The organism is Anaerococcus sp. NML200574 (assembly GCF_026131665.1).
In the GTDB taxonomy this organism is placed as follows: Bacteria; Bacillota; Clostridia; order Tissierellales; family Peptoniphilaceae; genus Anaerococcus; species Anaerococcus kampingae.
On sequence record NZ_JAMXSM010000002.1, the window covers coordinates 57,672 to 173,014 of the forward strand.

At 32.6% G+C, this 115,343-nt stretch carries 115 protein-coding genes, 1 tRNA gene, 1 pseudogene and 2 other annotated features (2 of these 119 cut by a window edge); of the genes and pseudogenes, 102 read left to right on the forward strand and 15 right to left on the reverse strand.

The window, feature by feature from the left end; translation table 11 throughout:
* The 21 genes from murJ to NH286_RS01335 all read left to right on the forward strand — a co-directional run.
* Positions 1 to 1,255 carry the 3' portion of a murein biosynthesis integral membrane protein MurJ gene (gene murJ, locus NH286_RS01235; RefSeq protein WP_265236272.1) on the forward strand. 275 nt of this gene lie to the left of the window's left edge, so 1,255 of the gene's 1,530 nt are visible here — the last part of the coding sequence; its start codon lies beyond the left edge, outside the window; its stop codon occupies positions 1,253 to 1,255.
* Positions 1,256 to 1,469: 214 nt separating this feature from the next.
* Complete coding sequence (locus NH286_RS01240; RefSeq protein ID WP_321160840.1) at positions 1,470 to 3,218, forward strand: nucleoside-diphosphate sugar epimerase/dehydratase; 1,749 nt, start codon at positions 1,470 to 1,472, stop codon at positions 3,216 to 3,218.
* Position 3,219: 1 nt separating this feature from the next.
* Positions 3,220 to 4,428: a DegT/DnrJ/EryC1/StrS family aminotransferase gene (locus NH286_RS01245; protein WP_265236274.1), complete on the forward strand. Its 1,209-nt coding sequence runs from the start codon at positions 3,220 to 3,222 to the stop codon at positions 4,426 to 4,428.
* A 27-nt stretch (positions 4,429 to 4,455) separates the two neighbouring features.
* Positions 4,456 to 4,863, forward strand: a complete 408-nt coding sequence (tagD, locus tag NH286_RS01250) for a glycerol-3-phosphate cytidylyltransferase (protein ID WP_265236276.1) — start codon at positions 4,456 to 4,458, stop codon at positions 4,861 to 4,863.
* Between the two features lie 147 nt (positions 4,864 to 5,010).
* Positions 5,011 to 5,673 carry a sugar transferase gene (locus NH286_RS01255; RefSeq protein ID WP_321160841.1) on the forward strand — a complete coding sequence of 221 codons (663 nt, stop codon included), beginning with the start codon at positions 5,011 to 5,013 and terminating at the stop codon, positions 5,671 to 5,673.
* Between the two features lie 10 nt (positions 5,674 to 5,683).
* The gene (locus NH286_RS01260) at positions 5,684 to 6,505 is read left to right on the forward strand and encodes a glycosyltransferase (protein WP_265236280.1); all 822 of its coding nucleotides are present in this window, start codon (positions 5,684 to 5,686) and stop codon (positions 6,503 to 6,505) included.
* A gap of 7 nt (positions 6,506 to 6,512) precedes the next feature.
* Positions 6,513 to 7,670 carry a CDP-glycerol glycerophosphotransferase family protein gene (locus NH286_RS01265; protein ID WP_265236282.1) on the forward strand — a complete coding sequence of 386 codons (1,158 nt, stop codon included), beginning with the start codon at positions 6,513 to 6,515 and terminating at the stop codon, positions 7,668 to 7,670.
* Complete coding sequence (locus NH286_RS01270) at positions 7,663 to 8,736, forward strand: glycosyltransferase (protein WP_265236284.1); 1,074 nt, start codon at positions 7,663 to 7,665, stop codon at positions 8,734 to 8,736. Before NH286_RS01265 ends, NH286_RS01270 begins: the two co-directional genes overlap by 8 nt.
* A 2-nt stretch (positions 8,737 to 8,738) precedes the next feature.
* Positions 8,739 to 9,809, forward strand: coding sequence for an EpsG family protein (locus tag NH286_RS01275; RefSeq protein ID WP_265236286.1), 1,071 nt, complete (start codon positions 8,739 to 8,741; stop codon positions 9,807 to 9,809).
* Positions 9,810 to 9,971: 162 nt separating this feature from the next.
* Positions 9,972 to 10,664 carry a YveK family protein gene (locus tag NH286_RS01280; RefSeq protein ID WP_265236288.1) on the forward strand — a complete coding sequence of 231 codons (693 nt, stop codon included), beginning with the start codon at positions 9,972 to 9,974 and terminating at the stop codon, positions 10,662 to 10,664.
* A gap of 10 nt (positions 10,665 to 10,674) precedes the next feature.
* Positions 10,675 to 11,328: a CpsD/CapB family tyrosine-protein kinase gene (locus NH286_RS01285; RefSeq protein WP_265236289.1), complete on the forward strand. Its 654-nt coding sequence runs from the start codon at positions 10,675 to 10,677 to the stop codon at positions 11,326 to 11,328.
* Positions 11,328 to 12,101, forward strand: coding sequence for a tyrosine-protein phosphatase (locus NH286_RS01290; RefSeq protein ID WP_265236291.1), 774 nt, complete (start codon positions 11,328 to 11,330; stop codon positions 12,099 to 12,101). The genes NH286_RS01285 and NH286_RS01290 overlap by 1 nt, the downstream gene beginning before the upstream one ends.
* Positions 12,098 to 12,550 carry an SH3 domain-containing protein gene (locus tag NH286_RS01295; RefSeq protein ID WP_265236294.1) on the forward strand — a complete coding sequence of 151 codons (453 nt, stop codon included), beginning with the start codon at positions 12,098 to 12,100 and terminating at the stop codon, positions 12,548 to 12,550. Before NH286_RS01290 ends, NH286_RS01295 begins: the two co-directional genes overlap by 4 nt.
* A gap of 524 nt (positions 12,551 to 13,074) precedes the next feature.
* Positions 13,075 to 13,260, forward strand: a complete 186-nt coding sequence (locus NH286_RS01300; RefSeq protein ID WP_265236296.1) for a type II toxin-antitoxin system HicA family toxin — start codon at positions 13,075 to 13,077, stop codon at positions 13,258 to 13,260.
* A 28-nt stretch (positions 13,261 to 13,288) separates the two neighbouring features.
* Complete coding sequence (locus NH286_RS01305; protein ID WP_265236298.1) at positions 13,289 to 13,732, forward strand: type II toxin-antitoxin system HicB family antitoxin; 444 nt, start codon at positions 13,289 to 13,291, stop codon at positions 13,730 to 13,732.
* 178 nt (positions 13,733 to 13,910) lie between these two features.
* Positions 13,911 to 15,239 carry an ATP-binding protein gene (locus tag NH286_RS01310; protein WP_265236300.1) on the forward strand — a complete coding sequence of 443 codons (1,329 nt, stop codon included), beginning with the start codon at positions 13,911 to 13,913 and terminating at the stop codon, positions 15,237 to 15,239.
* 23 nt (positions 15,240 to 15,262) lie between these two features.
* Positions 15,263 to 15,523 carry a TIGR04076 family protein gene (locus NH286_RS01315; RefSeq protein WP_265236302.1) on the forward strand — a complete coding sequence of 87 codons (261 nt, stop codon included), beginning with the start codon at positions 15,263 to 15,265 and terminating at the stop codon, positions 15,521 to 15,523.
* Complete coding sequence (locus tag NH286_RS01320) at positions 15,516 to 16,088, forward strand: DUF1294 domain-containing protein (protein WP_265236304.1); 573 nt, start codon at positions 15,516 to 15,518, stop codon at positions 16,086 to 16,088. Before NH286_RS01315 ends, NH286_RS01320 begins: the two co-directional genes overlap by 8 nt.
* 157 nt (positions 16,089 to 16,245) lie before the next feature.
* Positions 16,246 to 16,449, forward strand: a complete 204-nt coding sequence (locus NH286_RS01325) for a helix-turn-helix transcriptional regulator (protein ID WP_311531271.1) — start codon at positions 16,246 to 16,248, stop codon at positions 16,447 to 16,449.
* An 8-nt stretch (positions 16,450 to 16,457) separates the two neighbouring features.
* The gene (locus NH286_RS01330; RefSeq protein WP_265236308.1) at positions 16,458 to 16,871 is read left to right on the forward strand and encodes a histidine kinase; all 414 of its coding nucleotides are present in this window, start codon (positions 16,458 to 16,460) and stop codon (positions 16,869 to 16,871) included.
* 6 nt (positions 16,872 to 16,877) lie between these two features.
* Positions 16,878 to 17,300, forward strand: coding sequence for a GNAT family N-acetyltransferase (locus NH286_RS01335; RefSeq protein ID WP_265236310.1), 423 nt, complete (start codon positions 16,878 to 16,880; stop codon positions 17,298 to 17,300).
* 37 nt (positions 17,301 to 17,337) lie between these two features.
* Here the strand turns inward: NH286_RS01335 and NH286_RS01340 are convergent, their stop codons facing one another.
* Entirely contained in the window at positions 17,338 to 18,396 is a 1,059-nt protein-coding gene (locus tag NH286_RS01340; RefSeq protein ID WP_265236312.1) for an endonuclease/exonuclease/phosphatase family protein, read from the reverse strand.
* Positions 18,397 to 18,493: 97 nt separating this feature from the next.
* Between NH286_RS01340 and NH286_RS01345 the strand changes: the two genes are divergently transcribed.
* The 8 genes from NH286_RS01345 (at position 18,494) to NH286_RS01380 (ending at position 27,366) form a co-directional block, all read left to right on the forward strand.
* Complete coding sequence (locus tag NH286_RS01345; protein WP_265236314.1) at positions 18,494 to 19,189, forward strand: YjjG family noncanonical pyrimidine nucleotidase; 696 nt, start codon at positions 18,494 to 18,496, stop codon at positions 19,187 to 19,189.
* 201 nt (positions 19,190 to 19,390) lie between these two features.
* Positions 19,391 to 20,716, forward strand: a complete 1,326-nt coding sequence (gene mgtE, locus NH286_RS01350; RefSeq protein ID WP_265236315.1) for a magnesium transporter — start codon at positions 19,391 to 19,393, stop codon at positions 20,714 to 20,716.
* Positions 20,717 to 20,881: 165 nt separating this feature from the next.
* Positions 20,882 to 21,117 (forward strand) — a binding site (T-box leader).
* A gap of 56 nt (positions 21,118 to 21,173) precedes the next feature.
* Entirely contained in the window at positions 21,174 to 22,358 is a 1,185-nt protein-coding gene (locus NH286_RS01355) for an ABC transporter substrate-binding protein (protein ID WP_265236316.1), read from the forward strand.
* 177 nt (positions 22,359 to 22,535) lie between these two features.
* Positions 22,536 to 22,778, forward strand: a binding site (T-box leader).
* A gap of 57 nt (positions 22,779 to 22,835) precedes the next feature.
* Positions 22,836 to 23,987 (forward strand): ABC transporter substrate-binding protein, encoded by a 1,152-nt coding sequence (locus tag NH286_RS01360; RefSeq protein ID WP_265236317.1) that lies wholly within the window; start codon positions 22,836 to 22,838, stop codon positions 23,985 to 23,987.
* A 15-nt stretch (positions 23,988 to 24,002) separates the two neighbouring features.
* Positions 24,003 to 24,890, forward strand: a complete 888-nt coding sequence (locus tag NH286_RS01365) for a branched-chain amino acid ABC transporter permease (protein ID WP_265236318.1) — start codon at positions 24,003 to 24,005, stop codon at positions 24,888 to 24,890.
* Position 24,891: 1 nt separating this feature from the next.
* Positions 24,892 to 25,866 carry a branched-chain amino acid ABC transporter permease gene (locus NH286_RS01370; RefSeq protein ID WP_265236319.1) on the forward strand — a complete coding sequence of 325 codons (975 nt, stop codon included), beginning with the start codon at positions 24,892 to 24,894 and terminating at the stop codon, positions 25,864 to 25,866.
* A complete protein-coding gene (locus NH286_RS01375) occupies positions 25,850 to 26,641 on the forward strand; it encodes an ABC transporter ATP-binding protein (RefSeq protein ID WP_265236320.1) in 792 nt (263 codons plus the stop codon). Before NH286_RS01370 ends, NH286_RS01375 begins: the two co-directional genes overlap by 17 nt.
* A gap of 17 nt (positions 26,642 to 26,658) precedes the next feature.
* Positions 26,659 to 27,366: an ABC transporter ATP-binding protein gene (locus NH286_RS01380; protein WP_321160842.1), complete on the forward strand. Its 708-nt coding sequence runs from the start codon at positions 26,659 to 26,661 to the stop codon at positions 27,364 to 27,366.
* A 51-nt stretch (positions 27,367 to 27,417) separates the two neighbouring features.
* Here the strand turns inward: NH286_RS01380 and NH286_RS01385 are convergent, their stop codons facing one another.
* On the reverse strand, positions 27,418 to 28,785 hold the full coding sequence (locus NH286_RS01385; protein WP_265236324.1) for a leucyl aminopeptidase: 1,368 nt from the start codon (positions 28,783 to 28,785) through the stop codon (positions 27,418 to 27,420).
* Between the two features lie 95 nt (positions 28,786 to 28,880).
* On the opposite strand from NH286_RS01385, the gene NH286_RS01390 reads away from it, so the two are divergent.
* From NH286_RS01390 to NH286_RS01430, 9 genes are read left to right on the forward strand one after another with little or no spacing between them, the layout of a single operon-like run.
* A complete protein-coding gene (locus NH286_RS01390) occupies positions 28,881 to 29,591 on the forward strand; it encodes an alpha/beta fold hydrolase (protein ID WP_265236325.1) in 711 nt (236 codons plus the stop codon).
* Positions 29,592 to 31,373 carry a phosphatidylglycerol lysyltransferase domain-containing protein gene (locus NH286_RS01395; protein ID WP_265236326.1) on the forward strand — a complete coding sequence of 594 codons (1,782 nt, stop codon included), beginning with the start codon at positions 29,592 to 29,594 and terminating at the stop codon, positions 31,371 to 31,373.
* Positions 31,374 to 31,658: a DUF503 domain-containing protein gene (locus NH286_RS01400; RefSeq protein WP_265236327.1), complete on the forward strand. Its 285-nt coding sequence runs from the start codon at positions 31,374 to 31,376 to the stop codon at positions 31,656 to 31,658. It abuts the gene before it with no gap.
* Positions 31,659 to 31,696: 38 nt separating this feature from the next.
* On the forward strand, positions 31,697 to 32,869 hold the full coding sequence (locus NH286_RS01405; RefSeq protein ID WP_265236328.1) for a M20 metallopeptidase family protein: 1,173 nt from the start codon (positions 31,697 to 31,699) through the stop codon (positions 32,867 to 32,869).
* Complete coding sequence (locus tag NH286_RS01410) at positions 32,866 to 33,216, forward strand: Spx/MgsR family RNA polymerase-binding regulatory protein (RefSeq protein WP_265236330.1); 351 nt, start codon at positions 32,866 to 32,868, stop codon at positions 33,214 to 33,216. The genes NH286_RS01405 and NH286_RS01410 overlap by 4 nt, the downstream gene beginning before the upstream one ends.
* A gap of 56 nt (positions 33,217 to 33,272) precedes the next feature.
* A complete protein-coding gene (gene brnQ / locus NH286_RS01415; RefSeq protein WP_265236332.1) occupies positions 33,273 to 34,616 on the forward strand; it encodes a branched-chain amino acid transport system II carrier protein in 1,344 nt (447 codons plus the stop codon).
* Between the two features lie 50 nt (positions 34,617 to 34,666).
* On the forward strand, positions 34,667 to 35,548 hold the full coding sequence (locus NH286_RS01420) for a DegV family protein (RefSeq protein ID WP_265236334.1): 882 nt from the start codon (positions 34,667 to 34,669) through the stop codon (positions 35,546 to 35,548).
* Between the two features lie 46 nt (positions 35,549 to 35,594).
* On the forward strand, positions 35,595 to 36,221 hold the full coding sequence (gene trmB / locus NH286_RS01425; RefSeq protein ID WP_265236336.1) for a tRNA (guanosine(46)-N7)-methyltransferase TrmB: 627 nt from the start codon (positions 35,595 to 35,597) through the stop codon (positions 36,219 to 36,221).
* Between the two features lie 57 nt (positions 36,222 to 36,278).
* A complete protein-coding gene (locus tag NH286_RS01430) occupies positions 36,279 to 36,899 on the forward strand; it encodes a DUF4230 domain-containing protein (protein WP_265236338.1) in 621 nt (206 codons plus the stop codon).
* A gap of 72 nt (positions 36,900 to 36,971) precedes the next feature.
* Here NH286_RS01430 and NH286_RS01435 read toward each other — a convergent pair whose 3' ends face one another.
* Both NH286_RS01435 and NH286_RS01440 read right to left on the reverse strand, forming a co-directional pair.
* Complete coding sequence (locus NH286_RS01435) at positions 36,972 to 37,103, reverse strand: glycerol-3-phosphate transporter (RefSeq protein WP_265215215.1); 132 nt, start codon at positions 37,101 to 37,103, stop codon at positions 36,972 to 36,974.
* A gap of 85 nt (positions 37,104 to 37,188) precedes the next feature.
* A complete protein-coding gene (locus NH286_RS01440; RefSeq protein ID WP_106460357.1) occupies positions 37,189 to 37,896 on the reverse strand; it encodes a heparan-alpha-glucosaminide N-acetyltransferase domain-containing protein in 708 nt (235 codons plus the stop codon).
* Between the two features lie 63 nt (positions 37,897 to 37,959).
* On the opposite strand from NH286_RS01440, the gene NH286_RS01445 reads away from it, so the two are divergent.
* Positions 37,960 to 39,234 (forward strand): bifunctional folylpolyglutamate synthase/dihydrofolate synthase, encoded by a 1,275-nt coding sequence (locus tag NH286_RS01445; RefSeq protein WP_265236341.1) that lies wholly within the window; start codon positions 37,960 to 37,962, stop codon positions 39,232 to 39,234.
* Positions 39,235 to 39,281: 47 nt separating this feature from the next.
* Here NH286_RS01445 and NH286_RS01450 read toward each other — a convergent pair whose 3' ends face one another.
* A complete protein-coding gene (locus NH286_RS01450) occupies positions 39,282 to 41,087 on the reverse strand; it encodes an ATP-dependent helicase (protein ID WP_265236344.1) in 1,806 nt (601 codons plus the stop codon).
* A gap of 73 nt (positions 41,088 to 41,160) precedes the next feature.
* Between NH286_RS01450 and NH286_RS01455 the strand changes: the two genes are divergently transcribed.
* Together NH286_RS01455 and map are read left to right on the forward strand one after the other, a co-directional pair.
* Complete coding sequence (locus NH286_RS01455) at positions 41,161 to 41,958, forward strand: nitroreductase family protein (RefSeq protein WP_265236346.1); 798 nt, start codon at positions 41,161 to 41,163, stop codon at positions 41,956 to 41,958.
* Between the two features lie 42 nt (positions 41,959 to 42,000).
* Positions 42,001 to 42,807: a type I methionyl aminopeptidase gene (gene map, locus NH286_RS01460; RefSeq protein WP_106460353.1), complete on the forward strand. Its 807-nt coding sequence runs from the start codon at positions 42,001 to 42,003 to the stop codon at positions 42,805 to 42,807.
* Between the two features lie 30 nt (positions 42,808 to 42,837).
* On the opposite strand, the gene NH286_RS01465 is transcribed toward map, so the two are convergent.
* Together NH286_RS01465 and ychF are read right to left on the reverse strand one after the other, a co-directional pair.
* Positions 42,838 to 43,446, reverse strand: coding sequence for a thymidine kinase (locus NH286_RS01465; protein WP_265215222.1), 609 nt, complete (start codon positions 43,444 to 43,446; stop codon positions 42,838 to 42,840).
* 11 nt (positions 43,447 to 43,457) lie between these two features.
* Positions 43,458 to 44,555, reverse strand: a complete 1,098-nt coding sequence (gene ychF, locus NH286_RS01470) for a redox-regulated ATPase YchF (RefSeq protein ID WP_265215224.1) — start codon at positions 44,553 to 44,555, stop codon at positions 43,458 to 43,460.
* Positions 44,556 to 44,735: 180 nt separating this feature from the next.
* On the opposite strand from ychF, the gene NH286_RS01475 reads away from it, so the two are divergent.
* The 11 genes and pseudogenes from NH286_RS01475 (at position 44,736) to NH286_RS01525 (ending at position 62,649) form a co-directional block, all read left to right on the forward strand.
* Positions 44,736 to 46,505: an aminopeptidase P family protein gene (locus NH286_RS01475; protein WP_265215226.1), complete on the forward strand. Its 1,770-nt coding sequence runs from the start codon at positions 44,736 to 44,738 to the stop codon at positions 46,503 to 46,505.
* A complete protein-coding gene (uvrC, locus tag NH286_RS01480) occupies positions 46,502 to 48,352 on the forward strand; it encodes an excinuclease ABC subunit UvrC (protein WP_265236348.1) in 1,851 nt (616 codons plus the stop codon). The genes NH286_RS01475 and uvrC overlap by 4 nt, the downstream gene beginning before the upstream one ends.
* A gap of 3 nt (positions 48,353 to 48,355) precedes the next feature.
* Complete coding sequence (hprK, locus tag NH286_RS01485) at positions 48,356 to 49,357, forward strand: HPr(Ser) kinase/phosphatase (protein WP_106460347.1); 1,002 nt, start codon at positions 48,356 to 48,358, stop codon at positions 49,355 to 49,357.
* 157 nt (positions 49,358 to 49,514) lie between these two features.
* The gene (nifJ, locus tag NH286_RS01490) at positions 49,515 to 53,039 is read left to right on the forward strand and encodes a pyruvate:ferredoxin (flavodoxin) oxidoreductase (protein WP_265236350.1); all 3,525 of its coding nucleotides are present in this window, start codon (positions 49,515 to 49,517) and stop codon (positions 53,037 to 53,039) included.
* Positions 53,040 to 53,329: 290 nt separating this feature from the next.
* Positions 53,330 to 56,945: pseudogene (gene nifJ / locus NH286_RS01495) on the forward strand (pyruvate:ferredoxin (flavodoxin) oxidoreductase).
* 281 nt (positions 56,946 to 57,226) lie between these two features.
* Entirely contained in the window at positions 57,227 to 57,580 is a 354-nt protein-coding gene (locus NH286_RS01500) for an Asp23/Gls24 family envelope stress response protein (protein ID WP_106460344.1), read from the forward strand.
* Between the two features lie 7 nt (positions 57,581 to 57,587).
* On the forward strand, positions 57,588 to 59,150 hold the full coding sequence (locus tag NH286_RS01505; protein WP_265236353.1) for a DAK2 domain-containing protein: 1,563 nt from the start codon (positions 57,588 to 57,590) through the stop codon (positions 59,148 to 59,150).
* Complete coding sequence (locus NH286_RS01510; RefSeq protein ID WP_265236355.1) at positions 59,143 to 61,134, forward strand: ATP-dependent DNA helicase RecG; 1,992 nt, start codon at positions 59,143 to 59,145, stop codon at positions 61,132 to 61,134. Before NH286_RS01505 ends, NH286_RS01510 begins: the two co-directional genes overlap by 8 nt.
* A complete protein-coding gene (rsmD, locus tag NH286_RS01515) occupies positions 61,134 to 61,676 on the forward strand; it encodes a 16S rRNA (guanine(966)-N(2))-methyltransferase RsmD (RefSeq protein WP_199792147.1) in 543 nt (180 codons plus the stop codon). Before NH286_RS01510 ends, rsmD begins: the two co-directional genes overlap by 1 nt.
* Positions 61,673 to 62,155: a pantetheine-phosphate adenylyltransferase gene (coaD, locus tag NH286_RS01520; RefSeq protein ID WP_106460341.1), complete on the forward strand. Its 483-nt coding sequence runs from the start codon at positions 61,673 to 61,675 to the stop codon at positions 62,153 to 62,155. The genes rsmD and coaD overlap by 4 nt, the downstream gene beginning before the upstream one ends.
* A gap of 8 nt (positions 62,156 to 62,163) precedes the next feature.
* Positions 62,164 to 62,649 carry an ATPase gene (locus tag NH286_RS01525; RefSeq protein ID WP_106460340.1) on the forward strand — a complete coding sequence of 162 codons (486 nt, stop codon included), beginning with the start codon at positions 62,164 to 62,166 and terminating at the stop codon, positions 62,647 to 62,649.
* 44 nt (positions 62,650 to 62,693) lie between these two features.
* Here the strand turns inward: NH286_RS01525 and NH286_RS01530 are convergent, their stop codons facing one another.
* On the reverse strand, positions 62,694 to 63,860 hold the full coding sequence (locus NH286_RS01530; protein WP_265236357.1) for a nucleotidyltransferase family protein: 1,167 nt from the start codon (positions 63,858 to 63,860) through the stop codon (positions 62,694 to 62,696).
* Positions 63,861 to 64,004: 144 nt separating this feature from the next.
* On the opposite strand from NH286_RS01530, the gene efp reads away from it, so the two are divergent.
* The 26 genes from efp to NH286_RS01660 all read left to right on the forward strand — a co-directional run bounded on the left by efp (position 64,005) and on the right by NH286_RS01660 (position 86,384).
* Entirely contained in the window at positions 64,005 to 64,562 is a 558-nt protein-coding gene (efp, locus tag NH286_RS01535; RefSeq protein WP_106460338.1) for an elongation factor P, read from the forward strand.
* A gap of 9 nt (positions 64,563 to 64,571) precedes the next feature.
* Positions 64,572 to 64,901 (forward strand): Asp23/Gls24 family envelope stress response protein, encoded by a 330-nt coding sequence (locus NH286_RS01540; protein ID WP_106460337.1) that lies wholly within the window; start codon positions 64,572 to 64,574, stop codon positions 64,899 to 64,901.
* Positions 64,901 to 65,287 (forward strand): transcription antitermination factor NusB, encoded by a 387-nt coding sequence (locus NH286_RS01545; protein WP_106460336.1) that lies wholly within the window; start codon positions 64,901 to 64,903, stop codon positions 65,285 to 65,287. Before NH286_RS01540 ends, NH286_RS01545 begins: the two co-directional genes overlap by 1 nt.
* Positions 65,284 to 66,468 (forward strand): exodeoxyribonuclease VII large subunit, encoded by a 1,185-nt coding sequence (gene xseA / locus NH286_RS01550; protein WP_106460335.1) that lies wholly within the window; start codon positions 65,284 to 65,286, stop codon positions 66,466 to 66,468. Before NH286_RS01545 ends, xseA begins: the two co-directional genes overlap by 4 nt.
* Positions 66,461 to 66,646: an exodeoxyribonuclease VII small subunit gene (gene xseB / locus NH286_RS01555; protein ID WP_106460334.1), complete on the forward strand. Its 186-nt coding sequence runs from the start codon at positions 66,461 to 66,463 to the stop codon at positions 66,644 to 66,646. Before xseA ends, xseB begins: the two co-directional genes overlap by 8 nt.
* Entirely contained in the window at positions 66,639 to 67,466 is an 828-nt protein-coding gene (locus NH286_RS01560) for a polyprenyl synthetase family protein (RefSeq protein ID WP_265236361.1), read from the forward strand. The genes xseB and NH286_RS01560 overlap by 8 nt, the downstream gene beginning before the upstream one ends.
* 8 nt (positions 67,467 to 67,474) lie before the next feature.
* A complete protein-coding gene (locus tag NH286_RS01565) occupies positions 67,475 to 67,927 on the forward strand; it encodes an arginine repressor (protein ID WP_106460333.1) in 453 nt (150 codons plus the stop codon).
* Positions 67,927 to 69,615: a DNA repair protein RecN gene (recN, locus tag NH286_RS01570; protein ID WP_265236364.1), complete on the forward strand. Its 1,689-nt coding sequence runs from the start codon at positions 67,927 to 67,929 to the stop codon at positions 69,613 to 69,615. Before NH286_RS01565 ends, recN begins: the two co-directional genes overlap by 1 nt.
* Positions 69,608 to 70,156, forward strand: coding sequence for an NUDIX hydrolase (locus NH286_RS01575; RefSeq protein ID WP_265236366.1), 549 nt, complete (start codon positions 69,608 to 69,610; stop codon positions 70,154 to 70,156). Before recN ends, NH286_RS01575 begins: the two co-directional genes overlap by 8 nt.
* The gene (locus NH286_RS01580; RefSeq protein WP_106460330.1) at positions 70,146 to 70,850 is read left to right on the forward strand and encodes a segregation and condensation protein A; all 705 of its coding nucleotides are present in this window, start codon (positions 70,146 to 70,148) and stop codon (positions 70,848 to 70,850) included. Before NH286_RS01575 ends, NH286_RS01580 begins: the two co-directional genes overlap by 11 nt.
* A complete protein-coding gene (gene scpB, locus NH286_RS01585) occupies positions 70,840 to 71,370 on the forward strand; it encodes an SMC-Scp complex subunit ScpB (RefSeq protein ID WP_106460329.1) in 531 nt (176 codons plus the stop codon). The genes NH286_RS01580 and scpB overlap by 11 nt, the downstream gene beginning before the upstream one ends.
* Positions 71,357 to 72,052, forward strand: a complete 696-nt coding sequence (locus NH286_RS01590) for a pseudouridine synthase (RefSeq protein ID WP_106460328.1) — start codon at positions 71,357 to 71,359, stop codon at positions 72,050 to 72,052. The genes scpB and NH286_RS01590 overlap by 14 nt, the downstream gene beginning before the upstream one ends.
* A 30-nt stretch (positions 72,053 to 72,082) precedes the next feature.
* Entirely contained in the window at positions 72,083 to 73,294 is a 1,212-nt protein-coding gene (locus NH286_RS01595; RefSeq protein WP_265236369.1) for an NAD(P)/FAD-dependent oxidoreductase, read from the forward strand.
* Positions 73,291 to 73,944: a (d)CMP kinase gene (gene cmk, locus NH286_RS01600; protein ID WP_265236371.1), complete on the forward strand. Its 654-nt coding sequence runs from the start codon at positions 73,291 to 73,293 to the stop codon at positions 73,942 to 73,944. The genes NH286_RS01595 and cmk overlap by 4 nt, the downstream gene beginning before the upstream one ends.
* The gene (locus NH286_RS01605) at positions 73,934 to 74,527 is read left to right on the forward strand and encodes a lysophospholipid acyltransferase family protein (RefSeq protein WP_265236373.1); all 594 of its coding nucleotides are present in this window, start codon (positions 73,934 to 73,936) and stop codon (positions 74,525 to 74,527) included. The genes cmk and NH286_RS01605 overlap by 11 nt, the downstream gene beginning before the upstream one ends.
* Entirely contained in the window at positions 74,527 to 76,599 is a 2,073-nt protein-coding gene (locus NH286_RS01610; RefSeq protein WP_265236375.1) for a bifunctional 4-hydroxy-3-methylbut-2-enyl diphosphate reductase/30S ribosomal protein S1, read from the forward strand. The genes NH286_RS01605 and NH286_RS01610 overlap by 1 nt, the downstream gene beginning before the upstream one ends.
* 56 nt (positions 76,600 to 76,655) lie before the next feature.
* Positions 76,656 to 78,008: a tRNA (N6-isopentenyl adenosine(37)-C2)-methylthiotransferase MiaB gene (gene miaB / locus NH286_RS01615; RefSeq protein ID WP_265236377.1), complete on the forward strand. Its 1,353-nt coding sequence runs from the start codon at positions 76,656 to 76,658 to the stop codon at positions 78,006 to 78,008.
* Positions 78,009 to 78,129: 121 nt separating this feature from the next.
* Positions 78,130 to 79,110, forward strand: a complete 981-nt coding sequence (locus NH286_RS01620) for a V0D/AC39 family V-type ATPase subunit (RefSeq protein WP_106460322.1) — start codon at positions 78,130 to 78,132, stop codon at positions 79,108 to 79,110.
* A 2-nt stretch (positions 79,111 to 79,112) separates the two neighbouring features.
* A complete protein-coding gene (locus tag NH286_RS01625; protein ID WP_106460321.1) occupies positions 79,113 to 80,006 on the forward strand; it encodes a hypothetical protein in 894 nt (297 codons plus the stop codon).
* Positions 79,990 to 81,354 carry a V-type ATP synthase subunit I gene (locus tag NH286_RS01630; protein WP_414826862.1) on the forward strand — a complete coding sequence of 455 codons (1,365 nt, stop codon included), beginning with the start codon at positions 79,990 to 79,992 and terminating at the stop codon, positions 81,352 to 81,354. The genes NH286_RS01625 and NH286_RS01630 overlap by 17 nt, the downstream gene beginning before the upstream one ends.
* A gap of 17 nt (positions 81,355 to 81,371) precedes the next feature.
* Positions 81,372 to 81,806, forward strand: a complete 435-nt coding sequence (locus tag NH286_RS01635; RefSeq protein ID WP_199792146.1) for an ATP synthase subunit C — start codon at positions 81,372 to 81,374, stop codon at positions 81,804 to 81,806.
* 1 nt (position 81,807) lies between these two features.
* Positions 81,808 to 82,044 carry a V-type ATP synthase subunit F gene (locus tag NH286_RS01640; protein WP_106460319.1) on the forward strand — a complete coding sequence of 79 codons (237 nt, stop codon included), beginning with the start codon at positions 81,808 to 81,810 and terminating at the stop codon, positions 82,042 to 82,044.
* 11 nt (positions 82,045 to 82,055) lie between these two features.
* On the forward strand, positions 82,056 to 82,661 hold the full coding sequence (locus tag NH286_RS01645) for an ATPase (protein WP_265213879.1): 606 nt from the start codon (positions 82,056 to 82,058) through the stop codon (positions 82,659 to 82,661).
* The gene (locus NH286_RS01650) at positions 82,645 to 84,387 is read left to right on the forward strand and encodes a V-type ATP synthase subunit A (protein ID WP_265236382.1); all 1,743 of its coding nucleotides are present in this window, start codon (positions 82,645 to 82,647) and stop codon (positions 84,385 to 84,387) included. Before NH286_RS01645 ends, NH286_RS01650 begins: the two co-directional genes overlap by 17 nt.
* 4 nt (positions 84,388 to 84,391) lie before the next feature.
* Positions 84,392 to 85,768, forward strand: a complete 1,377-nt coding sequence (locus tag NH286_RS01655) for a V-type ATP synthase subunit B (RefSeq protein WP_106460316.1) — start codon at positions 84,392 to 84,394, stop codon at positions 85,766 to 85,768.
* A complete protein-coding gene (locus NH286_RS01660) occupies positions 85,758 to 86,384 on the forward strand; it encodes a V-type ATP synthase subunit D (protein ID WP_265213883.1) in 627 nt (208 codons plus the stop codon). The genes NH286_RS01655 and NH286_RS01660 overlap by 11 nt, the downstream gene beginning before the upstream one ends.
* A gap of 25 nt (positions 86,385 to 86,409) precedes the next feature.
* On the opposite strand, the gene rodA is transcribed toward NH286_RS01660, so the two are convergent.
* On the reverse strand, positions 86,410 to 87,576 hold the full coding sequence (gene rodA, locus NH286_RS01665) for a rod shape-determining protein RodA (RefSeq protein ID WP_265236385.1): 1,167 nt from the start codon (positions 87,574 to 87,576) through the stop codon (positions 86,410 to 86,412).
* Between the two features lie 102 nt (positions 87,577 to 87,678).
* On the opposite strand from rodA, the gene nth reads away from it, so the two are divergent.
* The 14 genes from nth to NH286_RS01735 all read left to right on the forward strand — a co-directional run bounded on the left by nth (position 87,679) and on the right by NH286_RS01735 (position 99,692).
* Positions 87,679 to 88,323, forward strand: coding sequence for an endonuclease III (gene nth / locus NH286_RS01670; protein WP_265236467.1), 645 nt, complete (start codon positions 87,679 to 87,681; stop codon positions 88,321 to 88,323).
* Positions 88,316 to 89,158: an HAD family hydrolase gene (locus NH286_RS01675; protein ID WP_265236386.1), complete on the forward strand. Its 843-nt coding sequence runs from the start codon at positions 88,316 to 88,318 to the stop codon at positions 89,156 to 89,158. Before nth ends, NH286_RS01675 begins: the two co-directional genes overlap by 8 nt.
* A complete protein-coding gene (locus tag NH286_RS01680) occupies positions 89,151 to 89,609 on the forward strand; it encodes a tRNA (cytidine(34)-2'-O)-methyltransferase (RefSeq protein WP_106460311.1) in 459 nt (152 codons plus the stop codon). The genes NH286_RS01675 and NH286_RS01680 overlap by 8 nt, the downstream gene beginning before the upstream one ends.
* Before the next feature lie 9 nt (positions 89,610 to 89,618).
* Positions 89,619 to 90,545, forward strand: coding sequence for a thioredoxin-disulfide reductase (trxB, locus tag NH286_RS01685; RefSeq protein ID WP_265236387.1), 927 nt, complete (start codon positions 89,619 to 89,621; stop codon positions 90,543 to 90,545).
* A 65-nt stretch (positions 90,546 to 90,610) separates the two neighbouring features.
* Complete coding sequence (gene gap, locus NH286_RS01690; protein ID WP_106460309.1) at positions 90,611 to 91,618, forward strand: type I glyceraldehyde-3-phosphate dehydrogenase; 1,008 nt, start codon at positions 90,611 to 90,613, stop codon at positions 91,616 to 91,618.
* A 49-nt stretch (positions 91,619 to 91,667) separates the two neighbouring features.
* Positions 91,668 to 92,864, forward strand: a complete 1,197-nt coding sequence (locus NH286_RS01695) for a phosphoglycerate kinase (RefSeq protein WP_265213892.1) — start codon at positions 91,668 to 91,670, stop codon at positions 92,862 to 92,864.
* 10 nt (positions 92,865 to 92,874) lie between these two features.
* Positions 92,875 to 93,627 (forward strand): triose-phosphate isomerase, encoded by a 753-nt coding sequence (tpiA, locus tag NH286_RS01700; protein ID WP_265236389.1) that lies wholly within the window; start codon positions 92,875 to 92,877, stop codon positions 93,625 to 93,627.
* Between the two features lie 42 nt (positions 93,628 to 93,669).
* On the forward strand, positions 93,670 to 94,962 hold the full coding sequence (gene eno, locus NH286_RS01705) for a phosphopyruvate hydratase (RefSeq protein WP_265213896.1): 1,293 nt from the start codon (positions 93,670 to 93,672) through the stop codon (positions 94,960 to 94,962).
* A 106-nt stretch (positions 94,963 to 95,068) separates the two neighbouring features.
* Positions 95,069 to 95,296, forward strand: coding sequence for a preprotein translocase subunit SecG (gene secG, locus NH286_RS01710; RefSeq protein ID WP_106460305.1), 228 nt, complete (start codon positions 95,069 to 95,071; stop codon positions 95,294 to 95,296).
* A 51-nt stretch (positions 95,297 to 95,347) separates the two neighbouring features.
* Entirely contained in the window at positions 95,348 to 97,465 is a 2,118-nt protein-coding gene (gene rnr / locus NH286_RS01715) for a ribonuclease R (protein ID WP_265236391.1), read from the forward strand.
* Positions 97,446 to 97,889, forward strand: coding sequence for an SsrA-binding protein SmpB (smpB, locus tag NH286_RS01720; protein WP_265236393.1), 444 nt, complete (start codon positions 97,446 to 97,448; stop codon positions 97,887 to 97,889). Before rnr ends, smpB begins: the two co-directional genes overlap by 20 nt.
* A 7-nt stretch (positions 97,890 to 97,896) precedes the next feature.
* Positions 97,897 to 98,331, forward strand: a complete 435-nt coding sequence (locus NH286_RS01725; RefSeq protein WP_265236395.1) for a GNAT family N-acetyltransferase — start codon at positions 97,897 to 97,899, stop codon at positions 98,329 to 98,331.
* Between the two features lie 139 nt (positions 98,332 to 98,470).
* Entirely contained in the window at positions 98,471 to 99,400 is a 930-nt protein-coding gene (locus NH286_RS01730; protein WP_265236397.1) for a serine hydrolase domain-containing protein, read from the forward strand.
* Positions 99,390 to 99,692, forward strand: coding sequence for a DUF4298 domain-containing protein (locus tag NH286_RS01735; RefSeq protein ID WP_106460300.1), 303 nt, complete (start codon positions 99,390 to 99,392; stop codon positions 99,690 to 99,692). Before NH286_RS01730 ends, NH286_RS01735 begins: the two co-directional genes overlap by 11 nt.
* Positions 99,693 to 99,764: 72 nt before the next feature.
* Here the strand turns inward: NH286_RS01735 and NH286_RS01740 are convergent, their stop codons facing one another.
* The 3 genes from NH286_RS01740 to NH286_RS01750 all read right to left on the reverse strand — a co-directional run bounded on the left by NH286_RS01740 (position 99,765) and on the right by NH286_RS01750 (position 101,630).
* The gene (locus tag NH286_RS01740; RefSeq protein WP_106460299.1) at positions 99,765 to 100,502 is read right to left on the reverse strand and encodes an ECF transporter S component; all 738 of its coding nucleotides are present in this window, start codon (positions 100,500 to 100,502) and stop codon (positions 99,765 to 99,767) included.
* 127 nt (positions 100,503 to 100,629) lie between these two features.
* Positions 100,630 to 100,705, reverse strand: a tRNA-Lys gene (locus NH286_RS01745).
* Between the two features lie 49 nt (positions 100,706 to 100,754).
* Positions 100,755 to 101,630, reverse strand: coding sequence for a C39 family peptidase (locus NH286_RS01750; protein WP_265236429.1), 876 nt, complete (start codon positions 101,628 to 101,630; stop codon positions 100,755 to 100,757).
* 268 nt (positions 101,631 to 101,898) lie between these two features.
* Here NH286_RS01750 and NH286_RS01755 point away from each other — a divergent pair, with 268 nt between their 5' ends.
* Positions 101,899 to 102,399 carry a QueT transporter family protein gene (locus NH286_RS01755; protein WP_265236431.1) on the forward strand — a complete coding sequence of 167 codons (501 nt, stop codon included), beginning with the start codon at positions 101,899 to 101,901 and terminating at the stop codon, positions 102,397 to 102,399.
* Positions 102,400 to 102,441: 42 nt separating this feature from the next.
* Here the strand turns inward: NH286_RS01755 and NH286_RS01760 are convergent, their stop codons facing one another.
* The 3 genes from NH286_RS01760 to NH286_RS01770 are packed head-to-tail and all read right to left on the reverse strand — an operon-like array spanning position 102,442 to position 105,717.
* A complete protein-coding gene (locus NH286_RS01760; RefSeq protein WP_199792145.1) occupies positions 102,442 to 102,855 on the reverse strand; it encodes an Asp23/Gls24 family envelope stress response protein in 414 nt (137 codons plus the stop codon).
* 54 nt (positions 102,856 to 102,909) lie between these two features.
* A complete protein-coding gene (locus NH286_RS01765; RefSeq protein ID WP_106460295.1) occupies positions 102,910 to 103,185 on the reverse strand; it encodes a metal-sensing transcriptional repressor in 276 nt (91 codons plus the stop codon).
* On the reverse strand, positions 103,186 to 105,717 hold the full coding sequence (locus NH286_RS01770) for a heavy metal translocating P-type ATPase (RefSeq protein WP_106460294.1): 2,532 nt from the start codon (positions 105,715 to 105,717) through the stop codon (positions 103,186 to 103,188). It lies immediately after the preceding gene.
* A gap of 90 nt (positions 105,718 to 105,807) precedes the next feature.
* Here NH286_RS01770 and NH286_RS01775 point away from each other — a divergent pair, with 90 nt between their 5' ends.
* The 9 genes in view from NH286_RS01775 to gatB are tightly spaced (at most 53 nt apart) and all read left to right on the forward strand, a layout consistent with a single transcriptional unit that may run on beyond the window.
* Positions 105,808 to 106,077 (forward strand): acylphosphatase, encoded by a 270-nt coding sequence (locus NH286_RS01775; RefSeq protein WP_106460293.1) that lies wholly within the window; start codon positions 105,808 to 105,810, stop codon positions 106,075 to 106,077.
* 36 nt (positions 106,078 to 106,113) lie between these two features.
* The gene (locus NH286_RS01780; RefSeq protein WP_265236435.1) at positions 106,114 to 107,436 is read left to right on the forward strand and encodes a Mur ligase family protein; all 1,323 of its coding nucleotides are present in this window, start codon (positions 106,114 to 106,116) and stop codon (positions 107,434 to 107,436) included.
* A gap of 11 nt (positions 107,437 to 107,447) precedes the next feature.
* Positions 107,448 to 108,113 carry a type 1 glutamine amidotransferase gene (locus NH286_RS01785; RefSeq protein ID WP_199792176.1) on the forward strand — a complete coding sequence of 222 codons (666 nt, stop codon included), beginning with the start codon at positions 107,448 to 107,450 and terminating at the stop codon, positions 108,111 to 108,113.
* Positions 108,088 to 108,402 carry a YerC/YecD family TrpR-related protein gene (locus NH286_RS01790; RefSeq protein ID WP_106461115.1) on the forward strand — a complete coding sequence of 105 codons (315 nt, stop codon included), beginning with the start codon at positions 108,088 to 108,090 and terminating at the stop codon, positions 108,400 to 108,402. The genes NH286_RS01785 and NH286_RS01790 overlap by 26 nt, the downstream gene beginning before the upstream one ends.
* A 53-nt stretch (positions 108,403 to 108,455) precedes the next feature.
* Entirely contained in the window at positions 108,456 to 110,651 is a 2,196-nt protein-coding gene (locus NH286_RS01795) for an ATP-dependent helicase (protein ID WP_265236437.1), read from the forward strand.
* 2 nt (positions 110,652 to 110,653) lie between these two features.
* A complete protein-coding gene (gene ligA, locus NH286_RS01800; protein WP_265236439.1) occupies positions 110,654 to 112,654 on the forward strand; it encodes an NAD-dependent DNA ligase LigA in 2,001 nt (666 codons plus the stop codon).
* A 1-nt stretch (position 112,655) separates the two neighbouring features.
* Positions 112,656 to 112,934: an Asp-tRNA(Asn)/Glu-tRNA(Gln) amidotransferase subunit GatC gene (gatC, locus tag NH286_RS01805; RefSeq protein WP_265236441.1), complete on the forward strand. Its 279-nt coding sequence runs from the start codon at positions 112,656 to 112,658 to the stop codon at positions 112,932 to 112,934.
* 8 nt (positions 112,935 to 112,942) lie between these two features.
* A complete protein-coding gene (locus tag NH286_RS01810) occupies positions 112,943 to 114,355 on the forward strand; it encodes an aspartyl/glutamyl-tRNA amidotransferase subunit A (protein WP_265236443.1) in 1,413 nt (470 codons plus the stop codon).
* Positions 114,345 to 115,343 carry the 5' portion of an Asp-tRNA(Asn)/Glu-tRNA(Gln) amidotransferase subunit GatB gene (gatB, locus tag NH286_RS01815; protein WP_265236446.1) on the forward strand. It continues 420 nt past the right edge of the window, so 999 of the gene's 1,419 nt are visible here — the first part of the coding sequence; it begins with the start codon at positions 114,345 to 114,347; its stop codon lies off the right edge, out of view. Before NH286_RS01810 ends, gatB begins: the two co-directional genes overlap by 11 nt.

A 115,343-nucleotide genomic window follows, 5' to 3' on the forward strand; every position in this document is an offset into this window, starting at 1 on the left:
AGCAGTAGCAATTGTGCTAGTAATTTTGTTAGCTAGGCCTCTATCTAAATTATTCTCTCCGAAATTAGATGGAGAGGCTCTTGATCTTGCTGTTGATTTTACAAGGATAATGTCTTTATCAATACTAGCTTTTTTATCATCTTCTGTACTTAGTGGATATTTGAATATAAAAGGAAACTTTGTTGATCCTGCAGCAACTGGAATTATTCTAAATATAATTATAATCATTTCTACGATTATTACTGGGAAGTTGGGTAATCCATATATTTTGATTATAGGTACTCTTATAGCTCAGATTTTACAATTTACTAGATTTCCTTTTGCAAGTAAGAAATTAGGTTTTAAATATAAAAGAATATTTAACTTAAATGATATATATATTAAATATCTCATGACAATGATGATCCCTATTATATTATCATCAACTGCTGATCAAGTATCAGTACTGGTAGATAATTCTATGGCATCAGCTTTTTTTGGTGTTGCATCAGTATCAAAGATATTTTATGCTAAGACAATGTTAAATTTTATAACTGGAGTAGTTACTATGACTGTTGCTACAGTGTCATTTCCTGAAATAGCCAGACTTGGTCAAGCAGGAAAAATAGATCAAATGAAAAGCTCAGTATCGTCAGCTATTATTATGACAATGCTTTTAGTAATACCAGCTACATTTGGGATGATGGCTCTAGCTAATCCTATTATAAAGCTTGCTTTTGAAAGAAATGCCTTTACATCAGCTGATACAATAGTCGTTGCAGGGCTTATGTTTTCTTATGGTCCATTTATAATATTTACTTCATTTATAAAAATCTTAGGAAATGCATTTTATTCTGTGGGAGATGCTAAGACGCCTGTAATTATTATTCTTATCCAACAAGCAATAAATATTGTACTGAACTTTATTCTTGTTAAGTTCTTTGGCATTAATGGATTGGCTTTAGCTACAGCAATATCGACGGCTATAGGCACTATCATAATGTTAATAGCCTTTAGTAAGAAAATTGGCAGCTTAAATATTAAGAACAGCCTGATTTCGTTAATGAAAATAACATCATCATCACTTATTATATCAAGTATTTCGGCGATTTTATATAACTTTATGAGTATAAGAGTGGGATTAATATTATCCCTATTATTATCTGTTTCGATAGCTGGAATGATTTATTTACTTCTAATATATTTACTTAGAATTAATGAAGTTAAAGACCTATTAGCTTCTTTTAAGAATAAGATTAGAGAGAAAGGAGAATAGTTTGAAAAGTGGAAAAGGAATATTTAGGAAATTTCTAGTTTTGTTATTTTTTGACATTATAATAATCAATTTTTCATACTTTTTTGCCTTGTATTTTAGGTTCGATTTAGAGTTTTCAGCCATACCTACAGAGTAATTGTCGGCTTTTATCAAATATGCTTTTATAAATACAGCTATTACAATCATTATTTATTCATTATTTAGACTTTATAAGATGATTTTGCAATATGCATCATATAATGAGCTTATTCAGATTAGCTTGGCCTGTATCATATCGCTATTCACTCATATTATAGGTATAACATTATTATTCGAGAGAATGCCAGCCTCATATTTTATATTTGGCTTTATCATTCAATACACTGGCACAGTAGCACTAAGGTTTGCCAAAAAGCTACTTATCCAAGCTAGGTATAATGTACTTAGGAGAGACCCTTCATATAAGAAGGCGATAATAATCGGGGCTGGCTCTGCTGGTCAAACTATAATGGAAGACATTAACAAATCTAATGTTCAAGAAAATACCAGGATAAAGGTAGTAGGATTCATAGATGATGACCCAAGCAAGAAGGGCCGCTATATAGATAATACAATCATATATGGTGATAGAGATAAGATAAAAGAGCTAGTAGATAAGGAATTTGTAGATCTAATCCTAGTAGCCCTACCATCAGCGGCAGAAAGAGATAAGAAAGAAATCCTTAGCATATGCAGTGATACAAATGCAGAGGTAAAGGTCTTACCAGGACTTTATCAACTTGTATCAGGTAAGATATCAGTATCCAAGATGAAGGATGTGGAGATAGAAGACCTTCTAGGTCGTGAACCAGTCAAGATTTTTTCTAACGAAACATATGAATACCTCAATGACCAGGTAGTACTCGTCACAGGAGGGGGTGGCTCGATTGGTTCTGAACTATGTAGGCAGATTGCCCAATATGGTCCTAAGCTTCTTATAATTTTCGATATATACGAAAACAACGCCTACGATATAGAGCAAGAATTAAAAAGGACTCACAAAGACCTCAATTTACTAACCTTAATTGGGTCTGTAAGAGACTACAACAGGGTCAAACAAGTATTTGAAACATATAAGCCTAGCATAGTATTCCATGCTGCAGCCCACAAGCATGTACCATTAATGGAAGTAAGCCCAATGGAAGCTATCAAAAACAATGTCAGAGGTACTTATATAGTAGGACTCTTATCATTAATATATAATGCAAAGCGTTTTGTTCTGATATCTACAGACAAGGCTGTAAACCCTACATCTATAATGGGGGCTACAAAGAGAGTCTGTGAGAAGATAATCCAAGGACTAAACGATGTTAGAGAAAATAAAAATTATAGGATACTAAGCAAGATAGTAGCAAGGGATGGTGACCATACCTTTATAGTCGACCCAGTTACAGAATTAGCTGGCAAATCTCAAAGGACAGAATTTGTAGCAGTACGTTTTGGAAATGTCCTAGGGTCAAATGGTTCAGTAATACCATTGTTCAAAAGACAAATAGCAGAAGGGGGCCCTGTTACAGTTACCCACCCTGATATTATTAGATATTTTATGACAATTAAGGAAGCTGTAAAACTAGTTCTCCAAGCAGGGTCTATTGCTGAGGGTGGCGAAATATTCGTCCTAGATATGGGAGATCCTGTTAAGATTGATGACCTAGCGAGACAGCTAATCAAGCTATCAGGTTATGAACCGGATATAAACATGAAGATAGTCTACACTGGCCTTAGACCAGGAGAAAAGCTCTACGAAGAAAAACTAATGGATGAGGAGAACCTATCAGAAACAGTCCACGAAGGAATATCAGTAGGAAAGCCATTAGATTTCTCAAGGGAAGATTTCTTCAAAGACCTAGAGTCAGTAATAAATGAAGAACACTTAGATAATGATGATATAGTAGAGATAATTAATAAACTTATTACTACATTTATAGGAAAACAAAGGAGTTAAAATGCAAATACCATTTTCGCCACCAGACATATCACAAGCAGAGATAGATGAGGTTGTTGACGCACTCAAATCTGGATGGATAACAACAGGACCAAAAACAAAGAAACTAGAAAAAGAATTAAATCAATTTACTGATACTAACATAGGAGTATGTCTAAATTCACAGACAGCAGCTGCTGAAATGACCCTAAGAGTCCTAGGTATTGGACCTGGAGATGAAGTTATAACAAGTGCTTATACTTACACAGCATCTGCATCTGTAATAGACCATGTAGGCGCTAAAATTGTAATGGTTGATACTCAGGAAGATAGTTTAGAGATGGATTATGAAAAGTTAGAAGAAGCCATTACTGAAAAGACAAAGGTAATTATTCCCGTTGATCTTGCAGGTATACCATGTGACTATGACAAAATCTTTGAAATAGTAGAAAGAAAGAAAAATCTATTTAAAGCAAATAATGAAATCCAAGAAAATTTTGGAAGGATAATTGTAGTTGCTGATACTGCACACTCTTTAGGAGCTGAATATAAGGGTAAGAAGACCGGTTCAGTAGCAGATTTCTCAAACTTCTCCTTCCATGCTGTTAAGAACTTCACTACAGCTGAAGGCGGATACTCTACATGGAAGGATAGTGAAGGATTAGATAATGAAAAATTATACAAGCAATATCAACTTCTATCCTTACATGGTCAATCAAAAGATGCCCTAAGCAAAACAAAACTAGGCTCATGGGAATATGATGTAGTTGGTCCATGGTATAAATGCAACATGACAGATGTCCTAGCTGGAATTGGTCTAGCTCAAGTAAAAAGATACCCAGAGCTTTTAAAAAGACGTAGGGAAATCATTAAAAAATATGATGCAGCATTTAAGCCTTTAGGCATAGAAGTCTTAGACCATTATAACGATATTCATTCATCATCAGGTCATCTTTATATAACAAGAGTACCTGGAATAAGCTTAGAAGATAGAAACTCAATAATAGAAGAAATGGCAAAAGTGGGCATAGCATGTAACGTACATTACAAACCACTTCCTTTATTAACAGCTTATAAAAATTTAGGTTTTGATATAAAAGATTACCCAAATGCCTATAAGCGATATGAAAATGAAATAACACTACCTCTTCATACTAAGCTTACAGATGAAGAAGTTGATTATGTTATTGAGAAATATAGTAAAATAATTGAGACTGACTTTAAAATTTAATTTAATAAATTTAAGGGAGATTTAATTATGAAAAGAGTAATAACATATGGTACATTCGATTTACTTCACTATGGGCACATCAATTTATTAGAAAGAGCAAAAGCTTTAGGAGACTATTTGATTGTTGCTATATCAACAGATGAGTTCAATAGTATAGAAAAGAATAAAAAGACTTATTTTACTTTTGAGCAAAGAAAGAAATTATTAGAAGCATTGAGGTGTGTAGATTTAGTGATTCCTGAAGAAAATTGGGAACAGAAGAGATCAGATGTCCATTTATATCAAGTTGATATCTTCGTAATGGGTGATGATTGGAAAGGTAAATTTGACTTTTTAGAAAAAGAAGGAGTTGAGGTTGTCTATCTACCAAGAACACCAGAAATAAGCACGTCGCAGATAAAGAGAGATTTATTAGACTTTAACGCTTCAAATTAATTTGATTTTTATATCTTAATATTTAAAGATATTTATTTGACAATTATAATAATAAATATTAATTTGAGTTGTGTTTAATTTTGAATTTTAATTTAATATAGGAGAGTAATAATATTGTTAAAAGAATGGGAAGATATCCCCGAATTTATGAGAAACAGTGAAGTTAAGTACTACTATAATTTACTTAAAAAAAAGAAGGTAAGTCTCTTACTAAAACGAATTATTGACATAATTGGAGGAATAATATTATTAATATTATTTTCTATCCCACTGATTGTCATAGCAATCATCATAAAGTTAGACTCTGACGGTCCTATATTTTACAGACAAGAAAGAGTAACTTCTTATGGCAAAATATTTCACATTCACAAATTTAGGACGATGATAAATGAAGCTGATAAGTACGGGACATCAGTAACATTAAAAAATGATGATAGAATTACAAAAGTTGGTATTAAATTAAGAGAATACAGATTAGATGAATTACCTCAAATATTTGATCTCATATATGGTAATATGAGTTTTGTAGGGACCAGGCCTGAAATTACAAAGTATGTAAACCAATATAAACCTGAGTATATGGCAACATTGCTTCTCCCTGCTGGTATAACCAGCGAGACTTCAATAAGATTTAAAGATGAATCAACATTTTTAGAATCTTCTGATAATGTTGATGAAGTTTACATTAATGATATCCTGCCTGTAAAAATGAAGTATAACTTGAAAAGTATAGAGAATTTTTCTATATTAACCGATATGATAACCATCTATAGAACTATTATGGCAGTTTTTGGTAAAAAGTATAATTAGGAGAGTAATTATGAATTATCCAAAGTTTTCAGTGTTAATGTCGCTATATATAAAAGAGAATTATAAATATTTCCAAGAGTGCATGGATAGTATTCTTTCACAGACAATCTTACCCGACGAAATAGTTATTGTATTTGATGGTCCCATATCTGATGAATTGTTCAAAAGTGTGAATAATTATATTGATAAATATCCATATCTAATTAAGGTGATAAATAATAAAGTAAATAAAGGACTAGGTCCAGCATTAGCTGATGGAATTAATGGGTGTACATTTGATTTAGTTGCACGAATGGACACAGATGATATTGCAAGATCTGATCGCTTTGAAAAACAATTAAATATGTTTATTGATGATAAAGAATTAGATATCTGTGGAAGTCATATAATAGAATTTGAAGGCAATATTAAAAATGAGTTATCAAGAAGAAAAGTGCCTTTAACTCATAATGATATATTAAAGTATCAAAAACAGCGAAGTGCTTTTAATCATATGACAGTAATGTATAAGAAAAGTGCTGTTTTAAAAGCGGGTAATTATGAACATTGTCCATTAATGGAAGATGATATGATGTGGATTCGAATGATTTTAGCTGGAGCAAAATGTGCTAATATTGATGATTACCTTGTTTATGCTAGAACAGGTTATTCTATGATTGAACGTCGAGGTGGTTGGGCATATTTTAAAAAATATAGAGATGCTAGGAAAAAAATTTTAAACACTGGATATATCAGCAAGTTGGATTACTTTAAAACTATAATTGTTCAACTCATTGTATCATTGTTGCCAAAAAAAATTAGACTACTAATATTTACTAAATTATTAAGATAGAGGTTACATGAAAAAAATAGCTATATATATATGTAAAATTTTAGAGTATATAAATAAACTAATTCCTAAATCAAATAAAAAAATTGTGTTTTATTCTAATTTAGGATTTAGAGATAATTCGGAAGCTCTATTTGATTATTTAATTTTAAATAATTATCAAGAATTATATGAAATCATTATTGCAAGTAATGATTATAAAGAAATTAAAAAGGTTGATAATGTTAAGTACGTCAATTGTGTAATAGGATTATATTATTTTCTGACATCGAAATACTTTTTTTATTCATTTGGTAAATACCCAATTATGCCATCCAAAAGTCAAGTTGTTGTTAATCTCTGGCATGGCATGCCTCTAAAAAAAATTGGAAATATGGAAAAAGGTAAAGAAAAAAATAAGTATGATTACTTCAATTATGTTTTATCAACAAGTAGTTATTTTGATGAAATTATGAGTAAGTCTTTTAATTGTAGCTCAGATAGAATACTTCATTGTGGTCAACCAAGAACGGATGTATTTTATAGCAATACAATGGAAAGAAATAAATTATTTCAAGGTTATGATAAGATTTTAATTTGGATGCCTACTTTTAGAAATTCAGACATAATTCATGAGTCAAACTCATCCAACGACGACAAAATATTACCGTTGATATCTAGCTATGGTGAAATGAATTTTTTAAATAATATATTGATTGAATATAATAGTTTACTTGTTATAAAGTTGCACCCTATCCAAAGTAAACAAGGATTATCATTTGGTAATTTGTCCAATATAGTTTTTATAGATGAAAAATTCCTAAAAGATAACAATACAAGCTTATACAGTTTTTTACGAGAAACTGATTGCTTGATTACAGATTATTCATCTGTTTATTTTGATTATTTATTAATACAAAAACCTATTATTTTTACTAATAATGATATTGATGATTATAAAGAAAATAGAGGACTTAATTTTAATAATTTGGAAGATATTATGCCTGGTGCGTGTGTAAAAACATTTAATGATCTAATAAATAAAATTAAAGATAATTTGAGGGGCAACGACTATTATTCTGAAAAAAGACGAAGTGTTAATTATATAGTAAATGAATATTCAAATAAAAATAATTGTGAGTTTATTTGTAATTTTATAGGATTAAAAAAGGAGAAGATTTATGGTTAAAGTATTGCATATATTACCAAGAACCCCAGTTGGAGGCGTCGGATCTTTTTTGAAAAATACTCAATTAAGAATTAATAAAGACTATAATTTTGATTACTTGATAATAGAAAATGTTAAAAATTCTAATTTTATTGATTTTGCAAAGAAAAATGAAAGCGAAGTTTATTTACTTGATGAAAAATTAAGTTTATTCAATACTATTAAAATACAAAAGAAGATAAATGCTATACTTAAAAAAAATAAATATGATATTGTACATTTACATTCAGCAAATGTAGCTGCCTTAGTATTTCCGATATGTAAGAATCATGGAATTGAGATCAGAATACTACATTCTCATGCTACTAAATACTCTGATAATTTATTTAAAGCAATTCGCAATTATTTTCTTCAGCTTCCTATGGGCCATTATGCTACACATTATATTGCATGTAGTTCTGCAGCTGGTAAATTTTTATTTAAAAATCATAATTTTAAAGTTGTATATAATGGGATTGATACTAGTATTTTTCAACCTAAATATTATAAAATAAATAATGATGAAATTATTCTAGGGCACGTAGGTAATTTTAATGACCAAAAAAATCACAAATTTTTAATTGAAATTTTCAAAAAAATTCATGAAATTGATAAGAGTTATAAGTTGTGGTTATTTGGTGATGGGAAATTAATGGATGATATTAAAAATAAAGTTAGAGAAAATAATTTAACCGAAAATGTATTTTTCTTTGGTAAAGTAAATGATATTCAAAATTATTACGATAAGATAAACTTGATATTACTACCGTCTTTATATGAAGGGTTTCCACTTGTTGCAATGGAGGCGCAAGCATATGGTATTCCAATAATAGCGTCAGATAGGATAACAAAAGAAATAGATTTTTTTGGGGATACTAGATTTTTAGGAATAAGAAATAAAGATGTACAAAAATGGGTAACTGAGATAATTGCTACTGATTTTTCACAACGTAAAATAAAATCAGAACTATTTAGAAAATCGAAATTTACAATTGATAACACCACTAAACAGTTAGAATTATTTTATGAAGATTGTTTAAAGGGATAGATATGATTTTTTATATAATTATTTTATTTATATTAGTTTTTTTAACAATAAAATGTAGTAATAACTCATTAAAAGGTAGATCAAATATTAAATATGCAATTTTTATTGGTATATTTTTCATGTTAATTTGTGGCCTAAGAGCTGATTCGGTTGGTAATGATACTATAAAATATGTAGAGTTATATAAGGACATAAATTATAGTGCATCAAACATCTTTTTTAATAGATTTGAACCCGGATTTATTTACTTAAATAAAGCTTTAGGTAAATTGAGCATAAATCCTCAAATTATTATTATAATGTCTAGCATAATTATATGGACAGGTATTATTATATTTATTTCTAATAATTCTAAAAATCCTGCAATGAGTTATTTTTTTATTGTAACATTTGGGTATATGGCTTTTTTTATGAGTGGAATTAGAGAAAGTATAGCAATTTCTATATGTTTAATTGGATTTGAATATGTTAAAGAAAAAAGAAAAATTTTGTTTTTCTTATCTATTTTATTAGCTTCTACATTCCATATTAGTGCATTTGTTTTTTTAATCGCCTACCCTGTTTTTAATTTAAAACTAAACGTGTATGTAAAACTTTTAATGATTATTGTAAGTATAATTTTTATGAAACAGTTTGACATCATAATGTTATATGCAATAGAACATATACCTAAATATGCTAGTTATTTAACTACGGAATATAACGATGGGATAATTAGAATTGCTACTGTAATTAATTTATTAATTATTTCAATCATCTACATTGCTTCTAGTTATTATTACAGATATCAGTTTGGAAATGAAAATATATATTCCGGATATTTAAATTTGATTTTTATTGGAATCCCATTATTGATTGTTTCCCTTAGTTTTAATTTATTAGATAGATTTTCTAATTATTTTAATATATTTATTATAATAGTAATTCCTAATATTATTTGTAATAGAGCTAATGTTAATCATAAATTAATATCTTTTATTTCAATGGTATGTTTTTTGATTTATTTTATTTGTGTTCAACTACTGAGACCTGAGTGGAATGGTATTTATCCATATACTTTATTTTGGATGTAAATATATTTTATAATATTAGTAGTGTTATTATATTAAAAAGTTAAATGATTATATTACTCTTAATCATTGAAATTTAAGTCAATTTATTATAAAATAGTAGTTAGATATAGTATTTTTTCATACTAAATTATTATACAAAGAAATATTTACGAGGAGATTTTAATGAACGAACAAGAAATTGATTTATTGGAATTGGGTAAGCAGATTCTTAAGCATAGCTTACTTATTCTGATTTTTGCTATACTATCGGGAGCGGGGGCTTTTGGGCTATCTAAGTATGTGATTAGTCCAAAGTATGAGGCTAATACTTCTATGATTGTTAGCAGCTCTAAGGAACAGACGGACAAGCAAGCAGATGTGGAGCTTAGTCAGATTAATGCTAACAGGGCCCTTGTTTCTACTTATTCTGAGATTGTTAAATCTAGGGGGATTGCTGATAAGGTTATTGCTAACCTTAATCTTGATATGGATTATGAGGAGTTTTCTGGAAAGGTATCTATCGAGCCTGTGAAGGATACTCAGATTATTTCTGTGAAGGTTGTTGATACTATTGCCCAAAGAGCAGCTGATATTGCCAATGAGACTTCTATGATCTTTAAGGATTCTATTACTCAGATTATGAATGTGGACAATGTCCAAATCCTAGATAAGGCGACCTTGCCTGAAGAGCCATCTTCTCCAAAGGTTATGAGAAATACCGCTATTGGTGCTATGCTTGGTTTTATATTAGGTATTGGTATTGCCCTTATTATGGAGCTATCTAATACTAGGGTTAAAACTAGTGAAGAAGTGACTGAGGCATTTGATATTCCTGTGCTTGGTCTTATTCCTGATAAGCACAAGGTAAAAAAGTAGGGGGGAGATTATGGCTAAAAAACATTCATATTACAATTCAAGTCTATATGATGAGGCTATTCGTTCTGTTAGAACTAATATCCAGTTTGCAGATATTGATCACAAAAATAAAATAATTGCTATGACTTCTTCTAAGCCTAGTGAGGGTAAGACTACTGTAGTCTACAAACTTGCCCAATCTTTTGCCGAAAATGGCGAGAGGGTTGTCCTCCTAGATTTCGACCTTAGGGCACCTAAGGTGGGGGTTGTGGCTGGTATTGATAATAACGTGGGTCTTACCAATGTTATTACAGGCAAGCTTGAGCTTGATAGGGCTCTTTATAGGGACAAGGGTCAAGAGAATCTATTCTTGCTTCTTTCAGGTCCTACACCACCTAACCCAGCAGAGATTTTAGCTTCTAACCATATCAAAGACTTGGTCAATGAATTATCCCAGTCTTTTGACTATGTATTTATAGACACACCTCCAGTAGGTCTATTTACAGATGCATCTATTGTGTCTACCTTCTGCGATGGTATGATTTTTTCAATTAAATCCAACGACACCAAAAAGGAAGAGATAGCTAGAGCCCTTGATAATCTAAAGAAGGTCAATGCCAAGGTTATCGGTGCTGTCCTTACCTTTGCTGATGTCAAAGAATTTAATTATAAGGGATACTATTAATGATTGATACACACTGCCATATTATCTATGGCGTGGATGATGGGTCTAGGTCGCTTGAAGAATCGATGAAGATGGTAGAAATCTACCTGGCTAATGGCTTTACAAAAACTATTGCCACAAGCCACTTCGATAGGTCTAGATACATGGTTGACCCTGACGAGATTAGAGAAAAAGCTGCCATTCTTAATGCAGAGATTGCAAAAAGGGGGATGGATTTTAAGATATATCCAGGCCATGAAATCCAAGTAGAGCCCAATACTGTCAAGCTTATAAATGATGGTAGTCTAAACAAACTTGCTGATAGCAGGTATGTCCTATTGGAACTACCCTTTATGAATAAGGCCCTATTCCTTAAGGATTTGATTTTTAATATTCAGCTGGAGGGCTTGGTTCCTATCATTGCCCATGCTGAAAGATATGCCTATGTTAAGGAAAATCCTGACTATCTCCTAGATTTCATTAAGATGGGTGCTCTAATCCAGGTCAATTACTCATCGATAGTTTCAAGCCAAAGGACTACAAGAACCTTACTTGAGAGAGATATGGTCCATTTCCTAGGGACAGATGCCCACCAATCAGAGTGGAGAAGCCCAAATATCAAGGATGAAAAAAGAGAAATTATTGATATAATCGGAGAGGATAAGTTTAAAATCCTTGCAGAAATTAACCCACAAAAGATTTTGGATGATGAGTATATTAGATCAGGATACGACCAGATTAAGGAAGCTAAAAAGAAGAAAAGATCTATATTTGATTTTTGGAGAAAGAAATGAAATTAAGAAATATAATTTTAACTCTTTTTGCCCTTGTCTTGCTTGCATCATGCAGCAAAGAGGAAGAAGTATATGAGAAAAGAGATGTAAAAGTAGAGTCTGTATTTGATAATATAGAAGGCAAAGAGGAAGAAAAGCCAGCCGAAGAAGTTAAGGAAGAAAAGAAGAAAGAAGAGCCTAAGAAGGAAGAAGCTGAGAAACCAGCTGAAAAACCTGAGCAAAACCAAGCTCAAGCTAATAAAAATCATCCTAATCAGCAAACTAGGACAACAAATGTTCTAGCCAACCTAAGAGAAGGCCCAACTTCATTTGAAGAAAACTTTATATTATCAGTGCCAGCTGAAAGCAAAGTGGACTTCCTAGAAGAAATCTACCAAGACGGAGTAGCTTGGTCCAAGGTAAGATTTAACGGACGTGAAGGCTACATCAGATCAGACTTATTAAGATAAGACAAACTTCTCAGACCCAGAGTTGGGTTTGGGGAGTTTTTTTCTTCTCCCTTGTTTCGATTGAGCCTAGCGAGTGGAGAAAACTATTACGCATACATAAATTTTTAGAAATACCTAGAACGATATGTTATTAGTACGATGAGTATATATAGTTGTGCTTTGATTTTAATAAATAACAATGCCTAGGCATATCTAATAGACATGTCTCTGAGAGCCGACGGGCTTGCTACTGAGGTCGATGCAAGGGAATTGTAAGATATACCTAATGCCGATGTAGTTACAGAACCCTTTATTAAAAGAACCATGAGTTCTCTCACTCCGTTCGAGAAGGGAAATGGTGACTACAGAGTTTTCTCTTTTCCCTTGTTTAGACCTAGCTATATTTCCATACCCTTATTTCGACTGTACTGGAGGAATCTTTTGTCTTGCGAAAATATTGAAATAGGTTTATTTGATGAGGTTGGAATTGACACTACGTATTAATACGTAGTATAATTGAAATATAAGATTTCAGAAAGGTAAAAATGGCTATCAAACAAAATGAAATGGTCAAGTTACTAAAAAAACGTGGGTTTGTAAAAGTAGATGGAGGTAAAGGGAGTCATGTAAAAATGACTAAGCCCGGACTTCCAAGACCCATTATTATACCACATGGTGAACTTAAAAAGGGAACTGAGCGTGGTATTTTAAAGGATGCGGGGCTTTTATAGTCCCCATTCTTAAAAAAAGAGGTATATTATGTTCGTTTCTTATCCTGCGATTTTTTATTATACACCAGAAGAATGTGGTTACTTTGTTTACTTTCCAGACTTAGAGGGGGCAGGCACCCAAGGTGATACCATTGAAGATGCCTTATTTATGGCGAGCGATTATCTAGGAATATTAGCAAGTGACCTTGTAGAAACACAAAGCAGACTTCCAAGCAAATCATCAATTAAGGATTTATCAATCAAAGATGACTTTCCTTTCAAAGATGATCCAGAGTTTGATGGCTACTATGATGAGGATAAGTCTTTTGTATCAATGGTATATGTAGATTTGAAGGACTATTTTGCAAGCCAGGAACTTGTGAAAAAAACCCTATCAATTCCTAAATGGTCGAACGATCTAGGAAATAAATTAAATATTAATTTTTCAAAGGTTTTAACTGATGCAATAGTAAGTATTGCTAATGGAAAATAAGTGCTGGGGGCTATTTAAGCCCCTTTATTGATTTGAATATTTTAATTTTTAATGCGTATTTGCGGTAAAATCACTATATTTCTATTTCGTATTTGTAGGTATATGGCATTTATTCTGTTGCGTATTTGTGGTAAAATGATATAAAGTATAATGCGTATTTGTAAGATGGGTGGTTTATATGTTTAAAAGAAAGATTTATAAGGACCTTCTAAATTGGAAGGATTCTTCCAAAGGGACTACAGCTCTCTTGATTGAAGGAGCTAGGCGTGTTGGGAAATCTACTATTGCTGAAGAGTTTGCTAAGGCTGAGTATAAGTCTTATATTTTGATTGATTTTGCTTTTGCACCAGGCCACATTATTGATCTTTTTAAAGATGTTAATGATTTGGACTATGTATTTTTACAGCTGCAATTACACTATGGTGTAGATCTCCATGAGAGAGGGTCTTTGATTATTTTTGATGAGGTTCAATTTAATCCTCTTGCTCGTCAAGCTATAAAAAAGCTTGTTGCCGATGGTAGGTATGATTATATTGAAACTGGGTCACTAATTTCAATCAAGAAAAATGTTGAAGGTATTTTAATTCCTAGTGAAGAGAGGAAAATTGAAATGTTTCCTATGGACTTTGAGGAATTTTTATGGGCTACTGGTGAAGGTGTAACTAATAATATGCTTGAAAAATTCTTCACTAGCAAAAAGCCTCTTGGTGAGGATGCGAATATGAATATGATGAGGCTTTTTAGGCTTTATATGCTTGTGGGTGGTATGCCTCAGGCTATCAAGGCTTATATTGATACTAATAATTTTAGGATGGTGGATCAAGTTAAAAGGGATATAATTAATCTTTATGAGCAGGATTTTTATAAGATTGATCCAAGTGGAAAAATATCTACACTTTTTGATTCGATACCTGCTGAATTGGCTAGAGCTTCATCTAGGTATCAAGTGTCAAGCGTTATTAAAAATTCAAGGGCTAGTGATTTGTTAGAAGAGATTTCTGAGCTTAAAGCGTCTAAAACTGTACTGATAGCCTATAATGCCAATGATCCTAGTACGGGTCTATCTAGAAATTTAAATCTTGATAAGTTCAAGATGTATTTAGCTGATACTGGGCTAATGGTTACTCTTATGTTTAAGGATAGGGATTTCACAGATAATGTTATATATAAGAAGATCCTTTCTAATAAATTGTCATCTAATTTGGGTATGCTTTATGAAAATATTGTCGGACAAACATTCGCTGCAAAAGGATATAAGCTCTTTTACCATACTTATTATGACAAGACTGCAAAGAGGACTTATGACATAGATTATTTGATAACAGAGGCTAATAAGGTAAGTCCTGTAGAGGTAAAATCTTCTAATTATAGGAAGCATACATCTTTGGATGAATTTTCCAAAAAATATTCCAAGAATGTTGGAAATAAGTATGTGATCCATAATAAGGATTTTAAGAAGGAAAAGGACATATACTACCTACCATTTTATATGGCTCAATTTTTGTAGGTGGCATTGGTTAGGATAAGATTATGAGACCGAAAATTAAAATTACTTTAGTTGATAAGAAGGGGGAGTGTCCTTGTCATAAGGGCTATCAGATTGGACAAACTTGGGATTTTGATACTGATAGGGGAGAGTTTTGTTCGCTTGCTATGCATACTCTCTTTCCTATGGTGGATATCCTCCGTTATGGGGGAAAACTTCCTAAGTCTAGGGCTGGGGATGTGCGTTTTGCTTGTCCTGATGCTGATGTAATTAATATTTTTAGATTAGAGAAGATTGATGGATAAAATTTTTATTTATCTTGGTTTGATCAATATACTTGGCCTTGTTTTATATATTCCTTACAAGTCTCTTAGGTCTGGAATTATAAAAAATATTTTGAACTTAATTCTCTATTTGATGGGGATATGTGGTGGGTCTTTGGGACTTATCCTTGCTATTTTGATCTTTGATAGGAATGCAGCTAAGGAAGGGCTTAGCCTAAAAGTATTTGCCTTTGCTAACTTTGTGATTGAGCTTGTTTTGTTTTTGCTTTTTAGAAAGGATATGAGAAGTCTTTCTTTTGATTTTGTCGGATTTTTTGAGGATAAGCCATATTTATTGATATATTTGGGACTTATTAATCTGATAAGTTTTTTAGCCTTTGGCTTTGACAAGTATAGGGCTAACAGAGATAAGCGGAGACTTAAAAATGGACTTTTGCTAGGCCTATCTTTTATTGGTGGAGCTGTCGGTGGCCTTATTGGTATGAAAGTTTTTAGGCATAAAACCAAGAAGGCTTATTATAAAATGGGCCTGCCTCTTATGATTTTGATGCATATTTTACTATTAATATTAATTATGAACACATAATTTTCCAGTATAAAAACATTTGATTTATAATTTTAATCTCTTGCATGAAAATGTTTAGAGATTTTTTATTTATACTTGTATAAATTTTATAAATATGGTACTATAAAAGTAACATAAATAGTACTATAAATGTAACAAAAAAGAAGGGTTTTCTATGATAGAAGTAGAAATAGATAATAGAATCAAAGAATTTAGGAAGGAAATGGGTCTTTCTCAAAATGCTTTGGCAAAAATGGTAGGTCTTAAGCGCAGATCGATAATGGCTTATGAAAATAATACTATAAGCCCGACCCTTGAGACAGCCTATAAGATTTGCAAGGTTTTTGATAAGGACATTAAGGAAGTATTCATATTTAAATAGGAGAAATTATGGGATTATTATTTAATTCAAATGAAGAAATAGAAGAAAAAGTAAAAGAAGCCTTTGGAGATGAGGGAGCCTACCTTGTAGCCTTTAAGCATAATTCTGCCGCTAAGGGACTTATAAAGTTACTCTTAAGCAATTTGTATTATGTATTTGATAGCACTAGGACCTTTATCCTACATTTTGGCCCAAAGGGAATCTATGAATCTGAAATGTCAAATTCACTAAAAAAAGACTTCCTATTCATGGCCCGGAATGAGATAGAGGATATAAGCATAGACTATTCATATAAGAATATTCTTAAAATCAACCACCTAGGCAAAGTCTACCAATACGAAATCCCATATAAGGGCAAGATTTTTGTAAATAATGAGAAAAATATAGAAAAGCTTCTGGATAATGATTGGTATAGGGTTTAAAAACTTATGAAAGAGATCGAAATAATAGATTATTTCCCTGCTTATGATATAAGTTTAGCCTGGTACAAAGACCCACTTACTGTGAAGATGGTTGATGGAGTCCAGAAAGCTTATGAGCTGGATGACCTTATTAGGATGTATACTTATTTATCTAAGCACGGGGACTTATTTTATATAGAATATGATAATAAGCTTATTGGTGATTGTGCTATTTTTGATGATAATATGGTTGCCCTTGTTCTTGATAAGGATTATAGGTGCAATGGTCTTGGTTCTCTTGTTTTGCAAAATTTGATTGATTATGCTAAAGATAAGGGACTTAGATATTTAAAGGCTGAGATTTATGATTTTAATGAGCCTAGTCTTAATTTATTTAGTAAATTTGGCTTTAAAGAGTGCGGAAATGAACTTTATAGGCTTGATTTATAAAATTGTGGCCCAAAGCATCATGCTTTGGGCCTTTGTCTTACTTATTTTCTTTTTCTAGTTTGAATTCCAAGAGGACTGGGTTGTGGTCGCTGTTTACGAAACCTAGTTTTTGGCCCTTTACTTTATTTACTATGACATTTTTGCTGACTATAAAGCCATCTATTATGCATTCGTAGGAGTCGTTTGGGTCGTATGGTTTGTGGTTGAGCCTTGAGGAGTTTGTGTTTTCATCAAAGACTGTTTTGGAATCATCTGACATATACTCATAAGGGAATGGTGATGGATGCCACATGTCTTCTGGTGTGTCTGTTTTGTGACCTTCTCTTAGTTCTTGATTAAAGTCTCCACCTACTATTACGTAATTGCCCTTTTTGTATTCCTCTGCCATGAAGGCTAGGATTTGTTTGGTTTGGGCAAGCCTTCCATTTGAGCCTGATTCGTAGGCATCCAGGTGGGCATTGACAAGGACTAGTTGCTTATCAGTTCCCTCGATTGGTAGGTATGATGCGTTGAATCCTCTTTTTAGGTTGGCGAGCCTTACAGGCCACTTGTGTGGGATTGGTTGTTGGTATCTAAAGGATGATTCGATTTGGTATTTGGAATTTGTATAGATTCCTGAATTTACCTTGCCCATTGGAGGGAAAGGAATTGGTACGAAATTTACCTTGTAATTGTAGGCGAAGGTCGAAATACCATCTAATTTATTGTCGAAAAATTCGACTTCATTTATGTGATAGGTTCTCTTGGAGTCGCTATCTACTTCTTGGAGCAGACATAGGTCTGGGTCGATTTTATTTATGGAGTCTGCTATGCCTGTTAGGGAATTTTCTACATGATCTTTTGATATAGGAAAGACCATCTTGCCCCCATCCATAAAGAAGTCTGTGTCCTTATCTAGGCCAGCATAACCTATGTTCCATGTTAGTAGCTTGTAATCGTGGTCTTGTTGGATTTTTTGATCTCTAGTGCCAGTTACTGCTATTTCTTCTACATCTTTTGGCTTATATTCTGTAATCATCAGATAAACTAAAAGAAGGATAAAGGCTAGTAAGATGATACCTACAAGGCCAAGTAATATTTTTATTGTTTTTTTCATAAGCGCCTCTCTTTTAAAATAAGCTTATCACTTATGAAGAATTTTGTAAATAGTTATAGCTTTAAATTGTGGTAAGATAAATAGGTAAGGAGATTGTATGAAGAAAATTTTATGGGATATAGATGGTACACTTTTAAATTTTGACCTGGCAGAGACCAGGGCGATTTTAGAGTGTTTTGATATATATAGTTTGGATAAGCCAAGTGATGAAATGATTAAGACCTATAAGCTTATAAATAAGTCATATTGGGAAAGACTTGAAAGAGGCGAGGTAAGTAGAGAACAGGTCCTTGTGGGAAGATTTGAGGATTTCTTTGTTGACTATGGGATAGATATGTCTATTGCGAGCGATTTTAATAAGACTTATCAAGAAGAGCTTGGTAAGACCTATGTCTTTAATCCATATGGCAAGGAGATTATCGAAAAACTCCATGGTAAGTATGACCAATATGCTGTGACAAATGGATCTCTTACAGCCCAAAGAGGCAAGCTTGATGGGTCTGGTCTAAATAAGATTTTTATCAAATCTTTTATTTCGGAACTTGTAGGATACGAAAAGCCTGATGAGAGGTTTTTTGACTATGTATTTGACCATATAGGCTCAAGAAATCATGATGATTATGTAATCATTGGTGATTCTTTAACATCAGATATGCTTGGAGGTATTAGGTCTAAGATTAAGACTGTTTGGTTTAATCCAAATGCTTTGGAAAATACATTGAATTTAGATATTGACTATGAGATAAGGTCTCTAAAAGAAGTTGATGGATTGATTGATAAAATATTTGCATAAATTGAATTTTAAAGATAAAAACTGTATAATCTGAACAGATAAGAAATGACATTAGGCCTATATCTTTATTAAGGTATAGGCGAATTTGTTTAAGGAGGAATAATGGATAAGGCTGTGCCCGACCCGGATTTTAAGACAATAGGATACTAGTATAGTGGTGATTCTTTTTGCCATTATACATAAAAGAGAAATGAGGTAAAAATGGCAGAGAGAAGATATGATGTTGATAATCTTAAAAACTTACAAGAAGAAATCAACCAAATGAACCCTGTAGATATCGCCGATAAGCTAGAGATTTTGCCAGAAAAATCTGTAGCAATTTGGATTAAGCTTTTAAACAAGGATCTCTTGGCAGATGCTTTTACAGAATTAAGACCAGAAAATAAGGATAGGATCCTATCTATTTTATCTGAAGAAAATATTAAGGACCTAATCAAAGAACTAGACGAAGATGAGCTTGTAGATACCCTCCAGGAACTACCTGCAAATATGGTTCAAAAGCTAATGACAAGCCATATCGAAGATTCCAGGAGAACTATTATTAACGAGCTATTAGGCTATCCAGAGGAATCTGTTGGTTCTATAATGACAGTTAACTTCCTATCTGTAAAATCTAGTGAATCTCCAGCTAAGGCTATGGAAAAGGTTATGAATTCTGATTTAGATGCTGAAAAGCTAGAGCAAATCTGGGTTACAGATGATTCTTTAGTACTAATAGGATTTGTATTTATAGCCGATCTTATTAGAAATAAAAAGGCGACTATCGAATCTATCACAGAGCCTATAACAGCAGTTGTAAGCCCAACAGATGACCAAGAGGTTGTAGCTAAGCTATCTATCAAATATGACCTAGGAGAGGTGCCAGTTACAGATTCTGAAGGAAGACTAATCGGTATCGTGCCAGCAGAAGATGTTATCGACATTGTTCACGAAGAGATGCAAGAGGACTTTGCCAACGTAACAGGTATTTCTGATCAGTCAGAAACATACCTAGACGAACCAAGCAGGACCATTGCCAAAAATAGGACAACTTGGCTAGTAATTTGTCTAATTACTGCTACAATGACAGGATTTATTATTCAAAGATATGAATCAATACTCGCCAAAGCTGTAGCCCTTACAGCCTATATACCAATGCTGATGGACTCCGGTGGAAACGCTGGAAGCCAGGCATCAACAACAATTATGACTCAATTATACAGTGGCGAGCTATCTGCTAAAGACTTCTTTAAAGTTATTTTTAAGGAAGCTAGGGTAGGAACACTTGTATCCCTAGTCCTTGTGGCTATCAACTTTATAAGGATACTAATAGTAGATAATGTAAGCCTTGCAGTAAATTTAACAGTCTCAATTACATTATTTTTGACAATTGTTATATCAAATATAATTGGTGGAATTTTGCCACTAATCGCTGATAAAGTAAATATAGACCCAACTGTAATGGCTGGACCACTAATAACAACAATCGTAGATACAGGTGTACTTTTAATTTATTTTGAAGTAGCATCAGTGCTTTTGGGTTTATAAATAAATACCGTATACTTATTAATGAGTATGCGGTTTTTTATTTGTATTATTGATATTTCAATCATTATGATGAGGGGTAACTTATAATAATTAAGTATTATAAATAAATATGATAAATTTATTTGACAAATAATAAAAGGGGTTATATAATATGAACTATCAAATACAAAAGCGTTGATGTGGAAGAGTAATTAGGATAATCTTCAAGAGAGCTAGTGGTTGGTGCGAACTAGCAAGATGAAACTAACGAAAATCACCACTGAGTTTTCTTACCGAAAAGTAGGTAAGTGCGGGAGCTCCCGTTACAGAGCTATTCATTAAATGAAACTAAGTGCATCATTAGATGAAAAAGAGTGGTACCGCGGAGTGTAAAAATTTGTTTATTACCCTTCGTCTCTTTAACCAGTAGGGATAAAGAGACGGAGGTTTTTTTATTCCAAAAATAATGGAGGAAATTATGAATTTAAGAAAAAAATTTGCAGTTGGAATGTTACTAGCAGGATTATTTTTATCAGCCTGCGGCAATGAAGGTGGAAACGAAAGCAAAAAGGCAGATGGAGCAAATAAGCAAGAAGCAAGCGAAACTATAAAGCTTGGCAACTCAGCCCCTTTAACAGGTCCTTTATCAATCTATGGTCAAACTACTAATAATGGTATAAAACTTGCCCTAGAAGAAGTAAACGCAAATGGCGGTATACTCGGAAAAAAAGTTGATTGGGTAGAATATGATGATAAGGGTGAGATAACAGATGCTGTTACAAACTACAACAAACTCATGGAAGATAAGGTAGATGCAATCTTTGGTGGAGTACCATCTAAACCAGCCTTAGCCATAGCAGAATCATCTGTTAATGATGGAGTGTTATATATCACTCCAACAGCGACTCAAGCAAACATAACAGAAGGTAAGCCAAATGTATTTAGGACCTGCTTTACAGATCCTTTCCAAGGTGAGGTACTAGCAAACTTCTCAAAGGAAAAGCTAAATGCTAAAAAAGTTGCAATACTACGTAATCAATCATCAGATTTCTCAATGGGAGTTGCTGATGTATTTGAGAAAAAGGCTAAAGAATTAGGCATGGAAGTAGTAGCAGATGAATCATATGGAGATAGCGACACAGACTTTAAGGCTCAGCTTACAAATGTAAGAGGCCAAAACCCAGATGTCCTATTCATACCTGATTATTATGAAAAGGTAGCTTTAATAGCTCCTCAAGTAAAGGAAGCTGGCATTGAAGCTACTCTAGTTGGCGCTGATGGCTGGGATACAGTCCTATCAGTAATGGATGAATCAAGCTTTGCATCATTAGATAATTCATACTTCTCAAACCAATTTACCCTAGAAGACCCATCTGAAGAAGTACAAACATTCTTAAAAAACTATAAAGAAAAATTTGGTGAAAACCCATCAACATTTGCAGCAGAAGGCTATGACACAGTTTACCTATATAAACAAGCCGTAGAAGCAGCAGGAACTACAGAATGGGCTAAGGTAATAGAAGCCCTAAAGAAAGTAGAATTTAAGGGTGTTACAGGATCATTTACCTATGATGAAAACAACAACCCAGTAAAAACTGCTAAGATGATAAGAATAGAAAATGGTGAGTACAAATTCGATAGTGATGCAGGTACTAATAAATAATTATTTGTAAAAATTCATCGAGAATAAAAAGTGAATATTAGCTTTTGCTGGAAAATAATTAATAAGAGACTGGGAAATACAGCAATCGGCGGTAGCATATAATTAAATATCCAAATAAATCTATTTTTATTAAGAAAATATTTGACAAGTAGGTTTTAGGATATATAATATGTAAATATAAATGCTAAGAAATGGAATATTATAAGATAACCTATCTTAAAAGAGAGATATTGGCTGGTGTGAAATATCAAGATGGGCCTTAGAACTAGCCATGAAGCAGCGCATTGAAAGATTAGTAGGTGTAGCCGGGAACTCCCGTTACAGAGTTATTCATTATATGATCAGAGTGCATCGTTTGATGAAGAAGAGTGGTACCGCGGAGCAGGTTAAATTTAGACTAACAAACCCTTCGTCTCTTCTACCATATGGTAGGAAAGACGGAGGTTTTTTTCTACCAAAAATAATTAGGAGGAAAAAATGAACAAGAAAATTATAACCATGATTGCTATAGCAGGAGCAATATTTACAGGATGTGGAAGCGGAACAAATAATAAAAATGTAGCTGATGAGAATACTATAAAAATCGGCTCAACTTTCCCACTAACAGGTCAATACTCCAACTATGGTGTATCAACTGTAAATGGAATTAAGATGGCTGTTGAAGAAATAAATGCCAACGGAGGAATAGATGGTAAAAAGATTAGCCTAGAATCATTGGATGATAAGGGAGAGTTAACAGATTCTGTTACTAGTTATAGAAAGCTTGTAGAAAGTGGGGCGGCAGCTGTAATTGGTACAAATACCTCAAGCCCATCACAGGCTATAGCTGAGGCAAGTCAAGCTGATGGCATACCAGTTATTACCCCAACAGGTACTGAAGAATCAATAACCGTAGGAAAGCCAAATGTCTTTAGGACATGTTTTACAAACCCTTACCAAGGTGATTTATTAGCAATTTATGCAAAAGATAGCTTAAAGGCAAAGACAGCTGCAATCTTAGAAAATACTGCAAGTGATTATTCAACAGGTATAGCTGATGCCTTTGAAAAGAAGGCAGAAGAGCTAGGTATTGAAATAGTTGCCAAGGAATCATATGGGGAAAATGACACAGACTTTAAGGCTCAACTTACAACTATAGCTGGTAAAAATCCTGACGTATTGTTATTGCCAGAATATTATGAGAAATTATCACTTATTACACCACAAGCAAGAAATGCAAATATCAATGCAGCCTTCTTGGGTGGAGATGGCTGGGATGGAATCTTAAAGACAATGGACCCATCAAGCTATGATGTAATTGAAAATTCTTTCTTTACCAATCACTTTAGTATTGAAGATACTGATCCAAAGGTTCAAGAATTTATAAGTAAATACAAGGAAACTTATGGAGAAGATCCTACTGCATTTTCAGCCCTAGGCTATGACACAGTTTATATAATAAAACAAGGTTTTGAAGCAGCCCAGTCTGATTCAAACGCAGATAGATGCGCTGCAATAAAGGGTTTAAATTTTAAAGGCATAACAGGTTCTTTCACCTTTGATGAAAATAACAACCCTAAAAAGGCAGCATCAATTATGAAGATAGAAAAAGGGGAATACAAGTTTGATTCAATTGTTAACCCTAGATAGAAAGAGGAGAGATTAATGGATTTTATTACCCAATTATTTAACGGGCTACAACTAGGCTCTATATATGCCCTTGTAGCCCTAGGGTATACGATGGTTTATGGTATAGCCAAACTTATCAACTTCGCCCACGGCGATATCATAATGGTAGGTGGATATACTGTATTTCTTGCCATCCAATTACCTATATTTAAGGCAGGCTTGCCACTATGGCTTGCTATAGTACCTGCCATATTAGTATGTACGATACTTGGCGTGGTTATAGAAAGAGTAGCCTATAAGCCACTTAGGAATTCTTCAAGAATTTCCTTACTTATAACAACCATAGGTGTGTCCCTATTTTTACAAAACTTATTCGTAAAGATATTTACATCAAGTGCAAAACCTATACCAGGTCTTTTCCCACAAAAGTCTCTAAACTTTGGAGGAGTTCACCTATCACTTGCTACAATAGTTACAATCGTATCAACAATTATTCTAACATATTTATTGAACTTATTTGTAAATAAAACAAAACACGGTAAATCAATGCTAGCTGTAAGTGAAGACTACGGTGCTGCAGAGCTTGTTGGTATAAATGTAAATAAGGTTATGACAATGACCTTTGCTATAGGATCAGCCCTTGCAGGTGTAGCTTCAGTTTTATATGTAGCTAGCTATCCACAGATCCAACCTTTTATGGGATCAATGCTTGGTATTAAGGCCTTTACAGCAGCAGTCCTTGGAGGAATTGGAAGCATACCAGGGGCTGTTATAGGCGGTTTAATCCTAGGTATAATAGAAGTTTTAACCAGAGCTTACCTATCAAGTGCTTATGCAGATGCTATAGTATTTGTAGTATTGATTGTAGTTTTACTAGTAGCTCCAAATGGCTTATTTGGAAAACTAGAGAAAGAAAAGGTGTGATATGTCCAAGAATAGAAAGAAAACTTATCTTATCACAACAGCATTAGTAGTATTATTTTTTGTAATAATCCAAAGTCTAATTGGACTTAATCTTTTAAATAGATATTGGCAAAATATCCTTATACTAATTTGTATAAATATAATAATGGCAACAAGTCTTAACCTAACTGTAGGTGTCTTAGGACAAATTAACCTAGGCCATGCTGGCTTTATGGCAATCGGTGCTTATTCAGCAGCTTTATTTCTTAAAAGCGGTCTAGTAGGTGGATTTTTAGGCTTTATACTTTCTCTTATAATAGCAGGAGTGGTTGCAGCTATATTTGGTGTTTTAATCGGACTTCCTGTTTTAAGGTTAACCGGTGATTATTTAGCCATAGTAACTCTAGCCTTTGGGGAAATTATAAGAGTTTTAATCGAGAACCTAGCTTTTACAGGTGGTGCCCAAGGTCTTGCAGGAATTCCAACAACCAATGATTTCGGCAAATTTTATTTTGTAGCAGCCTTCCTTGTGGCTATGATCTTTACCTATGCTTCTTGCCGTCATGGTAGGGCTGTCTTATCAATAAGAGATAATGAATTGGCAGCCCAAGCTTGCGGTATCAATATCACAAAGTATAAGACCTTTGCCTTTGCCCTATCCGCAGTTTTTGCAGGTATAGCGGGTGCCCTTTATGCTCAAAGCTTTGGGGTATTGGCAGCGAATATATTTAACTACAACAAGTCATTTGACTATCTAGTAATGGTAGTTTTAGGCGGTATGGGATCAATGACAGGTGCAATCTTCTCATCAATAGGTCTAACAATTCTTCCGGAAATATTAAGACCACTTGCTGAATGGAGAATGGTAATCTATGCTCTAATCCTTATAGCTGTTATGATTTATAGACCTCAAGGTCTCTTAGGAAGAAAAGAATTTTCAATAAGAAATCTATTAAAGATAGATAAGTATAAGAAAGGAGATGTTGAAGTTGAATAGTAAAGAAATAATACATGATAATGTGCTTGAAGTAAAAGACCTTAGCATTTCCTTTGGAGGACTTAAGGCAGTATCTGATGTAACTTTTAACCTAAAAAAGGGAGAGCTCTTAGGCCTAATCGGCCCTAACGGAGCTGGTAAAACCACTCTTTTTAATATGTTATCAGGAGTCTATACTCCAACAAGCGGTGAGATTTTACTAGATGGGGAGAAGACTAATGGTATTTCTCCAGATAAGCTTTCTAAGATGGGTGTAGCAAGGACTTTTCAAAATATAAGGCTATTTGATAACCTAACAGTACTAGATAATGTTAAACTTGCCATGAACCAATACATGGACTATGGAGTTCTTAGTGGTATGCTAAGATTTCCTAGCTTCTGGAAGGAAGAAAATGAAGCGACAGAGACAGCTAAGGAAATCTTAAGCCTCTTTAACCTAGAAAAATATTTCAGGGCCTTTGCAGGAAGTCTTCCATATGGTGCCCAAAGAAAGTTAGAAATAGCAAGGGCTATGGCAACAAGACCTAAACTTCTTCTTCTAGATGAGCCTGCAGCTGGTATGAATGAGTCTGAAACTCAAGATCTTATGGATTCTATAAGGGTCATAAGAGAAAAAACCGGAGTTTCAATCCTATTGATAGAGCATGATATGAACCTAGTTTTAGGTATATCAGAAAGACTTATTGTTCTAAACTATGGAGAAATCCTTGCCCAAGGTGATCCTAAAGAAGTAATCTCAAATGAAGAAGTAGTAAGGGCCTATCTTGGCAACTAGAAAGAGGAAATATGAGTATATTAAGAGTTGAAAATTTAAGTGTATATTATGGAAATATCAGGGCTCTTAAGGGTATAAGCCTTAAAGTAGAAGAAGGCGAAGTAGTTTCCTTAATTGGTGCCAATGGTGCAGGCAAAACTACAACCCTTCAGACTATATCTGGTCTTTTGGATGCCAAAGAGGGTGATATTTTCTTTAATGAAAAGTCAATCAAAAAGGAAAAATCTTTCCAAATTACAAGAGAAGGCATTGCACAAGTACCTGAAGGAAGACGTGTATTTGCAGGTCTTTCTGTAGAGGATAATTTAAAACTTGGAACAATAGCTGTGGATAGGTCTGATGAAGAAAATCAAAAAGAACTTAAAAAAATTTACGAGCTTTTCCCAGTTTTAGAGGAAAGAAAAAATCAAAAAGCAGGTACCCTTTCGGGTGGTGAGCAGCAAATGCTAGCTATGGGCAGGGCTCTACTTACTAACCCTAAGGTGCTACTTTTAGATGAGCCTTCAATGGGTCTATCGCCTCTATTTGTAGATAAGATATTTGATACGATTAGGATTTTAAAAGAAGAAGGCAGGACAATCCTACTTGTAGAACAAAATGCAAATCTTGCCCTTGATATAGCCGACAGGGCCTATGTTCTTGAGACAGGAAAGATTGTAAAAGAAGGTAAGGCGAGTGATCTAAAGGCAGATCCAGATGTAAAGGCAGCCTACTTAGGTATATAAAAATAAATCCCAAGACTTTAGGAAGATCCTAAGGTACTTGGGAATTTTTTATTAATAGTTTTTAGCTAAATTATATAGAGTCTTGACATGGACACCTGTTGCTCCTGTTTCATTTATACCTTGTGGAGCTGATAGGTAGGCAGTTCCTGCTATATCAAGGTGTACCCATGGGACTTCTTCGATGAAGTTTTCGATAAATTGGCCAGCTGTTATAGATCCTGCCATTCTGCCACCAGAGTTTTTGACATCGCCATTTTCGCTATTATTATAGGTCTTAAAGAATGGGTCATTTGGAAGTTGCCAAATTTTTTCATCAGAATCTTCGCTTGCTTTTTTAACCTTAGCAAAGGCAGCATCATCATTTGTAACAGCACCTGTATAGGTTTCACCAAGAGCCACTAGGACTGCACCTGTAAGGGTTGCAAGGTCAACTAATAGGCTTGGTTTATATTCTGTAGCTGCGTAATTTACAGCATCTGCGAGGGTAATCCTTCCCTCAGCATCTGTATTATCTACATCTATTGTCATGCCATTTCTTGCTTTGATTATGTCACCTGGCTTATAAGCCCTGCCTGATATTAGGTTTTCGCAGGCTGCAACAATAGCTACAACATTGACTTTAAGCTTATTTGAAGCAATTGCCTTCATTGCACCGATAACTGTACCTGATCCACCCATATCTGAGTTCATAGTCTTCATACCAGCAGATGTTTTAATAGAGTAACCGCCTGCATCATAGGTTAGACCCTTACCAACTAAGGCTAGAGGCTCATTGTCTCCCTTTAGGTATTCCATAACTATAAATTTAGGTTCCTTATCAGATCCCTTAGCTACTTCATAAAAAGCAGTAAGGCCCATATCAAGAATTTCATCCTTGCCATAGATTTTTACATCAACGCCAAGGTCTGATAAATTATCATGGGCAGCTTGGGCTAAAGTTTCTGGGTAGATGTCATTTGACCTTAGATTCACAAGATCTCTTGCTAAAAATTGACCTTCTAAAACATTTGAAAGCTCTTCTAGGTCAGCTTTATATGGTGAAAGGCTTTCATCAAAGTTAATTTCAGAAAGTTTTTGACAAGCTTTTTCGCTCTTGTAGTGGTCAAACTTATATGAAGCCACTATAGAGGCTTCTACTATTGCTAGGCAAAAGTCCTTATCATCAAGGTCTGTATTATTTGCTGAAAATGAAATAGTAGAAATATCCTTATCAGCTAAAAATCTTATAAGTTTAGCGACAGCTTCTTTTAGGACATCCTTAGTAAAGTCTTCCTTTTTGCCAAGTCCTAGTAGGATTTCCCCTTCAGCTTCTACTGGTAATATTTCACCACTTTTAGCCTTAAAAAAATTATGCTTATTATCTTCTTCGATTATAAAATTGATTTTGTTTTCTTTTTGATCATTAAAATTAAAGTTCATAGATCCTCCTTGCTTTTATTTTACTAATTATAAAAATATCTTCACTATAAAAGACTTATTAATAGAAAGTGATATAATTAATTAAAGGAGCTTTTATGAAAAGTAGTGAAGATGATTATATAAAATTAAGGGACGGAACCCACATTTTTTATAAGGAGTATGGCCAGGGTGAAAATCTTTTTCTCCTTCATGGCAATGATGGGGATATGACTTATTTTGAATATCAGATAGGATTTCTATCTAAGTATTTTCATCTTATTTTGATAGATTTTAGGGATCATGGATTTTCTGATAATAATAAGGATAAGCTCAGTTTTGAAATTATGGCTAATGACCTAAAGGAAGTCTACCAGGCTTTGGGCCTTAATAAGGCCCACGTCTTAGGTTTTTCTGATGGGGCAAATCTTGCCCTTGTATTTCACAAGATGTATGGAGAAATGATTGATAAACTCATTCTTAATGCTCCAAATGCGAGATTTGATGGGATTACACCTTTTGCAAAGGTCCTTATGATTTTAGAAAATATAGTCTGGACTATTTTGCCATTTTTTAAAAAGAATAAAAGGGTAGCAAGACTTCTGCTAGGAGATCTTAAGCTTGAAAAGTCGGACCTTAGAGATATTGACAATCCAACTATGATTATTGTTGGGTCTAATGATTTGATAAGGTTATCTCACATAAGAGGTATTGCCCAAAACATTAGAGACTGCAAGCTATATATTATAAAAAACCAGGGTCACAGGTTAGCAAGGAAGGCCCCTGAGATTTTTAACAGGCTTGTTTTAGATTTTTTGAAAGGAGATTAGATGAAGTTAATTAAAAAATATAAGGGAAAATTTATACATTTTATATTTTTGTTTCTTATCTTGATGGCTATATATTATTTAGCCAAGACTGCTACAGGTTTTAAAACGAGTCTCATTCTTGGTATATTTTTGCTAGTGGGTATTATTTATGTCTTTATAAGATTTAAGGATATTTTGATTTCACTGAGAAATAATTATGGAGAACTTGCCCTAAAGCTTGCTAGAGAATACATACAAAGGATCAATTCAATTTTTATTGGATTTTATGGTCTTGGCTTTCTTTTGAGTGTGAATGTGAGTGATAATTTAAATTATTTTCCTTTTAATGAATTTTCTTTTATGACAATTGTCCTTGTTAGGGCTCTGCTTGAATTTGTATTAGGCTTTGTCTTTTTAATTCTAGCAAGATTAGCCTTTGATAGGCAAAAGAAATTTTTAAATATACTTTATCCACTTTTGGCTTTCACTGGATTTTATCTAATTCTAGTAGAGGATACTGTCTTTACCTTGGTTCCTCTTTTCTTGATAGGCTTTATTTCTTATCTAACAAGAGAGGCCCTAATAAAGGATGCTTTTGTATTTAGTGTAGAAGAGATAATCATAGATTCGATTTTTGCAGGCTTTTGGGCTTTTATATACCTTAAAAATATAGTCTCAGATCAGCCTCTAGAAAATTATCCATTCCTAAATAAAATTTTGATTTTTTCAATATTGATAGGTGCTGTTTTATTATGTCTAAAACTTATTCTTCTCTATATGAAAAAGGATGTTTTAATAAGTGATGAGCCAGACATAGGAGAATTTAGGGACTTTGTTCAAAAAAATACTCCGACAGGATCAACTACAGCTGGTCTTGGCTTTTTGAATGATAAGTATATATATTATTACACTAATGAAAATGACGAAAAGCTCATGGCATTTTTATATCAAATAGTAAATAACAAGATTATTGTCATGGGTGAGCCCTTTGGTGATAGGGCATACTTGGATGAGGCTCTGTCAGATTTTATAGAAAGATCCTATATCAAATCACTAAATCCAGTCTTTTATGAAGTGGGTGAGAAATTTACCCTTAATTTGCACGATTATGGGTTTGATTTTATGAAATTTGGTGAAAATGCCCTTATTGACCTCAGTGAATTTTCTTTAGCAGGGAGGAAAAAATCCTCTCTTAGAAATATCCTAAATAGGTTTGAAAAGGATGGTTATAAATTTGATATCTTAGATCCCCCTTATAATGATGACCTCATTGACAGGCTTGAAATTATTTCAGATAAGTGGCTTAAGGGAAGGGAAGAGAAGGGATTTTCCCTAGGATTTTTTGATAGGGATTATTTAAATGAGTCAAGGCTTGGTCTTGTTTATGATAAGGAAGGTGATGTTACTGCCTTTACTAATATTATGCCAAACTATGACCCGGATGTAATGACCATCGATCTTATGAGGTATGACACAGATATGAATGTCAATTCTATGATGGATTATTTATTTTTAAATCTTTTCTTAAAGGCCCAGGATGAGGGAATGAAATATTTTAACCTAGGTATGGCACCTCTAGCCAATGTTGGTAAGTACAAGTCAGCCTATTTGAGCGAGAGGGTTGCAGCCTTTATTTATGGCCACGCCGATAGCATCTATCCATTTAAAGGGCTTAGAAATTATAAATCAAAGTATGCGAGCTTATGGGAGCCAAGGTACACCTGCTTTGGCAAGGGTAATCTGATTCTATCATCACTACTTGCAGTCTTCCTGGCTGATAAGAAGCACAATAAGGATATATAGATGTATGTATACCTGCTTGAAATAAAATTTGTAATCTTTGACGCCTTTTCTCTTAAGGATAAGAGAAGGACTGTGAGGTCAATTTTAGATTATGCTAGAAAGAATTTAAATATTTCTGCAGCAGAAATTTCTGACCTAGATATCCTTAATAAGGCCCATTTGGCCTTTGTAACTATAAGCAATTCAAATAAGGTCGCTAGAAAAATTATTGATGATTTGATAAATAGGATCGAATCTACTTATCCAATAGAAATTTTAGAGAAAAATATAGAAAGATTAGCCTAGTTTTTGGGTATATTTTAAGTGAAAGAAAGGAAGTAAATATGAATTTTTATAAAAAATCACAAGAGATAAAAGACTATTTAATAGAAATAAGAAGAAATCTTCACGAAAATCCTGAAATTGGCTTTGAGATGACTAATACTGTCAAACTTGTCACAGATGAACTTGATAAGATGGGCATTAAATATTCAAAACCAATAGAATCTGGAGTCCTTGCAACAATTGGCAAGGGAGATAGGTGCATACTATTAAGGGCTGACATGGATGCCCTACCTATAAAAGAAGAAGCTGATGTAGTTTGCAAGAGCACAAATGAAAATGGTCACTTGTGCGGTCATGATTTCCATACAGCTATGCTCTTAGGAACAGCTAAGCTACTTAAGGAAAATGAAGACAAGATAAATGGAGTAGTAAAACTAATGTTCCAACCAGCAGAAGAGCTCCTTTCTGGCAGTCAGAAGATGATAGATGCAGGCATACTTGAAAATCCTAAAGTAGAAAAGGCTATGATGGTTCATATGGATACAACTCTTGCACCTGGACTTTATATCAAAAAAGGTGAGATGGCTACATCTAATAACAACTTTAGAATAGAGGTAGAAGGCTACGGAGCCCATGGAGCTATGCCTGAAAAAGGGGTAGACGCAGCCTTTATTGCAGCACAAATTGTAAATGCTCTCCAAGTTTTGGTATCTAGAGAAATATCCTTTAGGGAGGGCGCTGTCCTTACTACAGGCCACATCAGTGCAGGCAATGCCCCCAATATTATCCCAGACAAGGCGATAATTGAGGGAACAACAAGGACATATTCACAAAAAAGCAAGGAACATATCAAGGCTAGGATTCCTGAAATTGCTGATCATATTGCAAAAGCCTTTAGGGGTAAGGCAAGTTTTGAAATACTATCAGATGTACCTGCTATAATAAATGATGATCAAATGGTAGATGATATAGTAGAAGTCTTAAAGGAAATAAAAAAGGAAAATCCAGATTTTAATTATTCTGACAAAGCTGAAGCAGTTACAGCTTCAGATGATTTTGCAAATGTAGCAAAAAATGTGCCAGCTGTTATGATGATGGTAGGTTGTAAGGTAGATGATCAAACAGTTTATCCACTTCACAATGCCAAAGCCAAATTTAATGAAGATGCCATAATCTATGGGCCAACCCTTATGGCAAGTGTTGTTATGAAATATTTGGGAGGAAATAAATGAAAATAATTTGTTATAATAGGTGTTCTACATGCAAGGGCATACTAAAGATGCTTGATGAGAAAAATGTAGAATATGAATTAAGAGATATTAAGGAAGATAATCCGACTAGGGATGAACTTAAAAAGTGGCATGAGGCTACAGACTATGATATCAAGAGATTTTTCAATACTTCAGGCCAAATCTATAGGCAGATGAATCTAAAGGATAAGCTTAAAGAGATGAGTCTTGATGAGAAATATGATCTTTTGGCAACTGATGGCATGCTTGTCAAAAGACCAATTCTTTTTAAGGATGATGGAGAAATTTTAGTTGGTCCTGATGTTAAAAAATATGTAGAAAGCTTATAAATTGATTGATTATTTTGTGAATTGATGTATCATATTAACAAAATAAAGGAATTAATATGAGAAAGAAATTAGAATTATCAGAAAATTTATTGATTGGTTCCTTACTTTTTGGCTTATTTTTTGGGGCGGGAAACTTGATTTTCCCCCTAGAAATAGGTCAGAGGTCGGGAGCTAATTTATTTCCAGTAATAATTGGATTTTTGGCATCAGCTGTAAGCTTGCCAATATTAGCAGTAGTAGCAACAGCAGCAAGCGATAGTGAAAGCTTGTTTGACCTATCAATGGGAGCGGGCAAGAAGTTTGCTTATTTTTTTACCACTCTTTTATACCTAGCCATAGGTCCTGGCTTTGCTATACCAAGAACAGCAACCACCTCCTATGAGGTAATATTTGAAGGCTTTAAGAGTTTTTATAATCCTGTCGGTCTTTTTATATTTTCTGTGGTATTTTTCTTGGCAGTCTTGTTCTTTTCAATTAAAAAGGCAAGCCTAATCGATACCATAGGTAAGTATATGACTCCAATATTTTTAATATTATTGTCCCTTTTATTGGTCCTTTCAATATTTAAACCAATGGGTCCTATTGGGGCTAAAGATGCTGCTCCAAAGTACTTAGTATCACCTTTTGCTGTAGGTTTTGTAGATGGTTATAATACCTTAGATGCACCAGCAGGCCTTGCTTTTGCGATTATAATAATTTCAAATATAAAAAACTTGGGAGTAAGTGACAAGAAATCTATGGCCTTTGAAACCTTTAAATCTGGCATAGTTTGTCTAATAGCTATGTCTATAATATACTCAGGCCTTGCCTTTATGGGGGCAGGAAGTGCAAATATTATGGATGATTTTGAAAATGGAGCTGTAATTTTAGCAAAAATTTCCAGTCATTATCTTGGAGGGCTTGGTCACTTGATTTTGTCAGTTATAGTATTTATAGCTTGCCTAAAGACAGCTATTGGTCTTGTATCAGCCTGTTCTGAGATGTTCGAAGATATGTTTAAGATAAATATTTCTTATAAACAGTATTGTTATATCTTTACTGGCTTATCATTTTTGGTAGCAAATCTTGGCTTAAAACAGATAATATCCTTATCTGTACCAGTCTTGATGTTTATCTATCCTATATCAATTGTCCTAATTATCCTATCAATCTTATCAATTTATATGGGTAAGAGAAAGAGAGTTTACCAAATTACTTTAGGTGTAACAAGCTTATTTGCCCTACTTGACTTTATAAAAGCTTTGCCTGATCCTATAAAAAACATAGGATTATTAGATTCTATTTTGAATTTTGGAGAAAATACTCTTCCAGGATTTAAAATAGGTTTTGCTTGGATAATACCAGCTCTTCTTGCTTTTGTAATTTCATATTTAATTGATAGAAAATATATAAGAAATTGAATTTAAATTATTTGAAAGTATGATATTATTTATATTATGAGAGGAATTATATGAGTGATTTTATACTGAGTGCGACATCTACTGTTGACATAAATAAAGAAATTTTAGATAGGGAAGATATCAGATGGATCGCCTTTAATTATGAAATAGATGGTAAAAATTATAAGGAAGACTTTGGCGAAAGTATTTCCTTTAATGACTTCTATGAAGCAATGAAGGATGGTGCAATGACAAAGACCAGTCAGATAACCTACTCATCTTACATAGAATATTTTGAAAATCTTTTAAAAGAAGATAAGGACATACTTCATTTGACCCTGTCTTCTGGTATTACCGGCGAATATAACCAGGCCCTAATGGCTGTTGATATGCTAAAGGAGAAGTATCCTGAGAGGAAAATCTATGTAGTAGATTCTCTTACTGCCACAGCTTGTCAAGGACTTCTGGTCTTATATTTAAATGACCTTAGAAAATCAGGTTTGTCCATTGAAGAAGTCTATGAGCTTGCCAAAGAAAAAAGAGAATATGTGCACGGCTGGTTTTTTACAAGTGATTTAACCTACCTTGTTAGGGGTGGTAGACTTTCAAAGGCAGCGGGTTCTTTTGGAAATTTATTAAATATTTGCCCACTTATAGAAGTAAACCTTGAAGGAAAGCTACTAGTAAGGGATAAGATAAGAACTAAGAAAAAGGCCACTAAGGCACTTATAGGGCAAATCAAAAACCATATCGCTAAGGATTCATCCTTACCTAAGGAAATCTTCATAGTTCATACCCATTTACATGAGGATGCGGAAGAGTTAAGAGAGACCTTAAGTGAAAAATTTGAAGGCTATGATATAAAAATATACGAAATTGGAACAACAATAGGATCTCACCTAGGACCTGGCACCTTGGGTGCAAGTTTTTGGGGAGATAGGAAAGAAATATAAATTCTAGCGGGCAGGTCTTTGCTAGAATTTTTTATTGAGGAGATATATGAGATTAAGACATAAAGCAAATGCTATACCAAGAATGCAGGAAAGTAAATACATAATATTTGACCCAGAAACCCATAAGGGTAAGTGGAAAGAATTATTTGGAAATGACAAGCCAATAGCTCTTGAGATAGGAGCAGGCAGGGGTGATTTTATAGTGGGCAAGGCATGTGCTGACCCTGACTATAATTACCTAGCCCTTGAGATGAATACAAATGCATTTGTAGTTGCCTGTAGAAAGATAGAAAATGAAGAGCTTACCAATGTTTATGGAATAGTGGGCAAAGCGGAAAATTTACTAGATATGTTTGAAGAAGGTGAACTAGCAAAGATTTATCTAAACTTTTCAACACCTTGGCCAAAAACACGTCACCATAAGAGGAGACTCTCTCATGCCAATTTCTTAAAATTATATGAGAAAATCTGCAAGGAAAATGGTGAAATTGAACTTAAAACTGATAATGAAGCCTTTTTTGATGATTCAATATCCTATATGGAGGAATTTGGAATGGAAGTGATTGAAACAGATAGGGATTTAGCTGAAAATAAATCCATAGTCAGCGAATACGAGAGGAAGTTTAGAAATAAAAACATGCCTATTTATTATCTTAAGGCTAGCTTTAAATAATTTGATTTTTTTAAACTTAAGGTATAATTTTTTAAAAGGATTATTTAAGGAGATTAGATGACAAGTTCAAAAAATAAATTAAGAAAATTTAAAAACAATAGACTAGTTTACAGATTTTTAGGTGTCCTAGTCCTTGTCTTTGCAGCCTATTTTTTTGGCATGAAGGCAAATATCAAGAATGAAACAAAGATTTCATCAGACCTTATAAAGAACCAAATTCTTTCAGTAAAAGAGCTTACTACACTTAAATATAAATATACAAATGTAGGAGCTTTTGAAAATCAAACAGAGTTCTACGGTATGAAAATACCTTTAACTGAAAAGAAATTTATCATCTCTTACGATGGGGAGGTAAATGCTGGTGTAAATCTGGATGAGATTGATGTTAAAGTCGATGAAAAGAATGAAAAGATAACTGTAAAAATGCCTAAAGCTAAGATTTTAAACAACTTCATAGACGAAGATTCGTTAACAATCTTTGATGAAAGAGAATCTATTTTTAACCAATTAAAACTAAATGATTTTTCAGATTTTAGAAAAGATGAAATGAAAAAGACAGAAAAAGAATTAATTGAAAAGGGGTTCTTAGAAGAAGCTGACGAAAAAACAAAGACAGCTATAGAAGAAATTTTAAAAATAAATCCACTTCTAGAAGATTATGAAATTAAATTTAACTAAATAAAGACGCTTAGGATAGGCAACTATTCTAAACGTCTTTTTTAGTTGTGTATTAGTTAATAAGATATTTAATTAAAATCCCATGTTTGCAACAAACTTTCCAATTACATAGCCAAATTTATAGAAAAGTAAGATAAGTAGCAATGCGATAAGAATTTTGTAAGAAGTTGGATAAGATTTTTTATAATTTTTTATGTAGTCCATAATTTTCCTCCATTAAAAGTAAGTATACGTTTTACGATAAAAAGTTCAATTTATGTTGTATTTTAATATCATAGCACCCTAAAGACTATAAGGTCAAATTATATATAAGGGTAAGCAAAGGATAAAGGATTATTTGATGGATAATATAAATTGGCATAGAGTATTTACCAATTTTTGCTAAAATATTTTCTCTTCCTACATAGGAAAAAAAGTTCTTATCTATTAGATAAGATCCCAATGAAAGACCTGCTAAATAGGCGAAAACCCAGGGAAGAAGAGGGAAGTAGTCATTTGAATAAAATTCTAAAGATGGAAAGCCTAGGAAAAATAAATTCCTATCATAAAGAGCCTTGAAAAAGCCAATCTTATAAAGACTTGCACTTGGTATCTTGTAGGAAAAGGTAAAGAGCAAGATAAAAATTGGCCACAATTTTTGACTAAGCTTATCTTTTAAAAGTCCTCCTATTATCATACATAAACCAAGCCCGTTTAAAACTCCCCAGATTATTAGCTGTTCCTTAGCAAAAACATAAGTAATAAGGCTTATAGCAAAACCTAAAATACTGGTTTTGATGCCTCTTGTTATATTTTTCTTTTTAGATAGAAAATTTGAAGTGATGCCTGAAATTAGGAAAAATGAGACAGCAATTGATAATTGCCAGATTTTATTAAATATTGTTCCGTCATAAAATTCTAGTCTCCAGTAATAATTTATATTATAAAATAAATGGAATAAAACCATTGAAATAATAGTAAAGCCCCTAAGGCTGTCGATAATGTGTATTCTTTTCATAAAAACTCCTGTCTTAATTATAACATAAGGTAGAATAAACTTATAAGAAATTTTGGAGGGAAAATGAAAACTTTTGATGATTATTTAGATTATTTGTATGGAAGGAGCGGGTCTAATGGCAAGCCAGGCCTTGATAAGATTAGGATGCTTTTGGATCTACTAGACAATCCACAAGATAAGATACAAACTATTCATATAGCAGGTACTAATGGCAAGGGATCAACAGCAAAAATGCTCGCAAGCGTTTTGGCAAAAAAATATAAGTGTGGCATATTTACCTCTCCTTATATGGAAGAAATCACTGAAGAGATATCTATAAATGGTATAGATATAACAAAAAAAGACTTCATGGCATATACAGACAGGATAAAAGTCTACGTTGATAGATTAGATGAAGAAGGCCACCATGTGACCTATTTTGAATTTATCACGGCTATCATGTTTTTATATTTTTATGAAGAGGGCGTAGATGTAGCAGTTATCGAGGTTGGCCTTGGCGGCATATTTGATTCTACAAATGTAATAAAAAAACCACTTGCTTGTCTAATCACATCTATATCTATGGATCATACAAATATTTTGGGAGATACCTTAGGAGAGATTGCCTCAAATAAGGCAGGAATTATTAAGGAAGGTGTGCCAGTCTATGTTTATCCTCAAAAAGATGAGGCAATGAATGTGATAAGGGATGTGGCAAAGATTAAAAATGCCAAGCTTAGTGTTCTTAATGAAGATGAGATAAAAATTATAAAATCAGATATATCTGGCAATGAATTTATTTATAAAGACCACCATATTAAGACCAGCCTAAGGGGCAGGCATCAAATTCTAAATGCCTCTTTAGCCTTACTTGCCCTAGATGGCCTGAAGGATCAATTTAAGCTAAGCCAAAAAGATATAGAAGAAGGGATATTTGAAGCCTATAATCCTGGTAGGGTTGAGCTTATAAATGAGAATCCAAGAATCCTCGTAGATGGCAGCCACAACAAGGAATCCATAGATGCCCTAATAGAAAGCCTAGGTCAGTTTTCCTATGATAAATTAATAATCGGTTTTTCAGTTTTGGGAGATAAGGACCACAAGTATATCATAGAAAAAATCGGAAAATTAGCAGATAAGCTTGTAATCACCTTTATAGATGATAATCCAAGAGCTCTCGATACTGAGTCCATAAGAAAGGAAGCAGAAGAATTTGTAAAGGATATTGAAATACTTGAAAAAATCGAAGATGCCTATGCTTATACTAAATCTTCTGCAGGAGAAGATGACCTTATAGTTTGGTGTGGGTCCTTATATCTTGTAGGTAAGATTCTTACTATAAACAAGGCAGATAAGTGAAATAACTAAAGATTATATGAATATAAAACTGCTAGTGGCAAATTTTGTCATCTAGCAGTTTTATTTATTTGATAAACTTGGGTGAAAAATTCCGAAGGAAGAGCCTTTTTACCATTTCTTCTTTTAATTGTAAGTATAAATAAGGATTCCCTGGCTCTGGTCATGGCAACATAAAATATTCTTCTTTCTTCTTCCATAGCCACATCTGGATTTTCATCATAATTTATCATAGGAAATTCGTTTTTAATCATATCAATTATAAAAACCCTATCATATTCAAGACCTTTGGACTTATGGATTGTCGTTAATATTAATGGATTTCCCAGAGATAATTTTATTTTGTCTTTTACTAGGCCAATCTTATCATAAAAGTCATTTATATTTTTTAGGCCTTTAGAAAAGTTGATTAAAGACTCTATGTATAGATCTTTATTTACATTTTCTTCAGCAAATTTATTTGACCTTAGCGACGCATAAGATTTGTAAGATAGATAGTTATAAATATATGAGATTTTCCTATCTAGGGATAATTTCCTTATGTGCTTCAATTTTTTTTCAATCTGATAGAGATTTTCTCTTCTATCATAGTCAAGAATATCATAAAAATAAGAAAATACATCAAGCCTAGATGGTTTACTCGCAAGAGCTTCTATCTCGGATTTTTTTAGATAGGTTGATATCTTGTAGTAGATATTTGTAAAAGCTTCAACATCATTAAAATCTTCTGAAAATCTAATCACATCAAAGATATCTTCAATAATTTGAGATTCAAAAAAATTAAGGAAATCTTCGCTAATAGTAAAGTCTATGTCATCTTCTAACAAAAATGAAATAAGGTTAATAGCCGAAATATTATTTCTAAAAATAATGGCATTTGTATTTGTTGGGTCTAAGTTTTTTATAATAAAGTCATACTCATCCTTAGAATCTTTAAGGTATTTAGTTATGATTTTTTCTCCAGAAGTTTTATTACTAATAATATCTTTCTGGTACCTATTTTTATTTAATTTAATAAATTCATTGGCAAGCTTAGAAATATTTGCGCTTGACCTGTGATTTTCATTCATAATTATTATTTCAGAATCAGGGTAGTATTTTTTAAAATTTAAAAGATATTCAGGCTCAGCTGCCCTGAAGGAATAGATAGACTGGTCATCATCGGCTACAACCATCAAGTTATTATTTTTAGACACTATCATATTAAGAATTTTAAATTGCAAAATTGAGCTATCTTGGCCTTCATCTAGCTGAAAATATTTGTATTTTTTTTGTATTGACCTTAAGAGTCTAGGATTTTCTTCAAGGAGCTTTAATGCTATTAATTGCATATCATCAAAATCTATAAAATGATTTTCTTTCTTAAACTTCTCGTACTCATTAAATATTTCTTTGATATTTTTTATCCTTACCTTATCTAGGTATGACAAATCAAGCAGAGCGTTTTTCATGTAAGATGTTTCTGTAAAAAAAGTTTCTACATCTTCCCTTGAAAGTTTTTTATTGTTAATGCTCTTATATATGTCTCTTACCAGGTGGTATTTGTTATAGGAATCACTTGCTTCGATGAGTCTTAATTCTCTATTATATTTTTTTAGGTAATTTCTTATAATTAGGTAGCAAAAGGCGTGGATTGTCATGAAATTACTATCGCTTGTCCCAAATCGATTTTTCATATCTTGTGATTGGGTTTTTGAAAAAGTTAGGGTTAAAATTTTTTGTGAATCAACATTTTTTGATAAAATTTTAATCCTTTCTAAAAGCATAGTAGTCTTGCCTGCACCAGGCACTGCAAGGACTAGACAAGGTCCATCCTTAAATTCTGCTGCCTTTTTTTGTATGTTAGTTAAGTTCATATTATTATTTTACCATATTTAATTTTTTTAAAATGTGATACAATAGAAGTAGAATAATAATATGGGGGAAAATATGCTTACAACACAATTTTTAAAATCAAGAACTTCAACAAGAGATTTCAAAGACACTAAACTTGATGAAGGAACATTAGAAAAAGTTTACAAAATGGTAGATGAGGAAATAGTAAAGTTAGGTAAGGATGACCTAGCCTTTATAGTACAAAGCGATGGAGAAAGCGTTTATAAGGCGCTTGATGGTCTAGCTGGCTATAGGGGAGTAATGATCAAGGCACCAGCCTATCTTGCCCTAAATACTCTAAATGACAATCCAGCTTCACTTGTAAAAGGAGCTTATGGAGTAGAAGAATTAATCACAAAGCTAAATGCTTTAGGGCTTGGCACTTGCTGGATTACAGTAAGTGATGTAGACCCTGATGTGAAAAAATCTATCTTTAACTATGATGGTGGCCACTTAAATCTATTACTAGCAGTTGGATATCCAGTAGATGAAAGTGTTAGAGAACACCAATTTGATGATAGACTTGGAATCGGTGAATTTGTTTACATGGATAGGTTAGGAAATTCAGCAACAAACGAAGACTTAGAGCAAAGAGGCCTAGAAGATATATTTGCTTATGCTAGATTTGCACCATCAGCCTACAATGCTCAACCTTGGAGATTTGTAGTTGTAGATGATTTAATAAATCTATACATCAAAGACTACAAGGGAGATGTTAACCTACTAGATGCAGGTATAATAATGTATTATATAGACAAACTAGGAGAATCTATCTCAATGGGTTCAAATTGGGAAATAGAACCTAAGATAAATAATGACGAATACGTCTATATAGCTAGCAAAAGACTATAAGATAAGGGCGCTTTGGCGTCCTTTTTTAAGGAGAGTGATATATTGATTAGAATATACAATGAAAAACAATTTGAAAAAATGAGGGCTGCTGCAGAAATTTTGTGTAAAACCCACCTAGCTCTCAGAAAAGTTATAAAAGAGGGCAGAACAACCCTAGAATTAGATAAATTTGCAAATAAATTTATAATAGACCACTGCAAGGCTATCCCTGCTCAGCTTGGTTATAGCGGATTTCCTTTTACCCTTTGTACATCTGTAAATGATGAAATCTGCCATGGCTATCCTACAGATAGGCCTTTAAAAGAGGGAGATATCTTATCAATAGATAATGTTGTAAACCTTGATGGAGGGCTTGCTGACTCTTGCTGGACTTATACGATCGGTAAGATGAGTGAGGAAGATCAAAAGCTAGTAGATGTGAATCTCGAATCCCTAAATAGGGCTATTAAAGTAGCTGTACCTGGAAACAGGATAGGTGATATTGGAGCTGCCATCCAAGCATATGTAGAGGGTGAAAATGGATTTTCTGTAATAAGAGATTTTATAGGCCATGGAATTGGTAAGGAAATGCATGAAGACCCACAAGTTCCTCACTACGGAATAGCTGGACGTGGTCCAAGGATTCAAGCGGGAATGGTATTTACAATTGAACCAATGATCGCTATCGGTGATTGGCATATGAAGCTTGATGATAATGGCTGGACTGCAAGAACAGTTGATGGTTCAAAGGTAAGCCAATTTGAACACCAATTAATAATCCATGAAGATGGCCCAGAAATTATAACTGACCAAAGCAAATACTCTTTAGATGAGAGCGACCTAGAGTTTATTGAAAATTATAAATTTTAAATAAAAAATCTACCTGCGAGGGTAGATTTTTTATTTATCTAAATTAAGTTTTATTTGATTTTTAGTTTTTTCTCTTTCTTTCATTTTGTCATTATAACATGATCTGCAAAGGGGTTCATACAGATTTTGGGCTCCGATTTGGATTCTTGAATCATCGCTTGATTTCCTATAAGATGCCCAAGCATCTTCTCCACATGATGCACAAATGGCATGGTGTTTTATAAGTTCATCAGCTAGGGGCATAATCTCTTTTATAATCTCAAATGGTCTAGTCTTATAGTCCATATCAAGGCCTGATACTACGATTGTGATATTCATAGCCATTAACTTATTAAATATATCCACTACTTCGCTAGGATCATTTGGGAAAAATTGCAATTCGTCAATACCTATAGCATCTATCTCATGGTCTCTGGCATAGTTTAGGATTTCATTTAAATCTTCAACTTTTATGGCATCAAGACTTAAGTTATCGTGAGTTACTATTTGCTTGTCTCCATCTCTATCATCTATTGATGGTTTAAAAGCGACAACCTTGTAGTTTGCAATGTTCATCCTATAAAGCTCTCTCCAAAGGGAGGTTGTCTTACCTGAAAACATTGAGCCGGTATGAACTATCAATTTTCCTTGTTTTTTCATATTTCTATACATTATACGTTAAATTTAAAGTTTACTACATCGCCATCTTGCATGATATATTCCTTACCTTCCATGCGGAGCTTACCCATTTCCTTGGCGTGGTTGACAGAGCCAGCTTCTATTAGGTCTTCGTAAGAAATTATATCAGCCATGATGAAGCCTCTTGAGATATCTGTATGGATTTTACCAGCTGCATCAACTGCCTTGGTACCCTTGGTAATTGTCCAAGCACGAGTTTCCATTTCACCTGTTGTTAGGAAGGAAATTAGGTTTAGGGTATTGTAGGAATCTTTTATAACTTTATCTGTACCAGATTCTTCAAGACCAATCATCGCAAGGAATTCTTCTCTTTCTTCTTCTGTATCAAGTTCTGAGATTTCTTGCTCAATTTTTGCAGATACTACTGATACTTCAGCATTTTCTGTCTTAGCAAATTCTCTTACCTTTTCAACATATGGATTTCCTTCTCCATCATTTGCTGCATCATCTTCATTGACATTACATACATAAATTATTGGCTTGGTTGATAGGAGTTGGTAGCTTCTTAGAAGTTTTTTCTCCTCATCGTTGAGTTCTAGGATCCTTGCGGACTTTCCTGCTTCAAGGACTTCGACGATTTTTTCTAAAACTTCAACCTCAGCTCTGGCTGACTTATCAGCCCTTGCTACTTTTCTTTTCTTTTCAAGAACCTTATCTACGAGTTCAAGGTCAGCTAATATTAGCTCGAGGTTGATTGTTTCTATATCACGTAAGGGATCTACTGACCCATCAACGTGGGTTACATTTGGGTCATCAAAGCATCTTAAAACTTCTACTATTGCATCAGTTTCCCTGATATTTGATAAAAATTTGTTACCCAAACCTTCACCCTTACTTGCACCTTTTACAAGGCCAGCTATATCGTAGAATTCAACTACTGCTGGTAGGATTCTTTTTGAATTAGAAATTTTTGATAAGGCTTCTAATCTTTCATCAGGTACATTTACAAGTCCCACATTTGGATCTATTGTAGCGAAAGGATAATTTGCTACTAGGGCACCTGCTTTTGTAATGGCATTAAATAATGTTGATTTACCAACATTAGGTAGGCCGACTATTCCAAGTTTCATCTTATTCACACTCTCTTTACTCTTATTTCTATAACGATAATATTATAATGGATTTAAAGAAAAAATCAATTGTATTAAGCTCTTATTATCTGTTATCTCTATTACAATACAAATAGCAATTATCGTAAATAAGGATAAAGTATTATTATAAGCAAATGTATTTAATCATAAGGAGATTTTATGAATATAAATAGTAGAATAGAAAAATTAAGAAAAATGATGCAAGATAGGAAAATTGATGCCTATATCATTCCAACATCAGATCCTCACCAATCAGAGTATTTAGCTGATTATTACAAGACTAGAGAATTTATCTCAGGCTTTACTGGCTCTGCTGGAACTGCTGTTGTTACCCTTAAAGAAGCGAAATTATGGACAGATTCAAGATATTTCTTGCAAGCAAATAAAGAGCTAGCCAACTCTGAATTTGAGCTAATGAAAATTGGGGTAGAGGGATATCCAAGTATATTAGAATATTTGGATGCTAATATTCCAGAATTTGGCAAAATAGGCTTTGATGGCCAGTGTTATTCTGTAACAGGTTATAAGGAGCTTTCAGAAAATATGGGAGCTAGGGTATTGGTATCAGACCTAGACTATATATCAAAAATCTGGCAAGATAGGCCTACTTTACCAAAGGATAAGGTTTGGATTCATGAAGAAAAATATTCAGGCCAAAGTCTTTCTGAAAAATTAAGCATCTTGAGAGAAAAAATACAAAATCAAGGTTATGATTACACCTTTATTGGCAGTCCAGAAGATATTTGCTACTTATTAAATATCAGGGGCAATGATGTAGATTACAACCCAGTAGTTTTATCTTATATGCTAATTTCTGAAGAGAAGGCCTATCTATGTATTGATGAAGATAAGCTAGATAGTGATGTTAAATCTTACTTGGAAGAAAGTGGAATCACAATTTATTCATATGGATATATTTACCAACTCCTTAAAAATATTGAAGGAAAAAATAGGATTTACTTAGATCCAAATAGAACAAATGTCTCCATTTATGATTCAATAAATGCAAATGTAAAGATTGGCCAAGGAACTAACTTTACAACCTATATGAAGGCCATAAAGACAGATAAGGAAATAGAAAATATTAAAAAGGCCTATATCTACGATGGGGTAAGTCTTGTTAAATTCTTTAATTGGCTTGAAATTGGTGCTAAGACAGGCAGTCTTAATGAGCTTGTGGCTAGCAAAAAACTCCATGATCTAAGAGCTGAAAATGAATCCTTTATCGAAGATTCTTTTGAAACTATAGCAGGCTATAAGGAAAATGCTGCAATAGTCCACTATGCTCCATCAGTTACTGGTTCAAAGACAATAGAGAGTCTTGGAATGATTCTAGTGGATTCAGGTGGTCACTATAAAGAGGGCACTACAGATATTACAAGAACAGTAGCATTAGGAAACTTAAAAGAAGATGAGAAAATCGACTACACACTCGTTCTAAAATCATTCTTGACCTTATTTTTAGCCAAGTTTAAAAATAAAACCAAGGGTGATAGGCTCGATGCTTTAGCAAAATATCCTCTATGGAAAGCTGGCAAGGACTTCTTCCACGGAACAGGCCATGGAGTAGGCTATGTCCTTACAGTTCACGAAGGGCCACAAGCTATTTCAGAGAAAAATAGGGTGGAATTTGTAGAAAATATGACCACATCAATAGAGCCAGGTCTTTATATAGAAGATTCTCACGGTATCAGGATTGAAAATGAAGCCTATGTTAAAAAAGCTTTTGAAAATGAATTTGGATCATTTTTAGAATTTGAAAGTCTAACCATTGTTCCAATTGATACCAGACCAGTAAAGATTTCTATGCTAACAAGTGAAGAGATTGATTGGTTAAATGCTTATAATAAAAAGTGTTATGACCTTTTAAGTCCATATCTTGATGGCGATGACCTAGAATATTTGAAGGAGAGATGTAAGGAAATTTGACAAGCAAAAGATTAAGAGAAAAACTCAAGGAATTACCTGACAAACCCGGTGTATATATAATGAGAAATGTAGATGGTGATATAATTTATGTCGGCAAGGCTATTTCTCTAAAAAGAAGGGTTAGGCAATACTTTGATAACAACAAGAACAAGGGTGCTAAGGTTCTTGCTATGGTTAGCCATATCCAGGACTTCGAATATATCATTGTTCAAAATGAAGTCGAAGCCCTAGTTCTTGAATCTAACTTAATAAAGAAAAACAGACCGAAATATAATATTGTCCTAAGAGATGACAAGCAATATCCATATATCAAGATTACTAGAGAAAAATTTCCCAGAATTCAAAAGGTAAGACAGGTTAAAAAGGATGGGGCAGATTATTTCGGTCCCTATCCTGATGCCTATGCTGTAAATGATGCTATAGATTTGTTTAACCTATATTATCCTTTTAGGACTTGCAATCTTAACTTTGACAAGGGTCAAAGACTAGATAGACCATGCCTTAATTATTTTATAAAACGATGCAAGGGGCCATGTATAGACAAGGAAGATGAGACTAGATATCTTCAAGCTATGGATGATGTGAGGCGTTTTTTAGACCATAAGGATAGAACGATACCTGATAAGGTACTTTCCTTAATGAATGAGGAAAGTTCAAAATTAAACTTTGAGATGGCAGCTAAATATAGGGATTGGTATAGGGCTCTTTCTATAATTTCTGAAAAGCAGTTTGTAACAGAGACAACAGGCGAAGATATAGATATAATTGCTATGTCTAAGGGCATTTCAACAATCATCATGCAGGTATTTTTCATGAGAAAGGGCCAGATTGTTGATAGAGAACATTTTGTAATAAAAAATGAATTTGCTGATAGTGAGGCAGAAATTATGTCTTCATTCCTAAAGCAATTTTACTTAGATATCCTTTATATACCTAAGGAAATTTTAGTCGGATGCCTACCTAATGAATTGGAATCAATAAATGAATACTTAAATCAGAAAAAAGGCTCAAAGGTAGCTATTTCTCAGCCAAAACTCGGCAGGAAATTTGAACTAATAAATATGGCAGCTAGAAATGCCCATGATATGAGGGTTAAATATGAGAAACGCCTTGATCAAAAAGAACGTAATAAATCTAGCGGCCTTAGCCAACTAAAAGAAATACTAAATATTAACAAGATTAATAGGATTGAAGCCTATGATATATCTAATACTTCTGGGGTCCATTCAGTTGGTTCTATGGTCGTTTTTGAAAATGGTGTTCAGGCTCCAAAGGAATATAGGAAATTTAAGATAAAAACAGTAGAAGGACCAAACGACTATGCTTCACTTGAAGAAGTCTTAACTAGAAGGCTTAATAATGCTAAAAAGGATATAGCTAAGGGCAATACCCATACCGGATTTGGCAGACTTCCTGATCTTATCTTGATGGATGGTGGCAAGGGTCAGGTATCTATTGCGAATAAAGTCCTTAATGATCTTGATATGAATATAAAAGTAGCTGGTCTTGTGAAAGATGACAAGCATACCACAAGGGCTATTATTTATAATAATGAAGAGATTCCAATCAAAAGACGTGATCCAGTTTATAAGTTAATCTATGAAATCCAAGAAGAAGCTCACAGATTTGCTATAAATTATCATAGGTCACTTATGAGAAAAACTATGAAAAAATCTGAGCTTGACAATATAAAGGGTGTAGGTGAGAAAACAAAAGCCAATTTATATGCTCACTTTAAGACTATTGCCAACATGAAAAAGGCGAGTGTAGAAGAACTAATGGAAGTTCCTCTAGTAGGCAAGCAAGCAGCCCTTGAAATCTATAAATATTTAAAGCTGAAAGGATAGTAAATGACTGAAGTACAAAATATTGACGATAAAAGTGAACACATTGAAGAAGAGGTTAGCAAGGGTGAAGCCAAGAAAACCATTAAACTTCATACTGTTGTTGAGAATTTAGGCCTTGAAATAATAAGCCAATCGACAGACTATCTTGAAATTGATCTGGAAAATGCTGATGTAAACAGGCCTGGCTTACAGCTTACTGGTTATATGGAAGAATTTCCTTATAAGAGACTCCAAGTAATAGGCAAAGTAGAATACACCTACCTAACAAGTCTAGATAGTAAGATGCAATATGAAAGATTTAGGGGAATTTTGTCCTACAAGATACCTGCAGTAATATTTTCATCTAATCGTGAAATAAATAAAGACATAATTGACCTTGCAAGATATTATGATGTAACTCTACTTAGGTCACCAGTTAAGACTACTAAGTTAATATCAGACATCTCCGACCAACTAGAATACCAACTTGCTCCATCAACAAATGTTCACGGAGAGCTTCTGGAAGTATTTGGTGTGGGAATACTTATCATGGGCAAGTCATCTGTTGGTAAGTCTGAAACAGCCCTTGAGCTAGTAAATAGGGGCCATAGGCTAGTAGCTGATGACATGGTTGACATATCAGCAATAGATAATAAACTAATTGGACGAGCTCCTGAAAATATTAGACACTTTATGGAAATTAGGGGCCTTGGAATAATCAACGTTAGAAGATTATATGGTACAGGTTCGGTTAAGTTTGATACAAATATTGATTTAGTAGTTGAACTTGAGCAATGGAAGGATGATTTTGAATACGATAGGCTTGGAATTGACCAACACCACATAGAGCTTCTTGATGTAAGTGTTCCTCATTTAGTTGTTCCTGTTAGGGCTGGTAGAAACCTTGCTCTAATAATTGAGGTAGCAGCAATGAACCAAAGAGAGAAGAATTATGGTTATAATGCTGCAAAAGTAATGACTGATAACATTTTCCATCCTGAAAGAATTCATGATGACCAAATATAATAATTAAAAATATGCAAATTATGGACCCCAAAAGGGGTTCTTTTTTTGAAAAAATATAAATTTACTATTGTTATAAAAACGATTTTTGTATATAATATTAGTAGATATAAAATATTTATGTCAATTTATTTCAAAATATGACGAGAAAGGATTTATTATGACAATAACTAGAGTCAAAAAAACTATGGACGGTAATACAGCAGCAGCTCATGTTTCATACGCATTTACAGAGGTTGCTACAATCTTTCCTATAACTCCATCTTCACCAATGCCAGAATACATAGACGTTTGGGCAGCAAACGGGAGAAAAAACATATTTGGTAAAGAAGTTATAGTAAAAGAAATGCAATCAGAAGGTGGTGCAGCAGGAGCTATGCACGGTTCTCTTGGAGCAGGAGCCCTTACTACTACATATTCATCAAGCCAGGGCTTACTATTAATGATTCCAAATTTATATAAGATTGCAGGAGAGCGTTTGCCAGGTGTTTTCCATATAGCAGCAAGAACAGTTGCAACCCATGCACTTTCAATCTATGGAGACCATTCAGATGTTATGGCTGTAAGACAAACTGGAGTTGCAATGCTAGCATCAAACTCTGTACAAGAGGTAATGGATCTTGCAGCTGTGGCTCACTTATCAGCAATTGAGGCAAGGGTACCTTTCCTACACTTCTTTGATGGATTTAGGACAAGCCATGAAATTCAAAAAATAGATATTTGGGACTATAAGGACCTAGCTCCACTAGTTGACTACGCATCTGTAAAAGAATTTAAAAACACTTCATTAAACCCAGAAAGACCTAAAACTATGGGTACTGTTCAAAAGAATATTTTCTTCCAAGCAGCAGAAGCATCAAATCCAATCTATGATAGGCTTCCTAACATAGTTGAAGATTATATGAATAAAATAAACGATTTAATTGGTTCTGATTATAAATTATTTAATTATTACGGACATCCAGAAGCTGATAGAGCTTTAGTTGCGATGGGTTCTGGATGCCAGGCTATAAGAGAAACTGTTGACTATCTAAATGCCAATGGACAAAAAGTAGGTCTTGTTGAAGTACATCTATACAGACCATTTTCTAAAGACCACCTTCTCAAAGTAATACCAAAGTCTGTTAAGAGGATTGGTGTTTTAGATAGGACAAAAGAAAAAGGCGCAGAGGGTGAACCATTATACAAAGATGTTGTAACAGCCTTCTTTGATGTAGAGGATAAACCTGAAATTATAGGCGGTCGATTTGGATTAAGTTCTAAAGATACAATACCAGCTGATTTTGAGGCGGCCTTTGACAACCTAAATAAGGACATGGTTAAAGATTTTACCCTATCAATCACAGATGATCTAACAAACAAGTCACTTCCTAGAACAGACCTTAGAATTAGACATGAGGGTGAATCAAGATGTAAATTCTGGGGCTTTGGATCTGATGGTACTGTTGGCGCTAATAAAGAAGCAATTAAAATTATCGGAGATAATACCGATATGTATGTCCAAGCTTACTTTGACTATGATTCTAAAAAATCAGGAGGCCTTACCGTTTCTCACTTAAGATTTGGTAAAGAGCCTATACTTTCAACCTATCTATTAGATGAAGCTGATTTTATTTCTGTCTCTAAACAAGCTTATGTTTATAAGTATGACTTGCTAGAAGGTTTAAAAGAAGGGGGAACTTTCTTATTAAATACTATCTGGTCAAAGGATGAACTAGATGACCATCTTCCAGCCTCAATGAAAAATTACCTAGCAAAACATAAAATCAATTTCTATATAATAGATGCAAGCCATATAGCAGAAAACATTGGTCTTGGTTCAAGGACAAATATGATTATGCAATCAGCCTTTTTTAATCTTACAGAAGTAATAGATGTAGATGATGCCATTAAATATTTAAAAGATTCTATAGTTAAAGCTTATGGTCATAAGGGTGAAGATATAGTCGCTATGAACTATGAAGCGGTTGATAAGGGAGCAAGTGCTTATGAAAAGATAGAAGTACCTGAATCTTGGCTAGATGCAAAAGATGAAGAAAAAGAAGAAGTAAAACTTCCTGACTTTATACAAAACATTGTAAAGCCAATGGAAGAACAAAAAGAAGACGAACTTCCTGTTTCATTATTTAAAGATCTAGATAATGGTGCTTGGGATACAGGAACAACTCAATATGAAAAACGTGGTGTAGCCTTAAATGTTCCAGAATGGCAAATTGACAATTGTATCCAATGTAACCAATGCTCATTTGTTTGTCCACATGCCGTAATAAGGCCATTCCTGGTTACAGAAGAAGAAAAGGAAAATATTCCAGCAGGTTTTGAAACTAAAAAAGCCATAGGCAAAGGACTTGAAGGATATGAATTTAGGATACAAATATCACCACTTGACTGTACAGGATGTGGAAACTGTGCAGATGTTTGTCCAGCACCAAATAAAGCCTTAATCATGAAGCCTTTTGAAGAACAAGTAGAAAAAGAAAAAGATAATTGGACCTATGCTCACGAAGAAATTGGTTATAAGGAAGAATTGATGGAGCCTACAACAGTAAAGGGTAGTCAATTTAGACAACCACTCCTAGAATTCTCCGGTGCATGTGCAGGATGTGGTGAGACTCCTTATGCAAGACTTGTAACCCAATTATATGGAGATAGGATGCTAATAGCCAATGCTTCAGGATGTTCATCTGTATGGGGAGCAAGTGCACCATCAGTTTGTTATGCTAAAAATAGTGAAGGCAAGGGACCGTCTTGGGCAAACTCATTATTCGAAGATAATGCTGAATATGGATATGGTATGAAGCTTGCTACAGATTCTAATAAGTATTTGCTAGAAGCCTATATGAAAGAATTTTTAGATTTAAATATTGATACAGACTTAAATGAAGCCTTTAAAGAATGGATAGAAAATAAAGATGATGTAAGAGGCTCAAAAGAAGCAACAGCTAAAATTCTAAACTTAAGAGAAGAAAAGATAGAGGATGAAAGAGCAAAATCCATACTCGAAGATATCTATGACCTAAAAGATTACCTTATCAAAAAATCAGTTTGGATTTTTGGTGGTGATGGTTGGGCTTATGATATTGGTTATGGTGGAGTAGACCATGTCCTAGCATCAGGTGAAAATATCAATATCTTAGTATTTGATACAGAAGTTTATTCAAACACAGGTGGCCAAAGCTCAAAGGCAACACCACTTGCAGCTGTAGCACAATTTGCTGCTTCAGGTAAAAAGGTAAGAAAGAAAGACCTTGGATTAATGCTAACAAATTATGGCTATGTCTACGTAGCTCAAGTTGCAATGGGAGCAAACCAAAATCAATGCCTAAAAGCAATAAGAGAAGCAGAATCCTATGATGGCCCATCAATTATCATAGCTTATGCACCATGTATAAACCACGGTATAAGGATAGGCATGGGCAAGAGTCAAAGAAGAGAAAAACAAGCGGTAGATGCAGGCTACTGGCACTTATGGAGATATGACCCAAGACTAGAAGATGAAGGGAAGAATCCGTTCCAATTAGATTCAAAAGAGCCAAGCGAATCATTCCAAGAATTTATCCAAGGAGAGGTAAGATATTCATCACTAAAAATATCATTCCCAGAAAGTGCAGATGAATTATATGAACAAGCAGAAAAAGCAGCAAAATCTAGGTACAATACCTACAAGAGACTAGCGGGAAAATAATTGCAAATTAGAGGGGCAGACTTAGGTCTGTCCTCTTGTTTTATGAGCATAGTATTATTCACTTTAGGCAAATAGCATATTTATTCATAAATATATGATTTAATAGGGCTTAAAATGAATATTTTACATAGATTATATTAGAGGAAATATGATATGATAATCATTATCAATTGAAAAATACTGAAAGATATAAGAAAATCTTTTTTTTTTCTCTTGACAATTAATGAAAAAATATTTATAATTATATTAGTGTTAACGATAATTGCTTATAATTATTTTAGGAGGTCTAGATGACAATTACTAGAGCAATGAAGACAATGGATGGTAATACTGCAGCAGCTCACGTATCATATGCGTTTACTGATGTAGCTACTATATATCCAATTACACCTTCTTCACCAATGCCAGAAAGCGTAGACGTTTGGGCAGCAAACGGACGTAAAAACCTATTTGGTCAAGAGGTAAAAGTTAAAGAGATGCAATCAGAAGCTGGTGCAGCAGGAGCTATGCATGGATCACTTGCAGCAGGAGCACTTACTACTACATATACAGCAAGTCAGGGTCTATTATTAATGATTCCTAACATGTATAAGATTGCTGGAGAAAGATTACCAGGTGTATTCCACGTATCAGCAAGAACCCTTGCAACACACGCACTATCTATTTATGGTGACCATTCAGACGTAATGGCAGCAAGACAAACAGGTTGTGCAATGATAGTTTCAAACTCAGTACAAGAAGTTATGGATATTTCACCAGTTGCTCACTTAGCAGCTATTAAAGGTAGAGTACCATTTATCAACTTCTTTGATGGATTTAGAACAAGCCACGAAATTCAAAAAGTTGAAGTATGGGATTACAAAGATCTTGCTCCAATGCTTGACTATGAAGCAGTAGAAGAATTCAAAAACCACTCACTTAACCCTGAAAGACCAAAACACATGGGTACAGCTGAGAAAAATATCTTCTTCCAAAGAACAGAAGCAAGTAACAATGCTTATGTAGATATAGTTGGTATTGTAGAAGACTACATGAACCAAATCAACGAAAAACTTGGTACAAACTATGGTCTATTTAATTACTATGGTGCTGATGATGCAGAAGATATCATTATCGCTATGGGTTCTGTATGCCAAACAGCTAGAGAAACAATCGACGTTTTACTAAAAGAAGGCAGAAAAGTAGGACTTGTAGAAGTTCATCTTTACAGACCATGGTCTGCAGAACACTTACTAAAAGTTATACCAAAATCAGTTAAGAAAATAGCTGTTCTTGATAGAACAAAAGAAAAAGGTGCAATCGGTTCACCACTATACTTAGATGTTAAAGCAAGCTATTATGATTGTGACGAAAGACCACTTATAATCGGTGGTATCTACGGCCTATCATCAAAAGATACAATTCCTGCAGATGTTAAAGCTGTTTATGATAATCTTGCTAAAGATGAACCAAAACATGACTTTACACTATCAATTACAGATGATGTTACAAACAAATCACTTCCAAGAGATGACTTCAAAGTTAGACACGAAGGTACAAGCAGATGTAAATTCTGGGGCTTCGGTTCAGATGGTACTGTAGGTGCTAACAAACAAGCTATCAAGATTATAGGTGACAATACAGACATGTATGCTCAAGGATACTTTGACTATGACTCTAAAAAATCAGGTGGTCTAACAGTATCTCACTTAAGATTTGGTAAAGAACCTATTCTTTCAACATATCTATTAGATGAAGCTGACTTTATTTCTTGTTCAAAACAAGCTTACGTTAACCAATATGACCTACTAGCAGGTATTAAAGAAGGTGGTACTTTCTTACTAAACACTGTTTGGTCAGTTGAAGATCTTGAAAACCGTCTTCCAGCTAAGATGAAGAGAGCTCTTGCTGAAAAGAACATTGATTTCTATATCTTAGACGCAAGCCATATAGCACAAAATATCGGTCTTGGTGGAAGAACAAACATGATTATGCAATCAGCATTCTTTAACTTAACAAAAGTTATACCAGTAGAAGATGCTGTAAGATTCCTAAAAGAATCTATCGTTAAATCATACGGTCACAAGGGTGAAGATATAGTTAACATGAACTACAACGCTGTAGATCAAGGACTTGAAGCACCAATCAAAGTAGAAGTTCCAGCTGAATGGAAAGATGCAGTTGATGAAGTTAAAGAAGAAAAAGAACTTCCAGAATTCATTAAAAACATCGTTAAACCAATGCTTGAACAAAAAGAAGACGATATACCAGTATCTGCTTTCGTAGGAATAGAAAATGGTGAATTCGAATCAGGTACAACTGCTTACGAAAAGAGAGGAATCGCTCTTAACGTACCAGAATGGCAAATAGATAATTGTATCCAATGTAACCAATGTTCTTATGTATGCCCACACGCAGTAATAAGACCATTCCTAGTTACAGAAGATGAAAAAGCAAATCTACCAGAAGGTTTTGATACTAAAAAAGCAATCGGTAAAGGTATGGAAGGATATGAATTTAGAATCCAAGTATCTCCACTAGATTGTACAGGCTGTGGTAACTGTGCAGACGTATGTCCAGCTCCAAAGAAAGCTCTACTAATGAAACCTTTCGAAGAAGAAGTAGAAAAAGAAAAAGAACACTGGGAATATGCACATAATGTAATTGGCTACAAAGAAAGCTCTACTAATGAAACCTTTCGAAGAAGAAGTAGAAAAAGAAAAAGAACACTGGGAATATGCACATAATGTAATTGGCTACAAAGAAGATGTTATGGATCCTATGACACTTAAAGGCAGCCAATTCAAACAACCATTATTCGAATTCTCAGGTGCTTGTGCAGGTTGTGGTGAAACACCATATGCTAAACTAATTACTCAATTATTCGGAGACAGAATGTATATAGCAAACGCTACAGGATGTTCTTCAATTTGGGGAGCTAGTGCACCAGCAATGTCATATACTAAAAACCTTGCAACAGGTAAAGGTCCAGCTTGGGGTAACTCACTATTCGAAGATGCTGCTGAATATGGTTATGGTATGAAACTTGCTACAGAAGCAAATACACATATCCTAGAAGATAACATGAACAAATTCCTAGAACTAGGACTTGATTCAGCATACAACGAAGCATTCAAAGCTTGGCTAGAAGGAAAAGATGATGTTAAAGCTTCTAAAGAAGCAACAGCAGCTATCCTAAATGTAAAAGAAGATTTAGCAAATGAAGATGCTAAGAAATACCTAAACAATATACTAAAACTTCAAGACTACCTAATCAAAAAATCTGTATGGATTTTTGGTGGTGACGGTTGGAGCTATGATATCGGATTTGGTGGTGTAGATCACGTACTTGCAAGTGGTGAAAATATCAACATCTTCGTATTCGATACAGAAGTTTATTCAAATACAGGTGGACAATCTTCTAAAGCTACACCTCTATCAGCAGTAGCACAATTTGCTGCAGCAGGTAAAAAGGTTAGAAAGAAAGACCTTGGTCTAATGATGACATCTTATGGATATGTATACGTAGCTCAAGTAGCTATGGGTGCTAACCAAAACCAAACTCTAAAAGCTATTAGAGAAGCAGAATCTTATGATGGACCATCTCTAATCATAGCTTACGCTCCATGTATCAACCATGGTATTAGAATTGGTATGGGTAAATCACAATTTAGAGAAAAACAAGCAGTAGCAGCTGGTTATTGGCATCTATGGAGATTTGACCCAAGACTTGCTGAAGAGGGCAAAAATCCATTCCAATTAGACTCTAAAGAACCTACAGAATCATTCCAAGAATTCATTCAAGGTGAAGTAAGATACTCATCACTTAAGAGATCATTCCCTGAAACAGCTGATGAACTATATCAACAAGCAGAAAAAGCTGCTAAAGAAAGATATGAATCTTACAAGAAATTAGCTGGCAAATAAAAAATAATATAAGCAAGAGAAAATCGCCTTTTAGGCGATTTTTTCTTGCCTAAATACATAATTCCTATAATTTATAAATATATAATATATATAATTATAGGTATATTCTTATCAGTAGTAGGAATTTATGGTATAATGAATTAAAGGAATACTTACAAAGCTTTGATAAAATTAATTTACTCTTATCTTTGATAGTAGGTTTAGTTTTATAGATATTTTTATAAATATCAATTCAATCTTTTAAGTACAATCGTTAATACTTATATTTATGTGGAGGTGTTATGACAATTAGATATGTAAATAATTTAGGAAAAATAACAATCGATGATTCCGTTATTGCTAATATTGCAGTAGCAAGCGTCATGCAATCTTATGGTGTTGTTGGACTTGCAAGTAGATCAGCAAAGGATGGTATATATAAACTCTTAGGTGTAAATAACATGCAAAGAGGAGTTAAGGTTATAAGAAGGGACAATGGTACAGTAGCAATATTTATATCTCTATTTTTAGAATATGGTATTAGAATACCGGTAGTATGTCAAAATATAATCGAAAATGTTAAATATAATATAGAAAACTCTTTGAATGTAAATGTTTCTGAAGTAAATATCTATGTCCAAGGAATCAATAGATAGGAGAAATATGAAAGTTATTGATGCAAATAAGCTCCAACAAATGGTCATTGGAGCCTTTAAATATTTAGAAGAAAACAAATCATTAGTTGATGAGCTAAACGTATTTCCGGTTCCAGATGGAGATACAGGAACAAACATGACCATGACAATGAAATCTGGTGTTGATAAGGTTAATACATCTGCTTTATCAAATGTATACGAAATTTCAAAGGCCCTAAGCCAAGGCACTCTTATGGGAGCTAGAGGAAACTCTGGAGTAATCTTATCTCAACTTGTAAGAGGTATGTCAAAAGCTCTAAAAGATAAAGAAGTGATAGAAGCAAGTGATATAAAAGAAATCTTTATAAATGCTTCTAAAACTGCTTATAGAGCAGTTATGCAACCAACAGAAGGAACAATTCTAACAGTAGCAAGAAAGATGGCTGAAAGAGCAGAAGAGTCCTACTCAGAAGATATAAATTTAGATGATTATCTTATAGATATTATTGGTGAAGGACAGAAGGCTTTAGATAATACACCAAAACAACTGCCGGTTTTAAAAGAAGCAGGTGTAGTTGACTCAGGTGGTCAAGGCTTGCTATTCTTACTAAGGGGAGCATTAAATGCACTAAATAATGATATCGATAGGGATATAGACTTATCAGATGAAAACGAAGAAGAAAAGAATTATAAGCTATCGTTTAGTCTTTCATGTAAGGAATCTGACTATGAAAAAATAATTGATTCCATTACAAATCTTTCAAGTCACCTCGATTCAGAATTTAATAATAATGTAATTGAGGCAAGCTTACAGACAGATCATCCTCATCAAGTTATATCTATATTATTACTAGATGGAGTTTTGTTAAAGGTTGAAATTGAAAACACTAACCCGGAAATCGCTAAAGAAGAAAAAGAAGTTAAGCTTAAAAAATATGGCTTTATAGCAGTATCTAGGGGTGATGGATACGACGATATTCTTAAGTCAATGAATATTGATAAGATAATTTCAGGCGGCCAAACAATGAATCCTTCTACAGAGGATATCTATAAAAATATAGAAGAAATAAATGCAGAAAATATTATTATTTTCCCTAATAATAAAAATATAATTATGTCTGCTAAGCAAGCTTGTGATCTAACAGATAAAAATGCAATGGTTGTTGAAACAAGATCAATACCAGAATCTTTCACAGCTATGCTAGAATTTGATGAATCAGAATCAATAGAAGAAAACATAGAAAACATGGCTGATGTAATTAGTGATATGCATACAGCAGAAGTTTCTATATCCATTAGAGATACAAGCGTGAATAATGTAGAAATCAAAAAAGATGATTTTATCGGAATTCTTGATGGAAAAATCGTGGTAAGTACTGATAAAATCGAGGAAACATTAAGACTTGCCTTAGAAAAAGCTATTGAAGAAGATCAAGATATATCATTAATTACTCTATATTATGGTGAAGAAGCTGATAAGAAAAAAGCCAAAGAACTTGTTAAAAAGCTTTCTAAGGACCATAAGGATATAGATGTTGAACTAATCTACGGCGGACAGCCAGTATATTATTACCAAGCAACCCTTGAATAAGGAATTAACAGACCTAAGAGGTATTGGCCCTAAAAAGGCCAAGACTCTTAACAAGCTTGATATATACACAGTCAGTGATTTATATAATTTTTATCCCAGAGCATATGAAGATAGGAGCAAAAAAATCCTAGCTAGTCAAGCTAGAGGAGATAGAGCCTATTTCTTTGTTTGGAAATCTGTGTCCAAACCATATTTTAAAAAACTTAAAAATGTCTCCTTATCTTATATGTATTTTGAAGATGAACTTGGGAACAAAATTAGGGTTGTGTGGTTTAACGATAGGTTTTCCATTAGAAGTATCGAACTTAATAAAAAATATAAATTCTATACCAAAGTGTCCTTAAAAAAAGGATTTTATGAAGCTATAAACCCTATTTTTGAGGGACTTGGAGGAAATGAGATAGGTGGAATTTATTCCATCTATCCATTAACAAGTGGTCTGAGCCAGAAAAACATAAGGGCTTTTATTAAGGAAGCTTTATCTTTCTATAATCAAGACGAAGAGCTATTAAATCAAGCCAATAGGGATCAATGTAATCTTTTATCTAGACAAGAAGCCTTAAATATTGTTCATTTTCCTGATAATGTTAATGATTTATTGAGGGCAAAGTCTGATATAAAAATACTAGACCTTCTTAAAGAATTGATATTTTTGTATCATATAGGCAAAAATGCAAAGATAAAGCAAGATATCAACCTTAGCTATAAATTAGATAATATTTTAGGAAGGCTTGATTTTGCTTTAACAAAACCACAGCTAAGATCACTTAATGAAATACTTTCTGATTGTTCAGGTAAATATGCTATGAATAGGCTCTTGGTTGGGGATGTAGGCTCTGGTAAAACAATAGTTGGCATTATAGCCATGATTGTATTTGGCTTAAGCTCATATCAATCAGCTATGATGGTTCCAACAGAGGTTTTGGCAATCCAACAATATGAAAAATATAAAGATTTAATTGAGTCTTTTTCTCTAAATGTTGCACTTTTAACAGGTTCTAGCAAAGATAAAGATGAAATAAAAGCTAAACTATTAAATGGCGATATAGATATAGTAATAGGAACCCATGCCTTAATACAAGCTGATTTATTATTTAATGATTTAAGACTGGTTATAAACGACGAACAACATCGTTTTGGTGTTAAACAAAGACAAGCTCTTGCTAAAAAAGGACAAGCTGTAAACTATTTAACAATGACAGCCACTCCTATCCCAAGAACCCTATCTTTAAAGATAAATCAGATGCTTGATTTAAGTGTTATAAATGAACTGCCTATGGGTAGAGAAATAATTGATACCCATATAATAGTGCAGGATAGAGAAAAAATCCTTTTTGAACAAATCTCTAAAAATTTAGAAGATGGTAGACAAATCTATGTTGTAAGTAATAATATAGATTCTGATGATGATAATTCAGTAGAAAATCTTTATAAGAGATACAAAAAACAATTCAAAAGCTATAGGGTAGAAATCCTTCATGGCAAACTTAATTCTGAAATTAAAGAAAGTATACTTAGTGATTTTTCAAGTGGTATTATCAATATTTTAATATCAACAACTGTAATAGAAGTTGGTATAGATGTAGCTAATGCTAATATAATTGTAATTTATAATGCAAATAACTTTGGCCTATCTCAGCTGCATCAATTAAGAGGCAGGGTAGGAAGAGGTCAATATAAGTCATATTGTTATCTTGTAAATAAGAATGCTGATGCTAATCTTAAACTTAATATTTTAGAGAAAACAAATGACGGCTTTGAAATTGCACAAAAAGATTATGAGTTAAGAGGAGGAGGAAAGATTCTCTCTCTTATTCAACATGGTAAAAATCTCTCAGAGATAGAATACCTAAACATGACCCAAGAAGAAACTGACAGAAGCTTTGAGATTTTTGACTACTTAAAATCGATTGATTTTAAGGGTGTTAATATAGATTTCATAAAGAAATTTTTTGATGAAGATAAGGATATTATTTTAAACTAATGAAAGTAGTAGCAGGGAAATACAAAGGCTTTAATCTAGCTAGTCCAAAATCAAAAACATCTAGACCTACAGATAACAAGGTAAAGGAAGCAGTATTTGATATGCTATATCCTTTTAAAGATAATTTTCTCGCTCTAGATTTGTTTGCAGGTACAGGACAAATGGGAATAGAATTTCTCTCAAGGGGAGGGGCCGAAGTATATTTTAATGAAAAGAATTATTCTAATTTTTCAATATTAAAACAAAATATAGAAAAAATAGGATCAGACAGAGCCGTATTAATTAAAAACGATTTTGTTAAAACTCTTAAAAACTTAGGGCAAAAGAATCTTAAGTTTGACTATATATTTCTAGATCCACCTTATGAAAGTGATTTTTTAGATAAAGCTCTATTTTATATTAAAGAATATGACTTATCCAGTGAAGATGGTATAATTATAACTGAATCGAGCATGGACTTAGATTTTTCAGAAAAATATGACCTACATATATTAAAAGATAAGTCCTATGGAAGGAAATATATTAAAATATATACAATATGAAAATAATTTATCCAGGCAGCTTTGACCCACTAACAAATGGCCATATGGATATGATTAAGAGATTATCAATTCACTTTGACCATGTCATAGTTGCAGTTATTAGAAATGAAAACAAAAACTCTCTATTTTCTCTCAAAGAAAGAGAAGAGATAATAAGAGAGGCTATAAAAGAAGAAAAATTAGTTAATGTAAGCATAAAATCCTTTGATGGCTTACTAGTTAATTTTGCTAAAAAAGAAGATGTTAAACTTATAGCTAGAGGACTTAGGGCTGTCACAGATTATGAGTATGAAAAGAATATAGCTAGAGTAAATTCAACCTTATATGAAGGGCTTGAAACTATATTTCTACTAAGTAATCCTAAATATTCCTTTGTATCATCTAGTGGTGTGCGTGAGATAGCTGCCTTTAAGGGCGATGTATCAGCCTTTGTAAGTACAAGTGTCGAAAAGAGAATTAAAGATAAATATAATTATTAGGAGGAAGTATGGCAAACAAAATAACTGATCTTATCTACGAGATGGAAGACATAATGGAAGAAGCAAGCTCTGTACCATTTTCAAAAAAGGTAGCAGTAGATCCTGATGAAATTTATGATGTACTTAATGAGATGAAAGATTCTTTACCAGAAGAAATCAAACAGGCTCAATGGGTAACAGATGAAAAAGAAAGAATTTTATCCGAAGCAAGCAATGAAGCTGATAGTAGATTAAATCAAGCTGAAGGTGAAATTAAAAATTTCAAGGAACAAGCAAAAAGCCAATTCCAAAGAATGGTTAGTGAACATGAAATCACTCAACAAGCTAGGGCTGAAGCTGATAGAATCTTACAAGAAGCAGCTGCTGAAGCTAAACATATCAAGGCTCAATCATATGAGTATGTAGATAAACTATTCTCAGGTTCTATAGATAACTTTAGCGGCCTTGTTCAACAATTAGAAAAAATTAGAAATAATTTATTAGAAAATAAGTAATTAAAGACGTCCAAGACATAATAATTATGTTGCTTGGACGTTTTTTACTTAAAAGGTTTATTATTATGAATATAATCATAATTTATCTCTCTTTCAATAGCTAGATTATAGAGATTGGAAGAATTTATCATTTTTTCATAAATTTTAAAATTATTTTGATCCAATATTTTTGAATCAGCCTTATTTATAACTATATCAACCTTATCGTTGAAATTATTAAATATTTTGGTTGCCTTTCTATTGTAGGCCAATATTCTTATAAAATGAATATCTATATAATTAAGTCTAAAGCTATTATCAAGAATATAATTAAGGATAAGCCTTCTTACTCTTGATTTAGTATACCTAAGACTTGTGGCCTCATTAATAAAATCATCAAAAGTCCTGTTTCTATCTACAAGTTTTATTAGATGGTTTTCAATCCCCTCTTCATAACCGATAATATCTGTCATAGCTTTTTTCTCAACAATTAGCTTATAGGTAAAAATTTTATAGAAAAAATCATCGTTAATTCTATCATAATTTTTAAAAAAATCAGAAAAATTCTTAAAAGATGTTCTAGGCATAAGTTTACTTATATCGCCGGAAATATTATTTCTAATAGCAGTAGATGAGGCATAAAATTTATCATTAATCGTTTTATCCTTATTAAGGCTTCCAACTCTACAAATTGGGTATGGGATAATTTTAGACTTTAATTTATCAATTGCCTTCATATATTCGAGAGCTAAAATATTGTTGGCTGAAATAAAATCATCGCCTACAAGCTTAGAAATAGCACTGTTAAGGGCTTTTGTATAGGATATACCATTTGAAAGGTACTTTTTAAGCTCTTGATTAATAAAGTTATCATTATTTATTACGATTTTAGCTTTATCTAAAAAATCTCTTTCATCTAGTCTTTCAATCCCAAAACATAGGTAATCAATTTCCATTTTATCTAGAATTTCTAAAGATTTTAAGGCGAAAAATTCTGCGGCTTGTAAACTAATGAAATTAGGCATTTCAATTACTAGATCAAAACCATTTTCAACAGCAGTTTTTGCTCGTGTAAATTTATCAACGATAGCCGCTTCACCTCTTTGAACAAAATCACCACTCATAAAAGATATGGCTAAGTCACATGCCAAGTCTTCTTTAGCTTTATCAAGCAAATATTTATGACCATTGTGGAAAGGATTAAACTCTGAGATTATAGCAAGTTTTTTCATATGCACCTCTTTTTATTTATTATACTTATAAGCTTGATTTAATACATCATTCTTATATGTAAAATGATAAAAGCAGATGAATAAAATTTTCAATTAGCTCTTATATATGGTATAATAATGTAAGAATATAGCCAAGGAGGAATTATGATATCAGCTAACGATTTAAGAAAAGGTGTAACATTTGTATATGATGGGGATGTATATCAAGTTGTAGATTTCCAACACGTAAAACCAGGTAAGGGTGCAGCATTTGTTAGAACCAAAATAAGATCAGTAATGAATGGTGGAGCAAAGGATGTAACATTTAATCCTAATGAAAAATTTGAAAATGCCGTAATTTCTACAAAAGAAATGCAATATTTATACAATGATGGTCAACTATATTATTTTATGGACCCAGAAAGCTTTGAACAAATCGGTATAGAAGAAGAAGCAGTTAAAGAAGCAATAATTTATGTAAAAGAAAATGACAGTGTACTTATTAAATTTTATGAAGGCAAACCATTTTCAATTGATCCACCAAACTTTGTAGAGCTTAAGGTAGTAGAAACAGAACCAGGTGTAAAAGGTGATACAGCTACAAATGTTACAAAACCTGCAACAGTTGAATCTGGCGCAGTTATAAACGTGCCAATATTTGTAAACGAAGGTGATGTGATCAAAATAGATACAAGAAGTGGAGAGTATCTATCTAGAGTATAGGAGTATTAGATGACTAATAATTTTAAAGATGGTTCAGTTAAAATTGCTGATGAAATTCTAGATCAAATTGCAACCACAGCTGCTGAGGAAGTCTATGGAGTATATGAAGATACCTCCGAAGAAGGATTTATGCATTCACTACAAAACAAGGCTACCAAGACAAATATCAGAAAAATAGCTGGTAATCTTGTAATAGACATAGATTTATCCCTAGACAAAAATATAAACGTTAGAAAGACCGTAAAAAAAGTCCAAAAAAATGTCAAAGATGTAATAGAAACAATGACAGGCATTGGAGTTAGTAGGGTTAATATTAACGTTAATAGATTAGAAATTTGATGAACAGAAGACAACAGAGGGAGTGGGTTTTTAAGCTTATCTTCCAAGATTCAATTAACGATATAAAAGAGAATAATGATTTATTTCAAAATCATGACCTAAGTGAGAATGAAACTTATATAATTAAATCTATAGATTCATATAAAAAACATTATGATGAGATTGTAGCAAAGCTTGAAGATAGCCTATCTGCTAGATACTCTAACATAAGCAAGGTAGCAAAGTCTATAATATTTCTTTCAATAAATGAAATATATTTTTTAGATATACCAGTCTCAGTCTCAATTAATGAAGCTGTTGATCTTGCGAAAAAATATACATCAAATGATGAGTATAAGATTATTAATAAAGTACTAGGTGACATCGTTAGAAAAGATAAAAAATGAAAAAACCTCTAACAGTTAAGCAATTTAATGAATATATAAAATCAAATATTAAACACGATCCTATTTTTAGAAGAATTTTTATAAGTGGAGAGCTTTCAAATGTTAGAATCAATAACCAACACTTGTACTTCTCTCTAAAGGAAGACTCAGATTTAATAGACTGTGTAATATATTATTATGAGGATAAGGATATAACCTTTGACTTTGAACCAGGAAAGAACGTTCTTGTTAGAGGTAGCTTATCCTATAATAATTTCTCTTCAAGACTAATTATAATTGCTAGCGAAGTTGAAGATGAAGGTCTTTCCAAGACCTATCTTGAATTTTTAAAAATAAAAGAAGAATTTATAAAAAAAGGCTATTTCGACCCAAAAAATAAAAAGCCAATAGATAAATTAGTCAAAAAAATAGGCCTAATAACATCAAAAGATGGGGCTGCAATTGTAGATTTTATATCAATGATTAATTCAAGACCTAATGACATAAAAATATTTTTAAATCCTGTAAAGGTTCAAGGAGATATGTCTCCGGGCTTAATAGCACAAGGAATTAATAAATTAGATTTACTAGATCTTGATGTTATTGTCTTAACAAGAGGTGGAGGGTCAAATGAAGACCTTTCAAGCTTCAATCATAAAGAAGTTATAGAGGCCATAAATAAAGCGAAGACACCTATTATTTCAGCAATCGGCCATAATATTGATAGAACTCTATCGGATTTAGCAAGTGATTTAAGCCTTCAAACACCGACAGAAGCAGGTTCTTACCTAATAAGCTTCTATGAAGACTACCACAAAAATTTAGAAAATTTATTCAAACAAAGAACTAAAGACATAGAAAATATATTAGAAAATTATGAATTAAAATTAAAATTTCTAAAAAAACGAATCGATATTAGCAATCCTAAGCTAATCTTAGACGCTAAATCCAAAGAGATTTCTAGTTTAGGCGTAAGAATTGAGAAAACAATTAGGGATAATTTTGTTTACAATGATCATAAGCTTAAAAGCCTTTCCTTTAATTTAAAGGCAGTAGAAAAAATTATTGAATATTCAAAAAAACATATACAAATTGAACATGATAATATATTGGTTTTTTCTAAGCATTCACTTAAAGCTGATGATCTTGTAAAACTTGTATTTAGTGATGGAGAAGTAATAGCAAGGATTATTGATGGATAAATCATTTGAAGAAAATTATAAGAAAATAGAAAGCCTATTAGAAGAAATAGAAAATAACAAAGATAACTTAGATAAGAGTGTAAAACTTTATAAAGAAGCTAAAGAACTCTATAAGAAGTTAGAAGCAAGTTTAGATGACTATAGGGCTAAGGTAGAAATAATTGATAGTGATGAATAAAGAAGAATTTATTAAAATATTAAATAATAATAAGAAGGACATAGATGAAAGAGTAAGATCTTACTTTCCCAAAAAAGGTCTTATTAATGAAACAATGACCTATGCAGCAGATGGCGGCAAAAGAATAAGGGCCAGCTTGTATCTAGAAAGTAAGAAAATGTTTTCAAGCTCCCTTAGTGAGGAAGATTATAAAATGGCCTTGGCTATTGAATTAATTCATGCCTATTCTTTGGTCCATGATGACTTACCTGCCATGGATAATGATGACTATAGGAGGGGGATGGAGAGCCTTCACAAAAAATATGGTGAAGACTTAGCTATATTAACTGGAGATGCTCTTTTAAATGAAGCTGCTATTATTTTATTTGATGTTGCTATTATTAACAATACATATCTTAAATCTAGTAAGTATATAATGGAAAGAGCCTCTAAAAGGGGAATGATTCAGGGCCAAATCTTGGATTTAAGGAAAGATATCAAGGTAGATAAGTCCTATTTATTGGAGGTTTATAGCAAGAAAACCTCAGACCTTTTCAAGGCAGCATGCATTGGGGCTGCACTTTCATCAAAGGCTAGCCATAGACAAATAGAGCTTCTTTCATTATATGCTGAAAACCTAGGCCTAGCTTTCCAAATACAAGATGATTTACTTGAAGATACATATGATGATGAACTAAATATACTCAATATAATGACTAAAGAAGAAGCCATTAATCTTCTTGATTCAATTAACAAAGATGCAAGAGATGCTATTTCTAATTTTAGCCATAACGAATTTTTAACTTATCTTATAGATTATTTATCAAAACGAAGTTATTAGGGGATATTATGAAAAAATACACTAGACAAAGATTAATATTAGATATTATTCAAAATAATGATGTCAAAACTCAAAGTCAATTATCTGAGATTCTAAGAGACCAAGGAGTAAATGCTACCCAGGCTACAATCTCTAGGGATATAAAAGAACTTAGAATATCCAAGGTTCAAAGTGATGACTACGAATATAAATACACAGTAGTTGATGCGGTTTATGACACACTTACAGAAAGAATTGAAAAAATTTTCAAGGAAGCAGTCCTATCAGTAGAAAAATCTTCTCAACTTGTAGTAATAAAAACTATATCTTACTGTGCAACTGTTTGCGGACAATATATTACTAATGCAAAGCTTGAAAATGTTGGAGGTATCGTAACAGGTATAGACACAATTTTTATTACTCCAAGAGATTCAAAAACTATTGACGATTTAGTAGAAGAATTAAGAGATCTTGTAAAATAATGCTTGCCGAGCTTTATATAGATAATTTTATAATAATCAAAAAAGATCATATATTTTTTGAGGATAGGTTTAATGTAATAACTGGCGAGACTGGTTCAGGAAAGTCCATTATACTTGAAGCAATAAATTTGCTTTTAGGAAAGAGGGCTAGCAAAGATATTATCGGCAAATTTAAGGACACTACAATTATTGAAGCAGTATTTATCATAGATGAATATCAAAAATTATATCTTGAGAATAAAGATATAAGTTTTGATGATGACAAGCTTATTATTACCAGAAAAATAAGCGATAAGTCATCATCGATAAGGATAAATGGTAGACTTTCAAATTTAAATATCTTAAAAGATATAGGGGAATTTTTAATTGATATCTATAGACAAGGTGATAGCAACGTCTATATGAATAAGTCTAATTATATAAACTTAATAGATTCTTATCAAAACGACAAAGAAACTAAGTCTTTAAGAGATTCCTTGAAAGAATTATATAGAGAGAAAACAGAATTTATAAGAAAATTTCAAGACTTAGACTTAACCGATGAAGAGTTAAGCAGGGAACGAGATCTTATTGATTATCAAATAAAAGAGATTGAAGCCATAGATTTATTTAATTTAGATGAAGATGAAATAGAAAGTGAATATCAGAGGCTATCAAATATATCAAGTATGAGAGACGGCTATTATCAAATGATTGAAATCATTGACTCTGATGATTATCAAATTCCATCTATTAGTAGTTTATTAAATGAAGCTTCTTCTTCAATATCAAATTATGTAGGTATAGATAAAAAATCTGAGGACATATATGACAGACTAATATCAATATCAGATCAACTTAACGATATATATTCAGAAGCTGATTCCTATGTAGAAATTTTGTCCACTGATCCAGAAAGATTACAAGTGCTTGATGATTTAAATAAAAAACTCTTTGATCTTAAGAGGAAATATGGCAATAGCATAGATGATATCAAAGTTTATTATGAAGGAATGAAAGACCGCCTGGATGAGCTCAATCAAATTGAAGACCTAAGAATAAATATAGACTCTAAAATAGCGGATATAGATAAAAAAATGTTAGATAAGGCTGATAAGTTACATGCCATTAGAGTTAAAAAGATAAAAGAACTTGAGTCATCAATCAACAAAGAAATTGTGGAATTAAATATAAAAAATGGTAAATTTAAAGTTGACCTTAATAAGACTGATTTAATTGATAAAAATGGTTATGATGATGTAGATTTCTTGATTAGAACCAATAAAGGAGAAAACCTATCATCTTTAACCAAGACAGCATCAGGCGGTGAGATTTCGAGAATAATGCTTGCCTTTAAAGAAGTTTTTGCAAGTTTTGATGATATAGATACGATGATTTTTGACGAGATAGACACTGGAATAAGTGGGAGGACAGCACAAGTTGTTGGTGAAAAAATCTTAGATTTATCTAAGAAAAGACAAGTAATAGCTATATCTCACTTGCCACAGCTAGCTTCACTTGCTAATAACCATATACTGGTTTGTAAAAAAGATGAAAAAGATGCTACTATTTCTTACTCAAAAACAATAAAAGGGGAAGAAAGAACTCTTGAAATAGCAAGGTTAATTGCAGGTGTTGATATAACTGAAACTACTAAAAAGTCAGCAAGAGAAATTTTGGAGATGGCGGAGGAATTAAGAAATGAATGAGCAAAAATTTTATGAAAAAACCATTAAGTCAGATACAATTTATGATGGTAAAATACTTAAATTAAGAGTTGAAACCGTAGAGCTTGAAAATAAAAGGTATTCTAAAAGAGAGATAGTTGATCACCAAAAAGGTGTTGGTATCATAGCATTTGATGGTAATGACAAGATTTGGATGGTAAAACAATATAGAAAGGCAATTGATAAAATAACCTTAGAGATTCCTGCAGGATTAGTTGATCCGGGTGAGATGCCAATAGAAACAGCTAAAAGAGAATTACAAGAAGAAGTAGGATATTTACCAGAAACTATTTCCTACTTATTTGATATGCATGCTTCACCAGGATTTACAAATGATAAATTATCATTTTTCTTAGCTAAAGATTTAGTTAAATCAAGTCTTGAGCAAGATGAGGATGAGAATGTAGAAGCATGCGCAATCGAGATAAAAGAATTATATAAGATGGTGGAAAATGGTGAAATTACAGATGCCAAAACAATTATAGCGATCTTATATTGTATAAAGTTATTAAATGAAGCTTAATATTGAACTAGAGGCCTTTGAGGGGCCTTTTGACCTTTTATTAAAGCTAATTGATAAACAAAAGATTGATATATATGATGTTAAGATTGAAGATATAACAAGTCCATTTTTAGAAGAAGTAGCTAAAATGAATATAGATTTGCCTTCTCTTTCTGAGTTTATATACACATCATCTATTCTTTTAACAATTAAGGCAAACAAGCTCTTACCAAAAGAGGAAAATGAAGGCTTAGAAGAAGATTTTTTAGCATATCTAATCGAGTATAAAAAAATCAAGTCCGTCCAAGAGGATTTCAAGTATTTAGAAGAAGAAGCTCGTAAAATACATGTTAAATTTCAAGAAGATTTGACTAGCTTTGAAAAAGATGAAATAATCATTAATCAAGATATAGATATACTTTCAAGAGAATTTAAAAAGCTTCTTAATAGACTAAAAAATGAAGAAAAATCTGAATCCAGAATATTTGAGCAAGAGATAATGCCAGATGTTAATGATTACCTTATTAGCCTTAGGAAAACACTGAATTTTTCTAAAGAATTAAAGTTAAACGATATAACAAAAAGGATCATTACAAAAGCAGAATGTATAGCTACTTTCTTAGCTCTTCTAGAAATGGTAAAGCTTAAAGAGATTTATTTAAGTCAAGAAGATATTAATTCATTTAAAATAGTTAAGAGGGAAAATGACAGTTGACGAAATTAAAGGACTCATAGAAGAAATTTTATATATTTGGGGTGAACCCCTAGATTTTGCTGACCTATCAAAGATATTATTTGATATTGATAAAAAAGACATAAAAACTGCCCTTAAGGAATCTATTGAGGAGAGAAATAACAAAAATACTGGCCTAATTATTAGAAAATATGGTGACACCTATCAATTTTCTACAAGAAAGTCTACTGATAAATACTTAGAAAAATTAGTAGCCAAGTCAGAAAAAAAACTAACTAACTCAACCTTAGAAACCCTCTCTATAATTGCTTATAAGCAACCAATTACAAGGGCGGAAATAGATAAAATAAGGGGAGTTAACTCTCAATCGACAATTGATTCACTACTTGATAGGGGACTAATTGTTGAAAAGGGAAGGTTAGATAAGATAGGAAAACCAATAATATTTGGCACAACAGATGAGTTTCTAAAATATTTTTCTATATCTTCACTAGAAGATTTACCTGAAATAAAGATTGGTGATGATAATGAGAATAAATAAATATATAGCAAATACAGGCTTTACTTCTAGACGAAAAGCAGACGACTTAATCAAAGAATGTAGAGTAACGGTTAATGATAACTTAATAACTGAGCCAGGATTTAAAGTAGAAGATACTGATAAGGTTACAATCGATGGTCAATTACTTGAGTTAGAAGAGAAATTTTATATTAAACTATATAAGCCTGTTGGTTATATAACTTCTAATTTTGATCCTTATAATAAATTAGACTTAAATGACTTGTTAGAAATTGATAAGAGGTTTTATGCTGCTGGAAGACTTGATAAAGATAGCGAAGGTCTTTTGATTATTACAAATGATGGGGAATTCACCAATAATATTATTCATCCTAAATTCAAACTAGACAAAGAATATATTGTAGATGTTGATAAAACCCTTAGCAAAAAAGAAGAAAATCTTTTTATGCAAGGTCTAGATATAGGAAATGGTGAACATACATCAGATGCTTATATTAAACTAATCGGTAATAAAAAATATCAAGTCATAATTCATCAGGGATATAATAGACAGATAAGGAGAATGTTTGAATATTTTAATAGCAGTGTTAAAAGGCTTAAAAGGATAAGGATAGGAGATATTAGCCTATCTGATCTTAAAGAAAAAGACTATAAATACTTTGACAAAGAAGAAATGCTCTTTGTTAAGAAAGTTAAAAGGTAGGCAACTATCTTTTTTTGTGGGAAAAATTATATGAAAAAAATTGGAATAATCGGAGCTGGACCAGCTGGGCTTATGACAGCTATCCTTGCAAAAAACGAAAATAATGAAATATATATTCTTGAGAGGAACTCTAAAATATCTAGGAAACTCAAAATGACTGGCGGAGGAAGGTGCAACATCACAAACATGTCATTTGATGGGGATTTCCTCGATAAAGTTGTAAGAAATAAAAAATTTATCTACTCTTCCTATGCTAAATTTAATAATTATGACTTGATAGACTTTTTAGAAAATGAAGGCATTGCAACAATAGCTGAAGAAGATGGGAGGGTATTTCCTGAATCCCAACAGTCACAATGCCTTATTGACTTTTTCTATAAAAAAATAAACGACTTAGGTATAAATTTATTAACAAATACAAAAGTTGTAGATATCAAGAAGAACAAAAAGTTTATTGTAAAAACTGATAATCATAAATTTGAATTTGATAGTCTTGTTATAGCTACTGGAGGTAAGTCGTATCCTAAAACTGGATCAGATGGACTTGGATATGACCTATGCAAAAAACTTGGTCACCATATTAGCAAAATTAGCCCAGTGCTGGTTCCTATCTTCATAAAAGATAAACTTAATATCAAGGCCCTATCTTTAAAAGATGTAGGCCTTAGCCTGGAGTCTGATGAAAATTCAGTATATCAGGTTGGAGATATATTAATAAATTCTGATTTTATAACAGGACCAGTAGTCCTAAGGGCAAGTTCCTTAATAGATAATGACAAGGTAAATCATATTTATATAGATTTTTTTACAAAATACACTTATAATGAATTAGACGACCTTTTACTTGATTTAATAAATCAAAATCCCAAAAAATCTATTCTAAATATTCTAAAATCTATAATCAACGATAGCTTAGTAGGGGTAATTGGTCAAAGACTTAAAATTGATAAAGACCTAAGGGCTAGTGAGCTTAGTAGGGACTTGAGGATGCTAATAATAGAAAATTTAAAGAAATTCGAGTTAAATTTTCTTAGATTTGGCGGCTATGAATCAGCAGTTGTTACCAGGGGTGGGGTAGACTTATCTGAAATAAACCCAAGCAACATGATGTCTAAAAAAATTGATAATTTATTTTTTGTAGGCGAAATCCTTGATATAGATAGTCTTACAGGTGGCTACAATCTTCAAATCTACTTTTCTACAGCTTATGCTTGCTCACAATATATAAGGGAGAAAATATGACATATATAATAGCGATAGACGGGCCAAGTGGTTCTGGAAAATCAACAGTTTCTGAAATTTTAGCTAAAAAATTAGGAATAGAATACTTAAATACAGGCCTAATGTATAGGGCTGTTACTAAGTTTTTCTTAGATAAGGGTATGGATGAAAAAACTGATGATCAGATTTTAATAAGGTTAATTGATGAAATAGAAATCGACTTTAAGGATGAAAAATTATATCTTTTAGGAAGTGACGTTACTAAAGACCTAAGAAATGATCAAATTACAGCTAATGTCTCTTGGGTTTCAGCCAAATCCTATGTTAGGGAGAAGATGGTAGATCTTCAAAGACAAATAGCTAAAAATACATCTTTCATCCTAGATGGTAGGGATATAGGAAGTGTAGTATTTCCAAATGCTAAATATAAATTTTACTTAACTGCGTCTGCCCTAACGAGGGCTAAAAGAAGATTTGATCAGGGTGAATCAGAACTAAGTGTAGAAGAGATTGAAAAGGCAATTATAAAGAGAGATGACTATGATTCCCATAGAGAAATTTCTCCATTAAAGCTAGCAGAAGGGGCAATATTAATTGATAACTCAGAACTTAATATTGACAAAACAATTGAATTGATACTTTCGTATGTGGAGAAAACTGATGTTTTATAATTTTTTGGTTATACTTGTAAGGATTTTACTTTTTCCTTTTTATAGGATCCACGTTCATGGTAAGGAATTTATACCAAAGGATGCAAATTTTATAGCATGTGCAAATCACTGGTCTAATCTTGACCCTTTTTTCCTTGCTATATCCTTACCTATAAGATTTTATTTTATGGCAAAAAAAGAACTTTTTGAAATCCCTGTACTTAGAACTTTATTAAAAAAAGCAGGAATGTTTCCAGTAGATAGACAAGGAAATGACCTCAAGGCCTTAAGACATGCTATAAACCTAATTAAGGAAGACCATACCCTAGGAATTTTCCCTGAGGGAACCAGAGTCAAAACCATTGATAGGGAAAATATGAAAGAGGGAGTAGGATTCATAGCTTTGAAAGCTAAGGCTGATATATTGCCAATTGAGATTGTCACAAATTATAAGCTGTTCTCAAGGGTAGATATTTACGTTAAGGAACCAATGAGGATAGAAAAGTATTCAAGCCTAAAAAATAAAGAAGCGATGAAAAAAATTTCTGACCACATTTTCATAAATTTATATGAACATAGTAAAGAATTGAAAGAGAGTAGATAATGGAAATTATTATTGCAGATAATTCTGGTTTTTGCTTTGGAGTCAAAAGAAGTGTTGACCTTGCCGAAAAAGCTTTAGAATCAAAAAAAAATAAATATACTTTAGGTCCTTTAATCCACAACCCACAATTAGTGGCAGATTTCGAAAAAAAAGGACTAAAAGTTATTGATCATGAAGAGGCTCTAAAAATCAAAGATTCCTTAATAGTCATAAGAGCCCATGGAGAATACAAAAGCTTTAAAGATAAGCTTATTGCTAATGGCAACGAGCTTTATGATGCAACTTGTCCTGTTTTAAATAGTATATATAAGAAGATTTCTGATAAAGAAAAAGAAGGCTATCAGGTAATAATTGTTGGAGATAAGAAGCATCCAGAAATAATTGCTATGGAATCTTTTATAAACAATGGTATAGTAGTATCAGATGAGACTGAAGCAAAAAATATTAAGAATTATGAGAAGCTATATGTAGTTAGCCAGACTACAAATAGGTTTGAATTTTTTGTAAATATTGCTAACAAGTTAGAAGAAAATAATGATAGTGTAGTAATAGAAAACACAATATGCAATGCTACAAAATTAAGGCAAGAGTCTGCTAAAAAATTAGCGGCTTATGTAGATTGTATGATTGTAGTTGGTGGTTTTAATAGTTCTAACACAAACAAGCTATATCAAGTAGCTAGTTTGTATTGTAAAAATGTTTTAAGGATTGAAACTGTTAAAGATCTACCTTTGCAAAAGCTCTCTAAATTTAAAAAATTAGGAATAATCGCAGGTGCATCTACGCCTGATTCGATTATTAAGGAGGTAGTAAGTAGTATGGATGAATTCACAAAAGAAGAATTTATGAACAGTCTAGAGGATAGTTTAAAGAAGATTTACCCTAAAGAGGTGATCACAGGTACAGTAATCAATGTTAAAGATGATGAGGTATTTGTAGATATCCAATATCGTGCAGATGGTATTGTTAAACTAGACGAAATGACTGAAGAGGAACAAAAAGATCCTAAAAACAGTTTTGAAGTTGGTGATGATATAGACGTATTCGTTATCAAACTTGATGATGGTGAAGGTAATGTTAGCCTATCTACTAGAAGAGTAGAGGGTATGAAAGCATGGAAAGAACTTGCTGAAAAGTTTGAAAATGACGAATTAGTACATGGTAAAGTTGTTGGCTTTAACAAGGGCGGCCTAACTGTTGAAGTTAATGGTGTAAATGGTTTCGTACCTGCTAGCCAAATAGCAACTTACTTTGTAAAAAACCTTAAGAAATTTGTTGGTGAAGAATGGGATCTTAAGATCATAAGCATCGATGAAAGAAAAAATAGACTTGTTCTATCTAGAAAAGATGTACTTGAAGCAGAACTTGATGACCTTTGGGAAGATTTAGAAGAAGGCCAAGTTGTTACAGGCAAGGTAGCAAGACTAACTGACTTTGGTGCATTCGTAGAAGTTAACGGACTTGACGGATTACTTCATGTTTCAGATATCGCTTGGACAAGAGTTGAACACCCATCAGATGTCCTAAATGTGGATGATGAAATCGAAGTTAAAATCCTAAAATTAAATAAAGAAAAAAATAGAATATCTTTAGGTCGCAAACAACTTCTAGACAAACCATTTGAAAGTTTTGTAAATAGCCACAAAGTTGGTGATGTAGTTGAAGGAAAAGTAGTAAACCTACTTGACTTTGGTGCATTTGTAGAAGTAGCTGATGGTGTAGAAGGTCTTGTTCATGTTTCAGAAATTTCTTGGGATCACGTTGAAAAACCATCTGATGAGCTTACAGTTGGTGACACAATCGAAGTAAAGATAATCTCAATAGATACTGAAGATGAAAAAGTCGGTCTTAGCATTAAAGCTTTAAAAGAAGCTCCAGAAAGACCAGAAAGAAAACCAAGAAGACAAGCTAGAACTAACGATAGACCAAGAAGAAAAGTAGAAAAAGATAATTCTTCTTCATCATTTGGTGATGATGACCTAAATAACAACCTTGGAGATATGCTTGCACAAGCTCTATCAGCACAAGGTTCAGAAGATTTACTTGGATCTATTGAAGAAGACGCTGAGTAAGATTAATAAAAATGGAGATGATTTTTATCATCTCTTTTTTTACTTAAAGGAGGAACATGTCTGACAAATTAGATAAATACAAAGATTTCTTTAGAGGAAAGACCTACAATATAACAACCTTTGGCTGCCAAATGAATGAGCATGATACTGAAAGAATATCCTATATCCTAGAAGATTTGGGTTATAGATATGAAGAGGATAGGAATAAGGCAGATTTTATCTTATTCAATACATGCTTAGTAAGAGAAAATGCAGAGCTAAAGCTATATGGTCAAGTTTCATCATTAAAGAAACTGAAAAAAGAAAATCCCGAAAAAATAATTGCTGTATCAGGATGTATGATGCAAACTGAAGTAGCTAGAAATGTTATAATTGATAAACATAAGGAAGTAGATATCATCTTTGGTACTAAAAACATCAACTCCCTTAAGGATTTAATCTTTAGATATCTTGAAACAAATGAAAGAGTCGTCGATATATCAACAGATAATGTAAAAGATGATTTTGTAAAATATAACACCCCAAATGATTTTCAAGCCTATGTAAATATAATGACCGGTTGTGATAATTTCTGTTCCTATTGCATAGTTCCTGAATCAAGAGGTAGGGAAGAATCAAGACGCCCTTCATCAATTATAGAAGAGGTAGAATATTTGGTTAACAATGGCTATAAAGAAATAACCTTACTTGGTCAAAATGTTAATTCTTATGGCAACAAAGCCGATTTCAAACACACATTCCCAGAGCTTTTAGAAAAGGTTGCTCAAATACCAAATCTTAAGAGACTTAGGTTTACAACAAGTCATCCAAAAGATTTATCCGATGAGCTTATAGCAGTAATAAAAAGAAATGACAATATATGTAAGTATTTCCACTTGCCACTTCAATCTGGTTCATCAAAGGTTCTAAAGGACATGAATCGTCGTTATGACCAGGAAAAGTACCTTGAAAGGGTTAGAAAACTAAAAGAAGAAATACCAGATATAGCTATTTCAACAGATATAATAGTAGGCTATCCTACAGAAACAGAAGAAGATTTTAAAGAAACACTTAAGGTATGTGATACAGTAGGTTACGACACAGCCTTTACTTTCAAATATTCACCTAGGCCAAAGACAAGGGCTGCAAAACTTACTCCATTAGATGATGATGTAATCCAAGATAGATTTGATAGGCTTTTAGATGTCTTATATCCACATTTTTATGAAAAGAATAAGACTTATATAGGTAAAACTGTAGAGGTATTATTAGAATCAGAAAGTAAAAATAATCCTGAAGTTCTTACAGGTAGAACTGATGATTTCAAGTTAGTTCATGTGAAAGCCGATAAGAGTTTAATTGGAGAATTTGTAAAAGTAAAAATAAATGACAATACATCCTTTACAATATCAGGAGACTTAGTTGAATAGTCCAGCCTTAGCTGGGCTTAAGTCCTTTTCCAGATATATATAAATGATATTAGTTATTTAAAAAGCTTTTTTTATAAAAGAATTTAAGGTACAATATGTTAATGTCAGGAAAGGAGGTTTTATGAAAGATGTTTCTGTAAAAGCTAAGGCTAAATTGGGGAAACTTTTAGATGATTATTTGCTAGAAAGAACTATAAATGAGAATGATTTTGATAGAAAAATCTCATATTTAAAGAAAAATTATGAATTTCTATCAGCTGATGATGATAAACTAATTGTTGAAGAAAAATTAAATAATTATTTTTTCAAGCAAGTAAGGTCAATTGACTTCTTTTTAAGAGGCTTAGATAAGAAATTTTATGAATTATATTTCTCAATTTACAAAATTTATTTGATACAAGAAATAATTACAAGTATACTGAATGATTCTTTATCAGATAACTATAAATACTTCGTAAACAGCCCGTTTTTTGAAGGAATGGAGCTATCAGCTAGTTTTTCTTTACATGATTTTGTTGAATCTATTAAAGATAAACATATAAAAAGGGTCTTGGAGCCGTTTTTAAATGAAAATATGGATCAAGACCAATTGATATTTTTATCTTCTAATGCTCTTATAAAATTGTATTATAGAGACTTACTAAAAATGAGCGAAAAGTTCCCTAGCAATGATTATAAGTACATCAACAGATATATAGCTGAAGAAATCAACTTGTTGAATTTTGAAATGCTTTACAGGTTAAAATCTTTTTTTGAAATAAATAATAACGAAGTTTTTAACTATCTTATAGAGGGTGGATATCTGTTTAATGCAGACAGACTTAGAGAGATATCTAATCTCAATAAGGACGAATTTATAGAGTATTTTTCTGATAGTAGGTATAAAAATATTTTTGAAAATGAAGATTTGGTTTATAAAAGGATACAAGATAGAAGATGGAAGAATTCTAGAGATGAAATAATCAGTGAGAATTGTGACATCCTTTATGTTATCTCTGCAATAAATCTTTTATACTTGGATATTAAAAATATTATTTCCATACTAGAGATGGATGGACGATATGATTACAATCAGAAAAGAGAATTGTTAATAGGAAGGTAGATATGGCAGTAGAAAAAATGAACCTAGTTAATATTACATCCAGACTAGAAAATCTTACCGATTTATTAAAGGATGTAATAAATATAGGTCAAATCGAACCAATTGATGCTTTTGGTCAAGTGGCTAGTAGAGCTTTCTCTGTCAAGGCTAGTAGCGAAAATGTCGAACTGACTGAGGATATGAATAGTATTACAAGCTTTCAAGGTCTTAGCAAAGAAGAACTTGAAAAACTTGATTATCTAAAGAAATTCTTTGATATTAAAGATGATGAAAAAATCGGTAAAATAACTAAAGTTATTGAGAAAGATGAACTTGACAGACTCTATACTAGACTTGAGCCGATGATTAAAAGACGAGAAAGCCTTGTTGAAGAAAAAGAAAAATTATTAACTTATAAAAATAATTTGGAGATTCTAAATAGGGCAGATGTTGATATTGATAAGATTAAGCACTTAAACTATTTCGATTTTAGATATGGCGAGGTGACAAAAGATGGTAGATTTATTCTAAAAAATAACTACGAAAATATACCATCACTAATCATCCACTTAAACGATGAAGATACTAAAAGTGCTGATGCGATTAACACTTTGATTGAGCTAGACAATAAAACTAGTGAAAGAAGAAGAAGTGTTGATGCTATAATTGAAAATGAAAAAGCTGAAAGCTTAAAAGTTGCTAATAAGATTGATCAAACCTATCTTGAAAAAATTACAAGAGAAGTTGCGGAGTTAAATAAAAACAACGATGAAGAAATAAGCAAAGAAGCTAGTGAAATTAAAAAATCTTTTTCTGACAAGAAATCTAGCATTGAAAGCCTATACAAGGATGAGGTTGACATGCTCGTAGATGAAGCATTCGAAAAAATAATCAAGGAGGATGGCAATGACAGATAAAATAAAAAACTCTAAAGAAAATTATCTATTAGTCTATCCAAAACAGGTTAGTGAAGATATAGGTAGGGCTGTAAACACAATGGGCTTTATCGATATGGAACTTCCTGATGAGAATCTTGATACAATAAATGCTAAGTTAAGTAGTATAGGAAAGGAATTAGATAATCTAGAAAAAGATATCAAAGATTTTAAGGATAATAACGAAGAAACTTTCGAATCTTTACCAAGTACTGCTGAATACTATGAAAAAAGCGAAAATATCATTAGTAAGATGGCCAAGGGTGAAAAATATTTATACTTAACTGGTTGGGTTCCAAATTCTAAGGTAAAAGAATTTGAATCTTTATCCAAAAAATACGACAAAACAAACGTAGAAGTAAAAAAAAAATATAATCAAGAGCCACCAACAAAGTTAAGAAATAACAAGCTCTTTAGACCCTTCGAATTCCTAGTAAATATGTATGGAGCACCTAATTATAACGAAATTGACCCAACTCCATTTTTCGCAGTAACTTATATGCTCCTCTATGGAATGATGTTTGGTGATTTAGGACAAGGTTTAGTTTTTATTCTTCTAAGCTTTTTTGTAGATAAGATTAATAAAACCTTCGGATCACTAATAAGAAGAATTGGATTTTCTGCTTGTTTCTTTGGTTTGATGTATGGATCATTTTTTGGAATAGAGACATTGATTCCTACATTATTGATTAAACCATTTGATAATATCATGAAAGTCCTTATAGCATCAGTAGCCTTTGGTATAATGCTACTTGTAATTGCATATTGTCTAGGTATTTATAACAAATTAGTAAAACAAAAAAATATCGAAGAAGGAATCTTTGGTAAGGAAGGCCTTGCAGGACTCTTGATGATGATTTCATTTGTTTTATTAATACTTAACATTGTAAAAGTAAATCCACTTCCAATGCCTTTTGCTCTTTGTCTGTTGATTCTATCAATAATAATGATAGTATTTTCTAAACCAATATCAGCTAAAATTGAAAAAAGAGATGAGGTCTTTGAATCAAGTGCCTCAGATTATTATGTTGAAAGTTCATTTTCAATAATAGAAGCCTTGCTTTCAGTATTTTCAAATCTTGTTTCATTTACTAGGGTTGGAGCCTTTGCTATCAACCACGTTGGTCTATACATGGCCTTTGAAGTTATGAGCAAACTTGTTGGTGGTGGAATTTTTGGAATAATAATATTAATATTTGGTAATGTTTTAATCATTGGCCTTGAAGGAATGATTGTCTTTATCCAAGGTCTAAGACTAGAATTTTATGAAATGTTTAGTAAGTATTATCAAGGAAACGGTCGTAAATTTAGACCAATTAAGGAAAACTAATTTAAAAGGAGAAGAATATGATTAAATATACAGCATTACTTGCACTAGCAGTTGTCATTATGACAATTTATTCAGGTTTATACCTACTAAAAAATAACGAAGATAGCTCAAAAGCAAAAATAAAAAAAGCATTAAAGATAAATTTATTTACCTTTGTACCACTAATGTTGATGATTATGGTATTAATTCTTCCATCAACATCAAAAGCAGCAGGAGAAGCTGCAGCTGCAACAGCTACAGCAAGCGATGGACTTAAATATATAGGTGCAGCTCTATCTACAGGACTTGCTACAATCGGTACTGGTTATGCAGTTGGTACAGTAGGATCTGCAGCACTTGGCGCAATTTCTGAAGACCAATCAATACTTGGTAGAACAATCATCTTTGTTGGTCTTGCTGAAGGTATTGCAATCTTTGGTGTAATTATTTCAATCCTAATCCTATACGCATAAAATGAAAGCAAAGATTCTAACTGATTCAAACAACTTGCTTACAATGTTTCGTCTTGGAGCTATTGAAGCAAGCTTGGTTGATGAGAATAATTTTGAAGAGGAATTTAGGAATTCATACAAGGATGAGAATCTTGCTATATTGATAATTACAAGATCAGTTTATAATAAAAATAATAATAGGATTGATAATTATAGAAGAGATTACACAATGCCTTTAATTGTAATTATTGATGGCTGAAAGGATTGATTATGCTAGACTTAGAAGCAAAACTATCAAGTTTTAGAAAGATGGTTTGGGATGAAGAAAAGATAAAAACGGATGAGGAATTATTCCTATCAACCGAAAAGAATTCATCCTATATCGATAATAAGAATAAACAAAGAAGTCAAGAATTTGAAGAAAAACTTAAAGATCGTAAAAACTTTCTAAAAATAAGAAAAAACGAAGAAATATCAAAAATTAAGCAAGAAGAAAAAAATAACTTTTTTGCTTACAAGGAAGAATTGCTTGATGATTTTTATAATAGATTAATTAGTAAACTAAGGGCATATAAACAAACAGATGCTTATAAAAAATCTTTATCTACTGAAATAAAAATGGTTATGAAAGAACTTTCTTTATCAGAAGATGAGATTGTAGTATGTGTGTTAGAAGATGACTTAGCTTTAATAGATTTTAAAAATAAGCAAGCGATGGATAACACTTATATAGGTGGCTTTATACTAAAAGATATCAATAATGAATTCAGATATAATTTTAGCTATAAAGAAAGAATTAGAGATAAAAAATATGAATTTGGTAAAAAATTATACCAAGTTCTTGAAAGTGAGCGTTTTAATGAATCCAATAATTAAAACAATTAATGGACCTGTTGTTTATGCTCAAAACGCAAGAAGCCTTAAAATTAGAGAGATGGTTTCAGTTGGTAATTTAAAACTAATTGGGGAAGTTATTTCCGTTGAAGGTGACCTTGCAACTATTCAGGTATACGAGGATACATCAGGTCTAAAAGTAGGAGAGGATATCATCTCTACATCAATGCCTTTATCAGTCAGACTAGGTCCTGGTCTATTAGGAAATATGTTTGATGGTATAGAAAGACCTCTTAAAGATATAATGGATAAACACGGAGCCTTTATACCATCCGGTATTGGTTTTGACAACCTTGATCTTGAAAAAGAATGGGATGTTAAAATTAAATTTAAAAAAGGTGACAAGATTAAAAAAGCAGATATTTACGCCACTATAAAAGAGACAGAAGTAATAGAGCATAGACTAATGTCTAGCTTTACTGGTGTAATAGTTGAAGCTAAGGAAGATGGTAAATATAAGCTTGAAGATACCATACTAAAGGTAGAAAATGATGAAGGTGTTTTTGACCTTAAACTTTACCAATATTGGCCTGTAAGAAATCCTAGGCCAGTTAAAAAAGCCATAACCTTACAAAATATTTTAGTTACTGGCCAAAGGGTATTAGATGTATTTTTCCCAATAGCAAAGGGAGGTACAGTTGCAATTCCTGGAGGATTTGGTACAGGTAAGACAATGCTTCAACACCAGCTTGCCCAATATTCTGATGTTGATATCATAGTATATATTGGTTGTGGTGAAAGAGGGAATGAGATGACTCAGGTACTTGAGGAATTCCCAGACCTGATCGACCCAAATACAGGTAAGGACCTTATGCAAAGGACAATCCTGATTGCTAACACTTCAAACATGCCAGTTGCTGCAAGAGAGGCAAGTATATATACAGGTATAACTATCGCAGAATACTATAAGGATATGGGCTATGATGTGGCTCTAATGGCAGATTCTACTTCTAGATGGGCAGAGGCATTAAGGGAAATTTCCGCAAGGCTAGAAGAGATACCTGCAGAAGAGGGCTATCCTGCCTATCTTGCATCAAGACTTTCCAAATTTTATGAAAGAGCTGGATATTTCGAAAACCTAAATGGAACAAAAGGTTCAGTAACCTTAATAGGGGCTGTATCTCCATCGGGTGGAGACTTTTCAGAACCAGTAACTGAAGCAACCAGACGTTCTGTAAATGTGTTTTTAGGTCTTGATAGGAAACTTGCTTATTCAAGACATTACCCAGCTATAAACTGGCTAACTTCATATACTAACTACTTAGAAAAGATGCAAGACTACTACAAAGAGCATTACAATTCTGATATTATCGCTATAAGAAATAAACTTATGAATGTATTGATTTCTGAAGAAGAAGTTAAATCAATAATGATGTTAGTTGGATCAGATGCCTTATCAGATGAACAAAAAAATACCCTAGATGTGGCCGCCCTAATTAGAAATGGTTTCCTACAACAAAATGCTTATAACGCTATAGATAAGTATGTGCCTGTGGATAAGCAAATTATGATGCTTGATATAATAGATAAATACAATAATCTAAGTAACAAAGCTCTTAAAGATGGCATTTCATATAAACAGATTTATAATTCTGACTTATTAAATGAAATAAGCCAGATGAAATACAATGTTGAAAATGATAAATTAGAAAAGCTTAACCAGCTAGGCTCTAAAATTGAGAATTATTTTGCTAATTTGAGGGGGTAAGCTGTTGAGAAAAGAATATACAAAAATCAAAAAAATAGAATCTTCTATCATAGAAATTGAAAAAGTAAGCGACATAGCCTACAATGCCCTAGTTTCTGTTCATGCAGCAGGAATGGAATTTGTAGGATCAGTTGTAATGGTTGATGATGATACTGTAACAATTGAGGTTTATGCAAATACAGATAATTTCTCTGTAGAAGATATTGTTGTTAGTTTCTACGAAAAACCATTAGAATTACCTCTCAATGAGAGTATTCTAGGTAGGACTTTTAATGGTATAGGTCAACCTATTGACAATGGTGGAGACATTTATTCAGAAGAAACATATCCTGTCGAAGGTCTTGCACTAAATCCAGTTGCAAGGGAATATCCAAGAGACTTCATTCAAACAGGAATTTCTGCTATTGATACCTTGACCACCCTAATCCGTGGCCAAAAATTGCCGATTTTTTCAGGATCGGGTCTGCCACATAACGAAATTGCAGCTCAAATTATTAGACAAGCTAAACTAAAAACTGATGAAGACTTTGCCTTTGTCTTTGCTGCTATGGGTATTAAAAAAGATGAGGCAATGTTCTTTGAAGATGCTTTTTCTAAAGCTGGAGTAAAAGACAAGCTAGTAATGTATCAAAACTTAGCCGATTCACCAATAATGGAAAGACTTCTTGCTCCAAAATGTGCCCTTACAGCTGCTGAATACCTTGCCTACAAGAAAGGCTACCACGTGCTTGTAATCATAACCGATATGACAAGTTATTGTGAGGCCCTACGTGAAGTATCTTCTATAAGAGGAGAGATACCTTCAAGAAAGGGCTATCCAGGTTATCTTTATTCAAATCTAGCTAGTCTTTATGAAAGGGCAGGTATGATTGAGGGAGTGAAAGGTTCTGTAACCCTTATTCCAATCCTAACCATGCCTAATGATGATATCACTCACCCAGTTCCAGACTTGACTGGTTATATTACAGAAGGACAAATAGTAATAGATAGGAACCTTTCAAGTAAGGGAGTCTACCCACCAATAAATGTCTTGCCTTCTTTATCAAGACTTATGAAAGATGGCATTGGTGAGGGCTATACAAGAAGTGATCATGAAGATGTAATGAACCAATTATATGAATCATATTCCAAGGTCATAGATGTTAGAAACATTGCACAAATTGTCGGTGAGGATGATTTGTCAGAAGTTGATAAGAAATACCTAGAATTCGGTGATGTATTTGAAAGCAAATTTCTATCACAAGATCAAAGTGAAAATAGAGAACTTGAAGAAAGTTTAGATTTAGCTTGGGATATATTAAAAATATTACCAAGAAACGAACTTCACAGGGTATCTGAGAAAAATCTTGATAAATTTATAGGTAAGACTGATGAACAATGAGCAAATAGCAAGTAAAGCCAATCTAATAAAAGCTAAGGAAGAACTAAAGCTATTAGATGTTGGTCTTGATATTCTAGATAAAAAAAGAAAAGCCTTAATGAATGCTCATGAGAGTAAAATTAAGGATAGGGATGCTTTAAATAAAAAAGTAAACCAAACAATGAATGAAGTAAGTCATAATTTCAATAAAGCTATGACAAGTATAGGCCAGGCTAAGCTAGAAAATTTAGCCGGTCTTATACCGATTGATAATTCAATAGAAACAAAAAATACAAAATTCATGCAGACTGACATAGCAGAAATAAGATTTACTCCTAAGAAATTATCTTTATCTTATTCATTTTATCAGACAAATTCTCTATTTGATGAAGCTTTAATAGCTTTTAATAAATTAAAAGCAGATATTTTTAAATTAGCAGAGCTTGATAGTACAATAAATAACTTGGAAATAGAAATAAGAAAATCAAATAAAAAAGTTAATTCTTTGGAAAAAATACAGATACCACAAAAGTCAGAACTTATCAAAAGTATTTCTCAAAGTATTGAAGAAAAAGAAAGAGAAGAATTCTCTAAAACAAAAATTGTTAAAAGAAATAAAGAAAAAAAGTCATCGTAAAATATTACGATGGCTTTTTACTTTATTATTTTCTTTTAGATGGTCTAACCATTGTAACTTCAAGAGGTGAAACTCGATTATTATCAACAATACCATCATCATACTGGGTCTTTTGCATAGATGATGAAAGTGCCAGTCCCACACAAGATAAGATAATTAACTGGAAGGTACCTCCATTTGAAAAGAATGGAAGAGGTATACCCGTAACAGGCATAAGTCCTATAGTCATTCCGATATTTTCAAAAACGTGTATGAAGATTAATCCAGCAATTCCTGTTACAAGTAGGCTTATAAAAGTATTATTTGAAGTTTTTGCAATTAATACAAGTCTAAGTATTAAGATTGTAAAAAGAACTAGCATGATAATTGCTCCAACATAACCAAGTTCTTCAGCTAAGACTGAAAAAATAAAGTCTGTTTCTTTCTCGGGTATATAACCATATTGAGATTGGCTTCCGTTAAGGTATCCTCTTCCACCAATCATACCAGATCCTATAGCTATCATACCTTGTTGTTGCTGCCAGTTCGATCCTGATGTATCTCTATTAGGATTTAGGAAGTTTTCAATCCTATCAGCCCTAAAGCCACTCAGATTTGTAAGAAGTATTATTCCTACCACAAGACCAATAGCAAGTAAAATTCCAATCCACTTCCAAGAGATTCCTACTATAAATATCATTGCAGCTATAAAAAACAAATATACCATGGATGTTCCAAAATCTGGCTGCAAAAGTATAAGGAATATTGGAAAGCCGGCAAATAAGATAGTCAAAACAAGAGTCTTTATAGAGTTTATCGAATATTTATATTTATCTAGAAAGGCTGCTAGGCAAAATATCAAAATAATTTTAGCTATTTCAGCTGGCTGAAAGGAAAAAGATCCAATATATATCCAGCTTCTAGCTCCCCATTCATCAAGACCTCTACCTAAAAATAGCGTTGATATTAGCATTATAATCATTCCAGAATACATAATCATATAGGGCTTCTTAATAACATCTAAATCAATTGTACAAAGTGCACCTATAATCAAAAATCCCAATATTGTAGCAAAAATCTGAGTTTTAATAGCGCTCAGATTGCCGCCATAAGCTGAGTACAAAACTACTAATCCGTAGACAGAAAGACAAATCGTTACCAATAGTAAAATTATATCAAAGTCTTTAAAATTTTTCTTTTTTAAATTAAACATATTATCACTCCAATTCTTATTTATTATATAGCAGATGATGAACAAAAACAATTCTTAGCAGGCAAAAATAAGTAAAGTATAATAATTGGGAAAGTTGGTGATATTATTTTATCTAAAAATGACATAAAAAAAGTATTAGATCTTCTAGATATAATGTATCCAGATGTGGATCATTCGATGCTTGACTTTACAACACCCTTTGAGCTTTTGGTGGCAACGATACTTTCTGCCCAAGCTACAGACGTTAGTGTAAATAAAGTGACAAAGGAAATGTTTAAAGAAGCAAATACACCAGAAGATTTTGCAAACATGGATATAAAGAAACTAGAAAATTATATTAGATCTATTGGTATATACAGAAATAAAGCGAAAAATATACAAGCTGCAAGCAAAATTCTTATTAATGATTATAATTCAATAGTACCAAAAGATAAAAAAGAATTACAAAAACTACCTGGAGTAGGTAGAAAGACAGCTAATGTTGTTGTATCAAATGCTTATGGGATTCCAGCTATTGCAGTAGATACACATGTATTTAGGGTTTCTAATAGGATTGGTCTTGCTAATGCTAATAATGTTGATAAGACAGAAGACCAATTAGAAAAAAATATAGAGCAGTCAAGGTGGACAAAAACTCACCATCAAATAATTACTCATGGTAGGGCCTTATGCAAGGCTAGAAATCCACTATGTGAAGAATGCCAATTAAATAAATTATGCGAATATTACAGGAGGCAAAATGATTAAATTATTTGCTTTCGATATTGATGGAACCTTGCTAGATTCCTCTATTAAAATGCCAGATAATAATATAAAAGCCCTTAGAAAATTAAATGATTCAGGTATCAAGACAATTTTCGCTAGTGGAAGAGTCTTATCATCTATAAAATATTATCAAAAAATAATAGGTTATGATAATCCAATAGTAGCTACAAACGGCTCTATGATTGCTCTTGCATCTAATGATATTTATAAAACATACTATATTGATGACGATATTTTAAAAGAATTATTCGAATTTTGTAAAGAACTAAAACTTGAATTTCATTTTTATGATGAAGAAAATTATTATACAAATAGGGTAAATTTGGATAGAATCAAACATCTTAAAATTGATAATAATTATGGAATGAATTACCAAGTGGATTTGATAATAAAAGAAGACCCAGTTTCTTATCTATTATCTCAAGGTAAGTCTGCTAATAAATTTCAAATTTCAGGTATAGATAAAAATAAACTTAGTAAAGAAGAAATCGTTTCAAAGGTGAATGAGAAGTTTGCTGATAAACTTTATATAACATCTTCCGGTTCAAACCTTATTGAACTATCAAATAAAAATTCTAGCAAATGGAATTCAATAAGTGAGATTTGTGAGATTTTGGGTATAAGTATAGAAGAGGTAGCTGCTATAGGTGATTCATACAACGATATTCCTATGGTGAAAAATGCTAAGCTTGGTTTTGCTATGGGCAATGCCAATGAAACTCTAAAAAAATATGCTGATATAATTGTAGGAGATAATGACTCCTCAGGAATTGTAGAGGCTTGTGATTATGTTCTGAGGTTAAATAAAAATGTATAATGTCGTTTTATTAATGCCAGAGCATCCTGGTAATGTTGGTAACATAGCAAGAACTTGTGTCTTAACAGAGTCACGATTGCATTTAGTAAGGCCTTTCAAATTCAACTTATCAGATAAATACCTTAAAAAGGCTGGTATAGATTATTGGGATAAGGTAGATTTAGTTATTCATGACAGTTTGGAAGAATTTTTATCCTATCTTGATGGAAAAAACTTTTATTTAGTTGAAACACCAAGTAAGCAAAAATATACCGATATAAATTTTAAGGATGGTGATTTTTTGATATTTGGAAGGGAAAAGGAAGGGATTGATTCTAACTTACTTGAGAGATATCAGGACAAAATCATAACTATACCGATGACAAAAAAGCTTAATAGATCGCTTAATCTTGCTAATTCAGTTTCAATAGTGGTCTATGAAGCCTTAAGACAAGTAGATTTTAATTTTTAAAGGAGATATATGTACGATTTAATAATAATAGGTGGAGGTCCAGCTGGACTTACTGCTGGTCTTTATGCAGGTAGAAGTATGCTAAAGACACTAATAATTGAAAAAGATATAGCTGGCGGCCAAATTTCTGGAACAGCTTTTGTAGAAAATTATCCAGGATCAATTGAAGATCCAACAGGAATGGCTCTATCAGAAAGAATGGAAGAACAAGCAAAGGAATATGCTGAGATTGTCTTTGAAAATGTTAAAGAAGTTGAGCTTGAAGGTAAAATAAAAAAAGTAATAACTGATTCTAACACCTATGAGGCAAAGACTATTATAATTTCAACTGGTGCAAGACATAGACACCTTGATGTGCCTGGTGAAGAAGAGTTTGCAAATAGGGGAGTGTCATATTGCGCTACTTGTGATGGACCATTTTACCAAGGTCTTGATATATACGTTATAGGCGGGGGAGATAGTGCCCTAGAAGAGGCAAATTTCCTAACAAAATATGGTAAATCTGTAACAATTGTGCATAGAAGAGATGAATTTAGAGCTAGCGGTGTAGTAATAGAAAATGTTAAGAAAAATCCTAAAATTAAATTTGAATTAAATTCTGTACTAAAGGAAATCCGTGGTTCTAAGGAAGTCGAAGAATTAGTTTTAGAAAATGTTAAAACAAATGAAGAAAAAATCATAAAAGGTGATAATAATTCACCAATTGGGGTATTTATATTTGTAGGTAATGTAGCTTCAACAGAAATATTTGAAGGTAAACTTGATATGGAAAAGGGCTATATTATAACAGATGAAGACATGAAAACCAATATAGAAGGTGTCTTTGCAGTAGGCGATACAAGAAAGAAATCAGTTAGACAGGCAGTGACTGCTGCAAGCGACGGATGTATAGCTGCTGTAATGGCAAATAGATATATTGAAAGCAAAAGCTGGTAAATAATATTGACAAGCAAATAACAAGTCAGTATATTTAATATGTAGAAAGAATTTAGGAGGAAATAATGACAACAAGAGTAGCAATTAACGGATTTGGTAGAATAGGACGTCTTACCTTAAGAAGAATCGCAGAAGTAGAAGACAACATCGAAGTTGTAGCAATCAATGACCTTATTGATAAAGCAGGTCTACTATATGCTTTCAAATATGATACTGCACAAGGCAGATTCAATGGAGAAGCTGAATTAACAGACGAAGGCTTCAAAATCAATGGTAAAGACATCAAAGTTTTTGCAGAAAGAAATCCTGAAGATCTTCCTTGGGGAGAATTAAACGTAGATATCGTACTTGAATGTACAGGATTCTTTACAGAAAAAGAAAAAGCAGAAGCTCACCTTAAAGCCGGAGCTAAGAAAGTTCTTATTTCAGCACCTGGTAAAGGTGATATGAAAACTATCGTTTTTGGTGTAAACCACGACATACTTGATGGATCAGAAACAGTAGTTTCAGGCGCAAGCTGTACAACAAACTGCCTTGCACCAATGGTAAATGTATTAGCTAAAGAATTTGGATTTGTTTCTGGACAAATGTCAACAATCCACGCATATACAGCAACTCAAGCTATCCAAGATACACCAGCTTCTAAAAAAGACCTTAGAGGCGGAAGAGCAGCAGCTCAAAACACAATTCCAGCTTCAACAGGTGCAGCAAAAGCTGTAGGTAAAGTACTTCCTGAAGTAGAAGGTAAAATCGATGGTTCAGCTCTAAGAGTTCCAACAATAACAGGATCTATAACAGAACTTTATTCTGTACTTGAAAAGAAAGTAACAGTTGAAGAAGTAAATGCAGCAATGAAAAAATACGAATCTGATGCATTTGCATATACAGAAGATGATATAGTATCAAGTGATATAGTTGGATACCCAGCAGGATCTGTATTTGACTCACAACTTACAAAAATAGTTGAAGGTGCAAATGGCACACAAGTAGTTAAAACAGTTGCTTGGTATGATAACGAAATGGGATACGTATCTAACCTAGTTAGAACACTTGATTATCTAGCAAATCTTTAAGATTATTAAATAGGCGGGATACAATCTCGCCTTTTTTTCGAGGTGAATAATGAATAAAAAAACAGTAAAAGACTTAGATGTAAAGGGAAAAAAAGTTTTAGTAAGAGTAGACTTCAACGTACCTTTATCAAAAGAAGAAAAGGGCAAGATAGCAGATGATGCTAGGATAAAAGCAGCTATGCCAACTATAGACTACCTATCAGAAAATGGTGCAATAGTTATACTCATGAGCCACTTAGGTAGGCCAAAAGGAGAAGCAAACCCTGAATTCGCATTAAAGCCAGTTGCAGATTACTTAGAAAATGTATATGGCAATCAATTTAAATTTTTACCATCTCCAATAGTAGTTGATGAAAAAGTAAAAGAAGAAGTTAACAAACTCGAAGATGGACAAATTGCCTTACTAGAAAACACTAGATATAGAAAAGAAGAAACAAAAAATGGTGAAGATTTTGCAAAAGAATTAGCTTCACTTGCTGATTTATATGTAAATGACGCCTTTGGTACAAGCCACAGAGCACACGCTTCAAATGTTGGAGTTGCAAACATCCTACCATCAGCTGTAGGCCTTCTAATAGAAAAAGAAATTGACATAATGGGCAAGGCTCTAGAAGCACCAGAACATCCATTTGTATCAATCCTTGGTGGAGCTAAAGTATCAGATAAGATTGGTGTTATAGAAAATCTTATAACAAAAGTTGATACAATCCTAATCGGTGGTGGTATGGCTTACACCTTCCTTAAAGCTCAAGGTAAAGAAATAGGAAAATCACTTCTTGAAGAAGATAAGATGAATCTATCTCTAGAATTAATCAAAAAAGCTGAAGCAAATGGCGTAGAAATCCTACTACCAGTTGATGTTGTAATAGCAGATAAGATAGAAGCAGGCGTAGATACAGAAGTTGTTGATATAGATAATATTCCAGCAGATAAAGAAGCCCTAGATATAGGGCCAAAGACAGCTGAACTATTTGCATCAAAAATTAAAGAAGCAAAGACAGTAGTATGGAACGGACCAATGGGAGTATTTGAAATAAAAGAATTCGCAGATGGTACAAACAAAGTTGCCCAAGCTCTAGCTGAATCAGATGCAATAACAATTGTAGGTGGTGGAGACAGTGCTCTAGCTATAGAGATGGCTGGCCTAAAAGATAAGATTACACACGTATCTACTGGTGGTGGAGCAAGCTTAGAATTCCTAGAAGGTAAAGACCTACCAGGTATAACAGCAATAGAAAACAAATAAGGAGTCTTAAATGCGCAAACCAGTTATAGTAGGAAACTGGAAAATGAATATGACAGTTTGTGAAGCAGAAAAGCTACTTGAAGAAATCAAAAATTTAGACCTAGATGAAAATGTAGAAGCTGGAGTTTGTACACCTGCTATAGATTTAGTAATTGCAAAAGAAAAACTTGCAGGTACTAATGTTGCTTTCGGTGCACAAAATATGTACTACGAAGAAAGTGGTGCATATACTGGAGAAATTTCTCCACTAATGCTTACAGATATCGGAGCAAGATATGTAATCTTAGGTCACTCAGAAAGACGTGAATATTTTAAAGAATGTGATTGCCTAATTAACAAAAAGGTTAAATCTGCTCTCGCTCATGACCTAGTACCAATTCTTTGTTGTGGTGAAACTTTAGAAGAAAGAGAAGCAAATGAACACGAAGCAAAAGTTAAATCTCAGATAGAAAAAGATTTAAAAGATGTTTCAGCTGAAGATATAGAAAAAGTAATCATAGCATATGAACCAATCTGGGCAATAGGAACAGGCAAAACTGCATCTAGTGATGATGCTGATGCAATGTGCGGCTATATTAGAAGCCTAATAGCTGATATGTTTGGAAAAGAAGCTTCTGAAAAAGTAAGAATCCAATATGGTGGATCAGTAAAACCAAATAATGTTGTTGAGCTTATGGCTAAAGAAAATATAGACGGAGCCCTAGTAGGCGGAGCAAGCCTAAAAGCAAGCGACTTTGCTGCTTTAGTAAACTTCACAAAATAGTTTAAATTATTTAAAAATATTATAAATAAAAAGGAGATATTTATGAGTTTAATTACAAGTGTATATGCAAGACAAATCCTTGACTCAAGAGGAAACCCAACTGTAGAAGTTGAAGTAGAAACAGAACTAGGCGGCTTCGGTCGTGCAGCAGTACCATCAGGTGCATCTACAGGTGAATGGGAAGCAGTAGAGCTTAGAGATGGAGATAAAGATTATTATCTTGGAAAATCAGTTCTTAAAGCTGTTGAAAATGTAAATGATAAAATAGCTGATGAACTTGTTGGCATCTATGATGTAACAGATCAAATCGGTATTGATAACAGAATGATCGAACTTGATGGAACAGAAAACAAAGGAAACTTCGGAGCTAACGCAATCCTAGGTGTATCACTAGCAGCAGCAAAAGCAGCAGCAGATGAACTAGGTATGCCACTATATAACTACATCGGTGGAACAAACGCTAAACTTCTTCCAACACCAATGATGAACATCCTTAATGGTGGAGAACACGCTGATAACTCAGTAGATATCCAAGAATTCATGATTTTCCCATTAGGAGCTGAAAGCTTTGCACACGCTCTACAAATGGGTACAGAAGTATTCCACAGCCTTAAATCAGTACTTTCAAGCAAAGGCTACAACACAGCTGTAGGTGATGAAGGTGGATTTGCGCCAAACCTAAAATCAAACGAAGAAGCTCTTGAAATCATCTGTGAAGCAATCAAAAAAGCTGGATATGAACCAGGAAAAGACGTTTATATAGCAATGGACTGTGCTTCATCTGAATTCTACAACAAGGAAGATGGTAAATACCACCTTGACGGAGAAGGAACAGTTAAAACAGAAGATGAAATGATCGACTGGTTAGAAGAACTAGTTAACAAATATCCAATTATCTCAATTGAAGATGGTCTAGATGAAAATGACTGGGAAGGTTGGGCAAAACTTACAGAAAGACTTGGCAAGAAAGTACAACTTGTAGGTGATGACCTATTTGTAACAAATACAAGCAAACTTGAAAAAGGTATAGCTGAAGGCGTTGCAAACTCAATCCTAATCAAAGTTAACCAAATCGGTACCCTAACAGAAACACTAAATGCTATAGAAATGGCAAAAGAAGCTGGTTACACAGCAATAGTTTCTCACAGATCTGGTGAAACAGAAGATGTTACAATAGCTGACCTAGTAGTAGCAGTAAATGCTGGTCAAATCAAAACTGGTGCACCTTCTAGAACAGACAGAGTTGCTAAATACAACCAACTTCTAAGAATTGAAGATGAGCTTTGGGAAGATGCAAGATTTAAAGGTCTTGACGCTCTATACAACTTAAAATAATATTTTTAAAAGACTTGCTTATAAAATGAGCAAGTCTTTTTATAATAAATATTGAAAAAATAGCCCATTTGCGGTATTATAAAAAAGTATGAACGGAGGTGTCTATATGTCTAATTTTCTTGCAGTAATAATGATGATTGCATCTGCAATTGTAATAGTTGCAGTAACACTACAAGATCCTAAAACTGACGGACTAGGAGCATTATCTGGTACACAGACTAATGTTTTTGGTAAAAGTGCACATAAATCAAAAAATGAAATGCTTGACAAAGTTGTAATTTTTGGAGGAGTACTTTTATTTTTAGGAAGTATAGTATTTATAGCATTAAACTAAGAGGGGTCAAAGAAATTTGACTCTTTTTTTATTAAATCCTAAGGAGATTTTATGAATATAAAAGAATTAATCCTAAATTTAGTATATGATGAAGACTATATACCAATGACCTTAAAAGAACTTGAAACCTATCTTAAAGCAGATAAGTATACTAAAAAGGGAATAAAGGACATAGTAGACGAGCTAGAAAAAAATGACAAGATTCGTATATCAAATAAAAAAAGGATAATGCCTTTAACTGAAGAAGAAATAAATCTTAAAGGTACAATCTCACTAGCCTCTGGTGGATATGGATTTTTTATATCCGACAATAAAGACTTTGATGATGTATATATTGCAAAAGATAAACTAAGTGGTGCTCATAATAATGATAAGGTAAAAATCAAAATCCTAAGAGATAAGGAAGATGACAAGAATGCTGAAGGCCAGGTTATAGAAATCTTAGAAAGAGCCAATGAGGAAATTATAGGGACCTATCAGGCCAACAAAGGATTTGGTTTTGTAGTTGCTGATAGGGGATTTTCTGATGATATATATGTAGATCAAAAATTTTCCAAGGGAGCAAAAGATAAGGATAAGGTAGTTGTTGAAATTATTTCCTATCCTAAAAATAACAACCCTGAGGGAAGAATTACAGAAATAATCGGCAGCAAAAATGATAAAAATATTGATGTCTTATCAATAATCAGGCAAAATAAAATTCCTACAGAATTTTCAAAGCAAACAAAAAAAGAAATCTTATATATAGCTGATCAAGTTAGTGAAAATGAACTTAAGGATAGAAAAGATTTGTCTGAGCTTTACACAGTCACAATTGACGGTAGGGATTCTAAAGATTTTGACGATGCTATCTCAATAGAAAAATCTGACGATAATTATGACCTATATGTGCATATAGCAGATGTAAGTCATTATGTAAAAGAAGGTACAGCCCTTGATAAAGATGCCTACGATAGAGGAAATTCTACCTACCTTTATAATATTGTAATTCCAATGCTCCCAGAGAAATTATCAAATGGAATTTGCTCACTCAATCCAGGAGAAGTTAGACTAACACTAACAGCAAGGATGACCATAGATCCTAAAGGCAAGGTTTTAGATTACGAATTTTATAAATCATATATTAAGTCTGATAAGAGGCTAGTTTATGATGATGTAAATAACTTCTTAGAAGGTGATGATGGAGTATATGATGATGATCTATTAAAAGAAAAACTAAAGGACTTTAATAAGCTTCACAAAATCTTAAAAAAATCTAGAGATAAAAGAGGTTCCATAGATTTTAATTTTGAAGAAAGTCAAATAGATGTGTCAGATACAGGCAAGGTTTTAAATATAGAAGCCCTAGATAGGGGTCCAGGCAATAAGATGATAGAAGAGTTCATGCTTATAGCAAATGAAACTGTCGCCACACTTTTTGCATACATGGATTTTCCATTTATATACAGGATTCACGAAAAACCTGCTGATGAAAAGATAGAAGCATTTAAAAAGGCCCTTAATGCAATGGGCTATAATATCAGAGGCTCAGAACTTCATCCAAAAGACTTTCAAAATATCCTAAAAGAAGTAGAAGGTAAAAAAGAAGAGCAAATCGTCAATATTTTGATGCTAAGGACCATGAAAAAAGCTAAGTATGCAAACTATAACGACATACACTTTGGACTATCTACGAGCTTTTACACCCACTTTACAGCCCCTATTAGGAGATACCCTGACCTAATAGTCCACAGACTATTAAAGGCTTATATAGAAAACAAACTTATTGGTAAAAATCAAGTATCATTAACAAATAGGTTAGAAGATGCTGCAGACCACCTTTCCATAACAGAAAGAAGAAGTGAGCAAACTGAAAGAGAGGTAGAAGATTTCTATAAATGTAAATACATGAAAAAATATATTGGAGAAATATTTACAGGTAGAATATCTTCAATTACAGAATTCGGTATGTTCATAGAGCTTGAAAATACAGTTGAAGGTCTATTTATGTACAAGTTTTCTGATGATAGATACGAATATATAGAAGATAGCCTACAAACTTTTAATGTCGATACTAAAAAATATTACCAAATAGGTCAAGAAGTAAGGGTAATGGTGACTAATGTAGACCTATACAAGAAAGATATAGATTTTTATTTGGAGGAAAGAGATGAAACTTTTAGCCAATAATAAGAAGGCTTACCACGATTATTTTATAGAAGAAAAATACGAAGCAGGACTGGCCCTAATAGGTAGTGAAGTAAAATCCATAAAGGCTGGTAAGGTATCAATTAAAGAATCATTTATTTCCGACAAGAAAGGCGAAATGTTCGTATATGGAATGCACGTTACCCCTTATAGCCAAGCAACAGATCAAAATATAGATCCAACACGAACTAGGAAACTACTCCTTCATAAAAAGGAAATAAATAAGCTCATAGGCAAGAAAACCATGACAGGCTATACAATAGTACCCCTTAGAGTTTATGAGCGTGACGGGCTAATTAAGCTTGAAATAGGCCTTGCTAAAGGTAAGAAATTATATGATAAAAGAGATAGCTTGAAGAAGAAAGAAGATAAGAGAAAAATCGAAAGAGCTCTTAAAAATTATTAGTAAGCTTATGAATTATATAAGTATGACTGAAAAAGATTTGGATATAATTACAAGTCTTTATGTTAAATATTATAACGAAAATGAAGATGGATATTGGACTTATGAAAAAGCCTATAAGAGGATTAGGCAAGTTTTCCTAACCCCCGATTCTCTTTGCCTTATACAAAATAATGGAAATGAGTATACAGGTTTTTTAATGGGATATATAAAAGAATATGACGACTTAAAATCATATATGCTAGAAGAAATAGTTATCTTTAAAGAATTTCAAAATAATGGGCTTGGAAAATTGTTTATAAAAAAATTAGAAGAACAATTATTATATAAAAATGTTAGCCTTATAGAATTACTCTCTATAAATGATAAAAAACACGATAAGTTTTATGGCGACCTAGAATTTAAAAATTCTTCTAATTTAAGAATTATGAGTAAGTTTATATAAATAATTCCTCTTCTTAGTTAATCTAAAAAGAGGAATTTTCTTATATAAACAAATCATTAAAATACAACATTTTAATATTATCATATGAACTAATCTTTATTTCTTAAGGTAGACTTGTATAGTAAAATTGAGGGTGGATATGATTGATAAATTACTAAATATTAAAAAAAACAATATTGATTCTTTGATAATATATTCAATGGAAAGGGGGATTTTATATAAAGATGCTAGTGATGATCTTATAAATATAAGATCTATAGCAAAATTTGTAACAAGCCTTTCTTGTGGGATACTGATTGATAAATCGAATGGGAATTTTAATGAAGATACTTTAATATATGATATTTTAAAAGATAAGATAAGAATTTTTAATACAAAAAATATAGAAAAACTTAAGAAAATTAGGGTAAGAGATTGTTTAACCCACACCATGGGCTATAGGGATATAATTTTAATGAGTAAAGATATAGCTGAACTTAATAAGAATAATCTCCTTGATTATGCCTTATCATATCCCATATATTTTAATCCTGGTCAAAAATTTTTGTATTCCAATGCTGGTTATTATGTCCTAGCTGCTGCTATGCAAGAATACCTAGGCTATGACTTATACACTTTTATCGATGAAAATATCTTTAACAAAATTGATATAAAAATTCCAAGATGGGACTATTATGGAAAGTACTTGGCAGGAGCTACTAAGCTATATCTATCTGCTGATGATATGCTTAAATTAGGGAAAATAATAATTAATGATGGATATTACAGGAACCAAAAAATAGTATCAAATTCTTGGATAGAAAAGATGCAGGCAAATTTATATAAATCAAACAAAGATTATGAAAGTACAAATTTATTATCAGATGACTATTATGGCTATAGCCTTTGGACTGGAAAGGATAATATAAAATATGCCAGCGGAACTGGTGGACAATACATTATTTTTCTAAAAGATTTGGGTATAATAATAATAAGTACAAATAAAAGCAATGTAAACAAGGCATATCTAATTAAGAATGAATTAGATGAAATAATTAAAAATTTGAAAGAGGAAGAAAATGGACTATAAACACATTGAAAAATACACTCAAACTTATGAAAACTATAAAGAGCTCTTAGGAAAGATTAACGAAATCCTAGATCAGCTTGATAAGGATAGGGAAGATTTTGATAAACTGGTAGAATATTATTATAGCGAGCAGTTTAAAAAAGATTTTGATGACTCAAATGAAGGCAAGATTGACCCATCAATAAATCAAGGAATATTGACAGAAGATGCTATATATGACCTTATGGGGGATGATTATTATCTTGCCTTAAGATTTTTAGACTTAGCTAACAGGATGATCCAACAAAAATAACTTATTATTATAATATTTTCCAAATTAAAAATGCACACTCCCAAATCTTGGGAGTGTGCATTTTTAATTTTCTTACTTTCTTCTCTTTGATAAAGATGTTACAACAGCACTTGCTATTAAGATTGCAACTATAGCTTCTGGAATAGCATTGGTTATGAAGGCTGAGAATATAGCATTCATAGCTAAATCTGGGCTGATTCCAATAGCTTCTGCATATGATTTAGCATAGATGAGATATATCAAACCCAAAACAAGTCCAGAATTTGTCAAAGTTCCCATAAAAGATGATACAGCAATAGCAAAATTAGCTTTTTTATTCTTCACAGATAAATAAAGCATAACTATTGCAAGAATTAAAAATACTAATGAGAATATCTTATTTACAAGCTTAACATCTCCAACAAAAGATTTAAGAGTCACTACCGCTAAAACTATGGCAACAACTGACCAAAAAACATTCATAAAGAGTCTTAATTTTGAGTTATCCTTATTTTTTAAAGCCCTATAAACAAGTCCTGTAACTACACCAATTAAAATCCTTGGTATGATAGATATTAGTGGATTGTAAAATACAAATGATATAGGACCTGGTCTTGTAATAGCATTAAAAATACTAAATAAACCAAAAATTAATCCAACCAGGCCTCCAACCAAAGGACCCTCCAAAATACCAGCTATTATTACAGGTATATGTAAGGTTGTAACGGTAAGGACTCCTAGGGGTAGAAATCCTAGCGGTGTAAGACCGAGCATTATTACAATAGCTCCTAAAATTCCAACACTAGTTAGGTTTCTTGTATCAAATTTCATATATTCCTCCTGGAAATAAATATTTTATGATATTATACGTCTTTTTGAAAATTGTAAAGGAAAAATTTAAAATTTTATTGATTTGATAAAGGTAATAAAAAAAGAGGAGTAAATACTCCTCAAAATTTGGTGCACCATCAGAGACTCGAACTCTGGACACCCTGATTAAGAGTCAGGTGCTCTACCAACTGAGCTAATGGTGCTCGCTAACTACCTTTATAGTATAACACCATTTATAGCTTTTGTCAAATTTTATTTTGAAATTTCCCAAATTTTTACAATTTGATTAGAAATCTGGTCGAAATCCCACTCTATAACTGAGTTTTTGACACTATTTGGATCATTTATTATAAATTTATCACCCTTTACAGAATCTATAACCAAAATATGACCATAGAGTGTAAAATATCCTTTTTTAACTGATACAATAAGAGGACCATTTTTTAAAGCCTCAATCATTTTTTTCTTATCTAGAGCAATATCTTTTACTTTCAAATTATATTTTTTCGCCTCATGCTCTATAAAAGCCCAATCCATTCCTCCATCATTCATAAATTTAGCGGCATCTTTGGCTACTTCTTTTGGATATATTAGTTTATTTTCAAATCTAGATAAGACCATAGCCACAGAAGTAGGACCACATCCTGATATACCAATGTTTGTAGGGTAGAGGCTATCATATGCCCATCTATTGTCCCATTGTAAAAAATATGGGGTTTCCCTTTTAAGATTAACAGATTCTCCTTCATAAAATTCAAAATCTTTTATATCGTGGTTCATATTATAAATAAATTCTATGGTGTCTGGATCATTTCCGGTAAGATAGGCATCAACATTATTTAGATTGTAAAAATTATTATATATCCATTCTGCTTTTTTATCTTTTTTAGCTTCGGCTTCTACGTTTTTAATGATATCTTCTTTTACATCAGATTTTAATTTTGGTTTTATTTCATATTTAAAATCTAGTAAACTTTTAGTATTAAAGGTATTACTTGCCAAAGATTTTAAATCTTCAATTATTTTTACACTTTCTTCATCAATAAATCCTTTTAAGTCACTATCTGATTCTTTATGACATGCACTTAAAACAATTGCTGATAGAAGTATTATACATAGCTTTTTCATACCTCTATTTTACTAGATTTTGATTAAGTCTTCAATATGATAAAATATAAAACTAAATGTAAAAGGGTAGATTTATTTTTATAACATTTTAAATATTGTCATATCTATTATTTATTTCTATATAATGGATTTTTATATAAAAATATCGATTGATTAATTATAATGTGAATATCTCTTTTTATATTTCTTGAAAAAACCTTATTTTATGTTATAATAAACAAGTAATGTTTCTTGGCACCCATTATAAAAAAATCAAGGAGATGAAAAAATGAATGAGAAATATTTTAGTTTTACTGACACTAACTTTTTAGTGAAATCAGCAGTAGTAGCGGCCCTTTATGCAGTGCTTACAATCTTTATGCCTGTGGCATCTTATGGACCTATCCAATTTAGATTTAGTGAAATTTTGGTTTTATTAGTATTATATAACAAGAGATTTATCCCAGGTCTACTTTTAGGATGTGCCCTTGCTAACTTTATGAGCCCAATGGCTGCATTTGATGTAATATTTGGTACTCTTGCATCTTTCATAGCTTTTAAACTAATGGAGAAAGCTAATAATTTATTTATAGCTTCCTTATTCCCAGTGCTTTTAATGATCGTTCCTGCACTTGGTACCTGGTTTATTCTTGCTAATAACGAAGCCCTACTTGTAATGATTTTCCAATTTATGCTTAGTGAATTTGTCATGGTATCAATCATTGGTGTAGGAATATTTAAAATTCTTGAAAAAAACCAAGGATTCATGTCATATATAAATAATTTTTAATTTTAAAAGGGACTGCTGGGCAGTCCCTTTTTAGTTCAATATTTATCTTTCTTCTTTTTTATCTTGATTTTTTTTAGCAAATTCTTCTTTAGTTAAAACATCAACTATATCAACTTTTACAGCTGCGACTTTTATACCTGTAAGTTCATATATTTCTTGCTTGATTAAAGAGTCTATTTCTTTAAAAACTAGCGCTGCTTTTTTTCCGTACTCTAATATTAATGAAGCTTCAACAATGCATTGTCTTTCTTCTTGATTAATAGAGATTCCAGATGTAGATTCTTCTTCCTTGTTAGTAAAACTTGATGTAATTGAGTTTAATAGTCCACCTTGAAGGTCTAATACACCATCTACCTTGTCTACAACTTTCTTTGTGATTTTTGCAAGAACCTTATCTGATACTGTATATTCACTAATTTCATCTTGAAATGGTTGATTCATGTTATTTTCTGTCATATATATCTCCTTTATCTTTATACTATAAAGATACCCAGCTAGTAAATATTGAAACTATAACTTGTTAAGTTTATCAATAATTTTCTCTATTTCATCAATTTTTTCTTTTATTGATTCTTCATTATTTTGCTTGAGACTATCATAAACACAATGTTCTAGATGGCCTCTTAAGACATCCTTATTGATATTTTTAAGAATAGAAATTGAAGCCATTAGTTGGGTGGATATATCTACACAGTACCTATCATCTTCAACCATTTTTATTAGACCGTCAATTTGTCCACCAACTGTTTTAAGCTTCCTTATAGTTTTGCTTTTATCAGCATGCATTTACTTATATTCGATTCCTTTGTATTCATATCCTGCTTCATCGATTGCAGACTTTAAAGTTTCCTCTTCAATATTTCCTTCGTAAGATACTTCTGCTTGTTTACCTTCAAGGTTTACATCAACTTCTTTTACACCTTCAATTTCACTTAGGGCTTTATTAACGTGTTTTGCACAATTATTGCAGCTCATTCCATCAACATTTACGATTACTTTTTTAAGTTCACTCATTTTATCCTCCAAAATATTTTCTTCGATAGTGACATTCTTACTTTCTTCATATCCAGATGCACTTGACTTAAATCCTCTAAGCCTTAAAGAGTTTAGACAAACAAATACTGATGATAAACTCATAGCAACTGATGCGAACATCGGATTAAGCCTTATATTTAAGCCTGGATAGAGTAGACCTGCTGCGACAGGTATTAATAATATATTATAAAAGAAAGCCCAAAAAAGATTTTCTTTTATAGTTTTTATTGTTGCCTTAGATAATTCTATGGCCTTGACTATGTCTAGTAGTGAATTTTTAACTAGGATGACATCTGCAGAATCTATAGCAACATCAGCGCCGCTTCCTATTGCTATCCCTATATCAGCTCTAGCTAGGGCAGGGGCATCATTTATTCCATCTCCAACCATAGCTACTTTTTTGCCATCAGCTTGTAGTCTTTTAACTACTTTATCCTTATCTTGAGGCAAAACTTCTGCAAATTTCTCATCTATATTTAGCTTTGCCCTTATAGCTTCAGCCGTATTTTCATTATCACCTGTTAGCATAGTTATCTTATAAGAATCTTTTTTTAGCAGGTCAATTGCTATTTTAGATGATTCCTTTGCCTGATCTTGGACAGCTATCAATCCTAGGACCTTATCAGAATCAGAAAAATACATAGAAGTCTTACCTTCTTTTGATAGATCTTTATGAATTGTTTCATATTTTCCAGTAGAAATATTATTTTCATCCATCAACCTAAAATTACCAGCAAAATAAGTTTGACCATCAATTTTTGCTGCAATACCTTTACCTGGAAAAGATGTAAAGTCATCAATAGGGATATTATATATATTTCTTTCTTTTGCTTTATTGATTATAGCTTCTGATAAAGGATGTTCAGATAGGTGCTCGATTGAAGAAGCTATCTTTAAAAATTCATTTTGGTCCATATCTGTCATTATATCTGTTACTACAGGCTTTCCTTCTGTGATTGTTCCAGTCTTATCAAGGAGTATAGTATCAACCTTATGCAAGTTTTCAAGACTTTCTGCATTTTTAAATAATAAGCCTATTTGAGCACTCTTACCTGTTGCAACCATTATTGCCATTGGAGTGGCAAGCCCTAGTGCGCAAGGGCAAGAAATAACAAGTACAGATATCATCAGATTTAAAGCAAATTCAAAGTCTTTGCTATAAAAATACCAACCAATAAATGTAAGGATTGAAATTATAATTACTGCTGGCACAAATATTGCTGATATCTTATCTGCTAATTGTGCGATTGGAGCCTTAGTTTCATTGGCTTCATTTACAAGATTTATGATTTGGGATAGGGTAGTATCTTCACCGACCCTAGTAGCTTCAAACTTAAAAGAACCTTGTTTGTTAATAGTAGCAGAAATAACTTCATCACCAACCTCTTTAGTTATTGGTATTGACTCGCCAGTAATAGCTGCCTCATCAACAAGAGAGCTTCCTTCAATAATTACACCATCTACCGGAATCCTGTTACCAGGCCTAATAACTACCACATCACCTTTTTTTATATCAGCAGTATCTATAGTTATTTCCTCACCATCCCTTATGATATTTGCCTTATCTGGTGATAAGTCCATAAGAGACTTAAGAGATGCTTTTGTCTCGCCCTTACTTCTTGCTTCAAAAAATTTACCAAGAGTAATTAGGGTAAGAATCATTGCTGATGATTCAAAATACAGGTTATGTCTATAATGATCAATCACATCAAATTCTGATAGACCTGCTGCATGGGCCATTCTCATTATCACGAAGATACCATACATAAGAGCTGACGAAGAACCTAAAGCAACTAGGGTATCCATGTTCGGGCTTCCATTTTTTAGTGATTTAAAACCTGAAATAAAAAACTTTCTATTAACAAATATAACTGGAATTGTTAATAAAAATTGAACAAAAGCGTTATTTATCGCTCCACTAGTTCCTTCTAAAAACCTCGGTAGGGGAAGATTTACCATAGGACCCATTGCTACATACATGAGTATTATCATAAAGAAAAAGGATACCTTAAGCCTAAACTTAGTATTATCTTCTTCTGATTCTTTAAGCAAATCCTTTGATACTGACTCATTTTTCCCCTTAACCCTAGCATTATAACCAGCATCTACAACAGCCTTTATAATTTTTTCATCATTTAATTTGCTAGGATTATAATCAACGGTCATCGATTCATTTATTAGATTGACGTTTACTTCTGTAACACCAAGCTTGCTTACAGCCTTGCTGACAGCTGCTTGGCATGAAGAACAAGTCATACCTTCTATATCAAATCTTTGTTTCATTAAACCTCCTTTACCACCCCTAGGGGGGTATATAATTATTATATTTTTACATGAGTCATTGTCAAGTATAATAAGGCATAAGGAGTATATATGAAAAGATATCACATTATTTTTAAAGGTAGGGTTCAGGGAGTAGGCTTTAGATTTCAGGTAAAGATGCTTGCAGACTCACTAAATATTACTGGTACAGTTAAAAATTTATACGATGGGAGTGTTGAAGTCTTTATCCAAGCAGATAAAATAACTTTATATAAGTTTTTTGAGGGATTAGAAAATATTAATTTTGCAAGAATTGAGAATAAATTTGTAGAAGTAGTTGATATTAAGCCCAATGAAAGTGAATTTGAAATAATTTATTAACTTTGAAAAATTAGCATAATAAGGTTTAATAATATTATGAGTTTAAAAAGCAAACTAGTTAAAGTATTAGCAAAATCGATAAGGTCTTCATTAAGATTACTAAATAGAAATGCAACGAGCCTACCAGGCTATATTGCTTATAAATTAGATAAGGATATTCTAAAAGAATTATCAAAAAATACTAAATTTATATTTGTAACCGGCACTAACGGAAAGACAATGACTACTCACTTTTTAGTAAGTATTCTTAAAGAAAAGTATCCAATTGTTTTAACCAACGAATCTGGTTCGAATATGGTCCAGGGAATAATAACATCTTTACTTGATAATCCTAGTGATAAAGAAAGTGTAGCAGTCCTAGAGGTAGATGAGGCTAACTTAGTAAGGATTGGAAATTATCTAAAAGCTGATTATATAGCTCTTACAAATATCTTCAGAGACCAAATGGATAGATTTGGTGAAATTTATAATATCCTAGATAAAATAATTGAAGGAATTGACCTTATGCCTGATGCAAAAATTATAGCAAATGGTGATCTTCCGTTATTTTCTTATGATTCTTTAAGTAGGTATAATCCTATCTATTTTGCAATTAGAGAAAATGAAGATGATGCTTATGTTTTAGATGCAGAATTTAACTCTGATGGAATTTTGTGTCCTCATTGTCATTCAGTATTAAAGTACAAAAGTGTAAATTATTCATCTTTAGGAGACTTTTCGTGTCCTAATTGTGACTTTAAGTCACCAAAGATAAAGTATCGCATAGATAAAATAACAGAGGAAAATCCGGACCATTCTGAATTTGTTATTGATGGCTACAATTATGAAGTAAATGTCGGTGGTAAATATAATATTTATAACGCACTTACCGCTATATCTGTAGCTAGAGAATTAGGTGTATCTCAAGAAAAGATAAAAGAAGGCCTAAAAAAACAAAAGAATGTATTTGGTAGACAAGAAAATATTAAAATCAAAGATAAGAATCTTATAATAAACCTTGTCAAAAATCCAACAGGGCTCAATCAAGTTATTGATCTTATGCTATTGGAAGATAAAGATATTAGTTTAATTTGTCTACTCAATGATAATTACGCTGATGGACTCGATGTGTCATGGATATATGATGCTAATTATGAGAAATTAAAAAAACTTAATATCAAAAAAATATATGTATCTGGTATGAGGTCAAAGGATATGAAAAGAAGGCTTGAAATAGCAGAGCTTATTGATCAACCAATAGTCGAATTTGATTATGAAAATGAGATTTATGATGTAATCGATAAGATTAATACTAGCGATATATATGTTTTATCCACATATACAGCAATGCTAAGACTAAGGGAGGTGCTTGATTTATAGAAAAATTTAGAATATGCCACCTTTATGGAAATCTATTGAATACTTATGGCGATGTAGGAAATTTAATGGCTTTTGAGTATGAACTTAAAAAGTTGGGTATACAAACAGAAAGGAAGATAGTTTCTATAGGTGATGATTTTAAAGAATCTGATTATGATTTTGTTTTCTTTGGTGGTGGCCAGGACTATGAACAGTCCATAGTCAAAAATGATTTAATAAAGAAAAAAGATGAGATTGTTAAATATATCGAAAATAACGGCTTATTTTTAGCAATTTGCGGTGGTTATCAACTGCTAGGCAAGTACTATTATGACGCTTATGGAAACAAAATAGATGGTCTGTCTATCTTCGATCACTATACAGTCAATCAGGATTCTAAAAATAGGTTTACCGGCCAAATAAAAATACAAGTGGAAAGCTTTGATGAAATATGCCTAGGTTTTGAAAATCACGGCGGTAGAACATTTTTGTCAGACAAGCAAAACGCTTTTGGAAAAGTTTTGGAAGGTAACGGTAATAACGGTGAAGATAATAGCGAAGGCTTTATTTATAAAAATACCATAGGGACTTATTTGCATGGTCCAATTCTTGCTAGGAACGAGAACCTGTGCAAAAAAATTATAGAAAAAATATTTAAGGAGAATAATTATGATGTCAGAATCAAAACTAAGAACTAAAGAAGCAGATGAACTTTTCGAAGCGATTTTAATGCTAAAAGATGTTGAGGAATGCTATCAATTTTTTACAGACATCTGTACAGCAAGGGAAATTCAATCAATTTCACAAAGATTACATGTAGCTAAATTATTAAAGATTAGAAAAACCTATTCAGTTATTGAAGAAGAAACAGGCGCTTCTACAGCCACAATTTCAAGAGTTAATAGATCACTTAACTATGGAGAAGGTGGTTACGATTTAGTTCTTGAAAAACTAATTGAAAAAGACCTTAAAGAATCAAAAGAGTAAGTTACTTACTCTTTTTTTGTGGTATAATATATAGGTCGAGAAAGTGAGGTCTTATGAACTTAGATAGGTTAAATGATAGGCAAAAAGAAGCGGTTTTACATAGGGATGGCCCTTTATTAGTCTTAGCAGGAGCTGGAAGTGGAAAAACCTCCGTTTTAACCACAAGTATAGCCTATAAAATCAAGGAGCAATCTATAAATCCTAGCCATATTTTAGCTATAACCTTTACCAACAAGGCAGCTGGAGAAATGAAAGAAAGAATAGCTGATTTGCTAGATATGGATGTTTCTTATTTATGGATAGGAACCTTTCACTCAATCTGTGCTAGAATATTAAGGATGAACATAGAAAAAATTGGATATTCTAGTAATTTTACAATATATGATACTACAGATCAGAGAACCCTAATCAAAGAAATAATAAATGACCTTGGCCTAAAAGATGAGATAAATTACAGGCTTGCTCAAAATGTAATATCAAATGCAAAAAATAAATCTATAGGACCCGATGAGTTCTTAAAGCTAAATTTCTATATGCAAGATGCAGATGCCATTGCTGAGATTTATAAAGAATATGAGAAAAAGAAATTTGATTACAATGCGCTAGATTTTGATGATTTGATAGAAAAAGTCTTGGACTTATTTTCAAAAGATAAGGAAACCCTTGCCTATTACCAAAATAAATTTGATTATATATTTGTAGATGAATTTCAAGATACAAACAACTCTCAATATGAACTAATAAAATTCATAGCAGGGGCAAATCAAAACGTTGTTGCAGTAGGAGATGCAGACCAATCTATCTATTCATTTAGGGGAGCAGATATTAGAAATATCTTAAATTTTGAAAAAGACTTTCCAGCAACAAAAACCATAAAACTTGAGCAAAATTATAGGTCTACTTCAAAAATTTTAAATACCGCAAATAAATTAATCGCTAATAACCTCGAGAGAAAAGAAAAGAATCTTTGGACTGATCAAAATGAGGGAGCAGATGTAATTTATAAAGAAACCTCTGTAGAAAGTGAAGAAAGCCAATTTGTAATTGAAACAATTAAAGACCTCATATCCGAGGGATATAAGGAAAATGATATAGTAATTCTCTATAGGACAAATGCTCAATCAAGACCTTTTGAGGAAATTCTTTTGAAAAATTTAATGGCTTACAAAGTTATAGGTGGTTTAAAATTCTATGATAGAAAAGAAATTAAAGACTTAATATCCTATTTAAATATATTAGTCAACCACCAGGATGATATAAGTCTAAAGAGAATTATAAATGAACCAAAAAGAGGAATCGGTGCTAAATCAGTAGAAAATATTGAAAATATAGCCAGAAGTCATGGGATTTCAATGCTTGATTTGATAATAGATCCTAATTTTTCACTTCTTCTAACTGATAGGTATAGAAAATTAGCTGATAAGTTCTACCTACCACTTAAAGATATTTTTGAAAATGTAGATAAATATAAGATTGTCGATTTAATCAATGAAGTCCTTGAAAAATCCAACTATCTTAAAAATCTCGAAAAATCTATAGCAGTAGAAGATAGGGCAAGGATCGATAATATAAACGAATTTATATCATCTGCTGCTGAATACCAAGAAAATAATCCAGATGATAATTTAAGAGATTATTTAGAAAATCTTTCTCTCTTATCTGATATAGATAAGACCGAAGATTCAGAAAATTCAATATCTCTTATGACAATGCACCAGGCTAAGGGTCTTGAATATCCAGTAGTTTTTATAGTTGGCCTAGATGAAGGACTGTTTCCTAGCAAAAGAAGTTTAGATGAGGGTAATCTAGAAGAAGAAAGAAGGCTCTTTTATGTAGGAATCACCCGTGCAAAGGAAAAACTTTACCTAACCAGCTCTCAAGTAAGAAGAAATTATGGTAAAGTAACATATTATAAGCCATCAAGATTTATAGAAGAAATAGATGATCAAATAAAAAAGCAAACAAATAAGGAATTTATTGACTTTAACTCTAGAACTTACGAAAGATCTTTAAATGAAGATTATATGAGAGAAAAGGCTAGACAATCTGTCCTAAACCTAAAGGCTAAGGCCTACAAAAAGGATGATTCAACCTATCAAGTAGGAGATACAGTTATGCATAGCAAATGGGGAAAGGGAATGGTCGTTCAAATCAAAGAGAGCGAAGATGGCAATGAATTAGTAATAGCTTTTGATAAGAAAGGCCTTAAGAAATTAAACCAAGATTATGCACCAATAACAAAGGTATAAATATGGATAAAAGACAAGAACTTGAAAATTTAATAGAGCAAATAAATACACTAGACTATAGGTATTATACATTAGATAAGCCTTCAGTATCTGATGGAGAATATGATAAGCTATATGATAGGCTTGTAAGTCTTCAAGAAGAACTGGATTATACACCAGATGATTCACCAACAAATAGGGTCGGAGGAGCAGTTCTTGATAAGTTTGAAAAGCACTACCACCTTACAAGACTTTTAAGCCAAGATAAGGCCCAATCATATGACCAACTCAGGGACTGGATAGATAGGTGTAAACGTCTTAAAGAAAATTACGAAAGAGAAAACTCAGTTAAATTAGCTGAACTAGAATTCATCATGGAATATAAATTTGATGGACTAACCATAAATTTAACCTATGAAAATGGCCTACTACAGACTGCAGCAACAAGGGGAAACGGTTCTGTAGGTGAAGAAGTTAAGGCCCAGGTAGAGACGATAAGATCAATTCCACTAAGAATTAAGGAAGAGTCCCTAATAGAAATACAGGGAGAAGCTCTGATGCCTTTATCAGAGCTAGAAAGATATAACAAAGAAAACTCTCTACAACTTAAAAATGCAAGAAATGCTGCTGCTGGCGCAATCAGAAACCTAGATACTAGCGAAACTGCTAAAAGAAGATTGACTGCATTTTTCTATGCAGTGCCTACAAATTCTTTAGATTTTAAAACTGAAGAAGATATGCTAGATTTCTTAAGGGAAATGAAACTAAATGTACACCCTTATCATAAAAAAGTCAAAAACATTGATCAGATTATAGAAGAACTTGAAAGAATAGAAAAGGAAAGAAAAACATTAGATATCCTAACTGATGGGGTTGTAATAAAAATTAATGACAAAAAAACTCAAGAAGCCCTTGGATACACAAATAAATTCCCAAGATGGTCAATAGCTTATAAATTTGAAGCAGAAGAGTTTACAACAAAACTATTAGATGTAGTTTGGAATGTAGGAAGGACAGGTAAGGTCACACCATCTGCCATACTTGAGCCTGTAGATTTTTCTGGAGTAACAGTTTCTAGAGCAACTTTAAATAACTATGATGATATCCTAAGAAAAAAGGTAAAAATTGGTTCTGAAGTATTCATAAGAAGGTCAAATGACGTTATTCCTGAAATACTCGGCGTAGTTGATGAAAACCAAGAAGGAACTACAGAAATAGAAAAACCTACTAAGTGTCCTTATTGTCACAGCGAACTGATACAAGGAAATGTCCACATAATTTGTCCTAATTCCATTTCCTGCAAACCACAATTACTTGCTAGAATGGAGCATTTTGCATCAAGAAATGCAATGGATATAGAAGGTCTTTCAGAAAAAACAATTGGCCAGCTAATAGAAGAATTAGGCATTAATGAAATAGATGATATATATGATTTAAAGTATGATGATTTAATAAACCTAGATAGATTTGGACCAAAGAAAACTAACAACTTGTTAACAGCAATAGAAGCTAGTAAAAATTGTGATCTTAATAGCTTCATCTATGCAATTGGTATACCCAATGTTGGTGAGAGAACAGCACGAGACTTAGCTAATAAGTTTAGAAGTTTTGAGAAATTAAGATTGGCCAAAGCTAGTGAACTTATAGAAGTTGAAGATATAGGTGAAATAACCGCAGAAAACATCGTAGAGTTTTTCTCAGATGAAAATATAACTTCATCAATTGATAGGTTGCTAGCAAAAGGAATTAGCATCAATAATCCACAAACAAACGATAAATCTGATAAGCTTAAAGATTTAAGCTTTGTTATCACAGGAAGTATTGACGGATTTAATAGAGAAGATATTAAGGAACTTTTAGAAAAAAATGGAGCTAGTGTAAAAGGTTCTGTTTCAAAAAATACTGATGTTGTTCTTGCTGGTGACAAGGCTGGTTCAAAAAAGAAAAAAGCCCTAGAGCTTGAAATCGAGATATATGAAGGTGAGAAGCTAAATAAATTCTTATCTGAATTAAAAGGAGAATAAAATGAATGTAAAAGAAGTAGAAAGGATATATAACCTTAGTAATCTAAGCCTAGAAAATTCTGATAAAGAGCTTATAGCTCAAAAATTCAATAAAGTCTTAGATTTTATTGAGGTAATCTTTGATGAAGATACTACAAATGTAGATATGTGTGAATATATCAGTAGACACAAGGCGGTTTTTAGGAAAGACGAGCCAAGAAAATCGCTTGATAGGGAAAAGGCACTTGAAAATGCTAAAGATACTGAATATGGCTACTTTAGATTAGACTGGAAATTATAGGAGCAATAATGGATATACAAAAATCAATAGAAGCTTATAAAGAGGGTAAGGTTAGCGTTGTTGAAAACACTAAACAAGTCCTAGAAAAGATAAAAAATGATACAACAAATGCATATATAGCTTTTGATGAAGAAGACTCTATCAAAAGAGCGGAATATCTAGATAAAAAATTAGCAAATAATGAAAAACTTGGCAAGCTTTTTGGTATAGCTGTAGCAGTTAAAGATAATATATCATATAAAAATATGGATATGACCTGCGCCTCCAATATGCTAAAAGGATTTAGACCAATGTTTGATGCAAAAGTTATAGAAAATCTTCTCAAAGAAGATGCAATCATCATCGCAAAAACAAACATGGATGAATTTGCTATGGGAGCTAGAGGTAAAACCTCAGTTTTTGGTCCAGTAAAAAATCCAATCGATCCAGAAAGAGTAACCGGTGGATCATCATCAGGATCAGCGGCTGCAGTAAGCAAGGGCGATGTCTTAGTTTCACTTGGAACAGATACTGGTGGCTCTGTAAGAGGACCTGCTAGCTATTGTAATATTCTTGGTTATAAACCAAGCTATGGTATGGTAAGCAGAAATGGTGTAGTATCAATGGCAAATACCCTAGATCAAGTATCTGTTTTTGCAGAAAACATCGAAGACCTTAGAAATATAGCAAGTATAATCGCTGGACCTGATGAAAATGACATGACAGTTAGGTTAGATGATTATGACTACAGTAGAGAAGATTATGATTTCGAGGGAAAGAAGATTGCCTACATCAGTACCAGTGATTTCTTAAATAAAGGAATAGAAGAAGAAGTTAAAAATGACTATAAGATTGGTCTAGATATGCTTAAAAATATGGGTGCTGAGCTTACAGAAATAAGTTTAAAATATTCTAAATATGCAAACCAAGTATACAATGTCGTAATGAGTTCAGAAGTTTCTTCAAACATGTCAAGATTTGATGGAATAAGATTTGGCCACCAAAGTGAAACTTATACATCAGTTGATGAATTATTTATAAATTCAAGGTCAGAAGGCTTAGGAGAAGAGGTTCAAAGAAGGATTGCACTAGGTACCATGTATCTCTCAGCTGATGATGATCAAAGAGTTTATAGACAAGGTCTAAAATTAAGAAACTTAATTAAAAAGGAGCTAGAGAGTGTATTTGAAGACTTTGATCTAATAATTACACCAACAACAATAAATCTACCACCATTTTTAGAAGATGATTATAGTGACCCACTTTCTGATTTTAGGTCAGACGGATTTAACGTATTAGTTAATCTAGCAGGCATGTGTGGTATATCCCTTCCAGTAAGGAAAGGTATCTCCGGTGCTTGTCAATTCATTGCTAATAGTTATGAAGATAAAAAATTACTAAATGCTAGCGAAGAATTTTTAAGGAGAATCAATGAAAACTAAAACAATAATAGGACTTGAGATTCACGTTGAATTATCAACTGAAACAAAGATGTTTTGCTCCTGTAAAAATGAATTCGGAGCAATTCCAAATACAAATGTATGCCCAATATGTCTTGGCCATCCAGGCACCCTACCAGCAATGAATGAAAGAGCGGTAGAATTAGCTGTAATGGCAGGTCTTGCTTTTAATTGTAAGATTAGAAATGATCAAAAAGTAGATAGAAAGAAATATTTCTACCCAGACCTTGTAAAGGGTTACCAGCTAACACAATTTGATAAGCCATACGCTTATGAAGGCTATCTTGAACTAGCTAGCGGTAAGCATATAAATATTAGGGAAATCCACATGGAAGAAGATACTGGAAAATCTAACCACAATGATGATGATACAGTTTTAATGGATTACAATAGGGCTGGTGTCCCTCTTATTGAAATAGTGACTGACCCTGATATTTCTTCACCAGAAGAAGCAAGAGAGTTTGTAGAAACATTAGCTTCAACCCTAAAATTCCTAAAGGTAAGTGACTGTATTATGGCTGAAGGTTCAATGAGAGTCGATGTAAATGTCAACTTAAAAGACGAAGATACAGGTCTTAGGACAGAAATTGCAGAAATTAAAAATATCAACTCAATTAAAGCTATAGAAAACGCCCTAGAATTTGAAGTAAAAAGACAAAGAGACCTTCTTGAAAATAATCAAACTGGTGATAAAGAAACAAGAAGATGGGATGATATAAAGCTTGAAACAATTCATATGAGAAATAAAGAAGTAGGAAATGATTATAGATTTTCTGCTGATGGCGATATACCTGACATCTATTTATCAGACGAATATATAAACGATGTAGCAAAAAATCTTCCTGAACTTCCAAAAGATAAAGAAAAAAGATATATAGCTGAGTATGGTCTATCAGCCTATGATGCAAACCTTCTAAGCCATGATAGAAACTTAGCTAGATTATTTGAAGAAACTAACATACTAGTAAAA

What these genes read in the sequence shown, in the direction of transcription:
- NH286_RS01340 (WP_265236312.1), bottom strand. Translation starts at nt 18,396, where the DNA reads ATGAAAAAAACAATAAAAATATTACTTGGCCTTGTAGGTATCATCTTA.
- NH286_RS01330 (WP_265236308.1), top strand. Translation starts at nt 16,458, where the DNA reads ATGGGATTATTATTTAATTCAAATGAAGAAATAGAAGAAAAAGTAAAA.
- NH286_RS01780 (WP_265236435.1), top strand. Translation starts at nt 106,114, where the DNA reads ATGAGTTTAAAAAGCAAACTAGTTAAAGTATTAGCAAAATCGATAAGG.
- tagD (WP_265236276.1), top strand. Translation starts at nt 4,456, where the DNA reads ATGAAAAGAGTAATAACATATGGTACATTCGATTTACTTCACTATGGG.
- NH286_RS01765 (WP_106460295.1), bottom strand. Translation starts at nt 103,185, where the DNA reads ATGCATGCTGATAAAAGCAAAACTATAAGGAAGCTTAAAACAGTTGGT.
- NH286_RS01565 (WP_106460333.1), top strand. Translation starts at nt 67,475, where the DNA reads ATGAAAAAATACACTAGACAAAGATTAATATTAGATATTATTCAAAAT.
- eno (WP_265213896.1), top strand. Translation starts at nt 93,670, where the DNA reads ATGAGTTTAATTACAAGTGTATATGCAAGACAAATCCTTGACTCAAGA.
- NH286_RS01640 (WP_106460319.1), top strand. Translation starts at nt 81,808, where the DNA reads ATGAAAGCAAAGATTCTAACTGATTCAAACAACTTGCTTACAATGTTT.
- hprK (WP_106460347.1), top strand. Translation starts at nt 48,356, where the DNA reads ATGACTGAAGTACAAAATATTGACGATAAAAGTGAACACATTGAAGAA.
- NH286_RS01315 (WP_265236302.1), top strand. Translation starts at nt 15,263, where the DNA reads ATGAGACCGAAAATTAAAATTACTTTAGTTGATAAGAAGGGGGAGTGT.
- NH286_RS01590 (WP_106460328.1), top strand. Translation starts at nt 71,357, where the DNA reads ATGAGAATAAATAAATATATAGCAAATACAGGCTTTACTTCTAGACGA.
- NH286_RS01790 (WP_106461115.1), top strand. Translation starts at nt 108,088, where the DNA reads ATGTCAGAATCAAAACTAAGAACTAAAGAAGCAGATGAACTTTTCGAA.
- NH286_RS01795 (WP_265236437.1), top strand. Translation starts at nt 108,456, where the DNA reads ATGAACTTAGATAGGTTAAATGATAGGCAAAAAGAAGCGGTTTTACAT.
- NH286_RS01540 (WP_106460337.1), top strand. Translation starts at nt 64,572, where the DNA reads ATGACTAATAATTTTAAAGATGGTTCAGTTAAAATTGCTGATGAAATT.
- NH286_RS01285 (WP_265236289.1), top strand. Translation starts at nt 10,675, where the DNA reads ATGGCTAAAAAACATTCATATTACAATTCAAGTCTATATGATGAGGCT.
- NH286_RS01255 (WP_321160841.1), top strand. Translation starts at nt 5,011, where the DNA reads ATGAGAAACAGTGAAGTTAAGTACTACTATAATTTACTTAAAAAAAAG.
- NH286_RS01525 (WP_106460340.1), top strand. Translation starts at nt 62,164, where the DNA reads ATGGCAAACAAAATAACTGATCTTATCTACGAGATGGAAGACATAATG.
- NH286_RS01265 (WP_265236282.1), top strand. Translation starts at nt 6,513, where the DNA reads ATGAAAAAAATAGCTATATATATATGTAAAATTTTAGAGTATATAAAT.
- NH286_RS01770 (WP_106460294.1), bottom strand. Translation starts at nt 105,717, where the DNA reads ATGAAACAAAGATTTGATATAGAAGGTATGACTTGTTCTTCATGCCAA.
- ychF (WP_265215224.1), bottom strand. Translation starts at nt 44,555, where the DNA reads ATGAAACTTGGAATAGTCGGCCTACCTAATGTTGGTAAATCAACATTA.
- NH286_RS01410 (WP_265236330.1), top strand. Translation starts at nt 32,866, where the DNA reads ATGAAAATAATTTGTTATAATAGGTGTTCTACATGCAAGGGCATACTA.
- rsmD (WP_199792147.1), top strand. Translation starts at nt 61,134, where the DNA reads ATGAAAGTAGTAGCAGGGAAATACAAAGGCTTTAATCTAGCTAGTCCA.
- rodA (WP_265236385.1), bottom strand. Translation starts at nt 87,576, where the DNA reads ATGTTTAATTTAAAAAAGAAAAATTTTAAAGACTTTGATATAATTTTA.
- NH286_RS01755 (WP_265236431.1), top strand. Translation starts at nt 101,899, where the DNA reads ATGAATGAGAAATATTTTAGTTTTACTGACACTAACTTTTTAGTGAAA.
- NH286_RS01370 (WP_265236319.1), top strand. Translation starts at nt 24,892, where the DNA reads ATGTCCAAGAATAGAAAGAAAACTTATCTTATCACAACAGCATTAGTA.
- NH286_RS01290 (WP_265236291.1), top strand. Translation starts at nt 11,328, where the DNA reads ATGATTGATACACACTGCCATATTATCTATGGCGTGGATGATGGGTCT.
- NH286_RS01320 (WP_265236304.1), top strand. Translation starts at nt 15,516, where the DNA reads ATGGATAAAATTTTTATTTATCTTGGTTTGATCAATATACTTGGCCTT.
- NH286_RS01295 (WP_265236294.1), top strand. Translation starts at nt 12,098, where the DNA reads ATGAAATTAAGAAATATAATTTTAACTCTTTTTGCCCTTGTCTTGCTT.
- NH286_RS01305 (WP_265236298.1), top strand. Translation starts at nt 13,289, where the DNA reads ATGTTCGTTTCTTATCCTGCGATTTTTTATTATACACCAGAAGAATGT.
- NH286_RS01445 (WP_265236341.1), top strand. Translation starts at nt 37,960, where the DNA reads ATGAAAACTTTTGATGATTATTTAGATTATTTGTATGGAAGGAGCGGG.
- NH286_RS01500 (WP_106460344.1), top strand. Translation starts at nt 57,227, where the DNA reads ATGACAATTAGATATGTAAATAATTTAGGAAAAATAACAATCGATGAT.
- secG (WP_106460305.1), top strand. Translation starts at nt 95,069, where the DNA reads ATGTCTAATTTTCTTGCAGTAATAATGATGATTGCATCTGCAATTGTA.
- coaD (WP_106460341.1), top strand. Translation starts at nt 61,673, where the DNA reads ATGAAAATAATTTATCCAGGCAGCTTTGACCCACTAACAAATGGCCAT.
- NH286_RS01430 (WP_265236338.1), top strand. Translation starts at nt 36,279, where the DNA reads ATGACAAGTTCAAAAAATAAATTAAGAAAATTTAAAAACAATAGACTA.
- scpB (WP_106460329.1), top strand. Translation starts at nt 70,840, where the DNA reads ATGACAGTTGACGAAATTAAAGGACTCATAGAAGAAATTTTATATATT.
- NH286_RS01260 (WP_265236280.1), top strand. Translation starts at nt 5,684, where the DNA reads ATGAATTATCCAAAGTTTTCAGTGTTAATGTCGCTATATATAAAAGAG.
- NH286_RS01385 (WP_265236324.1), bottom strand. Translation starts at nt 28,785, where the DNA reads ATGAACTTTAATTTTAATGATCAAAAAGAAAACAAAATCAATTTTATA.
- NH286_RS01280 (WP_265236288.1), top strand. Translation starts at nt 9,972, where the DNA reads ATGAACGAACAAGAAATTGATTTATTGGAATTGGGTAAGCAGATTCTT.
- NH286_RS01660 (WP_265213883.1), top strand. Translation starts at nt 85,758, where the DNA reads ATGAACAATGAGCAAATAGCAAGTAAAGCCAATCTAATAAAAGCTAAG.
- trxB (WP_265236387.1), top strand. Translation starts at nt 89,619, where the DNA reads ATGTACGATTTAATAATAATAGGTGGAGGTCCAGCTGGACTTACTGCT.
- NH286_RS01395 (WP_265236326.1), top strand. Translation starts at nt 29,592, where the DNA reads ATGAAGTTAATTAAAAAATATAAGGGAAAATTTATACATTTTATATTT.
- NH286_RS01735 (WP_106460300.1), top strand. Translation starts at nt 99,390, where the DNA reads ATGGACTATAAACACATTGAAAAATACACTCAAACTTATGAAAACTAT.
- ligA (WP_265236439.1), top strand. Translation starts at nt 110,654, where the DNA reads ATGGATAAAAGACAAGAACTTGAAAATTTAATAGAGCAAATAAATACA.
- NH286_RS01365 (WP_265236318.1), top strand. Translation starts at nt 24,003, where the DNA reads ATGGATTTTATTACCCAATTATTTAACGGGCTACAACTAGGCTCTATA.
- NH286_RS01775 (WP_106460293.1), top strand. Translation starts at nt 105,808, where the DNA reads ATGAAAAGATATCACATTATTTTTAAAGGTAGGGTTCAGGGAGTAGGC.
- NH286_RS01675 (WP_265236386.1), top strand. Translation starts at nt 88,316, where the DNA reads ATGATTAAATTATTTGCTTTCGATATTGATGGAACCTTGCTAGATTCC.
- NH286_RS01360 (WP_265236317.1), top strand. Translation starts at nt 22,836, where the DNA reads ATGAACAAGAAAATTATAACCATGATTGCTATAGCAGGAGCAATATTT.
- NH286_RS01455 (WP_265236346.1), top strand. Translation starts at nt 41,161, where the DNA reads ATGCTTACAACACAATTTTTAAAATCAAGAACTTCAACAAGAGATTTC.
- NH286_RS01465 (WP_265215222.1), bottom strand. Translation starts at nt 43,446, where the DNA reads ATGAAAAAACAAGGAAAATTGATAGTTCATACCGGCTCAATGTTTTCA.
- NH286_RS01595 (WP_265236369.1), top strand. Translation starts at nt 72,083, where the DNA reads ATGAAAAAAATTGGAATAATCGGAGCTGGACCAGCTGGGCTTATGACA.
- NH286_RS01605 (WP_265236373.1), top strand. Translation starts at nt 73,934, where the DNA reads ATGTTTTATAATTTTTTGGTTATACTTGTAAGGATTTTACTTTTTCCT.
- NH286_RS01630 (WP_414826862.1), top strand. Translation starts at nt 79,990, where the DNA reads ATGGCAATGACAGATAAAATAAAAAACTCTAAAGAAAATTATCTATTA.
- NH286_RS01680 (WP_106460311.1), top strand. Translation starts at nt 89,151, where the DNA reads ATGTATAATGTCGTTTTATTAATGCCAGAGCATCCTGGTAATGTTGGT.
- NH286_RS01435 (WP_265215215.1), bottom strand. Translation starts at nt 37,103, where the DNA reads ATGGACTACATAAAAAATTATAAAAAATCTTATCCAACTTCTTACAAA.
- recN (WP_265236364.1), top strand. Translation starts at nt 67,927, where the DNA reads ATGCTTGCCGAGCTTTATATAGATAATTTTATAATAATCAAAAAAGAT.
- NH286_RS01625 (WP_106460321.1), top strand. Translation starts at nt 79,113, where the DNA reads ATGGCAGTAGAAAAAATGAACCTAGTTAATATTACATCCAGACTAGAA.
- NH286_RS01240 (WP_321160840.1), top strand. Translation starts at nt 1,470, where the DNA reads ATGATTTTGCAATATGCATCATATAATGAGCTTATTCAGATTAGCTTG.
- NH286_RS01420 (WP_265236334.1), top strand. Translation starts at nt 34,667, where the DNA reads ATGAGTGATTTTATACTGAGTGCGACATCTACTGTTGACATAAATAAA.
- NH286_RS01405 (WP_265236328.1), top strand. Translation starts at nt 31,697, where the DNA reads ATGAATTTTTATAAAAAATCACAAGAGATAAAAGACTATTTAATAGAA.
- nifJ (WP_265236350.1), top strand. Translation starts at nt 49,515, where the DNA reads ATGACAATAACTAGAGTCAAAAAAACTATGGACGGTAATACAGCAGCA.
- NH286_RS01725 (WP_265236395.1), top strand. Translation starts at nt 97,897, where the DNA reads ATGAATTATATAAGTATGACTGAAAAAGATTTGGATATAATTACAAGT.
- miaB (WP_265236377.1), top strand. Translation starts at nt 76,656, where the DNA reads ATGTCTGACAAATTAGATAAATACAAAGATTTCTTTAGAGGAAAGACC.
- NH286_RS01505 (WP_265236353.1), top strand. Translation starts at nt 57,588, where the DNA reads ATGAAAGTTATTGATGCAAATAAGCTCCAACAAATGGTCATTGGAGCC.
- NH286_RS01730 (WP_265236397.1), top strand. Translation starts at nt 98,471, where the DNA reads ATGATTGATAAATTACTAAATATTAAAAAAAACAATATTGATTCTTTG.
- NH286_RS01635 (WP_199792146.1), top strand. Translation starts at nt 81,372, where the DNA reads ATGATTAAATATACAGCATTACTTGCACTAGCAGTTGTCATTATGACA.
- NH286_RS01560 (WP_265236361.1), top strand. Translation starts at nt 66,639, where the DNA reads ATGAATAAAGAAGAATTTATTAAAATATTAAATAATAATAAGAAGGAC.
- NH286_RS01760 (WP_199792145.1), bottom strand. Translation starts at nt 102,855, where the DNA reads ATGACAGAAAATAACATGAATCAACCATTTCAAGATGAAATTAGTGAA.
- NH286_RS01695 (WP_265213892.1), top strand. Translation starts at nt 91,668, where the DNA reads ATGAATAAAAAAACAGTAAAAGACTTAGATGTAAAGGGAAAAAAAGTT.
- NH286_RS01375 (WP_265236320.1), top strand. Translation starts at nt 25,850, where the DNA reads ATGTTGAAGTTGAATAGTAAAGAAATAATACATGATAATGTGCTTGAA.
- NH286_RS01475 (WP_265215226.1), top strand. Translation starts at nt 44,736, where the DNA reads ATGAATATAAATAGTAGAATAGAAAAATTAAGAAAAATGATGCAAGAT.
- NH286_RS01645 (WP_265213879.1), top strand. Translation starts at nt 82,056, where the DNA reads ATGCTAGACTTAGAAGCAAAACTATCAAGTTTTAGAAAGATGGTTTGG.
- NH286_RS01270 (WP_265236284.1), top strand. Translation starts at nt 7,663, where the DNA reads ATGGTTAAAGTATTGCATATATTACCAAGAACCCCAGTTGGAGGCGTC.
- NH286_RS01245 (WP_265236274.1), top strand. Translation starts at nt 3,220, where the DNA reads ATGCAAATACCATTTTCGCCACCAGACATATCACAAGCAGAGATAGAT.
- NH286_RS01650 (WP_265236382.1), top strand. Translation starts at nt 82,645, where the DNA reads ATGAATCCAATAATTAAAACAATTAATGGACCTGTTGTTTATGCTCAA.
- smpB (WP_265236393.1), top strand. Translation starts at nt 97,446, where the DNA reads ATGAAACTTTTAGCCAATAATAAGAAGGCTTACCACGATTATTTTATA.
- brnQ (WP_265236332.1), top strand. Translation starts at nt 33,273, where the DNA reads ATGAGAAAGAAATTAGAATTATCAGAAAATTTATTGATTGGTTCCTTA.
- NH286_RS01355 (WP_265236316.1), top strand. Translation starts at nt 21,174, where the DNA reads ATGAATTTAAGAAAAAAATTTGCAGTTGGAATGTTACTAGCAGGATTA.
- NH286_RS01275 (WP_265236286.1), top strand. Translation starts at nt 8,739, where the DNA reads ATGATTTTTTATATAATTATTTTATTTATATTAGTTTTTTTAACAATA.
- NH286_RS01810 (WP_265236443.1), top strand. Translation starts at nt 112,943, where the DNA reads ATGGATATACAAAAATCAATAGAAGCTTATAAAGAGGGTAAGGTTAGC.
- efp (WP_106460338.1), top strand. Translation starts at nt 64,005, where the DNA reads ATGATATCAGCTAACGATTTAAGAAAAGGTGTAACATTTGTATATGAT.
- NH286_RS01400 (WP_265236327.1), top strand. Translation starts at nt 31,374, where the DNA reads ATGTATGTATACCTGCTTGAAATAAAATTTGTAATCTTTGACGCCTTT.
- NH286_RS01300 (WP_265236296.1), top strand. Translation starts at nt 13,075, where the DNA reads ATGGCTATCAAACAAAATGAAATGGTCAAGTTACTAAAAAAACGTGGG.
- NH286_RS01610 (WP_265236375.1), top strand. Translation starts at nt 74,527, where the DNA reads ATGGAAATTATTATTGCAGATAATTCTGGTTTTTGCTTTGGAGTCAAA.
- cmk (WP_265236371.1), top strand. Translation starts at nt 73,291, where the DNA reads ATGACATATATAATAGCGATAGACGGGCCAAGTGGTTCTGGAAAATCA.
- NH286_RS01750 (WP_265236429.1), bottom strand. Translation starts at nt 101,630, where the DNA reads ATGAAAAAGCTATGTATAATACTTCTATCAGCAATTGTTTTAAGTGCA.
- NH286_RS01450 (WP_265236344.1), bottom strand. Translation starts at nt 41,087, where the DNA reads ATGAACTTAACTAACATACAAAAAAAGGCAGCAGAATTTAAGGATGGA.
- gap (WP_106460309.1), top strand. Translation starts at nt 90,611, where the DNA reads ATGACAACAAGAGTAGCAATTAACGGATTTGGTAGAATAGGACGTCTT.
- NH286_RS01335 (WP_265236310.1), top strand. Translation starts at nt 16,878, where the DNA reads ATGAAAGAGATCGAAATAATAGATTATTTCCCTGCTTATGATATAAGT.
- trmB (WP_265236336.1), top strand. Translation starts at nt 35,595, where the DNA reads ATGAGATTAAGACATAAAGCAAATGCTATACCAAGAATGCAGGAAAGT.
- NH286_RS01440 (WP_106460357.1), bottom strand. Translation starts at nt 37,896, where the DNA reads ATGAAAAGAATACACATTATCGACAGCCTTAGGGGCTTTACTATTATT.
- NH286_RS01575 (WP_265236366.1), top strand. Translation starts at nt 69,608, where the DNA reads ATGAATGAGCAAAAATTTTATGAAAAAACCATTAAGTCAGATACAATT.
- NH286_RS01545 (WP_106460336.1), top strand. Translation starts at nt 64,901, where the DNA reads ATGAACAGAAGACAACAGAGGGAGTGGGTTTTTAAGCTTATCTTCCAA.
- mgtE (WP_265236315.1), top strand. Translation starts at nt 19,391, where the DNA reads ATGGCAGAGAGAAGATATGATGTTGATAATCTTAAAAACTTACAAGAA.
- tpiA (WP_265236389.1), top strand. Translation starts at nt 92,875, where the DNA reads ATGCGCAAACCAGTTATAGTAGGAAACTGGAAAATGAATATGACAGTT.
- NH286_RS01740 (WP_106460299.1), bottom strand. Translation starts at nt 100,502, where the DNA reads ATGAAATTTGATACAAGAAACCTAACTAGTGTTGGAATTTTAGGAGCT.
- NH286_RS01530 (WP_265236357.1), bottom strand. Translation starts at nt 63,860, where the DNA reads ATGAAAAAACTTGCTATAATCTCAGAGTTTAATCCTTTCCACAATGGT.
- NH286_RS01580 (WP_106460330.1), top strand. Translation starts at nt 70,146, where the DNA reads ATGAAGCTTAATATTGAACTAGAGGCCTTTGAGGGGCCTTTTGACCTT.
- xseB (WP_106460334.1), top strand. Translation starts at nt 66,461, where the DNA reads ATGGATAAATCATTTGAAGAAAATTATAAGAAAATAGAAAGCCTATTA.
- NH286_RS01390 (WP_265236325.1), top strand. Translation starts at nt 28,881, where the DNA reads ATGAAAAGTAGTGAAGATGATTATATAAAATTAAGGGACGGAACCCAC.
- NH286_RS01620 (WP_106460322.1), top strand. Translation starts at nt 78,130, where the DNA reads ATGAAAGATGTTTCTGTAAAAGCTAAGGCTAAATTGGGGAAACTTTTA.
- xseA (WP_106460335.1), top strand. Translation starts at nt 65,284, where the DNA reads ATGAAAAAACCTCTAACAGTTAAGCAATTTAATGAATATATAAAATCA.
- NH286_RS01345 (WP_265236314.1), top strand. Translation starts at nt 18,494, where the DNA reads ATGAAGAAAATTTTATGGGATATAGATGGTACACTTTTAAATTTTGAC.
- gatC (WP_265236441.1), top strand. Translation starts at nt 112,656, where the DNA reads ATGAATGTAAAAGAAGTAGAAAGGATATATAACCTTAGTAATCTAAGC.
- rnr (WP_265236391.1), top strand. Translation starts at nt 95,348, where the DNA reads ATGAATATAAAAGAATTAATCCTAAATTTAGTATATGATGAAGACTAT.
- NH286_RS01310 (WP_265236300.1), top strand. Translation starts at nt 13,911, where the DNA reads ATGTTTAAAAGAAAGATTTATAAGGACCTTCTAAATTGGAAGGATTCT.